Below are 111,911 nucleotides of genomic sequence, written 5' to 3' on the forward strand. Positions count from 1 at the left end.
GCTCATGGGCAAGGCCCCGCATCGCGGCGAGACCGGGCCCGAGACCGGCCCCGACCACCCCATCCGCACGGCCGGCATCACCCCGGCTCCCTCGGTCAGCCCGGCCCGTACCCTTGGCGCGGAGGTGTAACCCATGGCCACCCTTCTCGATCTTCCCTCACTTTGGGCCTTCGTCATCGCGTTCGCGGTCTTCGCCTACGTGGTGATGGACGGCTTCGATCTCGGCATCGGCATCCTGTTCCCGGTCTTCGCACCCGGACCGGAGCGCGACAGCGCCATGAACTCGGTCGCGCCGGTCTGGGACGGCAACGAGACCTGGCTGGTGCTGGGCGGCGGCGGCCTGATGGCAGCCTTCCCGCTGGCCTACGCGATCATCCTGCCGGCCCTCTACACGCCGATCATCGCCATGGTGCTGGCGCTGATCTTCCGTGGCGTCGCCTTCGAGTTCCGCTGGCGCGATCCCGGCCATCGCCGCTACTGGGACTTCGCTTTCACGACAGGCTCCGTTGTCGCGACGCTGGCGCAGGGCATCACCCTCGGCGCCCTGCTCCAGGGCATCGTGGTCGACGGGCGTTCCTACGCAGGCGGCTGGTGGGACTGGCTCACGCCGTTCAGCCTGCTGGTCGGGGTCAGCCTTGTTGTCGGCTATGCCCTGCTCGGCGCGACCTGGCTCGTGATGAAGACCGAAGGCATGGTCCAGAACCACAGCTACCGCCTCGCCGGCAAGCTCGCCATCGGGCTGATCGTCTGCATCGGCCTCATGAGCGCGGCGACGCCGTTCCTGAGCGGGGCCTACTACGAGCGCTGGTTCGCCTGGCCGCAGGTCCTGTTCACCGCCCAGGTGCCTCTGCTCGTGGGTCTCTGCTCCGGGATGCTGCTGGTGAGCCTGGTGCGCCGGTGGGAGTACTGGCCGTTCCTGCTGACGCTGGGCCTGTTCGCCCTCTGCCTCCTTGGGCTTGGCGTCAGCATGTTCCCGCACGTGGTGCCGAACGCGGTCACCATCCACGAGGCCGCGGCGCCCGAGTCGAGCCTGATGTTCATGCTGGTCGGCGCCAGCGTGCTGATCCCGATCATCCTTGCCTATACGGCGTACTCGTACTGGGTGTTCCGCGGCAAGACCGGACACGAGGGGTATCACTGATGGACACCATGACCGAACCGAAGTCCGCCGTATGTCGATGGCTGTGGTTTGTCGGCCTCTGGGCTGCGGGCGTCGGCACCACCGGAGCGGTCGGCTTGGTCATCAAGTTCTGGCTCAACTGAGCCTCGACCCGACAGGAAGGAAGCATCCGTGAGCATCCCGGCACCCACGCGCCGCCCGCGCAATCCGAACTTCTCCTCCGGCCCCTGTGCCAAGCGCCCGGGCTGGACCCCTGCTGCCTTGGATGATGCGGTGGTCGGGCGCTCCCACCGCTCGAAGCCCGGCAAGGCGAAGCTGAAGGAGGCGATCGACCTCACCCGCGCCGTGCTCGGCATCCCGGAGGACTACCGCATTGCCATCGTACCCGGCTCCGACACCGGGGCGGTCGAGATGGCGCTGTGGTCGCTGCTCGGCCCGCGCGGCGTGGACGTGCTCGCCTGGGAGAGCTTCGGCAAGGAGTGGGTCACCGACATCACGAAGCAGCTCAGGCTTGACGACGTGCGCGTGCTCGAGGCCCCTTACGGCGAGTTGCCCGATCTCTCGCAGGTCGACACTCAGAACCGCGACGTGGTCTTCACCTGGAACGGCACCACCTCCGGCGTGCGGGTTCCGAACGCCGATTGGATCGCGACCGACCGCGAGGGCCTGGTCATCTGCGACGCCACCTCGGCTGCCTTCGCCATGGACCTGCCCTGGGACAGGCTCGACGTCGTCACCTGGTCCTGGCAGAAGGTGCTCGGCGGCGAGGGAGCGCACGGGGTGCTGGTCCTCGGCCCCCGGGCCGTGGCCCGCCTGGAGAGCTACACGCCGCCGTGGCCCCTGCCCAAGCTGTTCCGCATGACCAAGGGCGGCAGGCTCAACGAGGGACTGTTCCAGGGCGATACCATCAACACGCCCTCGATGCTTGCTGTCGAGGATGCCATCGACGGGCTGCACTGGGCGCAATCAGTCGGCGGGCTGCCCGAGCTCATCCGGCGCTCGCAGGCGAACCTCGCGATTGCCACCGCTTGGCAGAGGACTTGCGGCTGGGCCGACTTCCTCGCCGAAGACCCCGCCATCCGCTCCTGCACGTCGATCTGCCTGCGCGTCGTCCACCTGGGGGTCACGGCCCGAAGCCCCGAGGATCAGGCACGGTTCGTCCGGGGGATCGTGGATCTGTTGGAGAAGGAAGGTGTCGCCTACGACATCGCCTCATACCGCGACGCGCCGCCCGGTCTGCGCCTGTGGGGCGGGGCGACCGTCGAGGATGAGGACATGGCGGCGGTCCTGTCCTGGCTCGACTGGGCCTTCGGTCAGGTGGTAACCCGGGCGGCAGCCTGACGGATCCTCCGGCAGTGGGGATGGACATGCAGAAGACGAAGGTGCCCGCGGGGACGCGATCGGCATACCGCCTCGCCTCTCCCGTTGTCCCGGCGACCTTCTTCGGGATGGTCCTCGGACTGGGCGGGCTCGGCAACGGGTGGCGCGCCGCCGCCAGGGTGTGGGGTGCCCCCGTGTTCATCGGCGAGGCCCTCTCCCTTGCCGCGGCGCTCGTCTGGCTCGTTTGGATGGCCCTGTACGTCCTGAAATGGGCCATCTCCCGCGAGGAGGCGCTCGCCGAGTTCCGGCATCCGGTCCAGGCCTTCTTCACCGCCCTGGTTCCCGTGGCGACCATGATCACCTCGATCGCGGTCGCCCCATACCTGCCCGCCGTGGCGTGGACGATGTTCGTGCTGGGCGTCGCGAGCCAGGTCGTGTTCAGCGCCTGGGTGGTGGGCGAGCTGTGGCAGGGCGGGCGCCACACGGACGCGACCACCCCGACCCTCTACATGCCCACGGTCGGCGGCTGCTTCGTCAGCGCCATTGCCTGCGGCTCCTTCGGCTACCCGGAAGCGGGGCTGCTCTTCTTCGGGGCGGGGTTCCTGTCGATGGTCGTGCTGGAGTCGATCGTGCTGCACCGCCTGATGATCCATGCGCTGCCCGTGGCCCTAAGGGCCACGATGGGCCTGCACCTCGCCACCCCTGCGGTCGGCTCCGTCGCGTACCTCGCGGTCACGGCGGGTCCGCCGGACCGCTTCGTCCAGATGCTGTTCGGGTACGCGCTGCTCCAGACACTCGTCATGCTGCGCCTCGTGCCCTGGCTCCGGCAGCAACCGTTCTCGCCCGCGGCCTGGGCCTACACCTTCGGCGTCTCCGCCTTGCCGCTCGCGGCCCTGCGCTTCGTCGAGCGGGGACAGACGGGGCCAATTTCCTTCCTGGCTATTCCGCTCTTCATCGGTGCCAACCTGGTCATCGGCTGGATTGCCATTCGGACCGTGCAACTTGCTTCCACGGGGAAGCTGCTGCCCCAGCGGTGATCTCGTATTATCCGAGGACATTGAGGCCTGATGAGGAAAGTCCGGTGTGGGTCAGGAGCTGAGATTCCCTACGCTTTCGGAACGTCCGCTTCGATGAGGATTGCGGCCTTCGAGCTTAGGTCTCAGGCGTGCCAATATAATTGATTTAGTCGGACAGTTGATCGGACTGCGCTGGCGTGAGTCCGTTCTCCTGTCGCTTTGCGGAGGCGGGACGATGATGGGCTTCTAGACGGCTCCAGCGCAGCTCTTCTACGACTTCTGCCTCGACGACTGTGTGCCTTCCGATCGTCTGCTGCGCCGCTCCGCCCGCATAGCTACTATGGCCGGTCGCATGTGGCCGGCCGCCGATTTCGTATCAACAAAGACCGGCTTTGATCGATACTTCAAAAATGATGGCCAGATAGATGGCTTCGGCTGATTAAAGCTTGCCATTATGACACTCTCAGCGCTCTTCTGCTCCTCAGCAACGGTTCCGCGCCTGTAAGCCTCGCCTTTCCGTGCCTTGTCCCGGATCAATGTTGTAAATTCACCGCCGACTGGCACCCGGGCTCCACGTATCCTTCGAGATTGCTCGGCAATGGAGTCGGCTTCGCGGTCTGTCGCATAATAGATGTTACGGTCAGCATGCAGGTGCTGAAGCTCGTTGAGCGCGCGGACGTCATTCGGGTCAGTGACTTTGACATACCTGGTTCCTGCCGGGATGCTCACGGTGTAAACGCCAATATCGAACAGAAGCGCGCAAAACCTTGGGCTGATCGGCAGCGCAATAATGGTGCCGGCGCTTCCAATTCCGAAGGTGCTTTCCCTCAGCTTTTCGAAGCTAAATGCGTTCGTCATAACCGCCGGGTTATCCGAGATAATGAAGTTACTTGTAGTCTGGTTTTTTAATATTATAAACTTCAGATCCCTAGTATGGGACTGCATATCGATCCCGAGCATGATGGATGCTGCCAGCGCCTCTTGATGCGAAGGGTCCGGCGGCCGCTGCTCTTGATGATGTTTGAAGGTTTCCTCGGCCATTCCGTTAAAGAAAGTTGTCGTTTCATGTACAGCGCGAGCAGTGCGCCGAGCTTGGATATTGATGAAAAACAGCAGAGTATTTACATCATCAGCATTTAGTTCGGCACCATCCTCGATGCTGCGCACTATCCTCGCGTATTGCCCCTCCAGTTCTTTCAAGATATTCTCGATTGCGAGATCCTTGCCGTAAAAGTAGTCCCGAGAGCACTGACTCTTTACTGGAGCATCCTCAATCGTCTTCTGTCCGCTGATATTGAATACATGGATTGCTTTGCCTTCCTGATCGCGAGTGAAAGGCTTCAACGCGCATCGTGGCACATAGTGCTGATTTTTTTGGCTGGGCATTGGGATGCTGGCTTGGAGTTTGGCGCCGCGAACCGGCAAAGGCGAGGGTTCTAAAGTTTACAAATAACGGGTTACAGACTCAAACTGATGGCGCAGAAGGTCCGTCAAAGCGCTCTTTGAGAAATTCTCGGGTAGCGATGAGCGGTGGGTCGGTGTCGCTATACCCGTACTCGTCGATTAGACAATTCCTTGATCACGGATGATCTCCTTCGGGTCCGCTCAGTAGCGCGCCAACTCACGTTGGCACTTGTCGTCGCAATCGTCACCCGCAGCCTTGCCTTTCACGCGCATCCTCTCGAAATGCTCGGCACGTTGCCGAGCGACTTCAGGCTACTCTTCGGGCATCGGCATGTAGGAGATGTTTGGCTCGCCCGTCTACTCGGAACATTCCGACCCGTCGTGCGCGTTCTAACAATGGAAAACGCTCGTGGCCTTGTAGTGGCTATGCAAGCAGTCCTGGCGCCACTCAGGAACAAGCGTGGTCACCGCGTCGAGCGAGGCGGCATTACCGAACGGGGAGCGGACCCTCCTTTGCCGGGGTGCACCAGCGACCGGATGCACTCCAGTCGTTTGCTCGGCGCCTCTGCCTTCTCACAGCGGCTCGGCGACGCAAATTTCTCCTGTCCAACATATTGATAATTGCCTCTAAATTTGCCTTGAGTGTATTAATTTAAGCTATAACTTCATCTATAAAACGGGCTCTTACCGATGCGCCCTCACTCCTGATAATCCCCAATTATCGGGAGTGTTGCGCCTACCTCTGGAAACAAGCCATAAAAGGCTCCCGTTCCCTCTCGTTTAAGCCGCCATGCAGCCCGTTCCTTCTCCGGCGTCCGATCTCGCTCCGCTTGTGAGCCAATGTGTTCTGCCGGCCCTGCAGCGCCTTCCGGGGGAGCCTCGACGTGAGCACGCCGGATTCCAATCGCACGAGTAACGCCAGCCTTCACCGCGAGAACGAACTCGATGCCCTCTCTGGCATCCTTCCGGCCGATCGTCGCGAGGCGCTGGCGGCCCTGCTCACGGATGAGGATGTCGCCACCCTCAAGCACCTGGTTGAGGAGGGTATGGGGGCCAACACCTTGCGCGCCCTCGCCTCGGACTTGGGCTACCTGGAAGCCTGGGCGCTCGCCGCGACTGGGCTTCCCCTCCCCTGGCCAGCACCTGAAGGCTTAGCCCTGAAATTCCTGGCTCATCATCTCTGGGACCCGGTTAAGCGGGAGACAGATCCTGGTCATGGCATGCCTGACGTTGTCGCGGATCACCTCAAGGTCGAAGGCTTCCTGCGAACCAATGGACCACACGCGCCGGCGACTGTTCGCCGCCGCCTCTCGAGCTGGGCGACACTACATCGCTGGCGCGATCTTGAGCCGGCCTTTGCCACGCCGGCCTTTAAGACCGCGCTGCGGCTCGCCGTGCGGGCATGTGCACGGCCGGTTCAACGCAAGAGCCAGCGGGCAGTCACCCGAGCGGTGCTCGACCGGCTGCTTGCCACTTGCGTGCTGAACCGGCTCGTTGATCTCCGTGATCGCGCCCTCCTCCTGACGGCGTTCGCCTCCGGCGGCAGACGGCGATCGGAAGTAGCCTCATTGAGGGTTGACCAGATTGAGACTCTCCCCCTCGTTCCCGCGGATCCGCAGGATCCAGAATCCCTCAAGATCTCCTGCCTCGCAGTCCACCTCGGACGCACGAAGCGCGGCAATGCCGATGAAGGTTCACGTGTCCTCCTAATCGGGCGCCCTGCCGATGCGCTCACAACCTGGCTGGATCGTGCTGGGATCACATCAGGAGCCGTGTTTCGAGCCATTGACCGATGGGGTCGGATTGGCACCAGTGCGATCAGCGGCGATGGCGTCAATGATGTTATCAAGCGGCGCTGCCGCCTTGCAGGTCTCGACCCTAACCTATTCAGTGCACACGGACTTCGCTCTGGATACCTAACACAGGCTGCTCACGACGGTGTGCCCTTGCCGGAGGCTATGCAGCAATCACAACACCGCTCAGTTCAACAGGCTGCTGCCTACTACAATGATGCTGAGAGCCTGATGGGGAAAGCTGCCCGGTTATATTGAGGGACTACGCCTCACAAAGGAAGCTTTCTTTGGAATTCTCGCCTTCCTTAAAACGCTAACCCAGCGGGTGCCATCTGGCTTGGAGGTGTTTTCTGAATCCGCCGCATGACGTGCGTGCAACCCTAACCAGCTCGCACGTCATGCGGCTCCTCACCTGAGCCACCATTGCAGCCCTCTTAAGAGTAGGTCTGGGCACATACGTCAAAAGCAGCCATTACGATCTTCCCATTGCACTTGGTGTCATGGCCGCCATCGGGGCCATTCCGGCGGATGCCCTCAACGGCTTTACCGTGCTTGGGGAACTGGCGCTCGACGGCTCCATCACGTCGGTCGCCGGCGCCTTGCCCGCCGCCATGGCGGCCTATCAGCGCGAGCATGGGCTGATCTGCCCCGAGGCCTGCGGCTCGGAAGCCGCCTGGGCCAGCAGCGACATCGAGATCCTGGCGCCGCGCTCGCTGATCCAGCTCGCCAACCACTTCAAGGGCACTCAGGTGATGGCGCGGCCGGAACCCGCCATCATGCCGGCCTCCGGCTCGCTGCCCGACCTGCGCGACATCAAGGGCCAGGAAAGCGCGAAACGCACTCTCGAGATCGCGGCAGCCGGATCGCATAATCTCCTGATGAACGGTCCTCCCGGGGCTGGCAAATCCATGCTCGCCCAGCGCCTCCCGTCCATCCTGCCACCGCTTTCGCCACGGGAATTGCTGGAAGTCTCGATGATCCAGTCGGTGGCCGGTCTTCTGGCGGACGGCGCTCTTTCCAATCGCCGTCCGTTCCGGGCTCCGCACCACTCGGCCTCCATGGCGGCGCTTGTCGGCGGCGGTCTCAATGCACGTCCGGGCGAGGCCTCTTTGGCGCATCACGGCGTGCTCTTCCTCGACGAATTGCCGGAGTTCCAGCCCCAGGTGCTCGATTCGCTGCGCCAGCCGCTGGAGGCCGGAGAGATCCTGATCGCCCGGGCCAACCACCGCGTCACCTATCCGGCCCGGTTCCAGCTCGTCGCCGCCATGAACCCCTGCCGCTGCGGCCAGGCCACCGAGCCCGGCTATGTCTGCCGCCGCCAGCCGAACGAGCGCTGCATCGCGCAATATCAGGCGCGGCTCTCGGGCCCGCTCCTCGACCGCATCGATCTCGCCATCGACGTTCCGGCGGTCACGGCGGCCGACCTGATCCTGCCGCCGCCCGCGGAGGGCTCGGCCGACGTGGCGGCGCGTGTCGCCCGAGCCCGTGAGCGGCAAGCGAAGCGCTATGCCGACCTGAATCTGGAGAGCATCCTGACCAATGCGGCCTGCCCGCCGGCGCTTCTGGAGGAGGTAGCCCAGCCCGACCCGGAGGGCCTGACCCTCATTCGCGACGCCGCCAACGCCATGCGCCTGTCGGCCCGCGGCTTTCATCGCGTGCTGAAGGTTGGACGCACGCTCGCCGATCTCGATGGGGAGGATCGCGTGCGGCGCATTCACCTGGCCGAGGCCCTGTCCTACCGCGCTCATGCCGATCGGCGGCCGGCGGCTGCGTGAGCGCCAGCAATGGTGCTCTACTGCCTCCTTGTGGAAGCTCACGCCACTCTCGAAATTTTCCGCCGGGACAATTATGTTTTCTGTCACAAAACAGTTTGAAATGGGTTTTATGTCATGGTGGAAGCGGGGCAGCACGGAGGCCGCACCGCGCTCCTGGACACGAGCCTGTGAGGCAGCGATGAATTATTCTCCGTTGAATGAGACGGCCACTCGGCCCGCTTCGCTGAATTCGCGCCCGCTTGGCTTCAGCAAGCTCATTCCGGGGGCCGACAAAACCGTCCGCGATTACGGCAGCCTCGATCCCGTGCTCGGCCGGATCGGTTCGCTCGAGGTGCGTCTCGCGACGACGACCCGGGAGATCCGAAGAGCCCAGCGCCTGCGCTTCAAGGTTTTCTACAAGGAGATGTCGGCGTCTCCCAATGGCGCTTCTCTGATTTCGCGCCGCGACGTAGATGCCTATGACGTCATCTGCGACCATCTCCTCGTGCTCGACCATGACGTGAAGCCCAAAGCCTTCCGCCCTGCCAAGCCGAAGGTGGTGGGCACCTATCGCCTGCTGCGCCAGGATGTGGCCAACCGCCACGGCGGCTTCTACACCCGGGGCGAATACGACATCGCTCCCCTCCTCAACGCACACTCCAATTTGCGTTTCCTCGAGCTCGGACGTTCCTGCGTCCTCGAAGCCTATCGCAACAAGCGCACGGTTGAACTGCTCTGGCACGGTATCTGGGCTTACGTCCTGCATCACCGCATCGACGTGATGATGGGCTGCGCGAGCCTCGAGGGCACGGAACCGCAGGACCTGGCGCTCCCTTTAAGCTTCCTGCACCACTACGCCGCCGCTCCCGCCGAGTGGCAGGCCTGCGCCCTGCCGCAGCGTTTCACGGCGATGGACATCCTGCCCAAGGAGGCCATCGATCCCAAGGCCGCGCTTCATGCCCTGCCGCCCCTGATCAAGGGCTATCTCCGCCTGGGGGCGACCTTTGGCACGGGAGCGGTGATCGACCGGCAGTTCGGCACCACGGACGTACTCGTCCTGCTACCCGTCTCGGCGATCAACCCGCGCTATATCGACCATTTCGGATCGGCGGCGAACCGCCACGCGGCCTGAAGACTTAAGTCACAGCCTCAATGGGTGCAGCCACGGCGCGGCGCCATTCCTCGCGCACGTCCGGATCGTCCTCGTGTTCCAGCCGCTCGGCAGCGTGACGGGCAACAGCCTCCGAGGGTAGCAGGCGACCGATGGCCCAGACCGCCATGGCCCGCGCGAGCGGCGAGGCATCGTCGAGAAGGCGTAATGCTTCGTCAGCCAAGGCGGCATCGCCCGAATTGCCGATGGCGATGAGCACGTTGCGGATGAACCGGTCGCGCCCGGTGCGCTTGACCGGCGTGCCGGCGAAACGGACGCGGAAGGCGGGATCGTCGAGTTGCGCCAGTTCCTTGAGCGGCAGCGCTGCCAGATCCTCCCGCTGCACGAGCCGCGCCTCGCGTCCCGCTTGGGCGAACTTGTTCCAGGGACAGACGGCGAGGCAATCGTCGCAACCGAAGATCCGGTTGCCGATTCCTGGGCGCAGCTCTTCCGGGATATGGCCCTTGTGCTCGATGGTGAGATACGAGATGCAGCGCCTCGCATCGAGCTGATAGGGCGCGGGGAAGGCGTTCGTCGGGCAGATGTCCAGGCAGCGGCGGCACGAGCCGCAACGATCGCGCTCCGGCTCGTCGGCGGGCAGCTCCGCCGTGGTGAAGATGGCGCCCAGGAACAGCCAGTCGCCGAACTCGCGCGAGACGACGACCGTATGCTTGCCCTGCCATCCGAGCCCTGCGGCCTCCGCGAGCGGCTTTTCCATGACCGGCGCCGTGTCGACGAAGACCTTCACGTCGGACGACGCCTTCGACGCGAGGAAGCCCGCCGCCTCCTTGAGCTTGCCCTTGATCACGTCGTGGTAATCGCGGTTGCGGGCATAGACCGAGATGTAGCCGCGATCCTTCAGGGCCAACTCGGCCAGCGGATCCCCCGTGGGACCGTAATTCAGCCCGAGCAGGATGACGCTGCGCACCTCCGGCCAGAGCATGCGCGGATCGGCACGCCGCTCGGCCGTCTCGGCCATCCACTCCATCGAGCCGTGATGGCCGGCCTTGAGCCAGGCCTTGAGCCGCTCAGGTGCGAGCGGGATCGCATCAGGCTTGGCGATGCGGACCGTATCGAAGCCGAGCGTCTTGGCGCGTTCGACGAAGGCCTGCTTCAGCGTCTCGCCGTCTAGAAGTCGAGGTCGTCGTAATGCTCCGCCGGTGCCATCCCCGGCACTCGGTCCGCGAGGAGCGCGCGAAATGACGGCCGGGACTTGATCCTGGCATACCAATGCTTCGCTGTTTCGTCCTCGTCCCATGGCACGTCGCCGAGATAATCCACTACCGACAGATGGGCCGCCGCCGCCAGATCCGCATAGGTCATCTGGTCGCCGGCGAGCCAATTCCGCTTGGAAATCAGAAAACCGATATATTTGAGATGATATCGCACATTGGTCTGGGCTGCGCGAATCGTGCCCATGTCCGGCGGACCGCCTCCCAGTTCGATAGGCATGAACCGCTTGTAGATCTTTTCTGTGGCGAGGTAATCCGAGACCTCGCCGTGAAACTTGACCAGAAACCAATCGAGCAGGCGGCGGACCTCGACCCTCGGCGCGAGATCCCGCGGCAGGAAGCGCCGATCCCTCAGATCCTCGCCGCGCGTCTCGTCGAGATACTCCGCAAGGCTCATGGGCCCCGCCACGGCGAGCCCGTTATCGTCGATGAAAAGCGGCAGGTTTCCGGCCGGGTTGATCTCGAGATAGGGAATGCGCCGATCCCACGGCTTCTCCTCGACCATTTCCGGCTCGAGGCCGAGCTCCGCGAAGATAAGACGCGCGAACCGCGACTGCGGGCAAAACGGATAAGAATGCAGGATGGCCATGAATCTATGAGTGACGCGAAACAGGGGGCGAGAATAAGGCCGTGCTTCGTTAAGGGTTGGTAAGGAATATTGGTGAATCTCATGTCCGTGATGCAGAAGGGTTACGCCGGCAACGCAAACCTTGCTTGACAGATTTGAGATAGCTCCCGCATCTGGCGCCGTTTTCAGGATTTTCAACGATGTCGCAAATCATCGAGGCGCTCTTTCTTGGCCTCATCGAAGGTCTGACGGAATTTCTTCCGGTCTCCTCCACGGGCCATCTGCTCCTCGTCGGCCACTTCCTCGGCTTCGAGTCGACAGGCAAGACCTTCGAGGTTCTGATCCAGCTCGGCGCGATCCTGGCGATCCTGTCGGTCTACTTCAACAAGCTCTGGTCCATCGCCAAGGCTCTGCCGCACGATCCGATGGCGCGCCATTTCGTCACCGGCGTTCTCATCGCTTTCCTGCCTGCAGCCGTGATCGGCGCCGTGCTGCACGGCTTCATCAAGGAGGTGCTGTTCGATCCCTGGATCGTGTGCACAACCCTGATCGTCGGCGGCTTCGTGCTTCTCGCCATCGACCGCATGCCGCTGGAGGCGACCAAGACCGACGCGACCCGGTTTCCCCTGTCGATGTATTTCAAGATCGGCCTCATCCAATGCGCCGCCATGGTCCCCGGCGTCTCCCGCTCCGGCGCCACCATCGTCGGTGCCATGCTGATGGGAGCATCGAAGCGCGCGGCGGCGGAATTCTCGTTCTTCCTCGCCATGCCGACCATGGCCGGCGCCTTCACCTACGATCTGTTGAAGAACTACAAATTCCTCTCCGCCAACGACGCGGCGATCATCGGGGCCGGCTTCATCTCCGCCTTCATCGCGGCGCTGCTCGTGGTGAGACTGCTCCTGGATTACGTCTCCCGCCACGGCTTCACGCCCTTCGCCTATTGGCGCATCCTCGTCGGTGCCGCGGGCCTCGCCGGCCTGATTGTCTACGGCTGATCGATGCCACCGCGCGACGAGGCCCTCGCGGTTACTCTCTCCATCGCGGTCGCGCTGCTGATGGTGATCCTCGCGGTGATTGCGGGGGCGAATGCCGGACCGCCTCCTGCCACGCAGGACGGGCCACCGGATCCCGCCTGCCTCGAATGGACCGACAGCTGCGTGGTCTGCTCTCGGACGCCGGGAGGTCTCGCCTGCTCGACGCCTGGGATCGCCTGCAGCCGAGGCGCTCCGCGCTGTTTGAGGCGGTAGAGGATCGCGACACATCCACCGACTTTCAGCCTCTCCGTCATGGCCGGCCTTGTGCCGGCCACCCCGCTTCCGTGAAGCGCCGCGCTTTCCTGATCGGGATCACCGGCACGAGTCCGGTGCTGACGTGGAAGGGACCGAAACGACGTATCGACCTAAGGAATCGTCTTGTCCGGGTAGCGGCACAGATCGTTCACCGGGCAGCGCCAGCATTCGGGCCGACGCGCCTTGCAAATGTAGCGGCCGTGCAGGATCAGCCAGTGATGGGCATGGAGCCGGAACTCGTCCGGGATCAGGCCCTCGAGCGCCACCTGGGTTTCGAGCGGCGTCTTCGTGATCGCCAGCGGCAGCCGGTTGGTGACGCGGAAGATATGCGTGTCGACGGCAACGCGCGGATCGCCGAAGGCGATGTTGACCACGACGCTCGCGGTCTTGCGCCCGACGCCCGGCAGGGTCTCCAGGATCTCGACGGAATTGGGCACCGCGCCGCCGAACTCCTCCACGAGGCGCCTGGCCGTCGCCATGACGTTCTTCGCCTTGGTGTTGAAGAAGTTGAGCGTTCTGATGTGCTGGCGCAGGCTTTCCTCGCCGAGATCGAGCATCTTCTGCGGTGTATCGGCGATGGGAAAGAGAGCGCGTGTGGCCTTGTTGACACCGACATCGGTCGATTGCGCCGAGAGCGCCACGGCCACGAGCAGGGTGTAGGGATTGGTGTAGTCGAGCTCGCCCTTCGGCTCGGGATTGGCCGCGTGCAGGCGACGGAAGATCTCGATCATCGTCGCCCGATCGACGGGCTTCGGGGTACGGGCCCGCAGGGCCTTCCCGACTTTCTTCGCCGGAACGGCGGGCTTTGCTTTCGGCTTGGCGGTGCGGCGGGAGGACGGCTTCAGATCGGACATTTCTGCGTTATACTTAAGGCATGGCAAGCGGCAAAGCGACATGTGGCGAGATCGACCGGTTCGAGCAGCCGGTGTTCTCGGCCGTGATCCGCCCGCACCGGTCGTTGAGCCCGCAGGGCTTCAAGATCGTCATGGGGCTCGTCTGCCTCGTATCCGTGGTGGCGAGCCTGCCCTTCATGCTCATGGGCTTCTGGCCGGTGGTGGGCTTCTTCGGCCTCGATTTCCTCGGTCTCTACATCGCCTTCCGCATCAGCTACCGCCAGGCCGAGGCCTTCGAGCTTCTGGAACTGACGCCGATCCGCCTTCTCTTCCGCAAGGTGGGTCCGCGGGGCGAGGTGCAGGACTGGCAGTTCAACCCGCTCTGGACCCGCCTCGACCGCGAGGTCGACGACGAATACGGCATGCAGAGACTCTCGCTCACCTCCCGCAGCGAGCACGTGGTCATCGCCCGCGACCTGTCCCCGCCGGAGCGGGAGACCCTGGCGGAGGCTCTCAGCCGGGCCCTGGCGGATGTGAAGCGGGGTCATTGAGAATGTTCCAGCACCCGTAGGCCCAGGGCTTGGGAGCCCTGAGCCGTGGGGATGATCGAGGGTGGTGCGACGGGCAGCCCGGCTCGACGGGTATGGTGGAATGGGAAGAGCCGGACGGCGCCTCGCACGCGGGACTTTTAGGCGTTTAGACTTGGACCAGCCCAGGGCTGCCAAGGGCCTCCCGCCAACCGGCGTGCGAGGCCTGCTGCAGGACCGCTCCCCGCCCCACTCTTGCGACGCCTCGCGAGCGCGCCCCCGTCGGGCCGGATGAGCACGGGCCGAGTCCAGATGGTACACAGTGTTAAGAACAAAGTGAGAACATACCATCTCACCCTCTCCGTCATCACCGGGCTCGTCCCGGTGATCCCGATCCGTAAAGCGAAGCACCTCACCGGATCGGGATGGCCGGCACAAGCCCGGCCATGACGGCAGAGAGTGTCCAGGGCCGTGATCCCGATCGTCTCGCTCACCCTCATCCTGAGGAGCAGCCGTGAGGCTGCGTCTCGAAGGAGGGTCCGGAAGAGCACTGAACTCCTCCTTCGAGACGCCGCTTGCAGCGGCTCCTCAGGATGAGGGTGATGAGTCTGAAAGCGGGATGGCCGGGACTGATCCCCGGATCACGTCCGGGGACGGCCATGACGGGGAAGGTGTCATTCCCGGCCGAAGCGCAGCGGAGGGGAAGGGAATCCATCAGCTCGGCGCAGGACTGTGAATCCCCTTCCCTCGCTGACGCTCGCCGGGGATGACACGCGACTGCGTTTCCCTGTTCGCAAAAGGGAGAGGCGGCATACGCGCTCACCGATCGCGCCTCTTCTCCACGGTCCCGAAAGGACGGTTGGGCACGTGGCGAGCGCCACAGAAATCGGGTGTCGCCTCCCTCCCCGGCTCGCTAGGATGATCGCCAATAAGGATTCAGAGTCATGCTCAATATCTTGCGCGACATCACCATCGAACCGGGCGCGATCACCGTGCCGGACGAGCCTCATTCGGATTACGAGCGGGTGCGCCGGATCATCGCGTTCATCTCGGAGCGCTGGCGCGATCAGCCCTCGCTGGAGGCGATCGCCGATCATGTCGGCCTGTCCACCACCCATGTGCACCATCTCTTCCGGCGCTGGGCGGGCCTGAGCCCGAAGGCGTTCCTGCAGGCGCTGACCCTCGACAACGCCAAGGCGCTGCTCTCGGATTCCGCCAGCGTGCTCGATGCCACCTACGAGGTCGGCCTCTCGGGACCGGCCCGGCTGCACGACCTGTTCGTGACCCACGAGGCCATGACGCCGGGGGATTACAAGGCGGGCGGCTCAGGCCTCACCATGCGCTTCGGCTTTCACCCCTCGCCCTTCGGCGAGGCGGTCCTGATCGCAACCGACCGGGGGCTTGCCGGCCTCGGCTTCGTGGATGACGGCGACCGGCAGGCAGCCCTCTCGGACCTGACCCGCCGCTGGCCGAAAGCTGAGTATGTGGAGGACGAGGCCGCCACCGCCCCGCTGGCGCGGCGCATCTTCAATCCGTCGCAATGGCAGGCGGAGCAGCCCCTGCGGGTGGTCCTCATCGGGACGGATTTCGAGGTCCGGGTCTGGCAGACCCTGCTGCGCATCCCTCGCGACAAGGCCACCACCTATTCCGACATCGCCCGCCATATCGGCAAGCCCGCCGCCTGCCGGGCGGTCGGCGCGGCGGTCGGCAAGAACCCGGTCTCCTTCGTGGTCCCATGCCACCGGGTGCTCGGCCGCTCCGGAGCGCTCACCGGCTACCATTGGGGTCTCACCCGCAAACAGGCGATCCTGGGCTGGGAGGCAGGGAAGGCCTTGGGTGGGGCAGCGGCTTAGGATTCGCGCCAGACACTTGGGGAAGGGTGGGAAGGGTCGCGTTTCGACCACCTGTTGCCCCTATGGGCTGCCCGGCTCAGGGGGCAACAGCGCCGCGGTGCTCGGCGGCAGCACCGCGCATTGCGTGACATGGAACACGCTGTTGTCCACCTTCTGGTAGACGCGACCGCACCAATGCCCTCCGCCCGTTTCACCGGAATCCCCGCCCAGCGCACGGTACTGGATCGTGTAGCCCGGCACCTCGACCCATTCCCCGTCGACGAGCATCTGCACGCCTGCCGGGGTCACCCGGTAGGGCGCCGGCCGGCAATCCTTGTCGTTGCAACAGCTGTTTCCCCATGAATCCAACAGGTGCGAGTAGATGTCATGGGCTTCGGCCGGGGAGTTGAACCCTATCGAGAGAAGGATCGCAGAGAGGAAAAGCCTGATCGACATGGGCCGCTTCCACGGGGACAGGTGAATGGCGCTCGTCGGAGCGTCGGGAGAACGCGACAAAATCCTATCCTACCCCAGGAAACGACCGTGGACACGCAGAAACGCGGCGAAGCCGGCAGCAGGCGGTTTAGGTTCAGGCGGCAGGGCAAAGTGGTGCGACGATGGGCCAGATCGCAGATCTGACCGCCTGCAGGCTCCACGAGGTTGCTTGCATTAAGCAAGCTTAGCCTTATCGGGCTCTCCCGGATATTGCCGGCTGCCCTCGGGGATGATCACACCCCTCAGCTTGCGGGAGGTCCAGATGTGGATCGCATCGGTCAGATCGACCGGCTCGTCGAGGGAGCCTCCCTTGAGGCTGACCTCATCCTCCCGCTCCTTGTCCCCATGCCACACGCGTGAGCCGCAATCCGGGCAGAAGAAGCAGGTCAGGGATCGCCCGGAATCGGTCGGACGGGTCCAGCGGTCGAGCCTGCCGGTCAGGAGCCGGACATCGGCGCTGCGGGCGACGACCGAAATCCCGAAGGCCGAGGCCGATTGCTTCTGGCACTCCCGGCAGTGGCAGACATAGATCTCGTGCGGCACATTCGTGAGTTCGTACCGCACCTGGCCGCATTGGCAGCCGCCCTTGAGGGAATATGTTTCCTTCGACGTTCCCATGACCGCTCCCGTCTTGCGAAGATTCCTGGCCTAGAGAAGAATCCTGGCCTAGATAGGTCTGAAAATCTCGCCGTCGCGAAACCGTGCCGCCGCAACGACGTATCATGTCTCCGTACAGGGATTTCGCCCGGACCGAGCCAGGAGTTCCCCCCATTGCAGCCATGCAACAGGCCCCGACTCCGACAAAATGAGGCAATCTAGCCTTCAGGATTGTCTTGCAGCCTAGAAAACCCCTTCTTATATCAGCGCCAGCACAGGGTACGGCTCGGGTTGAGACGGCTCTGGCATTTAGTCATCAACATGTAAGCCATGGGCCGGGCTGCTTTTAGGGCTCGGCGGTCTGCTTGAAAGTGAGGGATCCCGCCATGGGTAAGGTCATCGGTATCGACCTCGGCACTACCAATTCCTGCGTCGCTGTCATGGAAGGCACGACGCCCAAGGTCATCGAAAACGCGGAAGGCGCCCGGACGACCCCGTCCATCGTGGCCTTCACGGACGAAGGCGAGCGCCTCGTCGGCCAGCCGGCCAAGCGCCAGGCGGTCACGAACCCGTCGCGCACCTTCTTCGCCATCAAGCGCCTGATCGGGCGCACCTTCGACGACCCCATGACCAAGAAGGACATGGGCCTCGTTCCCTATCACATCATCAAGGGTCCGAACGGCGACGCCTGGGTCGAGGCCGACGGCAAGCAATACTCGCCCTCGCAGATCTCCGCCTTCACCCTTCAGAAGATGAAGGAGACCGCCGAGTCGTATCTCGGGCAGCCGGTCACGCAGGCCGTCATCACGGTTCCGGCCTACTTCAACGACGCCCAGCGTCAGGCGACCAAGGACGCCGGCAGGATCGCCGGCCTCGAGGTCCTGCGCATCATCAACGAGCCGACTGCGGCCGCCCTGGCCTATGGCCTGGACAAGAAGCAGACCGGCATGATCGCGGTCTACGACCTCGGCGGCGGCACCTTCGACGTGTCGGTCCTCGAGATCGGCGACGGCGTGTTCGAGGTGAAGTCCACCAACGGCGACACCTTCCTCGGCGGCGAGGACTTCGACATGCGCCTCGTCGAGTACCTGGCGGCCGAGTTCAAGAAGGAGCAGGGCATCGACCTGACCAAGGACAAGCTCGCCCTGCAGCGTCTGAAGGAAGCCGCCGAGAAGGCCAAGATCGAGCTTTCCTCCGCGTCTCAGACCGAGATCAACCTGCCCTACATCACGGCCGATGCCTCCGGTCCGAAGCACCTCGCCCTCAAGCTCTCGCGCGCCAAGTTCGAGCAGCTCGTCGACGATCTCGTGCAGAAGACCATCGAGCCCTGCCGCAAGGCGCTCAAGGATGCCGGCATCTCGGCCGGTGACATCGACGAGGTGGTTCTGGTCGGCGGCATGACCCGCATGCCGAAGATCCAGGAAGTGGTGAAGACCTTCTTCGGCAAGGAGCCCCACAAGGGCGTCAACCCGGATGAGGTCGTGGCCATCGGCGCGGCAATCCAGGCCGGCGTGCTCCAGGGCGACGTGAAGGACGTGCTGCTCCTCGACGTGACTCCGCTGTCGCTCGGCATCGAGACGCTCGGCGGCGTGTTCACCCGTCTGATCGACCGCAACACGACGATCCCGACGAAGAAGAGCCAGGTGTTCTCGACCGCGGAAGACAACCAGAACGCGGTGACGATCCGCGTCTTCCAGGGCGAGCGCGAAATGGCGGCGGACAACAAGCTGCTCGGCCAGTTCGACCTCGTGGGCATTCCGCCCGCACCCCGCGGCGTGCCGCAGATCGAGGTGACCTTCGACATCGACGCGAACGGCATCGTGAACGTCACGGCGAAGGACAAGGCTACGGCCAAGGAGCACCAGATCCGCATCCAGGCTTCCGGCGGTCTGTCCGACACCGACATTGAGAAGATGGTGAAGGACGCCGAGGCTCACGCCGAGGAAGACAAGAAGCGCCGCGAGCTCGTCGAGGCCAAGAACCAGGGCGAAAGCCTGATCCATGCCACCGAGAAGTCGCTGACCGAATACGGCGACAAGGTCTCGGAGGGCGACAAGCAGGGCATCACGACTGCCATCGACGCGCTCCGCCAGGCGCTCGCCGGCGAGGATGCCGAGGTCATCAAGGCCCGCACCACGGACCTGATGCAGGCGTCCATGAAGCTCGGCGAGGCCATGTATGCGGCTCAAGCCGCGGCCGGCGAAGGCGGCGAGCCGCAGCCCGAGGGCGAGGCCGCCCCGAAGGACGACGTCATCGACGCCGACTTCCAGGAAGTCGACGAGGGCGACAAGAAAAAGCGCGCTTAAAACATGAGCGCTCTTTGAGGAATTCGGCACCCGGTTTCATGACCGGGTGCCGTTTTCATGAATGGGCTCGACACAATAATGACCGATCAACCAACCGATTTTCGCAATCCTTCGGCAGAGAACGCCGGAGCATTTCCCTTTTGGACGCGTGCGAAACGGTCCGGCAGCATAATGGAGCGGCCAACCGCTCCCAGGGGCGCCTGATATGTCCAAGCGCGATTATTACGAGGTTCTCGGCGTCTCGCGGACCGCGACCGAAGCGGAGATGAAATCCGCCTTCCGCAAGCTCGCGATGCAGTACCACCCGGACCGCAACCCGGGCGACCACGAAGCCGAGGTCAAGTTCAAGGAACTCAACGAGGCCTACCAGACCCTCTCCGACGGTCAGAAGCGCGCGGCCTACGACCGCTTCGGCCATGCCGCCTTCGCCAATGGCGGACCGGGCGGCGGCGGACCGGGCTTCGGCGGCGACTTCTCCGACTTCATGTCGGACATCTTCGAGAATTTCTTCGGCGATGCCGGGCGCGGCAGCGGGCGCGGGCGTGGAGCCGGCGGCGGACGCGAGCGCGGCGCCGACATGCGCTACAACCTCGAGATCTCTCTCGACGAGGCCTATAACGGCAAGACCGCCGAGCTGAAGATCCCGACCTCCATCACCTGCGAGGCCTGCTCCGGATCCGGCGCGAAGCCGGGCTCCAAGCCCAAGGCCTGCCCCACCTGCGGCGGCGCGGGCCGGGTGCGGGCGACGCAGGGCTTCTTCTCCATCGAGCGCACCTGCCCCAACTGCCACGGGCGCGGCGAGGTCATCGACGATCCTTGCGGCCAATGCGGCGGCGCGGGTCGTGTCACCCGGGAGCGCACCCTCTCGGTCAACATTCCGGCGGGCGTCGAGGACGGCACACGCATTCGCCTCGCGGGTGAAGGCGAGGCTGGCCTGCGCGGCGGACCTCCGGGCGATCTCTACATCTTCCTGTCCCTGAAACCCCATCCGTTCTACCAGCGCGACGGGGCGGACCTGTTCTGCCGGGTTCCGATCTCCATGGTGACGGCGGCGCTCGGCGGCGAGTTCAGCGTTCCGACGCTCAGCGGCACCGACGCGCTCGTGAAGGTTCCCGAGGGCACCCAGACCGGCAAGCAGTTCCGCCTCAAGGGAAAAGGCATGCCGGTGCTGCGCTCGCGGGACGTGGGCGACCTCTACATCCAGGTTGTTGTGGAAACTCCGCAGAAGCTCACCAAGCGCCAGCGCGAGCTCCTGACGGAGTTCGATCAGGAATGCTCCAAGGAAAACCACCCGGAAAGCTCCGGCTTTTTCTCGCGCTTCCGGGAGTTTATCGACGGACTGGGTGGATCAACTTAACTTGACGGTCGTTTTCCTCAGCGCATCGTGCGGAAAAAGTGGATCTGGTTTTTCCGCTCTAGACGATGCGCCCGTTAAATGAGAAGCATCGGATTAATCCCAAAAGTGGCCTCCACTTTTGGGTCCGAGGCTTCGGGGTTCTAAACAGCCAACGTGATCCGTCGCACAAGGGGTCCTGATCAGTGCTTCAGTCGTTCCAACGGCCAACGGCCCGGAAAATCCCCCTCAAGAAGGATCGTTTCCAGGACGAGGCCCGGTTCCTGCGCTCCTGGCTCGAACGGCCACTCGTCGTCGGCGCTGTCACCCCTTCCGGCAAGATCCTGGCCAGGACCATGGCCTCCTATGTGGATCCGCGCATTCCCGGTCCCGTCATCGAGCTCGGCCCCGGCACGGGACCGGTGACCGACGCCTTGATCCGGCGCGGCGTGGCACAGGAGCGGTTGGTCCTCATCGAATACAGCCCTGAATTCTGTCAGCTCCTGAAGCGGCGCTTTCCCAAGGCGACGATCATCCAGGGCGATGCCTACGATCTGAAGGAAACGCTCTCCGGTATCCTGAAGGAGCCGGCGGCCGCCACCGTGTCCAGCCTGCCGCTCTTCACCAAGCCCATGGACCAGCGCCTGGAGCTCCTGGAAGCCGCTCAGGGGATGATGCACCCCAACGCGCCCTTCATCCAGTTCACCTATGCGGTGGTGCCGCCGATCCCGGCGCGCTCGCAGGCCTACAAAGCCAAAGCCTCCAACCGGATCTGGCGCAACCTGCCCCCGGCCCGCGTCTGGATCTACAACAAGGTCACCCATCCATGAGCGCTGCGATGTCTCTTTCGACGAATCCCGTTCCCGCAGGAGACATTCGCGACAAGCTCATCATCGGTCTCGACGTCCCCTCCGTCGAGGAGGCCCGCTCCGTCGTCGACCGTATCGGGGACGCCGGCACCTTCTACAAGATCGGCTATCAGCTCGCCTATGCGGGCGGCTTCGAGTTCGCCCGGGATCTGATCGGACAGGGCAAGAAGGTCTTTCTCGACCTCAAGCTCCACGACATCGGCAACACGGTGGAGGAAGGCGTGCGCTCTGTGACCCGCCTCGGCGCCACGTTCCTGACGGTCCACGCCTATCCGCAGACCATGCGCGCGGCCGTCGCTGGAAAAGCCGGAACGGATCTGAAAATCCTCGCCGTGACCGTGCTCACTTCTTACGACGACAACGATCTCGTCGAGGCGGGGTACGCCCCCGTCACGGCTGCGGAACTCGTCGCCCGCCGCGCGGCACAGGCGCGTGACCTCAATGTCGACGGCATCGTCTGCGCCGCGACGGAAGCGGAGCGCGTGCGCTCCATCGTCGGCCCCGGCCGCCTCATCGTCACGCCCGGCATCCGGCCTGCGGGTGCGGATGCGGGCGACCAGAAGCGCATCGTGACGCCTGCCGAGGGCATTCGCCTTGGCGCCAACCACCTCGTGGTCGGCCGCCCCATCGTGAAGGCCGCGGATCCGCGTGCGGCCGCGGAAGCGATTATGCGGGAAATCGTCGACGTGAAGGCTTGACGATAACGGCCCTCTGGCGTTCGCTGCCTCCCCCGAAACCAAGAGGAGCGCCTCATGCCCAAAGGCTATGTCATTGCCCGCGTGACAGTCACGAACCCCGATGCCTACGCGGAATACGCCAAGGGCGCGACGGAGGCGATCCGCCAATATGGCGGGCGCCCGCTGGTGCGCGGCGGCGCGTACGAGGCGCTGGAGGGTGAGGCACGGCCCCGCAACGTGGTGATCGAGTTCGACTCCGTCGAGCAGGCCCGGACCTATTATCACTCGCCGGAATATCAGGCGGCCAAGGCCAAGCGCGAAGGCGCCTGCGTGGCCGAGTTCGTTCTCGTCGAAGGAGCCTGAAGCGATGAAGGGCTATTGGATCGGTCGCGTCGACGTCTCGAACCCCGACGCCTATCAGAACTACGTGAAGGCCAACGCCGTGCCTTTCGCCAAATACGGCGCCCGTTTCCTGGTGCGCGGCGGCCAGTACCGTGTCGCCGAGGGCGATGCCCGCGCCCGCAACGTGGTGATCGAGTTCCCGACCTACGAAGCGGCATTGGAATGCTGGGACTCGCCCGAATACCAGGCGGCAAAAGCCGAGCGTGACGGTCATGCCGTTGCCGACATCATCATCATCGAGGGCTACGAAGGGCCTCAGCCGGGGTGAGCTCTCTCGACCGCCATGGCCGGCCTTGTGCCGGTGATCCCGATGATGAGAGACGCAGTGCTTTTCTGATCGAGATGGCCGGGACAGGCCCGGCCATGACGCGGCGGATGTCATTCCCGGTCGGAGCGAAGCGGAGGGAAAGGGAATCCATAGCGCCAAGCGTGTCATTGGATCCCGCTTCCCGGTCCTGCGGACCGCCGGGGATGACAAGAGGAGCTCTATCCTCCGCGCTTCTCAGCGGCACTCCAAGCGGCTATACCCTGAGCCCGTAACAACAGGAGAGCGGCATGAGCGAGATGCGACTCGTCGTGGTAGGTGCGGCCGGACGCATGGGGCGCATGCTCATCAAAACCGTCGCCGAGACCGAGGGCTGCACCCTCGTCGGCGCCATCGAGCGGGAAGGCTCTCCGGCGCTCGGGCACGATGCCGGTCTGCTCGCCGGGGTCGGCCTGCTCGACGTGGACGTGACCGACGATCCGCTGACCGTGTTCGCCCAGGCCGACGGCGTCCTCGATTTCACGGCGCCTGCCGCCACCACCGCCTTCGCGGCGCTTGCCGCCCAGGCGCGCATCGTGCATGTGATCGGGACCACCGGCCTGCAGGAGCCCGATTTCACCAAGCTGGAAGCGGCCGCGCGCCATGCGCGCATCATCCAGTCCGGCAACATGTCGCTTGGCGTGAACCTGCTCGCGGGACTCGTGCGCAAGGTGGCGGCGACGCTGGGCGAAGACTTCGACATCGAGATTCTCGAAATGCACCACCGCATGAAGGTGGACGCGCCCTCGGGCACCGCCCTCCTCCTCGGCGAAGCGGCCGCGGAGGGACGCCAAATCTCGCTGAAGGAGCGCTCCGTGCGCAGCCGCGACGGCCATACCGGCGCGCGCAATCCGGGCGACATCGGCTTTGCCACCTTGCGTGGAGGCTCCGTGGTCGGTGAGCATTCGGTGATCTTTGCAGGCGCCGGCGAGCGCCTGGAACTGTCGCACCGCGCCGAGGACCGGAGCATCTTCGCCCGCGGCGCCGTGAGGGCCGCTCTCTGGGGTCTCGACAAGAAGCCTGGGTTTTACACCATGGCCGATGTTCTTGGCCTCGATCGGCTCTAAAACACGCCATTCACGAGTATCAATCGGAGACGCCAAGACATGAACCGCCTTCTCGTCCTTGCACGCCACGGCCAGAGCGAATGGAACCTCAAGAACCTGTTCACCGGCTGGAAGGATCCGGGACTCACCGATCTCGGCATCGAGGAGGCGCGCAATGCCGGCCGTCGCCTGAAGGAAATGGGCGTCCAGTTCGACGTCGCCTTCACGTCGGATCTGTCGCGCGCTCAAGCCACCTGCAAGCTGATCCTGGAAGAGATCGGCCAGCCCGATCTCAAGACCATCGCGAACCAGGCCCTGAACGAGCGCGATTACGGTGATCTCTCCGGTCTCAACAAGGACGACGCCCGCGCCCGCTGGGGTGAGGAGCAGGTCCATGTCTGGCGCCGCTCCTACGACGTGCCCCCTCCCGGCGGCGAGAGCCTGAAGGACACCGTGGCTCGCGTGCTGCCGTACTACATCCGCGAGATCCTGCCCCGCGTGATGCGCGGCGAGCGCGTGCTCGTGGCAGCCCACGGCAATTCCCTGCGCGCCCTGGTGATGGTGCTCGACGGTCTGACCTCGGAGACGATCCCGAGCCTCGAACTCGCGACGGGCATTCCGCTGGTCTACACCCTCAACGACGACACCACCGTCGCCGACAAGAAAGTGCTGGAGGGGTAAGACGGCCTTAACGTCTCTTCCATGTCACGGCCGTCCCCGGACTTGATCCGGAGATCAGTCCCGGCCGTCTCGCTTCTGTGATGCACGGTGCTTTTCAGATCGGGATCACCGGCACAAGGCCGGTGATGACGTGCAAGGATCGCACGTGCCAAGATCATCCCATGTCCCCCATCACTCTTAGCCCCGGCCTCGCCTACTACCCCGACTACCTCGACCGTCCGGCGCAGGAGCGGCTGCTGCAATCCCTACGCGAGATCACGCGCCAGGCGCCGCTCTACACCCCGCGCATGCCGCGCACGGGAAAGCCGTTCTCCGTGCGCATGACCAATTGCGGGCCGCTCGGCTGGGTGTCGGACGTGGAGGGCTATCGCTACCAGCCGACGCATCCTGAAACGGGCCAGCCCTGGCCCGCCATGCCGGACCAGGTGCTGCGCGCCTGGGAGGAATTGAGCGACTACCCGCATCCGCCCGATGCCTGCCTGGTCAATTTCTACGAGCCCACGGCCCGTATGGGGATGCACCAGGACAAGGACGAGGAAGAGTTCGCGGCGCCCGTCGTGTCGCTGTCCCTCGGCGATACGGCGCTCTTTCGCTATGGCGGACTGGAGCGGAAGGATCCCACCCGCTCGATCAAGCTCCGCTCCGGTGACGCGATCGTGTTCGGCGGGCCCGCGCGGCTGATCTATCATGGCATCGACCGGCTGAAAGCGGGAAGCTCGGACCTGCTGCCGCAGGGTGGGCGGCTCAATCTTACCTTGCGCAAGGTAGAGAAGGCGATTTAGCCTCAAGATCATGATTACCTGCAGGTTTCCTTCGAAGAGGCGTCCATGAAAGCTTTTGCAGCCGCTGCCTTGGGTCTCGTCCTGTCGGCTCAGGCCGCCCTCGCAGCCGAGCCCGTCTATCCGCCGGCCTCGCGGATCGGCATCGTCCCGCCTGCGAACATGATGGTCTCGAAGCGCTTCAGCGGCTTCGAGAGCGAGGAGAAGGCCGCGGCCATCAACTTCGTGGAAATGCCTGCCGCGGCTTATGCACAGCTCGTCAACGGGCTCACCAAGGATGCTCTGAAACGCCAAGGCCTGAGTGAAACCTCGCGCGAAGCCCTGAAGCTCGGCGCCAAGACGGGCGTTCTGATCGGCGGCACCATGGCGGGCCCCGTTCAGGGCCGAAAATGGGTGATGGCGGTCAAGGACGAGGACCTCACCGCCCTCGTGATCGCGCAGGTGCGCGGCGGCCAGGACGGCTACAGCGAGGCGCAGATGCGCGAGGCCTTGAAGAGCATCGCCCTGCGCGGTCCGGTCTCGATCGAAGAGCAACTTTCCGCCCTGCCCTTCCGGCTCGGCGACAAGGCCGGTTTCCGCCCGGTGCGGGTGATGGCGGGCAACTCGGTCCTGTTCACCGACGGGCCGCAGGACACGATCAAGGCGGTCGAGCAGCCGATGGTCATCATGGCGGCCACCGTCAACGTTCCGGTTCCGCCGGCGGAGCGGCGTAGCCAGTTCGCCCATGCGGCCCTGAACTCCAACCAGATCCTCAAGGACGTCAAGATCGAGCGTTCCGAGTCCTTCCGCTTCAAGGGCCAGGACTGGCACGAGATCGTCGCCAAGGCCGTGGAGGCGGAATCGGGCCAGCCGATCGTGGTGATGCAGACGATCCGCTTCGAGCCCGACCGTTACGTGCGTATGGTCGGCCTGACTCGGGTCGAGCAGCGCGACCAGAACCTGCCCCGCTTCCGGACGATGATCGACGGCGTCGACCTGAATCCTTAATCGCGGCGGGGAAAGGCCGGCAGCGACCAGCCGCGCAGGAGGGCGAGCGCCCGTAAGGAGAAGGCTGCCGTGAAGCCAGCGGCGGCGCTTAGGAATGGATCGAGGCCTATTGCCTGCAGGGCGACCATGACCGAAGCGCCAAGGGCTGCGGCCGTGACATAGATCTCCTGACGCAGCACCAGGGGCGTCGTTCCGGCAAAGATATCGCGGATGATGCCGCCGAAGGTGGCGGTGGTGGTCCCGAGCGCGACGGCGGAAAGCGCCGGAACGCCGGCCGCCAGCGCCTTGCCGGTGCCCGAGACGGCGAAAAGGGCAAGACCCAGGGCATCTGCCCAGAGGAGGACGCGGCCCTGTCGGCCGCCCTCCAACATCGCCACCCGCTTGGGGCCCAGGGCGAAGACGAGTTCCGCCACGATCAGGCAGACGAGCACGTCGGTCGGATCGCCGACCCAGAACACGGGCCGCGTGCCGATGAGCAAATCCCGGATCGTACCGCCACCGACGCCCGTGAGCGTGGCCAGCAGCGCAAACCCGAACGGGTCCATGCCCTTGCGGGCCGCCATCAAAGCGCCGGACAGCGCGAAGACGGCGACGCCGATGCTTTCAAAAGGGATGCTTCGAAGGAAGTCCACCGGGAACACCTGCCATAATCCCAGATCTCATCCTGAGTGTCTGGCTCATAAAGGGAATGCCACGTGTTTCCCCGCTCATCCTACCGCGTCATCACCGGCCTTGTGCCGGTGATCTCGGTTGGAAAAGCACGGCGCTTCACAGCATCGGGATGGCCGGCACAAGGCCGGCCATGACGGGGGCCTCACTGACAAGCCAGACCTTCAGGATGAGGGCTGCTGGGGTGTTCGCTTACAGCATTTTCAGGTGAAGCGGATGCGGTTCACAAGAAAAGCCGTTGACCGATCCTTTACGAAGCCGCCGACGAATTATCCGCAGCCTCGGCGCCGTTGCCGTTGGTCGCGGCCTTCGGGCCGCCCCTGGAGACGCCGACCAGGGCCGGGCGCAGGACGCGCTCGCCGATGACGTAGCCGGACTGGACCACCTGCAGGACCGTGCCGTTCGGGACTTCCGCGTTGGGGATCTCGAACATGGCCTGATGCACGTTCGGGTCGAACTTCTGGCCCTGCGGGTCGAGCTTCTTCACGCCATGGCGCTCGAGGTTCTTCAGCAGGTCGCGCTCGGTGAGGTCGATGCCCTCGATGAGGGCCTTGAAGGCACCCTCGGCGGTGCTGCGAGCCTCTTCCGGCACGCTCTCGATGGCGCGGCGGACATTGTCCGCCACGTTGAGCATGTCGCGGGCGAAGTTCGCCACGGCATAGGTACGGGCATCGGCGATCTCGCGCTCGGTGCGGCGGCGCAGGTTCTCCATATCGGCCATCAGGCGCAGCATCTTGTCCTTCAGGTCCGCCTTCTCGGCCTCGAGAACGGCAATCGGATCGGCCTCAGGCGCGGAGGCCGCCTCGGGAGCGACATCATTGGCGGGCTCGGCCTGCGGGGCCGCGTTCTGGTTTTCCGTGTCGTTCGGATTCATGGTCGATCAACTAAAATGGGAAAAGAAAGGTTCGGGCCACATATCAGGTCCCTTGCTCCACAAATCAAGCGCTGCGCCGGTGGAGAGGCTCGGTTTCCTCAGACTTGAACACGTCGAGAAGGGTGCGGCTGATGGTGGCCTGTCGTCCCGCATGGGTGATCTTGGTGCCCGTCAGGTCCGTCACGTAGAACACGTCCACGGCCTTTTCGCCGAAAGTGACGATATGGGCCGACGCGATGTTGAGGTTGAGCTTCCCCAGGGCCGTGGTGAGATCGTAGAGCAAGCCCGGCCGGTCGAGGCCCGAGATCTCGATCACCGTCTGACGGTTCGACAGGGAATTGTCGATGCTCACCTCCGGCGGCACGTGGAAGGCCTTGGAGCGCTCCTTGGCCGGGCGCTTGCCGTCCACGAGATCGGCGATCTTCACCTCCCCCTTCAAGGCCCGCTCGATGGCCTTGGCGACCCGCTCGGCCCGGCGCAGCTCGTCCTCGTCCCGGTCGAAGGCGCGGGAGAGCACGATGGTGTCGAGCGCGATTCCGTCCGTGGTGGTGAAGATCTGCGCATCGACGATGTTGCCGCCGGACGCCGCGCAGGCGCCGGTGACGATGGCGAGGAGGCGCGGATGGTCGGGCGAGAGGATGGTGAGCTCGGTCACGCCGCGAAACTGATCCGTCTCGTAGGCCGTGGTGACCGTGCGCCCAGCCTTGTCGGATTCCCGCAGGAGCCTTGCCTGCTTGGCGCGCCGGGTTTCGTCGGTCTTCAGCCAGTAGCCCGGTGTGTGGCGCGAAGCGTATGTCTCGAATTCGGCGTCCGACCAGTCGGGCAGCTCGACGCGCAGCTGCTCCTGCACCAGGCGCACCCGCTCGGAGCGGGCCAGATCCACCGCGCCGCCGCCGAGGATCACTTCCGTTTCCTGGTAGAGATTGCGCAGGAGCTGGCCCTTCCAGCCGGTCCAGGTGCCAGGGCCGACGGCCTTGATATCGGCGATGGTGAGCACGAGCAGGAGCTTCAAGCGCTCCATGGTCTGCACGACCTCGGCGAAGCTCTTGATGGTGGCGGGATCCGAGAGATCGCGGCTCTGGGCCGTGTTCGACATCAGAAGATGATGCTCGACCAGCCACGCCACCGTGTCGGTCTCAGCCTCGGTGAGTCCGAAGCGCGGTCCGAGCTTGCGGGCGATCACGGCACCCGCTTCCGAATGATCCTCCGGCCGGCCCTTGGCGATGTCGTGCAGGAACATCGCCACGTAGAGCGCACGGCGGTTGCGGATGGTGGGAAAGATCTGGTTCGCCAGCGGATGCTCGCTGCCGAGCTGGCCCGCCTCGATCTCGGTGAGCACGCCGACCGAGCGGATCAGGTGCTCGTCCACCGTATAATGGTGATACATGTTGAACTGCATCATCGCGACAATGCGGCCGAAATCCGGAATGAAACGCCCGAGCACACCGGTCTCGTTCATGCGCCGCAGCACCACCTCCGGCGCGTTCTTGGATGAAAGAATCTCCAGAAAGAGCTTGTTGGCCTCCGGATCGTTGCGCACGTTGTGTCCCAAGAGCTTGAGCGAGCGGGCGGCCCGTCGCGTCGCATCGGGATGAATGGCGAGGTTGCGCCGGTCGGCGAGCCAGAACAGGCGGATCAGGTTGACCGGATCGCGTTCGAAAGCCTCCTCGTTTTCGACGTTGAGGCGGTTGTTGTCGATGATGAAGCCCTCGCTCACGAGCGCGCCGCCGCTGCGGCGGCGGAAGCGGCCGAACATCCGGTCGAGCATGGGGCGGCGCTTCGTCTGGCGCGCCTCGAGTTCGGCACAGACGATCGCGGTGAGATCGCCCACATCCTTGGCGATGAGAAAATAGGCTTTCATGAAGCGCTCGACGGCCGACAATCCGCCTCTCGGAGCAAAGCCGAGGCGCTCGGCAATGGTGCGCTGCAGGTCGAAGGTCAGGCGCTCTTCCGCGCGGCCGGTGACGAAATGCAGGTGGCAGCGCACGCGCCACAGGAACTCCTCGCAGCGCGAGAAGAGATTGAACTCCGCCTGCGTGAAGAGCCCGGCCTTGACCAGTTCCCTGGGCTCCTTCACCCGGTAGACGTATTTCGCGATCCAGAAGAGCGTATTGAGATCGCGCAAGCCCCCTTGCCGTCCTTCACGTTCGGCTCGACGAGGTAGCGGGATGCGCCGGCCTTGGCGACGCGGCCATCGCGTTCCTTGAGCTTGGCGTCCACGAACTCCGCCGCCGTGGTCGCGACGATCTCCTGGTCGAAGCGCTTCTCCAGATTATCGAAGAGCTCCCGGTCGCCGAAGAGGAAGCGGGCCTCGAGCAGGGAGGTCCGGATGGTCATGTCCGCATGTGCCTCGCGCAGGCATTCCTCGACCGAGCGGGTCGCGTGCCCGACCTTCAGCTTCAGGTCCCAGAGGACGTAGAGTATCGCTTCGACGACGCTCTCGCCCCAGGCCGTCTGCTTGTAGGGCAGCAGGAACAGGAGATCGACATCGGAGCCTGGCGCCAGAGTTCCGCGCCCATAGCCTCCAGTCGCCACGACGGCCAAGCGCTCGCCGGCCGAAGGATTGGCCGCCGGATAGAGATGCTGAACCACGGCGTCGTGGACGATATGGACCAGTTCGTCCATCCGCTCGCAAAGATAGCGGGCGCAGACGAGCCCGTTTTGGCTGTCCTGGAGCTTCTCCTGGGCCTCCTGATGGCCCCGGTCGAGCAGCTTCTTCAACTCGGGGACTAGCTTGGCGCGCAGATCCGCCGCATCGCGGATCGGCTGACTGCCGAGGCTTTCGAGGACGCTCTTGGGGCTATGGATGGTCATGGAACAACCGCGCACGAGGAACCGTTTGACTTATCACTTGATCGGGCCTCCGCCCAAGGGTGGACTGGCATTATCCGTCGAAACCGATAGTGTGTTCTTTATAAGAGATACTGTTTGACATAAAAAACGTAGAGTTCTATAAACCGGACACGCGCCGATTTGAGCATGCAGCTTGCGGGCGCGAAACAAGTGCAGCTAAAGCGCCGGGCGCGCGAAGACCTGACGGTCCAGCTCCCATGCGCACAACATGGGACTGAACGCAATGAGCCTGACCCGCCGTCTCCTGATCGCCGCCTCCCTCGCCACAGGCCTTGCCTCCTTTGCGACTGTCGCGTCCGCGCAGGTGAAGGAAATCCGTATCGATTACGCCACCTACAACCCGGTCAGCCTGGTCCTGAAGGACAAAGGCTTCCTCGAGAAGGAACTGGAGAAGGACGGCATCAGCGTGCGCTGGGTGCAGTCGCTCGGCTCCAACAAGGCGCTCGAATTCCTCAATGCCGGCTCGATCGATTTCGGCTCCACCGCCGGCGCCGCCGCCCTGATCGGCAAGATCAACGGCAACCCGATCAAGTCGATCTATGTCTATTCCCGCCCCGAATGGACGGCGCTCGTCACCCGCAAGGATACGGGCATCACGAAGGTCGAGGACCTGAAGGGCAAGCGCGTCGCCGTGACCCGCGGCACCGATCCGCACATCTTCCTGGTTCGCGCCCTGCAGGAAGCCAAGCTCACCGAGAAGGACGTGAAGCTCGTTCTCCTGCAGCATCCGGACGGCCGCACCGCTCTCGAGCGCGGCGACGTGGATGCCTGGGCCGGCCTCGATCCGCTGATGGCAGCGGCCGAAGTTGAAAGCGGCGCACAGCTCTTCTACCGCAATGCGGGCGCCAACACCTGGGGCGTGCTGAACGTCTCCGAGTCGTTTGCCAAGGACAACCCGGCTCTCGTGCAGCGCGTGCTCAAGGCCTATGAGGAAGCCCGCAAGTACTCGCTCGCCAACCCGGCCGAGCTGAAGAAGACGCTCGTCACCTACACGAAGCTCGCCGAGCCGGTGATCGAGCGCCAGCTCGAGCGCACGGAGCTGAGCCATTCCAACATCGGCCAGCCGCAGGTCGACACGATCCTCGCCGCGGGCCTCGCCCTGCAGCAGGCCGGCGTCATCACCCCTGAAACCAATGTGCGCGCCGCCGTCGATTCCCTCATCGACCGCCGTTTCGCCACCGCATCGCGCTGATGTCTTCATCACGGGAGAGCGCCGTGACAGGCCAAGCCACAAGCAACGCCTGGTCCTCCCATGAGGGTGCCGCCGCTCTCGCGGCCCCTGCCTTGACCGAGAAGCGACGCGCCTTCGACTGGCGCATCCTTCTCGGCTTTTTTTTACCCATCGCCATCGCTCTTCTCTGGGAATCCGTCGTCGCGCTCGGCCTCGCGCAGGGACGCCTCGTTCCGCCGCCGAGCCGCATCATCGCGACGCTCTGGGGCCTGGCTCAGACCGGCGAATTGTGGACACACACCTGGATGACGCTCTGGCGCGTCCTCGTGGGCTTCGTAATCGGCGCGGTTGCCGGCATCGTGCTGGGTGCGCTCTCCGGCTCCAGCAAGACCATCCGCCAATTGCTCGATCCGACCCTGCAGGCTCTTCGTGCGATTCCCTCCATCGCCTGGGTGCCACTGTTCATTCTGTGGCTCGGCATCTTCGAAGCATCCAAGGTGGCACTGATCGCCGTCGGCGTGTTCTTTCCGGTCTATCTCGGCATCGCGGGCGCGATCCTCTCCGTCGACCGCAAGCTCGTGGAGGTCGGCCACGTGTTCCGTCTCTCGCGGGTTCAACTGGCCCGCCGCATCCTGCTGCCCGCCGTTCTGCCGGAGGCCGTGATCGCGCTGCGTTCGGGCCTCGGCCTCGGCTTCATGTTCGTTGTCGCTGCGGAATTCATGGGTGCATCCGAGGGCCTCGGTTATCTGCTCGTCGATGGGCAGCAGATGGGCAAGCCCGACCAGATCCTCGCCGCGATCATCGCCTTCGCGCTGCTCGGCAAGATCGCCGACAGCCTGCTCGTTGCAGGCACCAAGCCGCTCGTGCGCTGGCAGGACACCGTGCGGGAGAGGTTGTAATGCTGAATCTCGAACACCTCTCCAAGACCTACGCCGATGGCACACGCGCGCTGTCCGACATCAATCTCACCGTTCATGAAGGCGAGATCGTCTCATTGATCGGCGGCTCGGGCTGCGGCAAGACCACGTTGCTGCGCCTCATCGCCGGTCTCGACCAGGCAAGCGCAGGCCGGATCCGCCTCGACGACGAGGTGCTCTCAGGGCCCCATCCAGACGTCGGCATCGTGTTCCAGGAGCCGCGCCTTCTGCCCTGGCTGTCGGTTTCGGACAACATCGCTTTCGGATTGGACGGCGTAAGTGCAGCGGAGCGCAAGGCCCGCGTCGCACATGCGCTCGACAAGATCGGCCTGATCGAACATGCCGACCGCTGGCCGCGCGACCTGTCGGGCGGCCAGCAGCAGCGCGTCTCCATCGCGCGCGCCTTCGTGACGAATCCGAAGGTTCTGCTCCTCGACGAGCCCTTCTCGGCGCTTGATGCCTTCACCCGCGCGAGCCTGCACGAGCATCTGCTCGGGCTGTGGGAGGAGACGCGCCCGACGGTCGTGCTCGTCACGCACGACGTGCAGGAGGCCGTGACGCTCGCCGACCGGTCCATCGTCATGCAACCGAAGCCGGGCCGGATCTTCGACGAACTGCCGCTGACCCTCTCGCGGCCGCGCGACAAGACGGGCCTTCCCTTCGAGACCTCCGTGCGCCGCGTCTTGACGGCCCTGGACCATTCGCTCAAAGCTCCGCAATTGCAGCCTCAGCGTGAGCGCGACCGCCAGGCCGCCGCGCTGTGGTGGTAGGAACCAAAAGGACTTCATCATGGATGCGACAGCCCTTCGCGCCCTCCAGGCGCCGTTGAAGGATCAATACCGCAACGATCCCGACAAGGCCGTGATCACCCTGAAGGCGCAAGGCACGCTCGATGACCAGCACATTGCGTGCAAGGTCGAGACCGGCCGGGCACTCGCCGTCGCAGGCCTTCACCCGGCCACCGGTGGCTCCGGTGCGGAACTCTGCTCGGGCGACATGCTGCTCGAAGCGCTCGTCGCCTGCGCCGGCGTGACGCTCAAGGCCGTTGCGACCGCGCTCGAAATCGACCTGCGCCACGGTGCGGTGAAGGCGGAAGGCGACCTCGATTTCCGCGGCACGCTCGGCGTCGACAAGACGGCACCCGTGGGCTTCAGGAATATCCGCCTGTCCTTCGAGATCGACACCGATGCGCCGCAAGAGAAGGTCGACCAGCTGCTCAAGCTCACCGAGCGCTACTGCGTGGTGTTCCAGACCCTCAACAACAAGCCCGAGCTGAGCGCCACGCTGACGCGCAAATAGGCCTGTTTGTTTGCTCGATCAGTATGAAATCTACCCGTCATGGCCGGGCTTGTCCCGGCCATCCCGATTGGAAGGGCGCGGCGTTTCAATCCATCGGGATCACCGACACATGGCCGGTGATGACGTGGTGGAATACTGTGGATGAGGGCGAGGATACTGAAATGCCGTCAGTTTCCAGCCACCAGGGTTCGCGGCGCGCCGCTGATCGCGACAGCAGCGCCGCCGCGGATTTCCTGCACGGTCAACGCACGGTCGTTGGTGCCGTCGGGATTGAAGCGGAACACGCCGTCGGCCCCGGCGAAGCCTGCGGGGTTCGTGAGCATGGCGTCGGTAAAGGCCTGTGCGCCCTGCATCCGCGCCAGCGCGGCGGCGAGCGTCACCGCGTCATAGGACAGAGTCGCCAACCTTATCGGATCGACATTGAAGCGTGCGCGATAGCGTTCGGCGAAGGCCGTGAAACCACGCTTGTCGGGTGCCGCGAACCAGCCCCCTTGCAGGATCGGAAGAGCGACGACGCGAGGTTCGTCCCACAGCCCGGTGCCGAGCGGCTTGACCCGCAGCGGATCGAAGCCGGCCATCTGCAGCGCCTGGGCCATGGCCGGCAGGCCGTCGCCATTGTCGGGAAGGAACAGCGCATCGGCCTGCGGCGCGGAACCGCCGATGACGGATGCGATGCGCTGCACGGCTTCTCGAGGCTGTCCCGGCGGATAGTACTCGAGCGCCGCGATGCGGATGCCCTGCTGCGCCGCCGCCTGCTGCAGCCGCGCCCCGGCCACGCGGCCGTACTGGGTCTCCGGGATCAACGCGGCGACGGAGCGGCGTCCTTGGGTGGCGGCGAACGAGACGATGCGGTCCACCTCCTCCTGCACGAGGAAGCTCAGGAGGTAAACGCCCTGACTGGCGACGCTCGCATCCGTCGAGAAGCCGATGACCGGCTTGCCCCTCTGGCGCGCCACCTGTCCGGCCGCCTGAACGGAGCCCGCGAAGAGCGGGCCGATGATGAGTTCGGCTCCTTCCGCCAGCGCCTGCTGGGCCGCAGCCTGCGCGCCCTCCGGGGTGCCGTTATCGTCCTTCACGAGAAGGGTGAGATCCGAGTTCTGGAATTCGCCGAGGGCCAGTTCCGCCGCGTTGCGCATGCCCTGCGCCACCACGGCCCCCTGCCCCGCTCCGGTCATGGGCAGGATCAGGGCGACCCTGACGGGACCGTTGCCGATGGTGGTTCCGGCCATGGCCGGCCCGAGCGGAGCATCCTGCATCGGAGCGCCGGGTGGCGTCACGCCGGCCGCATACGCAGGCTCGACGGGAGCGGGTTGAGGCCGGCTCGCCTTTCGCGGCGGCGCCAGGCTGCCGGAGCCGACGCAGCCGGACAAAACCAGCGCCCCGGCAGTGACAAAAACCCACGCGGCCCGGCCTGCAAGGCCTCCGGCTGTACCATGCGACGCCTGCGCCATCTCCACCCCCTTTTGGAAACAGCTATCCGTTCATGGACAGAAGCGTGACAGCAAAAGGTAAACATTGTTTCCAATGCAGGATGATGGTCTCAACAACCCCGCTTCCGCGGCGCCGCCCCTCATGCGACAGTGACGAACGATGAGTCAGAGAATCGATAACCGGACCAAACGGCGCGAGCCGAACGAGCGGATCGCCACCTTCACCGCCTTCGGCCTCGCCGCCGAGGCGAAGCCCCTGTCACCCGGCCTCTATGTGGTCGCGACCCCCATCGGCAATTTGCAGGACGTGTCCTTCCGTGCGCTGAACGTGCTTGCCGCCGCGGACGCGATCCTCGCCGAGGACACGCGGGTGACGAAGACCCTGCTCGCCCATTACGGCATCACGACGCCGCTCGTGGCCTATCACGAGCATTCCAACGATGCCGTACGCGAGCGCATGGTCCACCGGATCCGCGAAGGCCAGGCGCTTGCCCTCGTGTCGGATGCCGGCACGCCGCTGGTGTCGGATCCGGGCTACAAGCTCGTGCAGGCGGCGATCGAGGAAGGATTGCCGGTCACCCCCATTCCCGGCCCCTCGGCCGTGCTCACCGCGCTCGTCGCATCGGGCCTGCCCACCGACCGATTCTTCTTCGAGGGCTTCCTGCCGTCGAAGAGCGCTGCGCGCCGCACGAGGCTCGCCGAAATCGGCACGATTCCCGGCACGCTCATGCTCTTCGAGGGGCCGCATCGCCTGCCCGAGATGCTCGCCGATGCCGCCGCGGTGCTGGGCGAGCGGCAGGCCGTGGTGGCGCGCGAACTCACGAAGATGTTCGAGACGATCCGGCGCGGCACCCTGCCGGAGCTGGCGCAGCAATTCGCCGAGGAAGGGCCGCCCAAGGGCGAGATCGTGGTGCTGATCGGCGAGGCGACGAAAGCCATGCACGCGGCGGAAGCCGATGCGGCGCTCGACGGCAAGCTCGAAGCGGCGCTCAAGAACCACTCGATCAAGGACGCCGCGGCGCTTGTCGCGGCGGAGCTCGACGTGCCCAAGCGCGAAGTCTATGCCCGCGCGCTGACGCTCGCGAAGAAGGGCGAATGACGAGCGCGCTCGAACGCCGCCGCGCGACTTTTCTGCGCGGCCATCGTGCCGAATGGATCGCGCTGCTGTTCCTCGTGATGAAAGGCTACCGCCCGCTCGCGCGCCGCTATGCGGCATCGGGCGGCGAGATCGACCTGATCGTTGTCCGCGGCGACACTATCGCGTTCGTCGAGGTCAAGGCGCGCGGCCTGATGGACGATGCGTTGTCCGCCATCACCGCCCGCAAGCGCCAGCGCTTCTCGCGCGCGGTTCGCACGTGGCTCACGCGCAATGCGTGGGCTCAAGGAAAGACATGGCGCGCGGATGCGGTGTTCATCGCGCCCAAGCGATGGCCACGTCACATCGTGTCCGCGTTCGAGCTGGAGATATCCTAAGCCGCCATCCGGTGCCGGTCCGCAACCGCCTCGCGGATATGTCGCGCCAATTCCTGCACCACGTGATTGCCGCCGTCGCGCGGCAGGTAGAGATTGACCATGAAGGGCGGGAGCGCGGGCAATCCGGACTCGGGCCCCAGCACGTCAAAACCGCTCGGCACGGTCGAGGCCATCCAGGCCATGACGGCGATGTCGGCGGCTACGGTCGCCACCTGCGCCGACGTGTTCGTCACCTCCGAGACCGAACGCCATTCGATGCCGGCCTTCTGCAGCACCTCGCGGATCGGCGCCCGGAAGGCGCAGTCGGAGCAGCCGATGGAGACAGGCAAAGGGCGCTGGCGCACCGCATCGCCGCCGCGCGCGCCCACCCATACCAGACGATCCATGACGAGGTTCTCGCCGTCGGGATCGCAGCTCATCTCGGTGGCGAGCACCACATCGACCTTGCCGCCATAGAGCTTCGAGCGAAGGGACACGCTGGAGCCGCTGTTGAGCGAGATCCGCACACGGGGATAGCGGCGCGCGAAATCCTTCAGGAAGGTCGGCAGATAGGTGGTGACGATGTCGCTTGGAATGCCGAGCCTTACCTCGCCTTCGAATTCCGGCGTCGTCATCTCGGTCCAGATTTCGTCATTGAGGGCCAGCATGCGCTTCGCCCGCCCGAACAGGCGCTCGCCGGCCGTCGTGAGCTTCATGGCGCGCCGATCGCGGGTGATGAGCTCCTCGCCGAGCGTCTCTTCCAGGCGCTTGATCTGCTGGCTCACCGCGGCCTGAGTCAAGTTGAGGACTCCAGTGGCGGCAGTCATGCCGCCGGCATCCACCACCGCCACAAAAGCTCTGAGCAGGCTCACATCGAGATTCCGGGCCATTGCCGACCTCAATAACAGTTCCTTATCTTCAATATAATGAACATTCGTTTTCTTTATGCAAGGGGCGAGTGCATCATCTCTTCATCGAACTTGAGGAGACGGTCATGTCAGCACTTTCCACCACCTGCGATTGGACCTCGGAACAGCAGGCCTCCAAGTCCTCGCGCATCAAGAGCCTCTTCGCATCCCTCCTGCACGAAATCGAGATCCGCCGCGCCCTGCGCGAGGTCAGCACGCTCGACGAGGCGATGCTGCACGATATCGGCCTCACCCCTGGAAATGCCGAGGACACCATCCGGTGCGGCCGGCATTAAGCCCCTTCTTTCGGCGCAAACACCGTCACGGCCGCGGGCCGGATCGAGAAATGGGCGGGCGTCTGGGTTACGATTTCGCCATCCGCATTGACGGGCTTCGGCTTGCGGGTGCGGATGTCGAATTCCTTGGCCTGGACCGCCCGCACCTCTTCCCAGGCCCCATGCTGCCCGTAGCGGAATGACCGCGCCATGAGGGCGAGTTTCCAAGCCCGGTCCAGTTCCAGGCTGTAGAGATCGAGATGCTGGTCGTCGATGGTCGCATCCTTTTCCACCGCATTCCCGCCGCCATAGAAGCGTCCATTGCCGACCGCGATCTGCAGCGTCTTCACACGCGCGGATTCCTTCTCGCTGTAGATGGTGGCCCGAAAAGGCTTGGCCTGCGCCAGAACCTTCAGGGCCACCAGCGCATAACCCAGGCGTCCCCACCGGCGCTTGATGTCCCGCGTCAGCTTCTGCGCCAGCTCCGCCGACAGTCCAATGCTTGCCACGTTGAAGAACGGCTCGTTGTTGACGATCCCGAGATCGATCCTGCGAGTGAGGCCATCGGCAATGACCTGAGCAGCACCATCGAGATCGAAGGGAATGCCGAGGGTCCGCGCCAGATCGTTGGCCGTGCCCATCGGTAGAATGCCCAAGGGCAGCCCGGCCTCGATGACTCCGAATGCCGCCGCGTTCAGGGTGCCGTCGCCCCCGCCGACGATGGCGCAATCCACGTCCTTGGCATGCTTGACGATGAGCGGGGACAGGTCCTCCCGGCGGCCGCATTCCAGATGAATGGGCTCGATGCCATGATCCTTCAGGCGCTCCATGGCGATGTCACACTGGGCGGCACCGCTGCGGCTCTTGGCATTGACAATCAGAAGGGCGCGGCGGGGCATGGACTATCACATGGATAAGCTTGACGGGATCTGCAAGGGGCCCGGCTTAAGCGGGGCCGTTGGATAACCCCCTCCCCTGATTTCGTTCACGACACCGACGATGAAGAGTTGCCATCCTTCATTTTAAGGCCAATAACCCTGCTTCCCAAGGAGGCTTGACGCATGACCCTCACCGTTGCGTTCCAGATGGATCACATCCGCAGCATCAAGATCGCAGGCGATACGGGTTTTGCGTTGCTGCTCGAAGCCCAACGGCGCGGGCATCGGGTCCTGCACTACACCCCCGACCGCCTTTCCCTGCGCGACGGCGCGGTGGTCGCAATGGCGGAAACCATCGAAGCGCGCGACGTGGAAGGCGACCATTTCACGCTGGGTGAGCCCGAGCGGGTCGATCTGTCGACCGTCGATGCGGTGCTCATGCGCCAGGATCCGCCCTTCGACTTGGCCTACATCACCGCCACTCATTTCCTCGAGCGCATCCATCCGAAGACGCTCGTGGTCAACGATCCGACCCATGTGCGCAATGCGCCGGAAAAGATCTTCGTCACGCATTTTCCGCACCTGATGCCGCCGACACTCATCTCCCGCGACAAGCAGGAGATCGAGGAGTTCCGTCGCGAGCATGGCGACGTGGTGATGAAGCCGCTCTATGGCCATGGCGGCGCGAGCGTGTTCAAGGTCGGCCGTGAGGATCCGAATTTCGGCTCGCTATACGACCTGTTCTCCAACCTGTTCCGCGAGCCATGGGTGATCCAGCGCTTCCTGCCGAAGATCACGGAAGGCGACAAGCGCATCATCCTCATCGACGGCGAGGCGGCGGGCGCGATCAACCGTGTCCCGGCGGCGAACGACATCCGCTCCAACATGGTGCGCGGCGGCGCGGCGAAGCCCACGGATCTGACGCCGCGCGAGCGCGAGATCTGTGAAACCATCGGTCCTGATCTCAAGCGCATGGGCCTCATCCTCGTCGGCATCGACGTGATCGACGGCAACCTCACTGAGATCAACGTGACCGCCCCCACGGGCATCCGCGCCATCAAGCGCCTCGGCGGGCCGGATCTCGCCGTGACGGTGTGGGATGTGATCGAGTCGAAGGTGAAGCGCTAGGGCATCGGACCCAAACATGGATTTGCACCTTTGGGATCCATCCGATGTTTCATCTTTGATGAGCGCATCGTTGAAAACGGATAACCGAATCCATTTTATCCGCGCGATGCGCTGAGTCAGACCGGCCTGCGCGCCAAGGCGAGAAGCGCTCCAAGACCACACATGACCACTCCGGATGCCTCGCGAACCCGCCGGATGACAAGGGGTCTTTGTGCCAGGCTGTCCCGGGCTCGAGAGGCCATAACAGCCGTGAGGCCAGCGGCAAGCGTGTTCAAGGCGATTGAGACAAGCCCCAGTGCAACGAATTGAACAGCGACGCCGCCCTGATCCGGGCTGACGAATTGCGGGATGAAGGCCAGGAAGAAGGCGGCTGTCTTGGGATTCAGGGCCTCGACCAGAACACCGTCGCGGAAGGCTCGCCACGGTCCCGATGCTGAGACACCTGCCAGCGTCTCAACCTTCGCTTCTCGGATCGTCTTGAAGCCAAGCCAGACCAGATAAGCGGCGCCGACCAGCTTCAGCAACGTGAACGCCTCGGCGCTTGCCATCATCAGAGCCGAAACCCCGAAGGCCCCGGCAAGCACATGAACGCAGCCCCCCAGTCCGGTGCCGCAGCAGGAGGCGATCCCTTCAGCACGCCCGCCCGCAAGTGTCCGAGCGGTCACATAGAAAAGTCCCGGGCCCGGCGTGACTGCGATGAGCAAAGCCGCGGCAAAGAAGAAGACGAAGCTCCCGGATGACAACATAGTCGGCTCCCGACCGGCCGCGTCGACGAGCCGTCCAGGGCATGACGCTCAGCCTAAGCCGCCAGTTCCGCGATCACCGCGTTCAGCACCGGAAAGCCCTTCGGCGTCACCGCGAGACGTGTTCCATCCACCTGGATCAGGCCTTCCCCCTCCAGGTTGCGCAAGCGCCTCGGGTTCAGCGTCCGACCGGTAAACGCCTCGAACCGGCGCGGATCGACGCCTTCCTTCAGGCGCAGACCCATGAGCAGGAATTCGTCGCCCTCGGCCTCGGAGGTCAGCACCTCCTCGTCGACGACGCCATGGCCTTCACGCTCCACGAGCCCCAGCCAGGTTTCCGGGTGCTTCTCCGTCGCGGTGGCGAGCCGCGCATTGCCGGTCACGAGCCGTCCATGGGCGCCGGGGCCGATGCCGGCATATTCGCCGTAGCGCCAATAGAGCAGGTTATGGCGGGATTCAGCGCCGGGCTTGGCGTGGTTCGAGATCTCGTAGGCCGGAAGGCCGTGCTTCTCGCACACCTCCTGTGTGATGTCGTAAAGCGCGCGGCCGGTCTCCTCGTCCGGCACGGTGATCTTGCCGGCATCGTAGAGACGCTGGAACCAGGTGCCGGGCTCGATGGTGAGCTGGTAGAGCGAGAGGTGCTCGACCGCATGGGAGATCGCCTGCTCCAGCTCCGCGCCCCAGGCCTGCGGCGTCTGGCCCGAGCGGGCATAGATCAGGTCGAAGGAATAGCGCTCGAAGATGGAGGCCGCGATCCTCACCGCCCCCAGGGCTTCGTCGACCGAATGCATGCGCCCCAGGCGCTTGAGATCGGGATCGTTGAGCGCCTGGACGCCGAGCGAGACCCGGTTGATGCCAGCCCCGCGGTAACCGCGGAAGCGCTCGGCCTCGACGCTGGTGGGGTTGGCCTCCAGCGTCACCTCCGCCTTGGGATCGATGGCCCAGGCGCCGCCGATGGCGTCGAGGATCGCGCCCACGGTTTCCGGCTTCATGAGCGAGGGCGTGCCGCCGCCGAAGAAGATGCTCGTGACCGTCCGTCCCGGGATGCGCGAAGTCGTATGGGCGATCTCACGCCGGAAGGCCGCGAGAAACCGCTCCTGATCCACCGGCTGGTGGCGGACATGGCTGTTGAAGTCGCAATAGGGGCATTTGGAAGCGCAGAAGGGCCAATGGACATAGACGCCAAAGCCCACATCGCGCGTCGGATGATCGATCATGGGGCGTATATGGCAGTTCACGGGCTCCGCGTCACGGGTACTGGTGTCGCGATCTGAACACGCTGTCATCCCGGGGCTGGGCGGCATCATCCGGAATCGTGGCACGACAGCCCTCATCATGGCCGGGCCTGTCCCGGCCATCGCGATGCGAAAAGGCTCGGCGCTTCAAATAATCGAGATCACGGGCACAAGGCCGGTGATGACGAGTCTTGGACAACATTAACGAAGGACTTCTCTGAACCTCATCGCTCACAAGGTTGTTCACTCTTATAGAGCCTTCGGTCCTGGCTTCCGCCGCGGCGGGGTCTTAAGATCGGCAGGCAGACAACAGGAACCCATCATGCGGCATTGGCGCGGCCCATTCGACCGGCAGGGCTACCACCACGGCAATCTGAAGGAGGCACTGATCGAGGCGGCGCAACGCTTCATTGCCGAGCGGGGAATCGGCGGGTTCACGCTGGCCGACGCGGCCAAGCTCGTGGGCGTGACGCCCGCGGCGCTCTATCGCCATTTCCGGGGCCGGGACGCGCTCGTGGCCGAGGTCGCCTTCCGCGGCTACGATGAGTTGGCGAAACGGCTCGGACGGGCGCTGCAGAGCGAGGGCACGGCGCTGGAGCGCTTCACTCGCATGGGCGAGGCCTATCTGGCCTTCGCCGAGCAGGAACCGGGCTTCTACACGGCCATGTTCTCGGCTAGGCCCAGCGAGGGCAAGACTTGCGGCCCATTCTGGACCAAGGAGATCAAGAACGGCGGCAAGCCCGTGGGCAACGCCTTCGACTTCCTGGTCCAGGCGCTGTCAGAGACGTTTCCCGACGGCTTCGAGAGCGTCGATGTGCGCTTCATCGCCATCGAGGTCTGGGCCCTGTCCCACGGCATCGCGACTCTGGACGCCGCAGGTCAGCTGCCGAAGGGCCCGGGCCTGCCGGATAAGTACGAGTTGCTGCGCGCCGGCGTGCTCGCCCTTGTCCATGGCGCCTTGAAAGGCCGCGCCGGCAATTCTGGAAAATAACGACGAAACCTCTCTTGAAAGCGCCAAAATCGATCCGCATGTTAATGTTGTTAGCATTAACATAGGGACCTCCAATGTCTGACTCTGCCTCTGCCGCCTGGAACGCGGGCCCGCATGCGGGCCCCTGGAACAACGGCGCTCATCGCCGCTGCGGGCGTAAGCCCGGACGCGGTTTGGAGATCATCGGCATCATTCTGGGCTTTATCTTCGTCTGGCCGCTCGCGCTGGCCTATCTGGTGTGGAAAATGTGTGGATATCCGAAATACGACGAGGCCAAGGCCTTCTTCCGCGACACCTTCGGTCGGGCCAAGGATGACTTCTTCGCCTCGCGTGGCCCTGCCGGGTTCGGCTTCGCCAGCACAGGCAACGCGGCGTTCGACGACTACCGCCGTAGCGAGCTCGAGCGCCTCGAGGAAGAGCGCCGCAAGCTCGACGAGGAAGCGCGCGACTTCCGGAACTTCGTCGAGGAGCTGAAGCGGGCCAAGGACCGCGAGGAGTTCGACGCCTACATGGCCAAGCGCCGCGGCAACGGCACGACGAACGTCTGAACCGAATTATCCAAGTCAGTGGAGCGCCCTTCGGGGCGCTCTTTCTTTTGAACAGCTTTTTTCGTCAAGGCCGGGCTCGTCCCGGTCATCTCGGCCGGAGGAGCGCGGCGCTTCAGGCATTCGGGATCACTGGCACAAGGCCGGTGATGACGTCGAAGGCGTCAGGCCCGGTGCAGGCACCCGGCGGCCAGCTTCACGAAGGCGCGGGCCCGGTGGGACAGGCCGGAAGGTTCCGGCTTCGACCAGTCGATGCCGTGCTTCTCCTGCGAGGAGATCTCCCCGAACGTCTCGGTGAAGCCGTCCGGCTGGAACATGGGGTCGTAGCCGAAACCCTTGTCGCCGCGCGGTGGCCACACGACCTCGCCGAAGACGCGTCCCTCGAACAGCTCCTCATGCCCGTCGGGCCAGGCGATGACGAGGGCGGAGACGAAATGGGCCCTGCGGTCCGTCGCCTCGCGCTTCAGCAATTCGCGCTCCACCCGCTCCATGGCGGCCTGAAAATCCTTCTTCGGGCCGGCCCAGTCGGCCGTGAACAGGCCCGGCGCGCCATCGAGCGCATGCACGCACAATCCGGAATCGTCGGAGAGCGCCGGCAGGCCGGTGGCCATGGCCGCCGCGTGGGCCTTGATGGCGGCGTTCTCGGCGAACATGTGCCCCGTCTCGTCGGGAACCGGCAGGCCGAGTTCGCCCGCCGACACGGCCTCCACGCCGAAGGGAGCGAGCAGCTCCTGCATCTCGCGCAGCTTGCCTGCGTTGTGGGTCGCGATGACGACCTTGCCGGTCAGGGAACGATGAATGCTCATGCCACGGCCTTCTTCTGCAGGTCCACCAGCTGTGTCACGCCGGCCTTGGCGAGGCGAAGCAGACTCAGGAACTCCTCTTCCGAGAAGGGCTTGCCCTCGGCCGTGCCCTGCACCTCGACGATGCCGCCGGAGCCCGTCATCACGAAATTGGCGTCGGTCTCGGCGGCGGAATCCTCCGCATAATCGAGATCGAGCACCGGCTGGCCCTTGTAGATGCCGCAGGAGATGGCGGCGACGGGCTCGCGCAGCGGATTGATCGAGATGATCGAGCGGTTCTGCATCCAGGTGAAGCATTCGTGCAGCGCCACCCAGGCGCCGGTGATGGAGGCCGTGCGGGTGCCGCCGTCGGCCTGGATCACGTCGCAATCGACGACGATCTGCTTTTCGCCGATGGCCGGCAGGTTGACGACGGCGCGGAGCGAACGGCCGATGAGGCGCTGGATCTCCTGGGTGCGGCCCGAAGGCTTGCCGGAATTGACCTCGCGGCGGGTGCGCTCATGGGTGGCGCGGGGCAGCATGGAATATTCCGCCGTCACCCAGCCCCGGCCGGTGCCGCGCAGCCACGGCGGGCCCTTTTCCTCGAGCGAAGCGGTGCAGATCACCTTCGTGTTGCCGAAGGAGACGAGGCAGGAGCCTTCCGCATACCGCGCGACGCCGCGCTCCAGGGTGACGGGACGCAGTTCGTCGGGGGCGCGGTTGGAAGGACGCATGGCGGGATTCTCCTGAAAGATCTTGCGATTCTCCGCCTGTTTGGAGCGGCGGGGCGGTTTAGGCAAGCGCAAGGCTTGCCGAAGAGGCTTCCGATCCGCACATAATACTGACTTGCAGGGTGGAATTGTGAGAGCGTAGAACCCTTCGGATGCATCCAACCGGTCCCTTCTCCCATCTGTCGGAAACCCGCGCCATCGCGGAGTTGAACGACCGTTCCCGCGAAATCTTCCGCCAGATCGTCGAGAGCTATCTCATGACCGGCGAGCCCGTGGGCTCGCGCCATCTCTCGCGCATCCTGCCGATGACGCTCTCTCCCGCGTCGATCCGCAACGTGATGGCGGATCTGGAGACGGCGGGCCTGATCTTCGCGCCCCATACCAGCGCCGGCCGCCTGCCGACGGAGACGGGCCTGCGCTTCTTCGTCGATGCCATGATGGAGATCGGCGACGTCACCTCCGAGGAGCGCTCGCGCATCGAGGCGCAGATGCGGGCCGCCGCCTCGGGCCATACCCTGGAAACGGCGCTGGCCGAGGCCTCCGCGCTGTTGTCGGGCGTCTCGCGAGGCGCCGGCGTGGTCGTGACGTCCAAGTCCAATGCGCGCCTCAAGCACATCGAATTCGTGCGCCTCGACCCGGCCCGCGCCCTGGTGGTGCTCGTCTCCGCGGACGGCTCCGTGGAAAACCGCCTTCTCGACCTGCCCGCAGGCCTGCCCGCAGGCGCCTTGGTCGAGGCCGGCAATTTCCTCAATGCCCGCATCCAGGGCAAGACTCTCGGCGACATCAAGCGGGAGATCCAGACCCGCCGCGAGGACATGGAGCGGGAGCTCGACGCGCTCACCGCAAGGCTCGTGGAGGCGGGGCTCGCCACCACGGTGGGACCGGCGGATTCCCGTCAGCTCATCGTGCGCGGGCAGGCCAACCTCCTCGACGATCTGAAGGCGGCCGAGGATCTGGAGCGCATCCGCCTGCTCTTCTCGGACCTGGAGACCCAGACCGACGTGATCGACCTCCTGAGTCGGGCCGAGGGCGGCGAAGGGGTGCGCATCTTCATCGGCTCGGAGAACAAGCTCTTTTCGCTCTCCGGCTCCTCGATGATCGCCGCCCCCTTCCGGGACGGCAGCCAGAAGATCGTCGGAGTTCTGGGCGTCATCGGTCCGACCCGACTGAATTACGCCCGTATCGTCCCCATGGTCGACTATACCGCCAAGGTGATCTCGCGCATCCTGGAACAGGGGCGGTAGGGGCACCGATCGACGCCTGTGTGCGGCGGCGCGCTTTGCATCACGTTGCCCCGATACAAGGGAACCATCTTCGTCTGAAGCGTTAAACCTCCTGTCCGCGCAAGCGGCCAATGTTCCTATCGATGCAGGAGGTTCCCTTGAAGACAGCGACGATCATCGCCAGCGCCAGCCTCATGATGCTCGGCACCCTCGGCTTGGCCCAGGCCCAGACCAGCGGCACGCCCGGCTCCCCCTTCCCGAATGCCGCTCCGCACGAAGTCCAGATGATCAACGGCGTTCCCTGCCGCACCATTCTCGACCGCGAGAGCAATCAGCGCGTCCCGGTCCAGTGCGCCAGCTCGGCCGGCATGATCGGCATGGATCCGACGACGACCGGCAGCGTCCTCATGGTTCCGGCGGCCCGAGCCCCCGTGTCCGGAACGCCGGCCTCCGCCTTCCCCACGGCTGCGCCCCATGAGATCCGGGTCATCAACGGGGTTCCTTGCCGTACCGTCCTGGTCCAGGGCACTGACCAGCGCGTTCCGGTCGAGTGCGCTCGTTAATCGTCCCCTTCCTTCGGCACGCGCGGGCTCCCGGTTCCGCGCTTGCCTTCACGTCCCGCGCTCGAATGCGAGGCCCGCTCAGGCAAGAGCACGACGTCTCTAAGGGCCCTCGACCGACAGGTCAGGCGCAAAGAATTTGTACTGGGCATTGATCATGGCCTGAAGCCCGCCCTTGGATCCGTCCGTGTAATACCACTGCCGCAGAGCCGCCGATTGCGAGTAGCGGGACAGATCGACTTCCGCGATGCGGCACAGCATGTCGCTGAGACTGCCGAAGCCGCCCTCCAACGCGATGTCCCCGGCGCTTCGCGGCTGGCCCGTCCTCGGCCCGAATAACGGCAGTGGCGGCGATGGCGGATGCGAGGCAAAATCCCGCCCGACGGCGTCCAGGACGCGAAAGTTCGGGTTCTGTGTCAGCGGGTAGAGCACGGCATCAACTTTTGCAGACGTCTGTGACGGTCACCTTAGACAATGACGCTGCGGAATGAATCGGGAGCGTGCCCGAAATTAAGGAATTGTTAACAGTAAAAGTGGGGGCTGCGGGGCTCGAGCATCGGACCCAGAAGTGGATTTGCACTTTTGGGATCGATGCGTCCTCTTGGATGAGCGCATCGTTGAAAGCAGACAACCGAGGCCACTTTTCGCCGATGCGAACCGCTGGTTCCGCACAATGCTCTATGCCACGCTCCGATCAGTTTTCGGCCGATACAGCGCATAGAGCACGAAAATCCCGGCAAGCAGCGCCCCTGCGAGGGCTGGTGCACGCCAATCGCCGGTTATCACCCGGACAATCACGAGACCCGCGCAGACGAGGCTGCCGAGAAGTGGCAGGATCAGCGGGATCTCGAAACGCCCGCGCGGCTCCCTCCCTGTTCTTCAGCAGCACCGGCGCGCCGTTCAGAAACGCGAAGACGAGGAGCAGCGGGAGCACGGTCGCCTGTCCGATCAGGCCGTAGACACCGGAACCCAGCATGCTGCCGAGCCCCTAGAGGGCCATCTGGAACGGGCCGATGCCCCTGTGAAGCTCGGGACGGCTGCCGTCTCCGAGATCGTGCGGAGCATCTGAGAGTGCCGGGGTTCCTGCCATCGCCGCCTCTAAAGCCTGAATGGATCACGGAACGATAGAGCGCGGAGACAAGACTACCAATCCACCCCATTCACAACATGCGTCTGTCACATGCCCCGATCCCAGCCCGGCACGTTGCAATGCGAAATCATACTGGTATGGAGGGGCGTGGATCACGGCGATACCCTTGCGAAATTCCCGCGGATGACCCTGCCGTAATGTGCTTCGAGCGCATTCTTGGGTGTTGAGCCCATTCCCATTCCTTTCGCCTAATGGCCGCTCCTGTCGTACAGCGATGCCTGTTCTTGCGGCACCACTAGCCCCGTTGGGGCTCACGAGAATTTCCAACATGACTCATCTCTCCCGCCTCAAGGCCGAGTGGTTTCCCAACGTTCGTGCCGATCTCCTCGCCGGCACCGTCGTCGCCCTGGCTCTGATCCCCGAGGCCATCGCCTTCTCGATCATCGCTGGCGTCGACCCGCAGGTCGGCCTCTATGCCTCCTTCTGCATCGCGGTCATCACGGCGATCGCAGGCGGGCGGCCGGGCATGATCTCGGCCGCGACAGGTGCCATGGCGCTGGTCATGGGGACGCTCGTGAAGGACCACGGGCTGCAATATCTGCTTGCGGCCACGCTTCTGACCGGCGTGTTCCAGATCCTTGCCGGCGCCCTGCGCCTCGGCGATCTGATGCGCTTCGTCTCGCGTTCCGTGGTGACTGGCTTCGTGAATGCCCTCGCGATTCTGATCTTCATGGCGCAGCTGCCGGAATTCACCGGCCAGGGCCCGCTCATGTACGGCATGGTCGCCGTGGGCCTGGCCATCATCTACCTGCTGCCCCTGGTCACGAAGGCGGTGCCCTCCGCCCTCGTCACCATCGTCCTGCTCACGGCGGTTTCGATCTACTTCGGCTTCGACCTACGGACCGTCGGCGACATGGGCCGGCTGCCGAGCGACCTGCCGGCCTTGGCCCTGCCCGACGTCCCGCTGAACCTTGAAACGCTCAAGATCATCCTGCCTTACTCGCTCACGCTCGCCATGGTGGGCCTGCTCGAATCCCTCATGACGGCCGCCATCGTGGACGAGATGACGGATACGGACAGCTCCAAGAACCGGGAATGCACGGGCCAGGGCCTCGCGAACATCGTGGCGGGCCTGTTCGGCGGGATGGCCGGCTGCGCCATGATCGGCCAGTCGGTGATCAACGTCTCTTCCGGCGGCCGCGGACGGCTCTCGACGCTCTGGGCCGGGGCCTTCCTGCTCTTCCTCATCCTCGTGCTCGACGAATGGGTGCGCCAGATCCCCATGGCGGCGCTCGTCGCCGTCATGATCATGGTCTCGATCAACACCTTCCAGTGGGGCTCGATCCTGGCCATGCGCCTGCACCCGAAGAGTTCCAGCATCGTCATGCTGGCCACCGTGGCAGTCGTCGTCCTCACCCACGATCTCGCCAAGGGCGTGCTGGTGGGCGTGATCCTGAGCGGCATCTTCTTCGCCCGCAAGGTCGCCAAGTTCTTCCGCGTTACGTCCACCCGCGAGGGCGACGTGCGGACATACCGGGTCGACGGGGAAATCTTCTTCGCGACGGCGGAGGCCTTCCACAGCGCCTTCGACTTCCGTGAGGAGGATTTGAAGCGGGTCGTCATCGATGTCGGCAGCTCCCATTTCTGGGACATCACCGGCATCAACGCCCTCGACCGGGTTGTGCTGAAGTTGCGCCACCACGATATCCCCGTGGAGATCGTGGGCCTCAACGAGGCCAGCGCAAGCCTGGTCGAGAAGCTGGGCACCCACAACAAGGAGGGGGTCGGGCTGGCCTCGGGCCATTAAAGGCCACGCGACACCGCCTTCCCTTGGCATAAGGGGGCCGGGCTGCTATTGCCCGGCCAACAGGGTTTCACACCCGCCAGAGTTTACTGATGACCGCTCGCACCTTCGACAACATCCGCAACTTCTCCATCGTGGCCCATATCGACCACGGTAAGTCGACGCTCGCCGACCGCCTGATCCAGACCACGGGGGCGCTCTCGGCCCGCGAGATGACGGAGCAGGTGCTCGACAACATGGATATCGAGCGCGAGCGCGGCATCACCATCAAGGCGCAGACCGTACGCCTGGAATACAAGGCGCAGGACGGCAAGACCTACATCCTGAACCTCATGGACACTCCCGGCCACGTGGACTTCGCCTACGAGGTCTCGCGCTCGCTCGCCGCCTGCGAGGGCTCGCTGCTGGTGGTCGACGCCTCCCAGGGCGTGGAGGCGCAGACGCTGGCCAATGTCTACCAGGCCATCGATGCCAACCACGAGATCGTCCCGGTCCTCAACAAGATCGACCTGCCTGCCGCAGATCCGGATCGGATCAAGGAGCAGATCGAGGAGGTGATCGGCATCGACGCCTCGGATGCGGTGCCGATCTCGGCCAAGACAGGCCTGAACATCGAGGGCGTGCTGGAAGCCATCGTCAAGAAGCTGCCGCCGCCGAAGGGCGATCCGGATGCACCGCTCAAAGCGCTGCTGGTCGATTCCTGGTACGACGCCTATCTCGGCGTGGTCGTGCTCGTGCGCATCATCGACGGGTCGATGAAGAAGGGCTCCACCATCAAGATGATGGGGACAAACGCCTCCTACAGTCTCGACCGGGTCGGCGTGTTCTCGCCGAAGATGCAAGAAATGGCCCAACTCGGCCCCGGCGAGGTCGGCTTCTTCACCGCCTCGATCAAGGAAGTGGCCGATACCCGTGTCGGCGATACCATCACCGACGAGCGCAAGCCCACGACGGACGCGCTTCCAGGCTTCAAGCCCGTGCAGCCGGTGGTGTTCTGCGGCCTCTTTCCCGTCGACGCCGCCGAGTTCGAGAACCTGCGTGCCGCCATGGGCAAGCTGCGCCTGAACGACGCCAGCTTCTCCTACGAGATGGAGACCTCCGCGGCGCTCGGCTTCGGCTTCCGCTGCGGCTTCCTCGGCCTGCTGCATCTCGAGATCATCCAGGAGCGACTGGAGCGCGAGTTCAATCTCGACCTCATCTCCACCGCGCCGAGCGTGGTCTATCATCTGAAGCTGCGCGACGGATCGACCATCGAGCTGCACAACCCGGCCGACATGCCGGATGTGATGAAGATCGAGACCATCGAGGAGCCGTGGATCCGCGCCACCATCCTCACGCCCGACGATTATCTCGGCTCGGTGCTGAAGCTCTGCCAGGAGCGGCGCGGCGTCCAGATCGACCTGAACTATGTCGGCAAGCGCGCCATGGTGGTCTACGACCTGCCCCTCAACGAGGTGGTGTTCGATTTCTACGATCGTCTGAAGTCGATCTCGAAGGGCTATGCTTCCTTCGACTACCACATTTCCGACTACCGCGAGGGCGACCTCGTGAAGATGTCGGTGCTGGTCAACGGCGAGCCGGTGGATGCGCTCTCCATGCTGGTGCACCGCGACCGCGCCGAAGGCCGCGGCCGCGCCATGTGCGAGAAGCTCAAGGAGCTGATCCCGCCTCACATGTTCCAGATTCCGGTTCAGGCGGCCATCGGCGGCAAGATCATCGCCCGTGAGACCATCCGGGCGCTGCGCAAGGACGTGACCGCCAAGTGCTACGGCGGCGATGCCTCGCGCAAGCGCAAGCTGCTCGACAAGCAGAAGGAAGGCAAGAAGCGGATGCGCCAGTTCGGCAAGGTCGACATCCCGCAGGAGGCCTTCATCGCCGCGCTGAAGATGGATTCTTAAAAGGAAAAGCCATCGAAGCTTTCGCTGCCATGCGTGACAGGCCCGGCTCGGTCATGAGCCGAGCCATTCTTTTTGTCGGTTGCGCTGCAGCAAAAAGCGCTGGAACCTGCCCTCCCTCCCAGAGTTCAATCCAGGCACGGGGCTTGGTCTCGCACATGTCATAAGCTGAAGGAACGGGGTCTTCGGACGCCGGGCTTCGGCACGTCCATGCCGGGAAGGCCGAGCCTCTCACAAACCGCACATTCGAGCCACAGGATCTCGCTTCACAGGAGAGCCCATGTCTTCGCCCCTGCGGGCTACGCTGCCGACCCTCTTTGCGCTTCTTCTCGGCTACGCCCTCATGCAGGTCGGCAATACCTTGCAAGGAACGCTGCTCAGCGTGCGCGGCAGCATCGAGCAGTTCACGCCGACGGAGATCGGAGCCGTGGGCTCCGCCTTCTGGGGCGGCATCGTGATCGGCTCCCTTTATGCCGGGCGGGTGATCCAGCAGGTGGGCCACACCCGCGCTTTCGCGGCGCTGGCAGCCGTCGCGGCATCGACAGCGCTGTTTCATCTTCTCGTGATCAGTCCGACCGTGTGGATCGCCGCGCGGGCCCTGACCGGCTTCTGCTTTGCCGGCCTCTTCATCGTGGTCGAAAGCTGGCTCAACGCATCGGTCACCGCGCAGACGCGCGGGCAGGTTCTCAGCGTCTATGGGATGACCGGCCTGATCGCAGGGATCGGCGGGCAGATGCTTCTGCCGGCAGGCGATCCCTACGGCTATCGGCTGTTCTGCTTCGTCGCCATCCTCATTTCGCTCGCTCTCGTTCCGACGGCCCTGTCGCGGGCCACGGCACCGGCTCATGCGGTCAGCGACACCAAGATCAACCTGATGAAGCTCTATCGCCAATCACCCTTCGGGGTCGTGGCAGCCGTTCTCTGCGGCGTCACCACCAGCTCGTTCTTCGCGCTCGGACCCATCTGGGCGCAGGAGCGCGGTTTGAACACGGCGGAGATCGCGATCTTCATGGCCTGCGGCACGCTCGGCGGCTTTGCCACCACCTATCCTCTCGGCTGGCTCTCGGACCGCATGGACCGGCGCCATGTGATCATCGGCGCCTCGGGAATGGCGGCTGCGATCCTGCTCGCACTCATCCATTTCGTGTCGCCTTCGGTACCGGTCTGGCTGATCTTCCTCTATGTCGCCATCTTCGGTGGCAGCGTGATCCCCACCTACAGCATCGTCACCGCGCATGTGAACGACATGGTGAAACCGGGCGAGTTCGTGGCAGCAGCGGGCGGCCTCCTGATCCTGCAGGGCGTCGGCGCCTCCATCGGACCCATCATTGCCGGCATGGCCATGACGGAGTTTGGACGATTGGGCCTTCTCTATGTCGTCATCATCGCCCAGGCTCTCATGGCGATCTGGGGCGCTTATCGCAGCCTGCAGCGCGCTGCGCCTCCGACGGAAGAAAAGGAGAGTTTCAGCATCGAACCTGCCGTTCCCGTCGGAACGCAGCTGGAGGCGTCATAGCGCCTCCAGCTGAAGCCGGAAGCCTACACCAGCAGCGACTGCCCGCCATCGATCCAGACGGGCGTGCCGGTGATGTGACGTGCGCGGTCGGAGGCGAGGAAGAGTACGAGTTCGGCGACCTCCTCACTTGTGCCGGGCTCCTGGCCGGTGAGCGGGATCGAACCGGCCGGATATTCGGCCGGAACCTCCGCCTCCTGCGTATCGCGCTTCTCGGTGTTGTCGGAAATCTCGGTGTCGATCTTGCCGGGGCAGACCACGTTCACGCGGATCTTGTGCTTGGCGAGTTCGACTGCCAGCATCTGCGCCATCGCCACCTGGGCCGCCTTGGTGGCGGAATAGGCCGTCGCGCCGGCGCTCGTGAAGGTGCGCGATCCATTGATCGATGCCGTGATGACGATGGAGCCCCCGGCCTTCTTCAGATGCGGCACGGCATGATGGAGCGTGAGATAGGTGCCGCGCAGATTGGTGTTGATCGTGCGATCCCATTCCTGCGGCTGCAGCTCGTCGATGGGCGCCCAGACACCGTTGATGCCTGCATTGGCGAAGACGATGTCGAGCCGGCCATGGGCCTGCACCAGATCGGCCACCGCCTTGCGCATCTGGCCTTCATCCGCCACATCGGCCACGAGCGCGATGGCCGTGCCGCCTGCCCGCTCGATCTCCTCGGCGACCTTTCGGATCTCGTCCGCCGTGTGGCTGAGCACACCGACCGCGGCGCCCTCACGCGCGAAGCGCAGGGCCGTCGCCTTGCCGATGCCCGATCCTGCGCCTGTCACGAGCGCGACCTTGCCTTGAAGCTCCATGATGCTGCCTTTCCTCCAACCAGGATTGTCCAGTCCCTGAACCGGAGGACGGGCAGCTTGTTCCCTTGAGCCCTATGCCAGACCGACGCGGCGCCCGGAGGCATCGACGACCGGCTCGCCATCTTCCTTTACGAATTCGCCCTGCTGCGGCGGCAGGATGTCGAGCACGGTCTCTGACGGGCGGCAGAGCCTGACACCCAGAGGCGTGACCACGATAGGCCGATTGATCAGGATCGGATGCACGATCATCGCATCAAGGAGTTGGTCGTCGCTCAAGGAACGGTCGCCGAGCCCGAGTTCCGCATAGGGCGTTCCCTTTTCGCGGATCGCATCGCGGACGCTCACGCCCATGCGTTCGATCAGCTGGCGCAGGAGCAGGCGCGTCGGCGGGGTCTTCACATACTCGATGATGTGCGGCTCGATCCCGGCATTGCGGATCAGCCCCAGGGTATTGCGGGAGGTCCCGCATTGCGGGTTGTGGTAGATGATCACGTCCATGGCTTATCCTGACAATCGCATGAAGTGGCAGCGATGGATGCCATCGCATGTCGGGAATGACTAGGGGCTAATGCCTGTTGCAGGAGTTCAGCTCCGGCAGGCCGGCCGGCCCTGAACCTTCAGTCGCGCCAGCAGGTGCTGTGCAAAACCATTGTAGGCTTCCTGCGTATCGACGCCGGAGAGGGATAGTTCGAGCACCCATTCGCTCGAGAGCGGCACGATCAGAGTCTCGACCGTCATGGCATGCGAGGCTGATGGCAGACTGGCATCGATCCAGGTCGCGGACCAGCGGGTCGCTCCGGCGTCGGAAGACAGGGACACCGATTGCGCGGGTCGTCCGAGAAGCTGCTCGTAGTCCTGTTGCAGAACTGCAGCGTCCCGGGTCGCGAGATCGGACTGCGGCATGTCGCGCAGTTCCTGGGCCGAGCGAAGACCGACCGTGAGATCCGCGTTCGTGACAATCGCTTTCAGACCCGCTTCCGTGAGGCGCCACTCGTCCGGCAGTGTGAAGGAGAAGCAGAGATCCGGCGCGACCTTGCCGGAGACCCGGGTCTGGTGAGTGAGAGAATCGAAATGCGCCTTGATCGGCTCGTTCCCACCGGTGCTGTCGAGCGGATCGTTCGCGGCCTGCGCCACGGAAGCAATGGCAAGCCCTGCCAGAAGGGCAAGCCTGCCAGACCATGCTTCCCACCGTCCTACGCTGCGCACCGGACCCTCCAGGGAGAACGAACCTTCCCATTGATAGCAACGCGCGCGAACCGCACCGGTTGCCTCGAAACTGCAACACTCTTGAGTTGCACGAGCCCGGCCCTACGTCGCACAGGAACGAAACGACCCTGGAGAGACTTCATGCAGGCTTTCATACGCGCCTCCTTTCTGGCGGCGATCCTGCTCGCAGCAGGCCAGGCAGCGGCTGCAACCTGCCGCGATCCGGCAGGTTTCGAGAAATGGCTCGATGACATCGGGCAGGAAGCGGTGGCGCAGGGCATTTCGCCCGAAGCCGTAAAGCAGGGTTTGTCCGGCGTCACCTTCGACCAAGGCATCATCCGCAAAGATCGTGGCCAGGGCGTGTTCAAGCAGAGCTTCGAGCAATTCGCGGGACGCATGGTCTCTCCCGCGCGCCTGAGAGGCGGCGCCACGATGCTGAAGCGGCATGCGGCCACTCTCTCGCGGATCGAGCAGCGCTTCGGCGTGCCCGCCCCGGTCCTCGTCGCCATTTGGGGACTCGAGACGGATTTCGGCGCGGTGAAAGGCAATCATCCGGTGATCCGCTCGGTCGCAACGCTAGCCTATGACTGCCGCCGCTCGGACTTCTTCAAGGCCCATTTCTTCGATGCGCTGCGCATCGTCGACAGTGGCGACCTGACCCCCGCCGAGATGCGCGGAGCCTGGGCGGGCGAGATGGGACAGACCCAGTTCATGCCATCGAACTATGTCAGATACGCCATCGATTTCGATGGTGACGGCCGCGCCGATCTTCTGCACAGTCCGGCCGACGTGTTGGCCTCGACGGCCAATTATCTTCAGGGTCATGGCTGGGTCAGAGGTGGCGACTGGGAGCCCGGCTCGCCTAATTTCGAGGCCATCCGGGCCTGGAACAAGTCGCAGGTCTATTCGCGCACGATCGCCTACTACGCCTCGAAGCTCGCCGGCGACGAGACATCGGCATCGATGAGCCAGTAGCCGTTCAGGAAAAAGGCGGGCCGAAACCCGCCTTTCCATTGCTCATCCGCGAGCGCGAGCGCGTATCATGAAGGTATCGTAGGCGTATTCGGCCACCTGGAACCAGAGATATTCCTCGCCGCGGAACGCCCTGTAGCTGTCGTAGATCTTCTTGAAATCCGCGTTCTTGGCCGAGGTCTCGTCATAGACCTCGTTGGCGGCCTTGTAGGCCGCTTCCATGATCTCTTGCGAGAAGGGGCGTAGCTGCGCGCCGTTGCCGATCAGACTGCGCAGGGCGGCCGGATTCTTGGCATCGTACTTGGCCTGCGTGTCCACGTTCACATAACCCGCGGCAGCCTGGACGGCAGCCTGGTAGTTCTTGGGCAGCTCGTTCCATTTCTGCAGGTTGATGTAGAAGTGGATCGCAGGACCGCCCTCCCAGAAGCCAGGATAATAGTAGTAAGGCGCGACCTTGTTGAGACCGAGCTTCTCGTCGTCGTAAGGCGCCACCCACTCGGCGGCGTCGATGGTGCCGCGCTCCAGCGACGGGTAGAGATCGCCGCCGGCGATCTGCTGCGGCACGACGCCGAGCTTGCCCATGATCTGCCCGGCGAGGCCCGCGATGCGCATCTTCAGGCCCTGCAGGTCCTGAACGGTCTTGATCTCCTTGCGGAACCAGCCGCCCATCTGCACGCCGGTATTGCCCGCGGGCAGAGCGTACACGTTGTGCTTGGCATAGAACTCGTTCAGCAGGGCATTGCCGTTGCCCTGATAAAGCCAGGCGTTCATCTGACGGGAATTGAGGCCGAAAGGCAGCGTTGTGCCGATGGCGAATGTCGGGTCCTTGCCCACGTAATAATAGGAGCAGGTATGACCCATCTCGACCGTTCCGCCGCCGATGGCATCGAGCGCCTGAGGCGCACCGACGATCTCGCCGGGCGCGAAGGTCTGGATGATGAACTTGCCGTCGGTGGCTTCCGCGACGAGCTTGGCGAAGGTCTCGCCGCCGCCGAACAGGGTGTCGAGGGATTTCGGGAAGGCCGAGGTCAGGCGCCAGCGGATCTCAGGGTTCGACTGGGCGATGGCCGGCTTGGCAACGGCTCCGGCGGCTGCGCCGATTGTAGCGGCCTGGAGGAATGCACGACGTTTCATGGGCGTCCCTTTCGTTCGTTTACGTTTCAAGGCGCACATGAGACAGAAAGTTTCAACGCGACGCACTCAAACGAATAGTTGAGACGCCCCTATAGCGGGCTGGACGGAAGAAGGGAGGTCTTCCGAAGCAGGGACTTCATGCATTCAATGCATGCGTGGGCCGGCCCCTAGACAAAGCTCGGAGCCGGTTTCCCGATTGGCGCAAAATGAACGGAGCAGATCCGTCAGAAGATCAGCTCGCCCGCTCCCCAGGCGAGGAGGATCAGGAGAATGAAGGCGAGGAGGAACAGGCCGAACAGGACCTTGGCGATGGTCTTGGCGCCGGAGGCGACGCCTGTGAAGCCCAGCGCTCCCGCCACCAGGGAAACCACCAGGAAGATCAGAGCCCATTTGAGCATGTCTGTACCCTTGTCGCTTACTGTCTAGCTACAGACATAAGCCCTCACGCTTGATCCGGTTCCGGGCCACCTGCGCTCAGATCACGACGGTGACCGTTTCGGCGGCCCGCGTCAGGGCGGTATAGAGCCAGCGGCTGCGATGCTCGCGGAAGGCATAGGACTCGTCGAAGAGCACGAGATCGTCCCATTGCGAGCCCTGAGCCTTGTGCACGGTGAGCGCATAGCCATAGGTGAACTCGTCCGACTCCTTACGCAGGACGAACGGCACCTCCTCCTCCGTCCCCTCGAAGAAGGCCTTGTGCACGGCGACCTCCACCGACCGGCGGCGGCCATCGTCGTCGGGCAGCACATCCATGCGGATGAAGTCGTTGCGGATGCCGCGCAGGGCCTGGATGCTCCAGGTGCCGCCGTTGAGCAGGCCCTTGGTCTTGTCGTTGCGCAGGCAGACGAGCTTCTCGCCGGCCGCCGGCATGGGGTCGCGGTAGCCGTTCAATTCGCGCAGGCGCGTGTTGTAGAGACGCCTGGTCTTGTTGAGGCCGACCAGCACCTGATCGGCCGCCATGACGGCGTTCGCGTCGATCTCACGGCGGCGGATGATGCGGCTCTCGCCATAGGTGCCCGGCTCCAGCCGCCCGCCTTCGCGAACCTGCATCGAGAGATGAATGATGGGATTGTCCTTGGCCTGCCGATGCACTTCCGTGAGCATCACGTCGGGCTCGCCTTCCGTGAAGAAGCCGCCGCCCTTCACCGGCGGCAATTGCGCCGGATCGCCGAGCACGAGAACGGGCTGCCCAAAGGACAGGAGATCGCGCCCGAGTTCCTCGTCCACCATGGAGCATTCGTCGATGATGATGAGGTCGGCCTTGGAGGCCGGGCTCTGGCGGTTGAGCACGAATTGTGGACCGTTCTCATCCGACTCCCGCGAGCGGTAGATCATCGAGTGAATCGTCGAGGCCTCGGTGCAGCCCTTGGTGCGCAGCACGAGCGCGGCCTTGCCGGTATAGGCGCCGAAGGCCACCTCGCCATCCACGTTCTCGGCGATGTGCTTGGCGAGCGTCGTCTTGCCCGTGCCGGCATAGCCGAAGAGACGGAACACCGGACGGTCGCCGCGGCGGAGCCAATCGGCGACGGCTCTGAGGGCAGCATCCTGTTGCGGCGACCAGGTCATGCGGATTTCGCCTCGCGATGCAGGGAATAGAGAAGACCCATGATGATGATGCCGCTGCCGAGGAAGACATATGGATCGAGCGGCTCACCATAGAACTGCCAGCCCACGAAGGCGATCAGCGGGATGCGCATGAAGTCCAACGGCACGACCATGGTGGCGTCGCCCCGGCGGTAGGCGTTGGTCAGGCAGTAATGCGAGAGCAGACCTCCGACGCTGATGCCGACGAGGGCCAGGACATGGGACGGCTGGACGTCGAGCCAGAAGGCGCGGCTCACGCCCGCGAGGTTCATGGGAAGCTGCAGCAGGTTCATGAAGAACAGGATCGAGAAGGTGCTCTCCGTCATCGTCAATCGCTTGGTCATGATGGCCACGAGAGCAAAGCTGAATGCAACGCCAAGCATGAGGAAACTGGCCGGCTGCAAGGTTTCCAACCCCGGACGCAGGATCACGAGAATGCCGATGAAACCGAGCACGATGGCGACGAGACGTCCTCTCGTCATCCGCTCCTTGAGCAACGGGATTGCCAGCAAGGCGACCCAGGCTGGCGTGGTGAACTCGATCGCGAAGACGGTTGCGAGCGGCAGGAGCGTGAGTCCGAAAGCCCATCCATCCGTGCCGAGAAAATGAAGGACATTGCGCGCGAGGTGCAGCGGGAAGCGGCGCGGCTTCAATCCGGACCGAAGCTCCGGCTTGAGGAGCGCGAGCACGAGCAGGATCAGGACGCCGGCCGCGTTGCGAACGGCCAGCATCTCGAAGATCGAGAAGGTGGACGCAAGCGCGCGCACCGCAATGGCCGTTGCGGAGAAGGAGAAGAGCGCGCCGCTCATCCAGAGGACGACGGCAAGGATGCTGCGATGGGGCACGGTGGTTCAACCGATATGAGGGTCTTCTCGCTTAACCTGCCTCCGCCACCGCGTGAAGCCTCCATCGTCATGCCACCTGCAGCGACGAAGACGCACACGGCGAATGAGCCCGAGATCGAGTCTCGGACAAGGCTCCGATCATCCCCTCACGCACGGGGCGTGAATCGTGATTCTCGACTCGTCTTCGACTCGCAGGCCGATTTTCGCCTCCGATCGACAAATTTTTTTAGTCTCACGCACGAGGACTCCGAGACGCGTAGAACCCGTCTTCGACCCTCTCCAAGTGAAGAGGATTTCGGTTGCGATGTTGAACGTTCCTGAACACATCCGAATACTCTGCGGACGTTTAACATCTTCTTTACTCATGCGCTAAGCCATTGTTACGAAATGCGATTTAGACGTCATCACAACAGCGCGGCGTCGCGAATATCGACATCGAAGCACCTAAGGAAGAGACTCTAACTGTCTCATCTTGAACCCGATATTGAGTCTTAGATCTGCAAGTGCAGAGAGACATACCCGGCAACATATCCACAGAAAAAGTGAGCGTTCTACTGTCAACACTTTCCGATAATCGGAACCCCGTTGGTATAACGACGTTGCCTTGCAAGCGTGACGGTTGCACGCGAAGGCCCTTGAAGGAGGCGGCAATGCCGACAGACACCAAGTCAAACCCGCTGACGATGCTGTTCACGGGAGACACCGGTGCGACCAGCACCAAGAAGACCGCTAAGAAGAGCAGCGCACGCCGCGGCTCGACGAGCACCGCCAAGAAGGCGGGAACGAAGAAGACCGCTGCCAAGAAGACGGCAGCAAAGTCGGCCTCCCGGTCGGCAACGAAATCTTCGGCCAAGTCAGGCGCGAAGAAGGCCACTGCCAAGAAGGCAGTCGCCAAGAAGACCACTGCAAAGAAGACGGCTGCCAAGAAGACCGCGACCCGTTCGTCGGCCAAGTCGGCAGCTAAGAAGACCACTGCCAAGAAGACGACCGCCAAGACCGCGGCCAAGAAGACGACCGCTAAGAAGACTTCGGCCAAATCGGCCGCCAAGAAGTCCTCTGCTCGTTCGACTTCGGCTCGTTCGACGGCCCGGAAGTCTGCCTCTCGCAGCTCCAGCCGCGGTGCGGTGAAATCGGCTTCGAAGGCGCGTGGCGCATCGAAGTCGACCACGAAGCGCGCAGCTGCCGCTTCGAGCCGGACCTCTGCCACGAAGAAGTCGGGCAAGGTCGCCAAGCGGTCTTCCAGCTCCCGTTCCTCGAGCGCTCGCAAGAGCCCCTCGAAGTCCCGGAAGCGCTAAGACGAGCATGCCGCAAGCGCCGGGCTAGGACCTTTCCTAACGGCCGGCGCCTGCGCATAAAAAATCGCCCGGCGAAAGCCGGGCGATTTTGTTTTCATAGGATAGCGCCGGGTTATCGGCCCGTGCTCATCGGGTCGCTTGCGCCCCAATAGGGCGTGGCGTTGTAGTAGCGATGAACGTGCTCTTCCCATTCGCGGTCGTAGGAAGCGTCATGCCCTTCCGCGCTGCGGCGGGGCGCTCCACGCAGCTGATCCTCCGAGAGGTTCAGCTCATAGGCGTCGAGCTCGGTATTGTATTTCAGGACGCTCCAGGGAAGCGTGTAGTATTCCTCACCGAGCCCCATGAAGCCGCCGAAGCTCATGACCGCATAGGCGACCTTGCCGGATCGCTTCTCGATCATCACGCGCTCAATCGTTCCGATCTTCTCGCCGTCCGTGCGGCGCACCGGCGTTCCTTCGACCTTGTCGCTGGCGATCAGACTGTGGGTTTCGCGAACGTCGCTGCTTTGTGCCGTCGTCTGCATCATTTCGCTCCCTTCATGTGTGAGATCCTAAGGCAACGCTCGGGTTGAAAGGCCGGTTCCGGTTTCGGGCCGGAGGCCCAAGGTTTCCAACGCTCTTAATCGGGTTCCTCCCACCAAGCGCTGCCGTAGGAACCCCCTTCCCGACCTCACGTTGACCCACGTTTATGAAACTTGAGGATATGAAGGAGAGTGCCATGGCGGTTCGCCAGAAGTCGGCTGAGGACCAGGTCGTCGTCATCACCGGCGCATCCAGCGGCATAGGACTTGCGACGGCCCATCTGTTTGCCGAGCGCGGCGCCAAGGGTCTCATCCTGGTCGCCCGCAACGAGGACGCCCTGCGCAAGATCGCCGACGAGCTCAGCCATGGGTCGACGCGTGCCATTGCCGTTGCGGCAGACGTCAGCAAGCGCGAAGATCTGGAGCGGGTGGCGCGCACCGCCATCGAGACCTTCGGCGGCTTCGATACATGGGTGAACGATGCCGCAGTGGCCCTGTACGGGAACCTCAACGACATCCCACTGGAGGACCAGCGTCAGCTCTTCGACGTGAACTATTGGGGTGTCGTCAACGGCTCGATGATCGCGGCGGACCATCTGCGCCATCGCGGCGGCACCATCGTCAATGTGGGCAGCGTCCTGTCAGAGCGGACCATGATCCTCCAGACCCAATATTCCGCCTCCAAGCACGCGGTAAAGGCCTTCACGGATGGCCTGCGCATGGAACTGGCAAATCAGGGCACGCCAGTCTCGGTCACGCTCATCAAGCCATCGTCCATAGACACGCCCTACGTCGAACATGCCCGCAACTATCTCGATCGGGAAAACGCCGTGCCGCCTCCCGCCTACGATCCCCATCTCGTCGCCAAGGCGATCGTGTTCGCGGCCGAACATCATCGTCGCGAGATCACGATCGGCTTCGGCGGTTGGGTCATCGGCGCGATGGGCAAGGTCGCGCCTCACCTCGTCGACAAGGCGATGGAATGGACGGGCTATGCTTCGCAGACGACGGATCATCCCGAGCGACCAGGCATGCGCGACAACCTTTATGGAGCCCGCGAGGACGGCGACATGTATTCGTCTCTTCCTGGCGAACCACGCAAGACGAGCCTTCTCCTCGAAGCACAGCTTCACCCCTTCGTGACCGCCGCCTTGCTGGCCGGCGTTGCTGCCGGCATCGCGACCCTGTTCCTGCCGTCTATGGCGGGGAGCCGGCGTCCGAAGCAGTTCAAGCGTCCAACACCGCGCTACCAACCCCAGCCCGCCATGCGCCGCAGCGGCAACGGTCACGACAAGCGCACCTTCGGTCCAGGTCACATGAGCCAGCGCGGTCCGTACGAGGGCCGCCCACAGCCCAGACATTGAAGGCACGGAAGGGCCGGATCGGAAGGTCCGGCTTTTCCGAGACTCCGGCTCGTCATTCGGCCCTTGCTCGGTTTCTCGTCCTGAGAGGCTGGCCCATAAATCCATGCGTTACTCAGGAGCGGGCTTGGGAAGCTGCAGGTTTTAGAAGCAGGCTCTGAGGCAGTCTGATCTTGACCGCCGTCATCACCGGCCTTGTGCCGGTGATCTCGATTGTTTTGAGCGCAGCGCCGTTCAGTATCGGGATGGCCGGCACAAGGCCGGCCATGACGGGGGAGGAGGATGACACCCAAAGTTTACTTACGAAAGGCTTGTGAGCCTTGGTTTCGCGGTTCCGGCCGTTCTTCTGGAGAGCGACAAGATGGCCGCATCCGGCACGTTCCGAAGTGGAAGATTGCAGGCTAGCCTCTCTCCATGATCCCGATTCGCTCTCTCGCCATCCCCCTGGTTCTTCTCATCGGCGGCTCCGCCGGCGCTCAGGACAAGGGTACTCTCGACCCGAAGCCGCTGCCGCCGCTCGCCAATCCGGGCGACCCCAAGCTTGCCGCGAAGGAACTGTTCGGGCGTCGCACCGCGCCAGCCGATCTTCGCTCGCGCTCCATCGGCAGCTATGCCCGCGGCTGCGTTGCGGGCGCGGCGGCCATCCCGATCGACGGCGACAACTGGCAGGTCATGCGCCTGTCCCGCAACCGCAACTGGGGCCACCCGCAGCTGATCGGTTTCCTGCAGCGGTTCGCCACCCGGCTTCCGGGCATCAACGGATGGCCCGGCCTTCTCGTCGGCGACATCTCCCAGCCGCGCGGCGGGCCGATGATCACGGGCCATGCCTCGCACCAGATTGGCCTCGATGCGGATATCTGGCTCACGCCCATGCCCAATCGCCGCCTCTCGCGAGCGGAGCGAGAGGAGATGTCGGCCACCAACATGGTGCGCGATGATGGGCTCGACATCGATCCCGCCAGATGGACGCCGCAGCATACCGCCCTCATACGCGCCGCCTCATCGGAAAGAGGCGTTGCCCGGGTCTTTGTGAACCCGGCGATCAAGAAGGCGCTCTGCCGGGAAGCGGGAGCAGACCGGTCCTGGCTGACGAAGGTACGGCCGATATGGGGCCACAACTACCATTTCCATATCCGCCTCGCCTGTCCGGCCGGCGAAGCGGGCTGTTCCGATCAGGATCCGCCGCCGAGCGGCGACGGCTGCGGCGCAGAGCTCGATGCCTGGTTCACGCCGCAGATGCTGCATCCGAAGCCGGGCAAGCCCCGTCCCCCGCTCACCCTGGCGCAACTGCCCAATGAGTGCCGCAGCGTTCTCGAGGCTCCTTGAGACAGGCTTCAAGGCGAAACGGCTCGCATCCCAGAAGATGCGAGCCGTTCCCTGAGGATTTCGGACAGAGTGGTGTTTTATTCGGCAGCCACGCCGACTCCGATCTGGCAGGAAACGCCCGTGCCGCCGAGGCCGCAATAGCCGTTCGGATTCTTGGCCAGATACTGCTGATGGTAATCCTCGGCGAAGTAGAAGGGTCCCGCATCGAGGATCTCGGTCGTGACCGGCCCATAGCCCTTGGCGGCCAGCGCCTGGCCGTAAGCCGCCTTGGAAGCCTCTGCGGCCTTCTTCTGGTCCTCGTTGAGCACGTAGATCCCGGAGCGGTACTGGGTGCCCGCGTCGTTGCCCTGGCGCATGCCCTGGGTCGGATCGTGGTTCTCCCAGAAGGTCTTCAAAAGGGTCTCGTAGGAGATCGCTTTCGGGTCATAGACCACCAGCACGACCTCGTTGTGCCCCGTCAGGCCGGAGCACACTTCCTCGTAGGTCGGGTTCGGCGTGGTGCCGGCGGCATAACCTGCAGCGGTGATCCAGATGCCGTCACCCAGCTGCCAGAACTTGCGCTCGGCGCCCCAGAAGCAGCCGAGGCCGAACACGGCCATTTCCATGCCCTCGGGATAAGGCGGCTGAAGGGGACGGTCGTTGATGAAATGCCGCTCAGCCGTCGGAATCGGGCTGGTCCGGCCGGGCAGAGCCTCGGCGGCAGTCGGCAGGTCGAGTCGTTTGCGGAAGCTGAACATGGAGATCCCTCGCGTGACCTCGCTGATGTAAGCACTGCCCCGCGCTTGCGGGAGAGCCCCTTCCGTCACCTTCCCGTGAAAGCTCAGCGGCCCGCGAGATATCCGATCGGCTCCAGCGGCTTCTGGCCGAGCCACATCAGCAGCGCGCCCACCAGAAAGCCCGTGACCGAAGCAGGCATCTGCAGGACGTAAGTCGCGATCGGATCCCACAGCCAGGGATAGCCACGCTGCGCGATGCTTCCCTCAAGCCCCGCCATTCCACTCGGGAAAAGGGTTCCGGCCACCTTACCGATAGATGCGAACGATACAGCATTATTGACGATGGATCGCGTTCCGTCGATCACCAACCCGATAAATCCCGCCGCGATCAGCAGGAGGCCAAGGCTACGCGCTAGAAACTTCAAGGGAAGACACCTCTATGAATAGAGGGGGATTATCTAGAGCGTTTTGTCGCAATGGCAAAGGCGATTCAGGCTAAATTGACTCAAGTTCGGTCTTGCCTTTTGCCCCGATTTAGCGATACACGGGCGCTCCGCAGACGCAAGCGGAGGACCTGAGCGACCCGTGTCGAGCGACGGGTTTGAAGGTTCCAAGAGCCCGAGAGGCTCATGCTGGAGGGGTGGCCGAGTGGTTGAAGGCGCACGCCTGGAAAGTGTGTATACGGGAAACCGTATCGCGGGTTCGAATCCCGCTCCCTCCGCCATCCACTGAGCCAAGTCTCTGAAGAGAAAAGCGAAATTTCGGTCAGGGTCGTCGCGCCCCATATTTCCCCCACATTCTGGGCTCGTGTGATACCCTTTGTTGAGATGAAATATTTTTCTATGCCGCGGACACTGTCTATAACCACGGGACAGTACCGCGCTTTGACTACTGGTTGGATAGGATCCAGTCGACCCTGCTGAGACTTCGCTTAGGATGCAGAGCTCGAGCCACTGACACATTGCTCCGTCGGGGATGAACCACCTTCGCCGAGGACGCACCGTAAATGGAAATTCCAGAGTTTTGACGACGGGGCAACTGCCGCTCTCTGGCTGAGCTAGGGCTGACATCGGGAGGTTGGGCGCGGAAGAAAGTTGTGATAACTGGCTGACCTCCATTGTAGGCTGACCGCTGCCGTCATTCACTGGACTTTATCTGCTGCCTCAAGGATCTGACCCTTCCCTATGGCCTCTTGGATGATCCCTCACCAGCGCTGGCAGTGGCAGGCCCTGCTGGAACTGACTCTGCGTCGGCTGCACGGCGACTAGTTCCAGAGCTTCTTCTCCAAGGTCATGTCCAAGCTGCACGGCGACGATTTCATCCCCGTGCGAGCATTCGGACGCAGGGGCGACAAGGGATGCGACGGGTATCTCCTCCAGTCGGGACAGCTCTTCCAGTGCTACGGCAAGCTCCATGATGCGGCGCTGAGCGTGGATACCGTCGTCAAGAAAATTGGGGACGACTATGCCAAGGCTGCGACCGAACTCGCCTCGATCATGAAGGAATGGCACTTCGTCCATAATCTGTTCGACGGTCTTCCGATCGAGGCCGTCTCCAAGATCCAGGCGCTTCAGACCGCAAACGGACACCACCGCTTCGGCGCCATCGGCCCGCAAGGCTTCGAGGACCGGGTCTTCCAGCTTGCTGAGGAGCACATCACCGTCCTGCTCGGGCCTGCTGCAACTGCCGAGGACACGCAGAACATGCGTCTTGAAGAGGTCAGTGATCTCATCAAGGCGGTCATGCGGAGCGTCGATGAGGACCAGCTGGACACGGGACCCATCACGGTCGTGCCGTACGACAAGCTCGAATTCAACAGGATCACGGGATGCTGGCGTCATCTGCTGGAATCCGGGTTCCGCAACGCCCCGCATGTCCGCGACTACATCGACCAGCACCCCGACCCTGAGATCGGAACGCGGTTGGCCAAGGTGTTCAAGGGCCGCTACGAGGACCTGAAGCTGCAGAGGCTGAAGCCGAACGCCATCATGCGCTCGCTCTATGAAGACATCACCGGCGTCGGAAGCGTGACGCCGGAGCGCCAAGTGGCCGCTCAGGCCCTGCTCGCCTACCTGTTTGAGGCTTGCGACATCTTCGAGGATCATCCCTCCAAGGTGAACGCATGATTCTTCCCGGCAAACATCTCTCCCCACACCGAGCCCTGATCGGCGTGGGCGCGGAGATCCTTGTCCAGTTGGACCGCCCCCGCGAGGTGTCCGACCTGTGGGATCGCGTGCGCGCGGCACGTGGCAGCCGTCAGGCCGCAACGCCTCTGTCATTCGACTGGTTCGTGCTCGCCCTGACCTTCCTGTACACGATCTATGCGGTGGAAGACGCGGACGGTCTGGTGCGGCCTGGGCAGGGTGCGCCATGATCATCTCCATCAGCAGCAGCCTGCCGACCTTCAAGACCGTGACATTCCACCAGGGCCTCAACGTCGTCCTCTCGACGAAGGCCCCAGGCTCGAACGAGAAGCAGACCCGCAACAGCGCGGGCAAGACCAGCCTGATCGAGATCATCCACTTCCTGCTGGGCGGGAAGGCGGATCCCGACAGCCTCCCCCGCCACAAGGCGCTGGCCGCCCATACCTTCAAGGGCCGGTTCCTCATCGGCGGCTGGGAGGTGGACGTTGCGCGCAGCGGCTCCAAGGTGTCGCGGGTGTTCATCGACGAGGGCAGCGCGAAGCATTTCGGGCTGGCCACGAAGAAGGACAAGGAGTCGGGCGCCGAGTTCGTGTCAAACGAGGAGTGGAAGGACTTCCTGGCTCACCGGTTCTTCGACTTTCCCGCCGTGGTGAAAGGCTCACCGTTCGAGGAGAGCTACACTCCCTCGTTCCGCGCTCTGTTCGCATACTTCGCGGCGCTACGGATCGGGCGCGTTCCTGCATCCGGAGAAACAGGCCAAGGCCCAGCAGCGCTGGGACTGGCAGGTAAACCTGTCATACCGGCTGGGGCTCGACTGGCGAATCCCTCGCGACCAGCACATGGTGCGGCAGCGGGAGAGCCAACTGGACGAGCTCAAGAAGGCAGCCAAGGGCGGAGCGCTCGGCCACCTGATCGGAACGGTGGCGGAGCTTTGGCCAGCCGTGGTCCTCGCCGAGGCCAGGGCAACCAAGCTGCGCGAGCAGCTCGCCCGGTTCCAGGTTCATGATGCCTACCGGGAGATGATGGACCGAGCGGCCAACGCCAAGACGGAGATGCAGGCTCTCGCCCGGCGAGCCGTCTCGCTGAGGGAGACTCTTGCTCACCTCCAGGACGCCCTGAAGCGTGAACGCCTTCCCGAGCGGGATGACGTCACCCGTCTCTATCAAGCGGTCGGAATCGAACTGCCGGAAAGTGCGAAGCGCCGGTTCGAGGATGTCGAGCGTTTCCATCAATCCGTGGTCGAGAACCGCAGGCTGCGCCTTCAGGAGGAGATCGACGCGATCGGGCGCGAGCTTGCTGTCGGCGAGCTCAGGGCAGCAGAGCTGGATGCTGGACGGAGCGAGACCCTACGGACGCTTGAGGGGCGCGGCGCCCTGGAGGATTTTACGGCGCTGCAGAAGCGGCTGGCCGACGCCGACGCGGAGGCGGCCTCGCTGCGCGAGCGGTTCAAGGCTGCCGAGGCGCTTGAGAGCGAGACCACCCAGCTCGGCATCGACCGGAAGAGCATCAAGCGGCGCCTCCAGGAAGACCATCACCTGCGGCGCGGCCGGCTGGACGAGGCAATCCTCCTGATCGGCGAAGCCATCGGTTACCTCTACGAGGAACGGCAAGGCAAGTTCGAGGTGGAGGCCACCGAGAACGGGCCGGAATTCCGCATCTCGATCCAGGGCGACCGGGGCGGCGGGATCTCCAACATGGAGATCTTCTGCCTCGACCATGCTCCGTTCGCGATGTGGGCAGGCCGCGAGAAGGGTCCGGGGTTCCTCATCCACGACAGCCATCTCTTCGACGGGGTAGATGAGCGTCAGGTCGCGAACGCGCTCGACCTCGAAGCCGCCACCGCCACGCGGCTCGGGGGCCAGTACATCGTGACCCTCAACTCGGACATCTTCGATAGCCTGCCCCTGCCGAACACACTCGACCGCGACGCCATTGTGGTGCCGACGCGCCTGTCAGACGAGAGCGAGACGGGTGGACTTTTCGGATTCCAGTTCGACTGATGGCTGGGAGATTCAACACCTTACGAAGGCCAATAAGCAGTTAGCCGGCTTTGATTGAGCCGGCGTAACGACCGGTGTTCTTTTCGTGGATTGAGAGTGGTATCGAGACGGTCATGATGACACGTTCGAAGGATTTTGCTACGGACGCAACTACGAGGTCTCCCCTCGCATACGCGCTGTGCAACTGCGGCGTAAGAGCTCATGCCTCGAGAAGACGTACGCGTCATCAACTATGCGTGACCTTGACGTGACTGGAGGGGAGATCTCGTGCCACCGAATCCTTTTGGAACACCGATCCGCGCTAAAATCCCTGCTGAACTAACCAGCGAAGCCGCACTTCTCTCCTACCTTGGTTTGTCGACCAAGGAACTCAAGAAGATCCGGTGGTACCGTGGGCGGATGTATCACTCGTTCGATATAGCTAAAGGCAAGAACAAGACTAGGAAGATTCGTGCGCCCGACGAACGGCTGAAGTACCTACAGCGGCGACTCTTACCATTGCTCAACCAGCTCTACGAGGTCCGCAACCCGGCCCATGGGTTCGTCGCCGATCGGTCGGTCAAGACCAACGCACTCGCGCACCTGCGAAATCGCTTCGTGCTCAACCTCGACCTAAAAGACTTCTTTCCGCCAATCACAGAAAAGCGAATTGTCGGAGTTTTGGGATCTTTCGGAATTGACAGCGGCGTCGCGGCTGTGATCGGCCACCTTTGCTGCGTCAGCGGCCAACTGCCCCAAGGCGCGCCGACTAGCCCCGTGCTCTCAAATATGATCTGCTTTCGTCTCGACAGGCAACTACTCGCTTTCGCCAAAGGTGCCCGCTGCATTTACACGCGATACGCGGACGATATTACTTTTTCGAGTCATCAGCCGATGACGACTCTGTTCGAGGGGCCTCTCCCACCGGCAGGACATTTTGCACCTGATCTCCTCATCCCGGCCTTCGTGAACATCTTCGCCGCTAACGGCTTTGCCATAAATCCTGCCAAGGCCCACTATGCTGACCGACATTCGCGCAGGATGGTGACCGGTCTCAAAGTCAATGAATTGCTCAATGTCGACCGTCTCTACGTACGGAACGTCCGCGCCGCCCTTCACTCCATTGAGACAATCGGCGAGGCTGCGGCGCAGCAGAAGTTCGCATTGCTTGGGGGCACCGGTAGCCTGCCTGCGCATCTTCTTGGAAAGATAAGCTGGCTGCGGCACATCCGCGGGCAGACAGACCCGGTATTTCGGAGTATCGCGGTCCGTTTCAACAAGGCTTTTCCCAGCCTCAGGATCGAAGTCACCCCCACACGGGCCGAGGTCAGAGACCGCGCGGTCTGGGTAGTCGAACACTTCGAGGGTGAGATGGCGCAAGGCAGCGCCTTCTTTCTCCGAGGTGTTGGCTTAGTCACGGCCGCGCACTGCGTCACGGGTGCAAGCGACATTGATGTCTACCATCCCAGCAAGCCGGCCAATAAGTTTAAGGTGAACGTGCACAAAATTGACGAGGACCGCGATTTGGCAGTCCTCGCGCACACGATTCCCGAAACGGAATATCTCGAGCTTGAGCGATCAACGCGGGCCGTCACAGTCGGTGTTGAGCTGAACGCCGTCGGCTATCCGAGCTTTGGCCCGGGCGATCGGATCAACGTCCGCAGTGGTAACGTCAGCTCACTTCCAGCCAAGCACGGTGTGCAACTTATCGAGGTCCAGCAAAAGCCCTCTCAAGGCATGTCGGGAGGTCCGCTTCTCGACGCCTACGACACCGTCGCCGGTGTCGTGCACAAGGGTGGCCCGAGTGAACCGCGAGACTTCGCGATTCACATCGATGTCCTTAACGCGTGGCTGGCAAGCGCATCTGCATCGTTGGTACCCTAAGCGTCGAAGCCTCACTGCCGTGGCCGACAAAAAGGGACGCCCCGTTTACACCAAGACGCCTGTCCTAGTAGCTAGCCCGCGGGCCTGAGTTGATCGACGAGATCGTACTCCCAAGCCGGGATTGTTGCGTGAAAGAAGATTATCCAGGAATTCGCGAAACAGGTTCTGCAGCGCCGCGGGCTTTCCGCGTCGTCCCAGCGTAGGCCTATTCACCATTGACAGCAATGGGTCGATGCCGTTGAAAAACTTTCGAGAGCTGCTTCGTCTGTCGATTTCTAGCGTCAGCGTGCCAGATCAGGCCCAGCATCCTGTATGCTGACCACGCGAAAAACAGCAGTTGCGGACTTTTTCAACAGCATCGGTCGACCAGCGATGTCAAGCGCACGAAATGAAGGTCCGCCTACTTCGCGAATGCGGAAATCCGGATAAGGTCAGCTCCGTGCCAAATCCGGACCTTCCCTGACCTCTCTGAAGGCGGAATGAAACACTTCTATTTAGGCCTTGCGCGAGACGTTTTAGATCGCCTTCTTATTTTCTCGTCGTTTCAACCCCACCCATGATCGTCATTTAGCTCCGCTACCATTGCGCCTGATTGAACGGGCAGGTAGGGCCGTCCGATCGCTGCAATGAACGCTCTCTTCGGTGTCACGATCGTCTCTTGGGTTCGCCCATAGACATCGACGACACGACCGACTCCCGCCCCTTCTTCCAGTGTGTCGCCTGCTTCGCACATCGGGATGAAGAAGCCTCCATGGCGAGTATATGCGAGGTCGCAGGAGCCGATGGTCCGGTAGCGCTCCCGGTGGATCGGGCCGCCGGGAAGAATTTCGGCTACGCGCGCGACTCCTTCGATGGCCTGCGCGAAGGACTCGATATGAGCCTCGGGCATCCCTGCCCCGCCGCCGCATTCGATGATGAGGGCGGGCACCCCTCGCCGGGTCAGTTGTGTGAACATGGCGCCGGAAAGCCACTCGTCCCGTGCCGCCCACACCACATCGGTCGCGGCGCTGTGGGCGTAGACCTTGGCCTTTTGCGAGGCGTCCGATCCATCCTCCCAATACAGGCTGTAGAATGGCACGACCGCTTCATGGCCGCCGGAATGAAGGTCCATGACTATATCGGCGCTCGCCATGGCCGTTTCCATGAGCGTCAGCGCCATCTGCCGCGTGATCGTTCCATTGGCCGCGCCGGGAAAGAGGCGGTTCATGTTCTCGCCGTCGATCGGAGTGTTGCGGGTCTGCGTACGGAACGCCAGTGGATTCGCCGCCAGCACGCCGACGATGGCGCCCGCCATGGTCTGGAGATCGAGACGCTCGAGGCAGCGCACGATCCCCAGCGCTCCTCCGATCTCGCCGCCATGGATTGCTGCCTGGACCCAAAGGGTCGGTCCGGGCTTCGCGCCGGTTGCGATCATGATCGGCGCGGTGACCGGCCCATCAATCTGATGGGCCAGGGTCAATTCTCCTGTCGAGACGCGCCCAGGCTCGAAGCGGGCCGTACCAACTGCTTGGGCTTTCGAGCCGGGATGTGTCATCATCAGGCCGCCTTCGGTTCGAGGCCGATATGGATCAGGGTCTCGCCGGTCGCCATGACCGGACCTGGATGGATCGCCAGAACGATGCCTGCCTTCGGGCTGCGCGCCTGAGCGCGAGGATTGCCGAAGACATCGTAATACTGGCCGATGACGCTGCCTTCCTCCACCGTATCGCCGCATCCGACGCTGCGCTGGAAGAGGCCGCCCTCGGTGGCCGTGACCCACTCGAAATTCGAGAAGTAGTTCATCGGCTCCTGGGGGCTGACTTCGCCCTCCTCCATGCCGAGCGCACGCAGGACGTTGTGCAGGCGGCCGACGGCGTCGGCAACGGACTCGTCTGTGAAGGAACGGTTCTTGCCGCCGCATTCCACGATGAAGCTCGCGATGCCCGCCTTGGCAGCCGTCATCATGGCCGAGCCCGCGAGAATGTTGTCCGGGGCCGGCAAGGTATCGCGGTAGCCGAAGGCCCGCGCCACCTTTTCGGACAGGGCGCCCGCCTCTCCGTCGACACGGGGGAACAGGGCCCAGCGCACGTCGGGCGTGAGCGCCGTGTGGAAGTCGATTAAGACATCGGCGTAGCGCTTGAGCGGCTCGAACAGTTCATAGGCCATCTGCTGCGTCAGGGTCCCGCCGGCGTCGCCTGGAAACTGGCGGTTCAGGTCGCCGCCGTTGTAGCCCTCGTAAGGGCTCATGCGCTGCTTGGATCGGAAAGCGGATACGTTGAGAACCGGCAATGCGACGACCGTCCCGCTGAGCCTTGTGGTATCGAGTTCTCTCACAAGCCCGTGGATGATGTAGGTGCCGGAATATTCGTTGCCGTGCACGCAACCGTGCAGCCAGACCACCGGACCATCCTTCTCCCCCTGAACGATGATGACAGGAGCATTGAGAGGCGATCCGTCCGGAGCGTCGCCGACGCGCAAGACGCCCTTCGTGACACCAGGGCCTTTGGAATGGGCGGTACCGACAATGATTTCTTTTGACATGATAATGGCTCACGCGCGCTTGGGATTGAGGCCGATGTGGATGAGAACGTCACCCTGTGGAATAATAGGCCCCGGATGGTGAGCGAGGACGACGCCGGATGCCGGGGAATATACGTCTCCGGCATTGTCGCCGAACAGATCGTAGTAGGTTCCCACCACGTCTCCCTCGTTGATCGTCTCGCCGCAGGACACCGCAGGCGTGAACAGGCCGCCGCGCGGAGCATTCGCCCAATGGAAGTTCGAGAACAAGGTCAGCCGGCCGTAATCGGTCACTTCGCCCTTGAGCAGGCCGATGGCGCGCGCCACGTTGCGCAGACGCTCCGCAACATCGGCTACGGTCTCGGGAGTGAACGCCGTTCCGACACCGCCCGCCTCGGCGATGTAGGCCGGGATGCCATCCGCGGCAACGGTCATCATGGCCGATCCTACCAACGTGCCCTTGGGTGTCGGAAGCGTGTTCTCGTACCCGAAGGCGTCTGCCATGCGACGGCCCACCTCGCTCACCTCGCCACCCGTATCCGCGTAGAGCGCCCATCGGGTGTTGGAGGTGAAGGCGGTATGGAAGTCGATCAGATGCGTCGCGTAGCGCTTCAACTCGTTGTAGACGACATAAGCCATCTGCTCCGTGAAGCCGCCCTTGGGATTGCCCGGGAAACAACGGTTCATGTCGCCGTTGTTGAAGCCTTCGAACGGGCTCATGCGGCGGTAGGCGCGGAAGGCCGTAATGTTGAGGATCGGCAGGGCGATGACAGCCCCATGCACCTCACTCGGATCGAGTGAGCGAAGGAACGCGTGAATGTTGTAGGTTCCGCAATATTCGTCGCCGTGGACGCAGGCGTGCATCCAAAGCACCGGCCCCGGCTCCTTCCCGCGGATTATGATGACAGGGATCTCGATAGGCGCACCGTCCGGATACGCGCCGACCTTAAGCATGCCTTCGAACCGACCGGGCCCGTCCGCTTTCGCGGAGCCCACTTCAATAATATCCATAGTCACTCCCTTTCATGGATTTCGTGTTTCGGAAGATCAGAGGCGCATGGTCTTGCGCAGTCCGGCCAGCCGCTCGATCAGAAGGCCGAACAGCACGATCATGACGATCTGCAGCGTCGTGATGGCGGCGATAACCGGAGAGCTCTCCCACTGGATGTAGGAGAAGATCTCGATGGGAAGGGTCGTCATGCCCGGACCCGACAGGAACAGGGCGATGTAGACGTCGCCGAAGGAAATGATGAAGGCGAAGATCAGCGCCGAGATCACGCCTGGCGCAACGAGTGGCAGCGTCACCTCCGTCAGCACGCGCCAGCGCGGGGCGCCGAGGGTATAAGCCGCGGCCTCCACATCGCTGTCGACGCCTTCGAGGCTGGCGATGATCCCGGCGATGGTGAAGGGCAGACAGATCAGCACGTGCCCGATCACGAGGGCCGCCAGCTCGGGAACCGGAAGCTGGGTCAGGAGCAGAAGGAGGGACAAGCTGATCAGGATGTGAGGCACCATCATGGGCAGCATGGCCATGGACTGCCCGATTTCCCGCCGTCCGCCCAGGTAGCGGACGATGCCGTAGGCGGTGATGAAGCCGATGGTCGTCGCAATGCAGGAGGAGATGAGCGCCAGAACGATGCTGAACTTGAACGCGTCCACGAAGCTGTCGCTGGAGAAGAATTCCCGGTACCAGCGCAGCGAGGCTTGAGACAATGCGTAGGTATTGCTCTGGTCGGGGCTGAACGACGCGACGATCACGATCAGCAGCGGCGCAAGCAGGAAGAAATAGAGTGCCGTGACGAGGAGGCCGAAGCCGAACCTTCCGACGGGAGCCAGATCAACGGCCGGCTCCGTGATCGCCAGGCGTTGGGATGGTTGAGAGGCTGTCAAAGCGGGCGAGGAATAATTAGTAGCCACGGCGCGTCTTCCGGAAATAGAGCGAGATGACGGTGAACTGGCAGAGAACCAGCACGGCGGCGACAGCAGCCCCAAGCGGCCAATTGAAGGTCGAGAGAATGAGCTGGTAGATCGTCTGGCCCATCATCGTGACATTGCGTCCGCCGAGGAGTTCCGGCGTCACGATGGAGCCCGCCGTCAGGGTGAAGACGAGGGCCGCCCCCATGACGATGCCGGACCGGCTCAACGGCAGCGTGATCTCGAAGAAGGCGCGCGCCGAGCGCGCTCCCAAGGTGCTGGCCGCGGGCACGAGGTGGGGATCCTGGCTCGCGAGCGAGGAGAAGATCGGAAACACCATGTATGGCAGCATGATGTGGATGAGCGCCATGATCACGGTAGGTTCCGTGTTCAGGAAGCCGACCGGCTGATCGATCAGTCCGAGCCAGATGAGGATCTGGTTGACGAGACCGTCGCGGCCGAGAAGCACGATCCAGCCATAGGTTCGCACGATCACGCCGGTCATCAGCGGCGCGATGATGAGGAACATCAGCAATCCGCGCCATGCGGATCTCATCCGCGACAGGAAATAGGCGAGCGCGTAGCCGAGCACCGCCGTGATCACGGTCACGATCGCCGAAATGCGGAAGGTGTCGTAGATGATCTGCCGGTAGTAGCCGTCGAGCAGCAGACGCTCGTAGTTCTCCGTGGTCACTTGCGGCAGATAAAGCTGCTCGGGTGAGTATTTTAGCAGACTGACGGACAGGAAAAAGCCGATGGGCGCTATCAGAAATGCCAGGTAAAGCAGACTGATAGGGGCAAGGAGCGTTGCTGCGAAGGCCTTCGCTTGCGATTCGGGGTCTCTGGTCATGGCTGACCCACGGGGATTGCGCGGCATTCCTGAAGCCGGACGCCGACACGTTCGCCGGTCTGCATGCGCCTGAACTTCTCGACGCTTGGAACCGAGGACTGGAAGAGCTGGCCTCCGGGAGCCGCCAACTCGAAAAGAATACGCTCGCCTTGAAAGACGCGTTTCACGATCGACATGGGAAGGCTGTCGCCATCACCCGCCTCTACCACTTCGACCCGTTCCGGCCGAGTCATCAGAATGGCTCCGGAACCGGCCGCCATGTCGGGACGCACCGCTCGGGCGGGAACCTGCAGCCCCTGCCCGACATCCACCAGCACCTCATCGCCGGATTTCAGGGCGATCCGGCCTTCAATCAGGCTCGCCTCTCCGATGAACTCGGCGGCGAAGCGTGTCTGTGGTCGATCATAGAGATCCTCGGGGGTTCCGATCTGTTCGACATGGCCTGCATGCATCAGCACGACCCGGTCGGACATTTCGAAAGCCTCGTCCTGATCGTGCGTGACGAAGACCGTCGTGATGCCGAGGCGCCGCTGGATCTCGCGCAGTTCGTATCTCATTCTCTTGCGCAAGAGCGCATCGAGGTTCGAGAGCGGCTCGTCGAGCAGCAGGATCGACGGCTCGATGACCAGCGCCCGGGCCAGGGCGACGCGCTGACGCTGGCCGCCGGAGAGCTGATGAGGATAGCGCTCCTCGACCCCGGGCAGTCCGACGACGTCGAGCATATGCCGGACACGCCGGGCAATCTCATCCTTCGGCACCTTCCTCATGCGCAGTCCGAAGGCCACGTTCTGCTCGATGGTCCGGTGCGGAAAGAGCGCATAGTTCTGGAAGACGAGACCGATATCGCGGTAAGGCGGGGCGAGCTTCGTGATGTCCCGCCCCGCCAGGAGCAGCTTTCCATCCGTTGGAGTGGTCAGGCCGGCAATGATGTGCAGCGTCGTCGTCTTGCCGCACCCCGACGGGCCCAGCAATGTCAACAGCTCACCCTTGTTGACATGGATGTCGACGGGTCCGAGAGCGGTCGTCGCCCCATAACGTTTCACAAGTTGTTCGAGTTTCAGAACGGGCTGCACGTGGCCTCACCTTCCAGCTGAATGGAGAATTACTTCGCTGCGATGATTTCTTTGTTCCACCGCTCGGCATACTGATCGCGGTAGGCAAACATGGTCATGTAGTCCGCCTGGCGCTGCAGCTTTCCGAGAAGCTCGACCTGCTCGTCGCTCAGCTCGAGCTTCTTAAGGTCGGCTGGCAAATTCTTCATCGCCTCCATATTCGTCGGCGGATAGCCTGTCAGGCGCGCGAACTCGATCTGCTTCTCCGCATCGAGCGTCGACCCGACGAATTTCCGTGAAAGCTCAATGCTGTCCTGTGGCCGGTTCGCAATGATGGCGGTGTTCCAAATCCAGGACAGGCCGCCTTCCTTCGGGATCACGAACTCGACGGGAGCGCCGGCTGCAGCTGCCTGCTCCGTGCGGGCGCCGAAATACGGGCACAGCCAGATTTCCTGGGCTTCGAGGAGCTGCCGCGTATGCTCCACATTGTTGATGATGCGGCAATTGTTCTTGGCGAAAAGCTCTTTGAACTTCTCGACTCCGGGTTCGATATTATCGGATGTCCCGCCGAACGCGACATTGATCGCGTGGAAGACTTCGTCCCCGATCCAGCCCCAAGCCGGGAAGGCTACACGGCCTTTGAACTCCGGATCCCACATGTCGGTCCACGATGTAATGGGACGCTTGATCTGCTTGGTGTTCACGCACAGGCCGTAGGGAGTGTGACACTTGCCCGCGAGAAATTCGTAGCGGAAGGAGGGATGAATCTTGTTGAGGTTCGGGACCGTGTCCTCCGTCCAGGGAAGATAGAGACCCATGGCGCCGAGCTGCCCGGCTCTCGTTTGGCCCGTATGGATGACATCCCATTGCGGCCTGCGCTGCTGCGCCATGACGATCGGCTCTTGCGACAGGCCTAGCTTCCACACGAGCTCGACATTGTTTTCCTTGGCGAAAGGCTCCGCGAAGACCTTGCTGACCCAGTCCTTCCAGGACCCTCCGGCCATCATGATCCGGATGTCCTTGGCAGCCTTCGCCTCGATGCCGCTAAGGCCTGCCAATGCCGTACCGCCTGCAAGTGCGAGACCTGCCTTGATCAGGTCGCGGCGCGATACTCCATTCCTCACCGTCTCGTCCATGAGATGTTCCCTTCTGCTTTTAAGTTTAGATCTCAGCGAATTTCTTCGGTCCTGAAGCGGGCTCTTCTTTTTTTCGTGTGGAGGTCGGCGCCGAGCTTTTCTCGAGCGAGTGTGTCGACCAGTATGGATCGCCAAGACGGACGCCGATGGAATGCGCTTCCTCGCGGATGCACTGCATCATCCTGGCCTGTAGGGAGCGGTCGGCCGCCGAGGTCGGGAAGGAGACCGAGAAGCCCAGCATTTCGTCCTTTCCGGGATGAGCGACGGCGACGCCGAAAGCGGCAATGCCCGGAATCAGGGCGCTGCTGGTCATTGCGACCCCTGTCCTGCGGATGTCGGCCAGTTCCTTGCGGATAATGCCCTGGTCGACTGTCCCTTCGGCATGTTCCTCGATCAGATCGATCGCCTCGTCGTCGGATTTGCGCGCCAGAAGCGCGCGGCCGATGGCGGTCGGATAGGCGGACATCCGCTTGCCGATGTCGTGCACGAGGCGAAGCGGATAGGTACCGTGCTTGAGCTTCAGAATGATCAGATCGGGACCGGACAGGATGCCTGCATAGGCGGCAAACTGGAATTCATGGATCAGGGCATCCATGGCGGAGTCGACGAAGTCGAGGAGGCTGTGGTCGGCAAGATAGAGCTCTGCCAGCGCAAGAGCCCGGCGTCCGGCGCAATATCCCAGTTCGCGATTCCCTCTCTCGAGGAAACCGTACTCGCTCAGCGTCTTCAGGAGTCGGGACACCGAGCTCTTCGGCATGCCCAGTTCGCGGCAAACCTCGCCGACCCGAAGGATCGGGCGCTCCTTGCTGAGAAGAGACAAGATTTCGAGGCCGTTCTCTAAAGAACTCACAGCGATGTTCCATATACAGCAACGGGGTTGACAATAATGGTACGCATGGACTTGACTTAGCGTCAACCTCCTTTTCGCGGAGAACATGGTGTTCAGGATTGGGATCGATATTGGCGGGACGTTCACCGACTTCGCCATTTGGAAAGATGAGAGCGACGGCTATGTCGAGATCGGCAGTCACAAACTGCCGACGACCTATCCGAACTTTGCGGAAGCCGTGATCCGGGGAGTGATCGAGATCACGGAGCGTTACGCGATTTCCCCGGACGCCTCGGTCCTCGTGGTGCATGGAACGACGATTAGCACGAATGCGGTGATCGAGCGTTCGCAGCCGCCCGTCGCCCTCCTGACCACCCAAGGATATCGCGACCTGCTCGGCATCGCGCGGTTGCGCCTCGACAAGCCCATCGATCTCTTCAACCGGCGGCCGACGCCCATCGCGCCGCGCGAGCGCGTGTTCGAGGTTCGCGAGCGCCTGCTGTCCGACGGCTCGGTGGACACGCCGCTCGACGACGAGTCCGTTCTCGCGGCCTTGCGGGCCGCACGGGAGAAGGGGGCGCAGGCCGTGGGCATCTGCTTCCTCCACGGCTATCGCAATCCGGTCCATGAGCTCCGGGCGCTTGAACTCGCCAAAGCTCACTTTCCCGATCTCGAAGTCATGGCCTCGCACGAGGTCTGGCCGCAGCAATCGGAATATGAGCGCGCCGTTCTCACGCTGCTGAACGTCTACGTGAAGCGCCTCATGGACAGCTACCTCAAGGAAGTGGACGACTTTCTCCACTCCAGATTCCCACGGTCCCGTCTCACCGTTACGAAATCCAACGGCGGAGTCATGTCATCCGCCGAAGCGCGTGAGGTTCCGATCCACACCTTGCTGTCCGGCCCTGCCGCGGGCGTGACGGCCGCGCAGGTGGTTGGCAATCTCCTCGGCCTTGAACAGGTGCTCACCTTCGACATGGGCGGCACCTCGACCGATGTCTCGCTCGTCGAGCGAGGACGCCCGGTCACGACGGGACAGGCGGAGGTCGGCGACTTTCCCTTGCTCATGCCCGTCACGGCCATCGAGGCGATGGGAGCCGGCGGCGGCTCCGTCATCTGGCTCGATGCGGGCGTGCTGAAGGTCGGCCCGCGCAGCGCCCGGTCGCAGCCGGGCCCTGCCTGTTACGGACAAGGCGGGTGCGAGCCGACTCTGACGGATGCCTACCTGCTCATGAATTATCTGTCGCCAGAGGGACTCCTCGGCGGGAAGCTCTCCCTCGATAGGTCACGTGCCGAGGAGGCGTTTCAACCCATCGCGGATGTTCTGGGCACAGACGTGATCGGCGCGGCTCAGAGCGCCATCGCGGTCGCAACGTCAACTATGATGACCCGCGTTCTACCCTTCCTCGCCCGTTGCGGCGTGGGCCCATCCGATCTGGCTCTGATGATCTATGGCGGCGCGGGCGGCATTCATGGTCCCCTTCTCGCGGATGAATGCGGCATCAAGCACATCGTCGTGCCGCGCCTTCCTTCCGTGTTCTGCGCCTTCGGAGGGATTGTTTCGGATCTCGTGCACGATGGCGTTCACAGCCTGCAAGGATTGAGCCTCTCCCGAGACGAGATCGTGCGCCATTTCGGACATCTGCGCACCGAAGGCGATGTTTGGCTCAAACGTCAGAGCAACGATGAGCAGATTCTCACCGTCGATCGAGTCCATCTCGCGGACATGCGCTACGGCGCTCAGTCCTTCACCATTCCGGTCGACCTCTCCGACGGGCTGGCGGCCGGTCTGGAACTCGACGCCCTCTTTGCGCTGTTTCACCGGGAACATCACCGCCTCTTCGGCCACTGCGATGAAAAATCGCCCGTCGTCATCGACAATCTTCGCCTGCGGACGATCGGCCGCCAGGCGAAACCGGCAGCGATGACGCTGAATCACGCCAGGCAGACTGAGCTTCAGCCGATGGAAACGCGGCCTATCCTGGCCGACGGCCGGTGGATCGAGCACGCGCCGGTCTATTCCTGGCCCGAGATTCGGATCGGCCACCGGATCGAAGGGCCGGCAATCGTCCACCAGGAACTGGCCACGATCCTGGTGCCGCAGGGCTACCGCGCACAGCTCAGCGCCTTCGGCGACCTCGAAATGACGAAAGAGTAGATCATGGATCCCGTTCTGACTGAGATCATGAAGAACCGCTTCACCGCAATGGCCGAGGAAGCCGCGACGGTCGCCTATCGGACAGCCCATACGACCTTTGTGAAGCAGACGCAGGACTTTCAGGTCGCTCTGGCGGCCCTGTCCGGTGAATTCTTCGCCTATCCCACCATGACAGGAGTCACTTCGGGGAGCGGACAATCAATTCAGGGCTTTCTCGATGCCTTCGACCTCGCCGATCTAAAACCGGGAGACGTCCTGATCTCGAATGACCCATTCCGTACGGGCGGGCTTGTGACTCACATGATGGACATCCATCTCGTGCGCCCGGTCTTCCTCGACGGCGATCTTCTCTGTTTCGCGTGGTCGTTCGTTCACGCCTCGGATATCGGCGGCGCGGTGCCGGGCAGCATCTCGCCGGACCTCACGGAAGCGTTTCAGGAGGGCATCAGGCTTCGCCCGATGAAGCTTGTCACAGCTGGTGAGCTCAACAGGGATGTGGTCAACATTCTCAAAGACAATTCCCGCATCGGCGATGCTGTCTGGGGCGATCTCGAAGCTCTGATGTCCGCGATGCGCCTGCTGAATGAACGCGCTACTGCTCTCGGCCGGCGCGTCGGCAGGGAAACGTTCCAGCAGGGCGTAGAGAATGTGATCGCTTACGCCGAGCAGAAGGCCCGCGGAGCCATTCGCCATCTGCGCGATGGCACTTACACCTTTATCGATTATCTCGAAAGCGACGATCCCGACGTGGCCATCCATATCCATTGCCGGATGTCGATCGTCGGAGACGAGGTGGAAATCGACTACAGCGGAAGCTCGCCCCAAGTTCACGCCGCGCTCAACTTCGGCACCGGCAGCAGGACTCACCCCTTTCTATGCCTTGCGCTCACAAATTACATACAGACCGTGGAGCCCTCCATCCCCATCAACGGCGGGATCCTTCGCCCAATCAAGGCCCACGCCCCGCTCGGCACGCTCATGAACGCGGACTTTCCGGCTGCCATGGGCAACCGCTGGGTTGCGGTGATGCGCACCTACGATGCGCTCATGGGATGCCTTAACCAGGCCGTTCCGGGCGGCATTACCGCCTGCGGCGCAGGCCAGGCCGGCATCATCAGCGCTTCATGGGTCGATCCCCAGACGGGCCGCAATCGCGTCGCTGTGGTCGAACCGTTCTCGGGCGGATCGGGCGGTCGCGTCCGGGCTGACGGCGTCGATGCGACCGACACCATGATCGGCTATCTCAAGAGCACGCCCATCGAGCATGTTGAGATCGAAACGCCACTCATCGTCCGACGGCACGAGTTGGTTCCATCGACCATCGGTCATGGCTGCTATCGTGGCGGAGCCTCAGTCGCTATCCAACTCGAATGCCGTGCGCCGGAAGCCATCGTCACGGTTCGCGGCTTGGACCGCTTCCGCCTTCAGCCCTGGGGAGCTTATGGCGGCAAGCCCGGCTGCAATGGCCAGGCAGTCCTGCGTCAGGGAATCATCACGCGTGAGATCGGCAAGATCAAGGTTTTGACAATGCGTAAGGGAGACGTGCTCCTGATGACATCGCCATCGGGAGGGGGCTTCGGCGACCCGAGGGCGCGCGATCCCGATCTCGTTCTCCGCGACGTCCGAGACGAGTTGATCTCTGCCGAAGAGGCTGCAACAGTTTACGGGGTCGTTATAGCCAATGACGAAGTAGATCGGGAGCGCACGACCATCTTGCGCGAGAATGTGCCTGAAACGACAAACTGGGAAATCGCATCAGGGCCTGAGCGAGAGCGCTACGAGAGAATCTGGCCCATCGACGCGAGCATTGCCCTTGCAGAAGCAGCCATGCGGATCCCACAAGGCATTCGTAGAAATGTTCTTGCGACTGCTCGTCGCGAGCTCATGAGTTTGGAGAAACCGATCACAGCTGAACAGGCAGTTCAAGCTGTCGAGCGTAACACGCAGAGGATCGCACCGAGCAGTCTATGAATAGACGAGAACGTTCAAGCTATCTCTGCGGAGTGCCATTTCCTGAAATTCACGGTTTCCCGATCCTGAAGTCACTTTGCAGCGGTACTCGAGCTTGAGGATATCTGGTCATCTGTCCAACTGCTTTTGGATCCAAGGCACGAGATTACCCGGCATTTAACTCAGGTGCCGGCGGCCAATGCGATCGAGTCCGCTACACTTTCATAGCGATCGGAAAGAGTAGCCGTTGCAACCCGCAGATAGTACGTCGGCAGGATTGAGAACTTGGCACCTGGATGGACGGCAATACCGTGGGCCGCGAGCGTCACCATGGCGAATGGCTCCGAGGACACCGGAACCCAGGCGCACAGGCCTTCGCCGTGCATCGCCCCGACACCTCTCTGCTGCAGAGCATTGACCAGATTAGCGCGCCGCTCTTGATAGAGCATCCGGGCCCGATCAACCAATTCCTGCGTCGTCGCATCGCGCAGCAACCAAGCTGTGGCAGCCTGAAGGATACGGCTCGTCCATCCAGCACTGAAGCTTCGATAGGATTGTATCTGATCGATGATGGTTCGGGAGCTGGAGAGGACGGCAAGACGCAAATCGGGTCCATGCGTCTTCGAGAACGACAGGATATGTATAAGCCGGTTCGGAAAGTAGCCGCCCAGAGATTGACGTGGGGCCGCCGAAATATCGCCGACGCCGTCGTCTTCGACGATGAGCGTGTCAGTATCTCGTAGAACCGACGCGAGAGCCTCCAGGCGCGTTTGACTGACACTCTGGCCGGTGACTGAATGCAGCCGCGGCTGGAAGATGAAAGCGACAGGCTTGGTTCTCATTGCAGTTTCAAGAGCCGACGGCAATGGCCCTTCGCCATCACATTGAACAGGCACGATGCGAACTCCTCTGTCTTCCAGAATGTCGAGGAGGCGCATGCCGGTCGGATCTTCGATCGCGACGGAGGCTCCCGGCGGAAGCAAAGCATGAACCAGTGTATAGACAGCGTTATATCCGCCATTCGTCGCCAGGAACGCCTCCGGCTCGTAGGGCCACTTTTTCCTGACCTCCTGCTCGAGTTCCGGCAGGATTCGGTTGCGCTCGTAACTGTTAAGATTCTCCGCCGAAGCGCCATAAGCCATAGCCTCGGCAAGCGGCGGCAACAGGGAAATGTCAGGAACGGCTGCGGTCAAGTTCAGGATACCATCGCCGTAATTGCCGGAACTTCCGAGGCGATGCGGCTTCGCGACGAAACGATCGCCGCTGACCCAAGTGCCATTCCGCCCTCGACCACTGATGATTTTATGACGGCGCAGTTCGCTCCAGGCTTCCGAAATGGTCGCAGGACTGACGCCGAGCGCGAAGGCGAGATCCCGGATCGGAGGCAACTTTGTACCAACCGGCAGCGCGCCGGCACGGATCAGGGCTCTGGTTTCAAGAGCGATCCCGCGAATGGTCCTGTCCGTCAATCTCTCGGCAAACCAATGGGCGTTTCGATTTTCGGTCATGCGACACCAATTTTAATGTTCAATAACATAATAGTATTTGATCAATTCAATATGAACATTTTAACTGAAAGAATAATAGGTTCTCTGCGAGTTAAATGCTGATGCCTCTGACCCTCAGACTTGCTCTCCGTGACTGGGACTACATGACACCTCTGGTGCTTGGCGACGTTCGGTCTCCTCGCCTCGACATCAAGGTCGATCGCGTCGGCACTCTCATCTCAAACGTCGCCGTCGATCCATCCTACGACGCTGCGGAGATGTCCTTCAGCCGTTATGCGCAGCTGCGGCACGATGGCAAAGACACTGTCGTTGGGATGCCGAACTTCATCATGCGCGGCTTCCGCCACCGGTGCATCATCACCACCGAGAAAAGCTCGATCCGCAAGCTCTCTGATCTCCGCGGGAAGAAGATCGGCGTGACAGGCTGGCGGGACTCCGGTAACACCTGGACCCGCGCCGCCATCCGCCGCGAAGGCGTCGGGATCGAAGACGCCATGTGGTATGCTGGCCGCCTGACTGAGGCTCATCCCATCATGGACCGGCTTGACGGTTTCGGTCGCCCGGGCCGCATCGAAGCCGCTCCCGGCGAACGCCCCATGGTGGAGCTTCTGGAGAACGGCGGCCTTGATGCCGTCCTCACTCCCTTCATGCCGCCAGGGTTCTTCGACCAAGGCTCACCCTTCCGACAGGTGCTCGACGACTTCAGAGCGTCTGAAGTCGCCTACTTCCATGACGTCGGTTATGTGCCGGGCATGCATCTGATCGGTTTCAAGGCCGAGATTGTACAGGAGCATCCATGGGTTATGGACGAACTCAGCGATCTGATCGACGCATCTCAACGCATGTGGCTGCAGAAGCGTGAAAAATACGCCGATACGACGCCCTGGATGATCGACGAGCTACGTCGCTGCGCCACCGATTTGCCGCCCTCCTGGAATAACAGCGGACTTGAGGCGAACGGGAAAATGATCGGCGACTTCGCCACCGAGCTTTACGAGCAGAAGATTCTGCCGCGGTTGCTGACGCCCGCCGAACTCTTTCCCTGGCACGCAAATCCGAAGTGAGAATTTTGACAGCGTTACCCATGAACTGAACGTTTTTCAAACCGAAAGGGCCCGTCGCATGCACTCGAAAATGATCGCTTCCATCACCATAGCTGCCTTGATGCTTGCAAGCCCTGTTCTTGCCCAGGACGCTGCTGTCCCGAAGCAGAGTGTGAACGAGCAATTGCGGGCACGTCTGCCCGAGGCCATCCGGACCGAAGGCAAGATGATCTCGGTCAACAATGGTTCCTTCCCTCCCTATGAGATCGTCACTGGCACCGAGATGACCGGCGCCAGCAATGATCTGACAGACGCAATCGGCCAAGTTCTGGGGGTCAAGATCGAGCACGCCACGGTCGGCGGCCTGCCCGCGCTGCTCGCTGGCATCAATTCAGGGCGCTACCAGTTCGCGTTCGGCCCTATCGGCGACTTCAAGAGCCGCGAAGAAGCCAATGACTTCGTCGACTGGGTCCAGGAATTCGTCGTCTTCGCCGTCCAGAAGAGCAACCCCAAGAGCATCACCTCGTTGGACAGCGCCTGCGGCAATCGCATCGCTGTCATGGCGGGCGGCTCCGCCGAACGTGTGATCCAAGTTCAGGCCGAGAAGTGCAAGGCCGACGGCAAGGAAGCCCTCACGGTTCAGTCCTACACCGACCAGCCGAGCTCGATCCTCGCCGTTCGGTCGAAGCGAGCCGATGCTTTCTTCTCCTCCCAGGCCCCTCTCACCTACTTCGTGTCCCAAGCCAACGGACAGCTTGAACTGACGGGCGTCGGTCAGAAGAACGGCTTCGAGGATCTCTATCAGGGTGCCGTTGTGCCAAAGGGCTCGCCGCTCGGGCCGCTGCTGCTCGATACCATCAAGGTCCTGATGAGCAACGGAACCTATGCCGCGATCATGAAGAAATGGGGCCTCGAGAACAACATGATCAAAGAGCCCGGCATCAATCTCGGTGGGATCCTTCCGAAATGACGCAGCTTCATCTGACGAGCGCATCGCCCTCCGGCGATGCGCCCTTCCGGGACGTAGTAACGGCGCACGCCCCCTTCCGTACAGGGCGTTTGATCCTCTGGGCCCTGATCGTCCTCATCGCCGTGGATTTCGCTTGGATCGTCGCGAACAATGAAAATTTCGGCTGGCCTGTCGTCGCTGCCTATTTCTTCAATCCGACGGTTATCAGCGGCCTCTATGTGAGCCTTGGACTGACTGTCGTTGCCATGGCGCTCGGCACGATCCTCGGTCTGGGGCTCGCCATCGCGCGCATGTCGAAGGATCGCCTGGCGAACTCGTTCGCATCACTGTTCATCTGGTTCTTCCGGGGCACGCCGCTGCTCGTGCAGCTGATCTTCTGGTACAATCTCTCGACCTTGTTTCCTCAACTCTCGATTGCGATTCCCTTCGGTCCGACACTTGCAAGCTGGGACACGAATTCGGTGATCACGCCGATGACGGCGGCAATCGTCGGATTGGCGCTCAACGAGGCTGCCTACATGGCGGAAATCATCCGCGGCGGTCTTCTTTCCGTGGATCGCGGGCAGACCGAAACAGCCGAGGCTTTCGGCATGACGAGGGCGCGTGCTCTGTGGCGCATCATTATTCCGCAGGCCATGCGTTCGATCGTGCCGCCGACCGGCAACCAGCTCATCAGCATGATCAAGGCTACCTCCCTCGTTAGCGTGATCGCGATGGCCGATCTGCTCTACTCCGTGCAGTCAATCTATAACCGCACCTTCGAAATCGTCCCGATGCTGCTTGTGGCGGTCATCTGGTACCTCCTCATCACGTCTGTCCTCAACATTGGGCAGAGCTATATCGAGGCCTATTACGGCCGGAGCGACCGCCGAAACGGAGCCGCCGAGAAGCCGGCTCCCACCGGCACTACTGTTCAGGAGGCAACCCATTGAATGCCGTCCAGACCGTGAACCCTCTCGTTCAGGTACGAGATGTTCACAAGTCCTTCGATCAGCTGGAAGTGCTGAAAGGCATCGACCTCGACATCATGCCGGGTGAGGTCGTTGTGATCCTCGGCCCTTCCGGCTCAGGAAAATCGACGCTCCTGCGCTGCATCAACCACCTGGAAGCCATCAACAAGGGCTATATCGCGGTGGACGGCGAGCAGATCGGCTACCGGCTCCGCAAGGATCGCTTGGAAAAGCTCTCGGCGAATAGCATCGCGCGCCAGCGCCGGCAGATCGGCATGGTGTTCCAGCAGTTCAACCTCTACCCGCATATGACGGTGCTGCAGAACATCATCGAGGCACCTGTGGGCATCCACGGTGAAAGTCGTCCGGAAGCCACCCGAAACGCCTTGAAGCTGCTGGAGCGGGTCGGCCTGTCGGAGAAGGCCGACAATTATCCACGCCAGCTATCCGGCGGGCAGCAGCAGCGCGTCGCGATCGCGCGCGCGTTGGCGATCAAGCCAAAACTGATGCTGTTCGATGAACCTACATCGGCGCTGGATCCCGAATTGGTTGGCGAAGTGCTGGCGGCCATGCGCGATCTTGCCAAACAGGGGCTTACGATGATCGTTGTCACTCACGAGATCGGCTTCGCCCGTGAGGCGGCCGACCGGGTGGTCTTCATGGATGGTGGCAAGGTCGTCGAAATGGGCAGCCCAGAGGATGTGATCGGCAACCCGCAACATCCTCGCACGAAGGCATTTCTGTCGCGCTTTCTATAGTCATCGACCGACAACCTTTCCTCGAAGCCATTCAACCACAGACACCGCGGTAAAATCATGCTCAACGACAACGTTTTCGCCAAGGTCTCGGACTTCCAAGCCATGGAAGCGGAGCTCACCGGCATCCGCCACTATCTCCACTCCAACCCGGAACTCTCCTGCGAGGAGGCAGAAACGGCACGTTTCGTTGCCGAGAAACTCGAGAGCTGGGGCTACGAGGTCACCCGCAACGTTGGCGGCCACGGCGTTGTCGCCCGTCTCACCGCAGGCACCGGCAAGAAGGGTATCGCCATCCGTGCCGACATGGATGCTCTTCCCATCACGGAAGAAACCGGCCTGACCTATGCAAGTCAAAATCTCGGCAAGATGCATGCCTGCGGCCATGACGGACATACGACAGTGCTGCTGGGTGCAGCCGAGTACCTTTCCCGCACCCGTCGCTTCGATGGTACCGTAACGCTGATCTTCCAACCTGCCGAGGAGGCTGGAAAATTCAGCGGTGCCCGGGCTATGATCGCCGACGGTCTGTTCGAGCGCTTTCCCTTCGACGCGATCTTCGGCCTGCACAACCATCCCGGCGCACCGGAAGGCAACATCCTTCTGCGCCCTGGGCCGATGATGGCCTCGGCCGATACCGTCAATATCATCATCAGGGGAATTGGCGGTCACGCCTCGCGCCCCCACCTTACCATCGACCCCGTGGTGATCGCCTGCAACCTCGTCGTCTCGCTTCAGACCATCGTGTCGCGGAATGTCGATCCAACCCAGACTGCGGTCGTTACCGTCGGGACGATCCATGCGGGCAACGCTGTCAACGTGATCCCGGAATATGCGAAACTCGCGCTCAGTGTCCGATCCTTCGATCCAAAGATTCGCGATCTCCTCCGGGCGCGCATCGTCAAGCTTACGCAGTCCGTCGTCGAAGGGCACGGCGCTACCGCCGAGATCGATTACGAGAGTGGGTATCCGGTGGTCGTCAACTCCGAGGCGGAGACGAACTTCGCCCGTGGAGTCGCAGAGGAACTGATCGGACCGGAACGAGTTTCAACCTGCCACCTCATTCCGGGAAGTGAAGATTTCGCCTATTTTCTCGAACACAAGCCAGGAAGCTTCCTGCGCCTTGGCAATGGCCTGAATTCCGCAATTCTGCATAGCTCTAAATACGACTTCGCCGACGGCAGCTTGACCACCGGAGCCGCGCTTTGGGCTCGGTTGGTGGAGCGCTATCTCGCCTCATAGCGTTTCTACAAGAAACCTTACTTCTGCTGCCAAACTCTGACCAGCGTTGGCTTAACCGACTCTGTGTGGGTCGCCGGTGAGAGCGCGTGTTCGGCAACGAGCGATCTTTCCCGTCCTAGCTTCATGATCGGATGCCGCGAGGTCGCTGTGGACCAGCTAGTCATGTTGGTCCGGGGATGTATTGAACTATGCGGGAAGCACCATAAGAATCTCGATATTGCTAAAGAAGTTGGCATTGGATCAGGAGCCGAGATTGACTGTCCTTTAGGAACGTCCGGTTCCATGAGGATTGCTGCCTTCAAGCTTTGGACTCAGGTGTGCCAGAAGCCGCCCTTCGCTGGAGAGGCCGACTGGAAGGGTCGAGCTGCCTTTGGCACCCTGCTCCGGGCAGGCTGGGGGGAGGTCCGTGGGAGCGCCAAGGCGCAAGGTCGCTCAATTGCCTCTTGAGTTGACGTCTTCCCGCCCTTACAGGTTGAGGACCAGGCCGGGCCCCTCTGGCAGTTCCGAAGAACTGCGATGTCGGACTGGATGTCCAATCGGGTGCCCGGCTCATGGCGTTCTGCCGACCATAACTTGCCTCTCAACGTCGTCCGTCTCCAGCGAGGCTGATGCGGCGTGGATCTTTGTGCGGTCCCCCCAGACGGCATGGCGGCTGCCCCTGTTCATGCAAACGGGAGCCACATGAGCGAATTTTTCACCACAGAAGCCCTCTCCGCCCTCCTCCAGGTCATCATGATTGACCTGGTGCTTGCGGGAGACAACGCCATCGTCATCGGTCTGGTCGCCGCCGGCCTGCCCAAGGAGCAGCGCGCCAGAGCGATCCTGATCGGCATTATCGCCGCTACGGTTCTGCGCATCGGATTTGCCGCCGCAACGACCCAACTCCTGCAGATTGTCGGCCTTCTGCTGGCCGGCGGCATCCTGCTGCTCTGGGTGTGCTGGAAGATGTGGCGCGAGCTGCGCACCAGCCACGCGGAAGAGATCCAGGGTGAGGAAGCTCTGGAGGGACGAGACCTCGACCAGGACGGCATGATCGCCGGCGCAGCCCCGCGCAAAACCTTCGCCCAGGCCGCCTGGCAGATTGTCATTGCCGACGTGTCCATGTCCCTCGACAACGTGCTGGCGGTGGCAGGCGCCGCCCGCGAGCACCCCAACGTGCTGATCTTCGGGCTTATTCTGTCGATTGCCCTCATGGGCGTGGCCGCGAGCTTCATCGCCCGCCTGCTCCAGAAGCATCGCTGGATTGCCTATGTGGGCCTCGCCATCATCCTCTATGTGTCCGTCGAGATGATCTACCGCGGCGCTCTTGAGATCTGGCCGCTTATCAATGGTGCATAGCCCAGTGGCGTAACGAGGTGGCTCGCCTCACTCCAGAAGCGAGCCATCACATCAACCTGTTGCTCACCTGATCTTTAGGATCCATGAGATGTCCGCTGCAAGCCATCCATGGCGTTAGCTGCCGTGAGGGACGCGGCCAGACACCTCAAATTCTGCAGCGATTTCTGAACAGATATTGGCCACCATCAGCGATGTTGCGCCCAGTCCTTAAATTGGCGGACGGGCTCCCCAGCGGCCGCATTGTCCAGGCGCGGGATATACCGGCTAGCGATGAGTTCCGCCTCCTGCAGCCGCGCCGCAATCAAGGTTGTCCAAAAGCCATAGCTTCTCTCACTGGAGCGAAGAGCCTTCTGCTGTTGGAGTTGAACTGACTTACGATGAAGATTAGCCAACGAATGGCGAAGTAGAGCGATGATCGTCAAGGAACAGACTCCTTACTGGAATTCTAAAGGTCCTTGAGCGTTTCCTCCGGTTTATATGGCTGTTCACCTAATCGTTCAAAACAGGCAAAGCTGCATGTTCGTCATGCAGCCTGTACATAGGAGCAGAGGCCTTTGGCAGTTCTTCTCGTTCCAGCACTGTCCGCCGGGTCTTACAGTCGAATCCACCCGCCATGCGCCAGAACAAGTTGAGGACCGTAGCCCGTCGGCTACGATCCCCGTGCGTATCAGGAATGGTTCTCGAATAGCGGCTTATGAAGCCTTGGCCGTGTAGAGATCGGCGAACTGCTGCCGCAGGACGTTCTTTTGGACCTTACCCATGGTATTGCGGGGCAGATCCTCGACGAAGACGACGCGCTTGGGCAGCTTGAACTTCGCCAGACGGCCTTCAAGCGTCGCCAGGATGGTCTTCTCGTCAACCTCTGCCTCCTTGGAGCGGACAACCACCGCGGTTACCCCCTCGCCGAAGTCCTTGTGCGGGACGCCAATAACCGCGCTCTCGAACACCCCGGGAACGGCATCGATCTCATCCTCGATCTCCTTCGGGTAGACGTTAAAGCCGCCGGTAATCACCAGATCCTTGCCTCGCCCGAGGATGTGCACGTAGCCACGCTCGTCGATCTTGCCGAGGTCGCCTGTGATGAAGAAGCCGTCCGGGCGGAACTCGGACGCCGTCTTCTCCGGCATGCGCCAGTAGCCTTTGAACACGTTCGGGCCCTTCACTTCGATCATGCCGATCTCGTTCGTCGCCAGTTCTTCACCGGTGTCCGGGTTGGTGATGCGGGCCGACACGCCCGGCAACGGCAGGCCGACGGCGCCGGGCACCCGGTCGCCGTCATAGGGGTTGGAGGTGTTCATGTTCGTCTCGGTCATGCCATAGCGCTCAAGGATGGCATGGCCGGTGCGAGCGCTCCACTCGCGGTGCGTCTCGGCCAGCAGCGGCGCCGAGCCCGACACGAACAGGCGCATGCCGGAGGTCGCCTTCCTAGTGAGCCCTGGATGCTGCAGCAGGCGGACGTAGAAGGTGGGCACGCCCATCAGAGCCGTGGCGCGCGACATCAGCCCCAGGATCTCGTCGGCGTCGAACTTCGGCAGGAAGATCATCGACGCGCCGGAGAACAATGTCACGTTGCTGGCCACGAACAGCCCATGGGTGTGGTAGATCGGCAGGGCGTGGATCAGCACATCGTCCGCCGTGAAGCGCCAGACCTCCTTCAGCGTCAGGGCATTCGAGACGAGGTTGTCGTGGGTGAGCATGGCGCCCTTGGAGCGCCCGGTCGTACCCGAAGTATAAAGGATCGCAGCGAGGTCGTCGCCCGCTCTCTCCACCGTTTCAAACGCATCAGGGGCCTTGGCTGCGGCATCCATCAGCGAGCCCTGCCCTTTGGCGTCGAGCGCTTCGACGGCTGCTCCCACTCTCAAAGCCAGTTGCTCGATCCCTTCACGTTTGGAAGGATCGCAGACGACGAGCGACGGCTCGGCATCGCCGATGAAGTACTTGAGCTCCGCTAGCGTGTAGGCGGTATTGAGGGGAAGGTAGACAGCACCAGCCCGGACGGTGGCCAGATACAGGACGAGAGCCGGTACCGACTTCTCGACTTGGACCGCAACCCGGTCACCAGGCTTGACGCCGCGTGCGACCAGCACGTTGGCCAGCCGCCCGGACAGCGCGATCAGGTCGGCATAGCTAACTGTTTCACCGACGGGTGCCGTAATGGCGGTCTTCGAGGAATCAGTGATCGAGCGTTCGAGCCGATCGAACAGGTTCGCGTTCATGGCGTGGGCTCCGAAGCGAGGGTCGATGATCGACCTGGTTAAGATATTGTGGGCGATAGCGGTCATGGCGTAGGCACCAGATCGCGGGAGGGCAGATCAGTTCGCAAGGCTTTGCGGACCCCAGGCGAGGCAGCGACCACACCCTTCTCAGCAAAGGCCTCGTGGTTCTTCTCGATCTCGTCGAGGGCGTAGAGGTAGTTGACCATCAGGCCGTGCGACTGCTTCAGGCCCTTGGCGGACACGTCGCCGAGGAAGTTCAAGCGCTCGAGCCGTGCGCCGTTGCCGAGATGGAAGCGGGCCACAGGATCGACAGGACGACCTTTAGGATCCTTGGCCTTCAGGAAGTAGTAGGCTGCTGCTGGGAGAAGGGCATCGCGAACCTCCTCCACCTTGCCTGGGTCACTGCTCCAGCCTGGCTCATCAAGGACTGTCAACGCTTCCTTGGCCTTGCCATCCAGGCAGGATGACTCCTCCGTCTTGCGCTCGCGTTCGAGCCAGCGGGCAAAGCCCGGGACCGGCGAGAGGGTCACGAAGGTCTTGAGGTTCGGCAACTCGCGCTTGAGGTTCTCCACCACCTGCTTGATCAGGAAGTTGCCGAATGACACTCCGCCTAAGCCCTTCTGAGTGTTTGAGATCGAGTAGAACACGGCGGTCGTCGCCTCAGTTGCGGCAATCGGGCTGCGCCCTAAGTCGAGCAGCGGACCGATGGCGCCGGGGATCTCCTTGGTCAGCGCGACCTCGACGAAGATCAGCGGCTCGTCGACGAGTTGTGGGTGGAAGAAGCCGTAGCACCGACGGTCGTCCGGCTGGAGGCGGTTGCGCAGGTCATCCCAGTTCTGGATCGCATGCACCGCTTCATAGCGGATGATCTTCTCCAGGATATTGGCAGGCGTGGTCCAGTCGATCGGCCGCAGCACCAGAAACCCCCGATTGAACCAGGATGAGAACAGATGGGTGAAGTCCGCGTCGACGCACTTCAGCTCCGGGTGCTTAGGCAGGTACTCGAGCAGTTCCTCTCGCATCTGCACCAAGGCGGAGGTTCCTCCAGGAGCCAGGTTGAGGCGCCGGATCAGCTCCTGCCTTCTTGGTTCCGCCGCAGCGTGCAGGCTCTCGAGTGCATCCGTACCCTGATCCTGACGCACGGCCTCGATGGCAACCTCGATCCGACGGCGATCGGGACCAAAGCGATCCGCCAGCGCCTGAAGAAACGCGAGACGATCCTCGCCCGGCGCAGCGTTGTAACTCGCCAACAGAGTTTGCGCGAGCGCCACCCCTGAGGCCTCGCCGCGGCGTGAGAGCAGCAACTCGCCGATCGTCGGAAGAGCGTCCTTTGCAACAATCTCCCGCCCCGCCTTCTGACCGAGCAGGGAACGTCCCCGCTCGGTCAGCGTATCTATCAGATCGCTCAGGAAGGCCGGCGCCGCCTCCAACCCTGCCATTGATCGAGAGAGCTTCACATTCATCTCCTTCATCCACACCAGATGACTAGCGTCACAGCACGACAAACAGGGCCCAGACGACAATCGGCGCAACCACGGTCACAATGGCGCCATAAGCCATGAGTTTGCGGAAGAACGCCTCCCGGTCGACGCCCTGGGCATTGGCCAGGACGAGAGCGCCATTGGTCGAGAAGGGGCTCACATCGACGATGGTCGATGCGACAGCCATGGCGGCAATGAAGCCGATCGGGCTTACGCCGGTTCCCGATTGCAGGAATGGGACGGCGAGCGGGATAAGAGATCCAAGGACCGCTGTCGAGGAGGCAAAAGCGGAGACGACCGCGCCGATGAAGCACAGCAGGAGTGCAGCCAGCATTGGGGACGCCAGTCCGGCCACGCTGTCGCCGACGAAGGAGATGGTGCCCATCTTCTCGAGCACGACCACGTAGGTGCTCACGCCGGTGATCAGCATGATCTCCGGCCACGAGACCTGACCCATGGCACGCTTCTGCAGGTTCGGTGCGATGAGGGAAAGTCCCAGGCCAATCGTGATCGCCACGAAGCCGATGTCGAGATTGAAGGCCAGGGTGAGCACCGCCAGCAAAAGGATACCCGCAAGTGTCAGCACCCGATACCAGTGCGGCCCCTCAGCCGGCTTGTCGGTGACACCACCGGTTGCGAGTGGATCGTCGCGATGACCGCTCAACATCCTTTCTTCAGTCAGTGCCTCCGACTCGGCATCGCCATAGACTTGGGGGCCAGCCTGCGGGACAGTCACAGCAACGGGAGGAATGGCGAGTGCCAGATTGCCAACTGTACCCGCAACTGCGGCAGGGGCTCTTGATGCCGGAGGCTGTGCAGCAGTCGCAGCATTAGCTGTCGCTTGACCTGCCGACACATCCGCCCGGGCCTGGAGCAACCTGCGACCGCCGAGTGCGAAGAAGAGTAGAACAGCAACGGCCAGGTTGACGCCAAAGCTCGCCAGAAACGTCACAATCTCGTTGAGCGGCAGGCCGGCCTTGGCCACGACCCGGTTGGTGATGCCGCCATAGATGCTGATCGGCGAGAACCCGCCGGCCTGAGCCCCATGGACGACCATCAGGCCCATGAGCAGCGGATTGATACTGTATTTGAGAGCAAAGCCGAGCGCGATCGGCGCGATGATCGCAACCGCGCCCGGGCTGACAGCGCCAACCGATGTCAGAACCGCAGAGATCCCGAACATGATCCAGGGGATCGCCACAATCCGGCCCCGCACGCCCCGGACCGCCAAGCGGACAAGCCAGTCGATGGTGCCATTGTTCTGAGCAATGGCGAAGAGAAAGGTGATCCCGACGAGGGTCAGGAACAGACCGCCGGGAAAGCCCGCGATGATGGCGCTGGTGGTCTGGCCGGCCACCAGGGTTCCAACCAGGAAGGCCCCGACGAAGGCCAGCACCCCCATGTTGATCGGCAGGATGGTGGCGACAACGAACATCGCCACGAGAGCGTAGATTGAGATCAGCTGTGGTGACATGGCACCCGCTCCTCTGTTTCCTCCTCTGCGTCGGGTGGACGAGTGGTTTAGACCGACTCGCGGGGATTGCGCAGGTGGACCCCTCCTTGCCCTTGCCTGAGAGACTGCGCGCGTTTGCATTAGGCGTCAACTGTCTTGTATACAATAGATACCTTGTAAGATTATATGTATCTAGTTTAGGATGCTCGTGAGTGGGACATGTGAGATGAGACGCGCTCAAGCCTTAAGGGACGCCCTCGAACAGGACATTGTAACGGGCAAGTTTCGCCCTGGTGATCGGCTTGACGAGCAGAGCCTCGCAGCTCGTTTCGAGGTATCCCGGACCCCGATCAGGGAAGCCCTGATGCAGCTTGCCTCGACCGGACTGGTTGAATTGCAGGCAAGACGAGGCGCCTTCGTTGCCTCTCTCAGCTTCAAAGACGTCGTTGAACGGTTCGAGGTCATGGCCGCTCTCGAGGGCATGTGCGGGGCCCTGGCGGCCCGGCGGATCACCGAGCCCATGCAGAAGGAGCTCGAGAAAGCGCACGAAGACTGCGTTCGGGAGGCATCGCAAGAGAACGCTGATGCCTACTACTATGCGAACGAACGTTTCCACCACGTCATCTACGAAGCCTGCCAAAACGCGTTTCTGGCGGAGCAGGCGCAACACCTTCATGCCCGCCTCAAGCCCTATCGCCGGCTCCAGCTCCGGGCCCGCAGCCGGGTGGCGAATTCACTGGCGGAGCACCAAGGCATTGTGGAGGCCATCCGTGCTGGGGACAGCGAGCAAGCGGAGCGTCTCCTTCGGGAGCACATCCTGATCCAGGGCGAACGCCTTGCCGACTTTATCGCAAGTTTCGATCGAGCCGCCTAGCCGCCGATTAGCGTTGAAGAATTCTGACAGATTCAGATTGCTGCGGAGTGTCGCGCACGAGAACCGAGGAGAATACGAAGGATGTCTCCTGACCTGCTCTCTCGCCGCACGATTGCCTTCGTCAACATCGCACACGCGCTCGATCATTTCGTCATTCTGATCTACCCAACGGCTGTGATCGCCATCGCGGCCGAGCGGCAACTGTCTTATGCCAGCCTCATCGGCCTCTCGACCGGCGCCTTCGTGGCCTTTGGCCTGTTCTCACTCCCGATGGGCTGGATCGCAGATCGTTTAGGGCGCCGCAACCTGCTGGCGATCTTCTTTGGGGGATGCGGGATTGCGTGCCTGGGGCTTTCGACCGCGAACTCTCCGGTCATGTTCGGCATCTGGCTCTTCGTGCTCGGGGTGTTCTCCGCGATCTATCATCCGATCGGCTCGACGATGCTGGTCACCCATACATATCAGCTTGGACGGGATCTCGGCATCAATGGGGTATGGGGCAATCTCGGTGCGGCCTTCGCCTCGGGAATGACAGCCCTTCTGGCCACGACCCTCGGCTGGCGCGCGGCTTTCATTCTGCCCGGACTTGTTTGCCTAGGCGCCGGCATCGCGTTTGTCAGCCTGGTGCCCGGTGACGGAGATCCTCATGGCAAACCTGGCAGCGCTCATGCTGTCATCCCGGTGACACGCCCGATGACGCTCTTCCTGTTGTTCGCGACGGCGATCGTGGCCGGCGGCATGACCTTCAACATTACGACCATCGCGCTCCCCAAGATCATCGACGAGCGCATTGGTACCGCCTTGCCGCTGGTCCTGATCGGATCCCTGGCTACACTCGTGTTCGTCTTCGGGGCGTTGACGCAGCTCCTGATGGGGCGCCTCGTCGACAGGTTTACTTTGCCGCGGATCTTCGTTGGGCTGTCGATCCTTCAACCGCTTGGGCTTGGGCTCGCCGCTCTGATGGGTGGGATCCCCATGCTGGCCGGACTGGTCCTGGCGATGGCAGCGATCTATGGGCAGGTCGTCGTCAACGATGCGATGGTTGCCCGCTACGTCCCGACCCAGTACAGGGCCAGGGCATTCAGTGTCCGTTATTTCCTCGGCTTCACGACAAGCGGCTTGGCGGTCCCACTCATCGCGCTCTTCTACGGGATGAACGGCTTCACCCTTGTCCTGGGCGCAGCAGCCACTTTTGGAATGGTCATCTTTCTCTGCTCAATTTGCTTTCTGCTCGCTGCTCAGGCATCCCCACAATCATCGAGCCTTCCCGCGGCGTAATGCCTGAGGGCCATTCCCAGTGCCTTCGTTAATCCTTGTGCAATCCGCGATACAGCGCTGGTGCTGCTGCAACGAGGAAGATGGAGCGGAAGACATGGCAGCAGACGACGAAGGCGACCTCGATGCCCATGGCAAAGGCGACGATCGTCATTTCGGCGATTCCACCGGGCGCGAAGGCGAGAAGGAGGGCTGGCACGGACGCCTCGACGAATGTCGAGCACAGGCCCGCTGCAGCGAGAGCCGCCAGCAGCATGATTGACGTCCAGGCAAGTCCCTGCACGACCGAGGTGCGGACCTCGTGCCATTGGACACCGGCAAAGCGGGAACCCGCGACGCAGCCGATGACCACCTGCACGAGGGCGACAAGCCAGGACGGTGGCGGGAGATGCGTCAAGCCCGTGCCATGCACGAAAGCGCTCAGGATCAACGGCACAACCATGACACCACCGACCACCTTAAGCGGACGTCCGATGACGTAGCCAACGGCGGCGCATCCCAATAGGACCAGCCAATCCAGCGCGGAAAATACCTCTGGCGCGTGGGCAGTGCCGGACTTCCCGCCACCTTCCAGATCAAAGATGAGGCGGACGACGAACGGCACCAGGAAGACGACCGTGATGATCCTGGTGGAATGAATGAGCACGAGCTGACGGATGTTGCCCCCGTACTGTGCTCCGAGGAGCGTCAGCTCACTCAATCCCCCGGGTGTCGAGGCAAAGAAAGCTGTTGTCCTGTCGAAGCCGCAGAAGCGAGTAAAGAACACCCGACCCGCCAGCGTGATGAGCACGAGAAACGCGACCAGGGGGAGGATCGCCTGCCACCAATGCACCATGGAGCGTGCGACCTCCACGGTGAAGGCGCTTCCGGCCATGACTCCAATGATGGGACGGGCGGCATTGCGGGCGGCACTAGGCAGTTTCCAATCAAGTCCGACCATGGCGATGATGGCAGCGGCTGTCAGCGAACCGAGCGTCCACGGAAGCGGGAAGCCCAAGCCCTTAAAAATGGCTCCACCTATACAACCCGAGCCAAAGGCGAGCAGGGCTCGGATGGCAGGAGTGCCGCCAAGTTTACCCATCATCTTCGGACACCTGCTCCCCAAACCGAACCGCTTCAGGCAGTGGAGTGCCCGTCCGCCGTATTGCCCGCCTCGCCCTGCCCTTCCCTTCCCACCTCTACCGAGAGGCGGGATCGGAGCAGGCCGTTGATCAGATCGTTTGACCGGGCAAACCGGTTCAGGATCGCGCCGCTTCGACGGCTTGATCCTTCCGAGGATCGTAATCCGCGAGCGAAGTGTCGTACTTCGCCATCGCCTCGGCGGGCAGGAAGGCGCGCTCGATCTCCACGACGGCCGGGAACCCGGTCAGGCTCAAATAGCCTAGGGTCGAGCGGCCCGTTGCGGTTTCCGATGCCATGAAATCGTTGAACGCATCCGCGCCCCGCTGCCGGCAGTCGTCCAGGAACCGCTCCATCATGATCTGCGCGACCTTGGCAACCGAGATGTTGTAGGTCGCAACGCCCATCTCGGCATACTCGGCATGTGAGAGCAACGGTCGCACAGCGCCGGCATTGATATAGATGGGTGTGCCAGGAAATGCTTCCATGACCCTGCGCATCTCCTCACGGGTCTGAAGCGCCACGACCATCAGCATATCGACCCCAGCCGTCAGATAGGCCTCGCAGCGGCGAAGCACTTCGTCGACACTTCCGCCGACGGCAGCTCTAGAGTCGGTGCGAGCAATCACAACCACGTCGGGATCAAGTTTGTCGCGTTCAGCCACGGCTGCGCGGTACTTGCCGACGGCCTCAGGTATCGGGACCACCTCGACTCCCGCCGTGAAGCCGCAGCGCTTCGGGAAGACCTGATCCTCCAGGAAGAAGCCCGCAACACCAGCTGTGATGAACTCGTGCACGGCCCGCGTCGTATTGATGACGTTCCCAAACCCCGTCTCGCAATCCGCGACCACCGGGATCGAGACGGACTGGCAGATGCGCCGGAGATTGTCGACAGCCTCCGTCAGCGTCATCAGGCCCGCGTCCGGCAGGCCGACGATCGTCGCCGCGGCCTGCGATCCCGAATGGAAGAACAGGCGGAAACCTGCCGCCTCCGCCAACTGGGCATGGTGCGGCGTCGCGCCGGAAATCGCGCAGATCGGATGGGCCTCCTCTCGAAGCTGCCGCCGCAGTTCCGTGCTCATACGGCCTTCAATGACCCTTGGCCTGAGATGCATGGACGAACTCCCTCACGTTTAACAACCGATGTGGCTTCAGGACCAAGAAACCCAAGACCAAATCATATGTCAACACTTTATGGAAAATATGCCATTTTAGTCGCATTCTGGCCTGTTAAGTTTCAAATGTGTTGACAATCTTATTCGGCTCGATAGTTTTTGAGCAATCGCCGACACGATTTTCAACGATCGGCATCAATCGAAAATCGTGGGAGGAGAAAATGTCGGCACATCGATTACCAGGGACTCTCTTCGGATCCGCCGTCGTCGCGCTCGGCGTGGCGGTTGTCGTTGCTTCACAACAGATCAAGACCGGCTTTGCTTACGACATCGTCGGGCCGGCCATGTTCTCCAACCTGATTGGCATCGGCCTTACTCTGTCCGGCATCGTCAGCGTGATCAGCACGAGGCGTGCTTCCCTCGAGGACCTGCCCGATCAGCCGAGGCTCAACTTTTGGCCGGTGGGACTGATCTCGGCAGCACTCCTCCTGGAGGCTGCCCTGATCTCTCGCCTCGGCTGGATCCCGGTCGTTGCGACGGTATTCGTGGCCGGATCCTATGCGTTCGGCGATCGCCGCATCCTCTCGAACGCGGTCATCGGCCTCGTCCTCGCCACCGTAATCCTGCTGGTCTTCACCCTCGGGCTCGGGATCGATCTGCCGCTCGGGCCGCTGGAACCGCTCGTCCGGGGCGACCAATGATGGGAGTCAGGTGATGGAAACACTCGCGCTACTTGCCCAGGGCTTCGCTGTCGCCCTCACCCCGGACAACATCATCTGGTCCATCATCGGCGTGACTCTCGGAACTGCGATCGGCGTCCTGCCCGGGATCGGTCCCGCCACCACTGTTGCGATCCTGATGCCCCTGACGGTGGGCCTGCCCCCGGTCTCCGCCTTCATCATGTTCGCCGGCATCTACTACGGCGCACAATACGGCGGCTCGACAACATCGATCCTGCTGAACACGCCCGGCGAGGCTGGGTCGATGATGACGGCTGTAGACGGCAACGCCATGGCGCGTAGGGGACGCGGCGCCCAGGCGCTGGCAACCGCCGCCATCGGTTCCTTCGTCGCCGGCACGATCGGCACGATCGGACTGACCTTCGCCGCCCCGCTCCTGGTGGAGGTGGCGCTCAGGCTGACTGCGCCCGACTACTTCGCACTGATGGTTCTCTCGCTTGCCACCGTCACGACCATGCTGAGCAACCCAACCGGCGGTGGAACGATCGCGTTCGGGATTGCCTCGCTGTTCTTCGGGCTGCTCCTCGGCACGGTGGGCCTCGATCCCCAGACCGGGCAGGCCCGCTTCGCCTTCGGCGTTCCGGAGCTGCTCGATGGCATCGATACGGTCGTCGTAGCGGTCGGGCTGTTTGCCATCGGCGAGACCCTCTACATGGCGGCCACCGACGGCGGCAAGGCCGATAGTCTGCACAAGCTGCGGGGTTCGTTCTGGATGAGCCGCGAAGACTGGAGCCGGTCATGGAAGCCGTGGCTGCGTGGCACGTTCATTGGCTTCCCCATCGGGGCCATCCCGGCCGGAGGCAGCGAGATCCCGACCGTCCTGTCCTATACGCTCGAGAAGAAGCTCAGCAAGAAGCCGGAGGAATTCGGCCTCGGCGCGATCGAGGGCGTCGCCGGTCCCGAGGCCGCCAACAACGCATCGGCCGCGGGTGCCCTGTCGCCGCTGTTGGCGCTCGGCCTTCCCACGTCGAGCACCGCCGCGGTCATGCTTGCGGCCTTCCAGCAGTACGGCCTGCGCCCCGGTCCGCTGCTGTTCGAATCGAACTCGAGCCTGATCTGGGGACTGATCGCGAGCCTCTACATCGGCAACGTCTTCTTGCTCGTCCTCAACCTGCCCATGGCCGGCGTCTGGGTGCGGCTCCTGTCGCTTCCGAAGCCGTGGCTCTATGGCGGCATCCTCGTGTTGTCGTCGCTCGGCGTCTACAGCCTCAACGGCAACGCGGTCGATCTCGTGATCCTGTGGGTCATCGGCATGGTAGGCTTCGTCATGCGGGTCGTAGGCGTACCGATCGTCCCATGTGTGCTGGGGCTTATCCTCGGCCCCCTCATCGAGCAGCAGTTGCGCCGCTCGCTGGCGATCAGCCAGGGTGACTGGACCGTCTTCGTCACGCACCCGATCTCGGCAATCTTCCTGCTGGTGGCAGTTGCGTTCGTTGCAACCCCGATCATTTCCGGCCTGCGAAAGCGGAAGCACCCATCCGCGGTGGGACTTACCCAATGACCAGCCTGCCGCGCGACACTTCGACAATCACTTTCACTGGGAGGACAAGATGACGACGACTCGACGGACGGCCATTATATCGCTTGCGGCTGGCTTCCTTCTCGCAGCAGCGCCCAGCCAGGCGCAGACGATCCGATCCCTCGACATCACCGTGCCGGGCGGCCCCGGTAGCGGGCTCGACCAGGCGGCGCGCGGGATCGAGGAGGCGCTTCGGACCGAAGGAATCAACAACATCAAGGTCAACAACGTGCCGGGCGGTGGCGGCATGATCGCGATCTCCCAATTCGTAACCACCAAGGAAGGCAACAAGAACGCCGTCGTCGTGCAAGGCGCGGGCACGGTCTTCTTCCCGCTCACGAACAAGACGCCCGTCACCCTGGCTGATGTTCGTCCCCTGGCCCGGCTTGCCGGCGAGTACGAGGTGATTGCCGTCCGCCAAGACTCCGACGTCAAGGATTTCAAGGACCTGATGACCCGCTTCAAGGCGAACCCGGGCTCGATTGCCTGGGGCGGCGGTTCTCCGGGATCGACCGAGAACATCTTCTTTGCCCGGCTCGCCAAGATTGCCGGCATGACGCCGAAGCAGGTTAACTTCATCCCGCATCCGAACACGGGCGAAGTCGTCGTCTCGGCACTGAACGGCCAGGCGACTGTCGTCGGCGGTGGATTGCAGGACTTCAAGACCCAGATCGAAGCCAAGAAGCTGCGGCTGCTTGCGGTCGCCTCGCCCGAGCGGCTTCCTGGCGCTGAGGCTCCGACGCTGCGCGAACTCGGCTACGACGTGGTGTTCGCCAACTGGCGTGGGGTTTCCGTCCACAAGAGCCTCGATGACAAGTCGGCAAACGCCCTGGCCGACGTGTTCGCCAAGCTCGTCAAGTCAGCTCACTGGAAAAAAATCCTGAGTGATCGCGGCTGGCTTGACCTGTACCTGACCGAACAGCCCTACCAGGCTTTCATCGCAGACGAGACGCGGCAAGCGAAAGAAATCCTGACCGAACTCGGTCTCGCTACCCAGTGACGCTTTGCGGCGGGCGGTCTTGGACCGTCCGCCGTTATTGGTCTAGGTGTTGACCATTCAGGGCGGATGGTAGCCTTGCCTTTCGGCAGTGGGCTTCCGCCGCTCTGGACTTTCGGGTCAAAGTTGGAGAACGGGCTTGTTCGCCCCAGCCTTCGAGCCGAAGATGCCCAACGCGATGGAACGGCAAGGTTCGTAAGTTATGGATGCCTCTGAAACTCATCTGACCTCTATCAGTGATGCCGCTGAAGCGAGCCAGACGCTGGCCGAGCAACTCTTCCATCGCCTGACTGACGCCATCCTCCAGGGTGAGCTGCCGCTCGGGTCGAAAATCAGCGAGCCGGCACTGGCCCAGCGTTACGGTGTCAGCCGCGGCCCTCTGCGCGAGGCCTTGCACCGGCTGCAAGAGCGTCACCTGATCACCCGCGTTCCGAACCAAGGCCCCCGCGTTGTTGAAGCGACGCCTGAGATGCTGCAGTCGATCTATGGCGTACGCGAAGTCCTTGAGGGCCTTGCCGCTCGCGAGGCAGCGCGGAACATGAGCCCGGAGGACACCGAGGCCCTCGCTGAAGGTGTCAGCCGCCATGAGGCGGAGATCGCCGGTCTTCAGCCGGGCGTTCACAATGCGCTCGGTACCGCCGACCGGGATTTCCACTTCCGGATCGCGCGGGCGAGCAACAACCCCCTCCTGATTGAGTATCTCTGCAATCAGTTCTATCCGCTGCTGAGGCTCTATCGCAGCCGCAGCGACAGCATCGCTCTCAGGAGTCGCGCGCTCGTCGAGCACAAGCGCATCCTTGACGCGATCCAGGACCGAGATCCCGAACTGGCTGAGATCATGATGAGGCGGCACATCCGCAGCGCTGGGGAACGCAGGGCAGAGGCGATGGCCTTCGGTGCGTCCGCTGACCAGCAACCTCGTATCGGCACGCGGCGGCGATCACGGGCCTAAGTTAAAAGCACACAGGTCCCAGAGGATTGCGATGAAAGTGAACGGCACGAACAAAGAGCCTGTTATCCGGACCATCGCGATGCCCTCCGATACCAATCCGGCCGGCGACATTTTCGGTGGCTGGCTGATGTCGCAGATGGACTTGGCGGCCGGCAACGCGGCTGCGCGGCGGGCGCGAGGGCGTTGCGTTACTGTGGCGGTCGACGGCATGGTGTTCCATACCCCGGTTCATGTCGGTGACGAGGTCTCCGTCTTTGCCGATCTGATTTCCACGGGACGCACATCCATGAAGTTCCGTGTTGAGGCTTGGCGCCGTTCCCGCGATGGCGACGAGCAGATCAAAGTGACTGAGGCCGTCTTCACGTTCGTTGCCATCGATAGCGGCTCCCGCCCGCGCCCATTGCCCCCAGGTTGAACTTAATTGACCTAATAGTCGAAATCGCTCTCGCTGATTACCAAAATGAATGGATTACTCGTTCCGGCAGACATGCGCCCCTCTCAAGACATGTCCGGTTGATGTTTGGGCCAGCACAGGATGTGCTATGCAGTGGACCCAAACCGCCGCGATGGCACGCTAAAGGCAAGGGTGTAGGATCATGACGATTGACACGGGTTTGACCAAACTCACAGCCTGTGCGGTTGTCGACCTTCTGCAAAGGGGCGAGATCTCCCCGCTCGATTGCCTCGACGCTCTTGAGGCCCGCACAGCCGTCGTAGACGGTACGGTCAACGCGCTGCCCATCTTGTGCTTTGAGCGGGCCCGCGAGCAGGCTGGCCGGCTGATGCAACGCCCTCTCGGTGAACGGGGCCGTCTGGCGGGACTGCCTGTGCCAATCAAGGACTTGACCGACGTGGCCGGGGTGCGCACCACCCATGGCTCGCCCATCTTCGCGGACTTCGTGCCCGAGGCCTCGGATATCCTGGTCCAGACGCTCGAAGCTGAAGGTGGGGTGATCTATGCCAAGTCCAATACGCCGGAGTTCGGCGCCGGCGGCAACACCTTCAACGAGGTCTTCGGCACCACATTTAATCCATGGAACACAGCACTTTCCGCCGCGGGATCATCGGGTGGGGCCGCGGTCGCACTCGCCACGGGCACAGCGTGGGTAGCGCAGGGATCCGACTTGGGCGGCAGCCTGCGCAATCCGGCCAGCTTCTGCGGCGTGGTCGGCCTGCGGCCGAGCCCCGGCCGCGTTGCCAGCACGCCTAGCGCGAAGATTGACCGGCTCCTCAGCGTGAACGGCCCGATGGGCCGCACAGTGGAGGACACCGCTCTGCTTCTCGATGCCATGACAGGGGAGAGCCCTGGCGATCCCATCTCGTTGCCCAGGACAGAAAGCTTTCTGGCTGCGGCACGCTCGGGGTGGCGACCGGCGCGAGTGGCTTACTCTGCCGACCTGGGTATTACGCCCGTCGACCCGGAGGTCGCCGCCATTTGCCAGGCCGCGGCCCAACGGTTCACGGAGCTGGGTACCATGGTCGAAGAGGCGCATCCCGATCTGACTGAAGCCCATGATGCCTTCCAAGTCCTGCGCGGGATGACGTTTGCCGTCGGCCATGCCAGCCTCTTGCAGAACCATCGGGACAAGATGAAGCCGGAGGTGATCTGGAACATCGAGCAGGGCCTGAACTATTCGATGGCCGATGTTGTCCGGGCGGAGAACCAGCGTGCTACCCTGTTTCGGAGGATGAACGCCTTCTTTGACACTTATGATCTGCTTCTCTGCCCCGCCACGATTGTAGCCGCCTACCCAGCGGGCGAACGCTATGTCAGCGAATGCGCTGGCCACAGCTTCTCGAACTATGTCGAATGGCTGGCCATCGCTTACGCCATCACTCTGACGGCCTCACCGGCTCTCAGCCTTCCCTGTGGCTTTACCCGCGATGGACGCCCTGTTGGATTGCAGATCGTCGGCCGCGCCCGCGCAGAAGGCAGGGTCCTGGCCGGAGCGCGTGCCCTGGAGGATGTTCTCGGGCTGCGAGGCACCACGCCAATTGATCCGCGGCCACAGCGTGCAATGAACCTAACGAGTTAGTCTATCGGCCTCGAATTCCATCCAAGCTTGCTAGCGGCCCTACAGTGGCCGGGCAGGACGCGGCTGCCCCTCGATGCACGAGGATCTGCGAGCCTGCGCCTTGCCATAAACAGGCTGCTGTGCCGGTCCCTGTAAAGGTTATTTTGAGCACAGGAAGGTCCGCTCGGGGTCAGTTTAGGACCTTCGCATCGCGGGCAGACTGGAAGTTTGTACGGCGATTTTCAGGGGCACCCGAGAGATTATCGGGACAGGCTCAAATCTCCCAACTTACCCATCCGCGAGAGCCGAAGTGACCTTATGCAGAGCGGCAGTTGGCTCGCGTATATGCAACAGAAAGACCCACTCGACCGAAATTGCGGTAAGAGGGCTGAGGCCCCTGTCGTCCAGGAACCGGCTCGCTTGTCTCCCCTGCAAATCCGACAACACCGACCATAGGCGGGCCTACCGGCCCCTCTCTTCTTGCGCTGAAATCTGAACTCCATGAGGCGTGTTCTGCGAAGTTACTACCTCCTATCAACAGTTGTGGCAGGATCAATCAGGCATTGTGACAGGACCAGGGTTCGCGCCCGTGCTATCATAGGCTGATGAGGTGCCCCATGAGCGATGCAAGGATGACATCGACGGGCCATGCGGGAGGTGATGCACCCTGACTGGATCTCCACTTCCAAGTTGTCCGAGCTGAGTGCGAGGAGGCCCAGGTCTTCGTCATCACATAGGGGCGTGTTCTGGCCCAACGTAGGGCCTTTCAGGCCTTCAGAAAAGGACTCGGAAAACCGCTGAATGGCGTGAGAATGGATTACTGACCGGAAGGATACGATCTCCCTCGTCTCTTGGGTCGAGAGACGGCAAGCGAGGACGACATGAACGGTGCCGATCGCCTGTGTGACGTGCTGCTCGCGAACGACGTGGACGTCTGCTTCGCCAATCCCGGAACCTCCGAGATGCATTTCGTCGCGGCACTCGACCGCAAGCCGAAGATGCGCTGCGTGCTCGGCCTCTTCGAGGGCGTGGTCACTGGCGCCGCCGATGGCTACGCCCGAATGGCTGACAAGCCGGCCGCCACTCTCCTGCATCTGGGACCTGGTCTCGCCAACGGGCTCGCCAATCTCCATAATGCACGGCGCGCCCATACGCCGATGATCAACGTGGTCGGCGATCACGCCACCTATCATCTCCAACATGATGCACCGCTGACGAGCAATATCGAGAGCCTTGCCCGACCCATGTCGGACTGGATCCGGCGGATTGCCGATGCCGAGAGCGTCGGGCCGGATACGGCTGCAGCCTATCAGGCGGCCGTGTCCCTGCCGGGCATTACGACCCTGATCCTGCCTGCCGATGCCGCGTGGAGCGAGGTCTCGGAAACAGCGATTACGCGTACTGCACTCGCCGATCCGGAACCCGTGGCAGCAGAGGCGGTCATGGCGGCGGCGAACGCCATTCGCTCGAGCCGGCGCGCACTTCTCATGCTCACCGGCCAGGCCCTGCGGGCGGATGCGCTCGAAATTGCGGGCCGCATCGCCGAAGCCACAGGGCTGCGGCTGACGGCCCAGGCATTCAACGGACGCATCGAGCGTGGCGTCGGCCGCGTGTCGGTCGCGCGGGTACCGTATCCAATCGATCTGGCGCTGGAGATGCTGCGCGACGTTGACGTGCTGATCCTCGTCGGCGCGAGTGTACCAGTGACCTTCTTCGCATATCCGGGCAAGCCCGGGCGGCTCGTGCGTGACGATTGCGAGGTGATCGCGTTGGCGCAGATCGGGCAGGATCTCAAGGGCGCGCTCGCCTGGCTTGCTGACGAACTCGGGGTGCGGCCTGACAGGCCGGCGCCCATTGTCCGGTCCGTTGCGATCGCAGACGCGCTGCCGCAGGGGCGTTTGACGACGGATGCAATTACGCTCGCCGTGGCCCGGATGATGCCGGAGAACGCCATCATCTGCGACGAGTCCATCACATCGGGCCGTCAGTTCTTCGCCCTGTCGCAGAACAGCATGCCGCACGACTACCTGCACATCACCGGCGGTTCCATCGGGATTGGCATCCCGCTTGCGGCCGGCGCGGCGATCGCCTGCCCCGACCGCAGGGTCATCGACCTCCAGGCTGATGGCAGCGGCATGTACACGGTACAGGGGCTGTGGACGCAGGCGCGCGAGAACCTCGATGTCATCACCGTCGTGTTCGCGAACCGCGCCTATGCGGTCCTCCAGGGCGAGATGCGCAACGTGGGCGTGAACGAATTCGGCCCCAATGCGCAGCGCATGCTCACTCTCGACGAGCCGGCGCTCGATTGGATTGCAATGGCGAACGGCCTGGGCGTGGAGGCAGGACGCGTCACCACGGTTGAGGAGTTCGTGCGGTTCTTCGAGGGCGCCCTGTCGCGCCGCGGCCCCTTTCTCATCGAAGCCGTCCTCTGACCTCTCGCCGAGGCCGGGACCTCCCCGGACCAACCCGGCGGCTTGAACATTGAGAACACTGATCCACCAAGGCTGATAGCAGATCTCCACCCACGGTTTGCCTCCAACTCGCTGGGTATTGGAGGTCTGCAACGGGTCAAAGAGAAGCGAACAGCAAATGAAATGAAGGTCCGCTCACTGCCTCATGAGCAGACCAAAGCAATTCCTCCGAGAGGTGCTATTCTGAGACCGTCACGGATGCAGCCGTTTCCATGTGAATGGCACTGAATTCCGCAATCCTAGAGTGATCGCAGGATGCACAGGTGGGAGATTGAGATGGGTGATCGAGCCGTGCGGGCGGCGCTGGAGCGCCATTGGATTGCTTCGGACGCAAGCGATTTCAAGCTCGAACATGAAATCTACCGCGAAGATGCCGTACTCGATTATCCGCAATCGGGCGAGCGGATCCGCGGTCGGCAAAGTATTCAGGAGAGCCGATCCGTCCAGCCGAACAAGAAGCGCTTTACGGTCTGGCGAATGATCGGCAGCGGCGATCTGTGGGTCACTGAGTTCGTACTGACCTATGACGGGATACCATCCTACGTGGTGAGCATCATGGAATTCCGAGACGGACTGGTAGCCCACGAAACGCAATATTTCTCTGATCGGTTTGATCCTGCACCCTCGCGTGCGCATCTTGTTGAGCGAGTAGGCGAAAGCACGCCATGCTGAGCATATACCTTGCCTAGCGGCTCGAATGCGGGAGTAAGCTGCAAAAACGAAAATGTCCGCTAATGGGTCAGGGGCAGCTTTTGAACATGCCCGTGAGAGCGTCTGCGTACCCTCGTTATCTGGAAGTTCGGCTAAGGTCAGCCCCGTGCCAGGTGCTGACCTTTGCTCGTGTGAATTCGCGATCGATCTCGAGCTCGATCGTCGAGCAACTGCAATCTGCATCTCAAATCCAATTGGTTCAAACCCCACCTGGAGCAGGCGCAGCCGCGTGAGACCTCACGATTTCCCGGGTCATCCACATCGCAGTCCGGAACGTGAGAGCCATCTCACCTAACATTCCTGCACAGGAGCAGGCAGGACGGAGGATTCTTTCTTGACCGAAAGACCGTGGTATGTATTTTGGTATGACCAAGGTAAAACGAATGACCGCTGATCTGGAAATCACGCGGCTTAGGGAGAGTGGCGGCAAAGGGTTCGAGAAGGTTTTCGCCTTCTTGCGCGAGCGTTTGCTCGCGGGCTCATTGCGACCGGGTGACCGGCTTATCCCTGAACGCGATCTCGCTGCGCAGCTCGGTGTGAGCCGACCGATTCTTCGGGAGGCCCTGCGCGCCCTGACGGTTCTCGGCGTCGTGGAAATCCGCGATCGGGTCGGGACCATCGTTCGCCGCCCGGACCCGTCCGTCCTGAATGACTTTTTCACGTTCGCATTCGCGCAGCAGTCGGACGTCATCGACGACGTGATGCAGGCACGCATCGCAATCGAATGCCAGGCCGTGCGGCTTGCTGCCGAGCGGGCCACCGTGTCCGATTTCGAGAAATTGCAGCAGGCGCTCGCGCGCATCGTCGAGACGATAGACGATCCCGATGGCGGCAGCGCGGCCGATTTCGACTTTCACCGCGCCGTCGTGAACGCGGGCAAGTCCGAGACGCTGATCGTGCTGCACAACTCGCTGTCCGGCATGCTGATGCGCTCCCATCGCGGTCGCCGAGAGCTTCTTCAGGTCTTCGACTCCATGAAAACCTATCTGATCGAGGATCACCGCCGGATCTTTGACGCCATCGTCGGCCGAGACCCGGAGCATGCGGAAAGAATCCTGCGAGAGCATTTCGCGATCGGCGACGATTTCCGTCGCCGCGCCGCGATCGGCGAGTCCGATGCCCGGAGCGCCTCATGACCCATGTCCGTAAGCGAGAAGACACGATGGGACGAACCGATCACAGCGCAACGGTTGGCTTTGTCGGCCTCGGGACGATGGGGCGCGAGATGGCGCTCAACCTGCTCAAGGCCGGATTTGCAGTCTGCGCCTATGACGTGCGCAAGGAGGCCATCGACGACCTCGTTGCCCAGGCTGCCACCGGCGCCCAAAGTCCGGCCGACGCAGCGCGGGACGCGGACATCGTCATTTCCATGCTCCCCGACACGCCACAGGTCGAGGAGATCGTCTATGGCGAGGGCGGCCTGCTGAGCGCGCCGCCACGCGGCCGGCTTCTCGTCGACATGAGCACGATCTCCCCCGTCGCCGTGCGGCGCATGCATGCCGACCTCAAGGCTGCGGGCGTGGCCCTCCTCGATGCACCCGTGTCCGGCGGCCCGGTCGGCGCCAAGAATGCCTCGCTTTCGATCATGGTCGGAGGCGACAGGGACTCCTTCCTGCGTGCCGAGCCGTATTTCCGGGCCATGGGCACGACGATCACCCATGTTGGCGAGGCTGGAGCCGGACAGACGGTCAAACTCTGCAACCAGCTCGTCTGCGGCATCA

106 protein-coding genes, 1 tRNA gene and 2 pseudogenes (2 of these 109 only partly in view) are annotated in these 111,911 nt (G+C 62.9%); 65 read left to right on the plus strand and 44 right to left on the minus strand.

The genetic code is table 11. The annotated features are described in order from the left end of the window. From ACD578_RS17115 to tehA, 4 genes are all read left to right on the plus strand, one after another. Positions 1-130, plus strand: the 3' portion of a protein-coding gene (locus ACD578_RS17115) for a cytochrome ubiquinol oxidase subunit I (RefSeq protein ID WP_404286861.1). Its footprint begins 1,295 nt before the window's first position; 130 of the gene's 1,425 nt are visible here — the last part of the coding sequence; the start codon falls outside the window, past its left edge; its stop codon occupies positions 128-130. A gap of 3 nt (positions 131-133) precedes the next feature. Then, positions 134-1,141 carry a cytochrome d ubiquinol oxidase subunit II gene (gene cydB, locus ACD578_RS17120; RefSeq protein WP_404286863.1) on the plus strand — a complete coding sequence of 336 codons (1,008 nt, stop codon included), beginning with the start codon at positions 134-136 and terminating at the stop codon, positions 1,139-1,141. Between the two features lie 150 nt (positions 1,142-1,291). Then, on the plus strand, positions 1,292-2,461 hold the full coding sequence (locus ACD578_RS17125) for a phosphoserine transaminase (protein ID WP_404286865.1): 1,170 nt from the start codon (positions 1,292-1,294) through the stop codon (positions 2,459-2,461). A 26-nt stretch (positions 2,462-2,487) separates the two neighbouring features. After that, complete coding sequence (tehA, locus tag ACD578_RS17130) at positions 2,488-3,477, plus strand: dicarboxylate transporter/tellurite-resistance protein TehA (protein ID WP_404286867.1); 990 nt, start codon at positions 2,488-2,490, stop codon at positions 3,475-3,477. Positions 3,478-3,726: 249 nt separating this feature from the next. On the opposite strand, the gene ACD578_RS17135 is transcribed toward tehA, so the two are convergent. Beyond that, entirely contained in the window at positions 3,727-4,842 is a 1,116-nt protein-coding gene (locus tag ACD578_RS17135; RefSeq protein ID WP_404286869.1) for a DUF4238 domain-containing protein, read from the minus strand. A 902-nt stretch (positions 4,843-5,744) separates the two neighbouring features. Here ACD578_RS17135 and ACD578_RS17140 point away from each other — a divergent pair. The 3 genes and pseudogenes from ACD578_RS17140 to ACD578_RS17150 all read left to right on the plus strand — a co-directional run bounded on the left by ACD578_RS17140 (position 5,745) and on the right by ACD578_RS17150 (position 9,539). Then, positions 5,745-6,911: a site-specific integrase gene (locus ACD578_RS17140; RefSeq protein WP_404286871.1), complete on the plus strand. Its 1,167-nt coding sequence runs from the start codon at positions 5,745-5,747 to the stop codon at positions 6,909-6,911. Between the two features lie 203 nt (positions 6,912-7,114). Further along, positions 7,115-8,428 (plus strand): annotated as a pseudogene (locus ACD578_RS17145) (YifB family Mg chelatase-like AAA ATPase); the annotation flags it as partial. A gap of 178 nt (positions 8,429-8,606) precedes the next feature. Next, positions 8,607-9,539, plus strand: coding sequence for a GNAT family N-acetyltransferase (locus ACD578_RS17150; RefSeq protein ID WP_404286873.1), 933 nt, complete (start codon positions 8,607-8,609; stop codon positions 9,537-9,539). A 4-nt stretch (positions 9,540-9,543) separates the two neighbouring features. Here the strand turns inward: ACD578_RS17150 and queG are convergent, their stop codons facing one another. Further along, a complete protein-coding gene (gene queG, locus ACD578_RS17155; protein WP_404293912.1) occupies positions 9,544-10,602 on the minus strand; it encodes a tRNA epoxyqueuosine(34) reductase QueG in 1,059 nt (352 codons plus the stop codon). A gap of 83 nt (positions 10,603-10,685) precedes the next feature. Continuing rightward, positions 10,686-11,378 (minus strand): glutathione S-transferase family protein, encoded by a 693-nt coding sequence (locus ACD578_RS17160; RefSeq protein WP_404286875.1) that lies wholly within the window; start codon positions 11,376-11,378, stop codon positions 10,686-10,688. A gap of 179 nt (positions 11,379-11,557) precedes the next feature. On the opposite strand from ACD578_RS17160, the gene ACD578_RS17165 reads away from it, so the two are divergent. Next, positions 11,558-12,355: an undecaprenyl-diphosphate phosphatase gene (locus tag ACD578_RS17165; protein ID WP_404286877.1), complete on the plus strand. Its 798-nt coding sequence runs from the start codon at positions 11,558-11,560 to the stop codon at positions 12,353-12,355. Here the strand turns inward: ACD578_RS17165 and ACD578_RS17170 are convergent. Both ACD578_RS17170 and nth read right to left on the minus strand, forming a co-directional pair. Then, positions 12,346-12,648, minus strand: coding sequence for a hypothetical protein (locus ACD578_RS17170; RefSeq protein ID WP_404286879.1), 303 nt, complete (start codon positions 12,646-12,648; stop codon positions 12,346-12,348). The two genes, ACD578_RS17165 and ACD578_RS17170, sit on opposite strands and share 10 nt — an antisense overlap. Positions 12,649-12,759: 111 nt before the next feature. Beyond that, positions 12,760-13,503, minus strand: a complete 744-nt coding sequence (nth, locus tag ACD578_RS17175; RefSeq protein ID WP_404286881.1) for an endonuclease III — start codon at positions 13,501-13,503, stop codon at positions 12,760-12,762. A gap of 20 nt (positions 13,504-13,523) precedes the next feature. Here nth and ACD578_RS17180 point away from each other — a divergent pair, with 20 nt between their 5' ends. Continuing rightward, positions 13,524-14,033 carry a DUF2244 domain-containing protein gene (locus ACD578_RS17180; protein WP_404286883.1) on the plus strand — a complete coding sequence of 170 codons (510 nt, stop codon included), beginning with the start codon at positions 13,524-13,526 and terminating at the stop codon, positions 14,031-14,033. 920 nt (positions 14,034-14,953) lie between these two features. Continuing rightward, entirely contained in the window at positions 14,954-15,862 is a 909-nt protein-coding gene (locus ACD578_RS17185; RefSeq protein WP_404286885.1) for a methylated-DNA--[protein]-cysteine S-methyltransferase, read from the plus strand. Positions 15,863-15,922: 60 nt separating this feature from the next. Here the strand turns inward: ACD578_RS17185 and ACD578_RS17190 are convergent, their stop codons facing one another. Both ACD578_RS17190 and ACD578_RS17195 read right to left on the minus strand, forming a co-directional pair. Continuing rightward, positions 15,923-16,357 (minus strand): hypothetical protein, encoded by a 435-nt coding sequence (locus ACD578_RS17190; RefSeq protein ID WP_404286887.1) that lies wholly within the window; start codon positions 16,355-16,357, stop codon positions 15,923-15,925. 153 nt (positions 16,358-16,510) lie between these two features. After that, entirely contained in the window at positions 16,511-16,954 is a 444-nt protein-coding gene (locus ACD578_RS17195) for a GFA family protein (protein ID WP_404286889.1), read from the minus strand. 365 nt (positions 16,955-17,319) lie between these two features. On the opposite strand from ACD578_RS17195, the gene dnaK reads away from it, so the two are divergent. From dnaK to ACD578_RS17245, 10 genes are all read left to right on the plus strand, one after another. Continuing rightward, complete coding sequence (gene dnaK / locus ACD578_RS17200) at positions 17,320-19,239, plus strand: molecular chaperone DnaK (RefSeq protein WP_152710975.1); 1,920 nt, start codon at positions 17,320-17,322, stop codon at positions 19,237-19,239. A gap of 205 nt (positions 19,240-19,444) precedes the next feature. After that, positions 19,445-20,596, plus strand: a complete 1,152-nt coding sequence (gene dnaJ / locus ACD578_RS17205; protein WP_152710976.1) for a molecular chaperone DnaJ — start codon at positions 19,445-19,447, stop codon at positions 20,594-20,596. A 182-nt stretch (positions 20,597-20,778) separates the two neighbouring features. After that, positions 20,779-21,402, plus strand: a complete 624-nt coding sequence (locus tag ACD578_RS17210; RefSeq protein ID WP_404286892.1) for a class I SAM-dependent methyltransferase — start codon at positions 20,779-20,781, stop codon at positions 21,400-21,402. Positions 21,403-21,410: 8 nt separating this feature from the next. Further along, positions 21,411-22,139, plus strand: coding sequence for an orotidine-5'-phosphate decarboxylase (gene pyrF, locus ACD578_RS17215; protein ID WP_404286894.1), 729 nt, complete (start codon positions 21,411-21,413; stop codon positions 22,137-22,139). A 54-nt stretch (positions 22,140-22,193) separates the two neighbouring features. Then, a complete protein-coding gene (locus ACD578_RS17220; protein WP_404286896.1) occupies positions 22,194-22,481 on the plus strand; it encodes a DUF1330 domain-containing protein in 288 nt (95 codons plus the stop codon). Between the two features lie 4 nt (positions 22,482-22,485). Then, the gene (locus tag ACD578_RS17225) at positions 22,486-22,788 is read left to right on the plus strand and encodes a DUF1330 domain-containing protein (protein WP_404286898.1); all 303 of its coding nucleotides are present in this window, start codon (positions 22,486-22,488) and stop codon (positions 22,786-22,788) included. Between the two features lie 296 nt (positions 22,789-23,084). Then, positions 23,085-23,891: a 4-hydroxy-tetrahydrodipicolinate reductase gene (gene dapB, locus ACD578_RS17230; protein WP_404293913.1), complete on the plus strand. Its 807-nt coding sequence runs from the start codon at positions 23,085-23,087 to the stop codon at positions 23,889-23,891. Between the two features lie 39 nt (positions 23,892-23,930). Then, the gene (locus ACD578_RS17235) at positions 23,931-24,551 is read left to right on the plus strand and encodes a 2,3-bisphosphoglycerate-dependent phosphoglycerate mutase (RefSeq protein WP_262031884.1); all 621 of its coding nucleotides are present in this window, start codon (positions 23,931-23,933) and stop codon (positions 24,549-24,551) included. Positions 24,552-24,712: 161 nt separating this feature from the next. After that, on the plus strand, positions 24,713-25,333 hold the full coding sequence (locus ACD578_RS17240) for an alpha-ketoglutarate-dependent dioxygenase AlkB family protein (protein WP_404286900.1): 621 nt from the start codon (positions 24,713-24,715) through the stop codon (positions 25,331-25,333). Positions 25,334-25,378: 45 nt separating this feature from the next. Beyond that, positions 25,379-26,317 carry a hypothetical protein gene (locus ACD578_RS17245; RefSeq protein WP_404286902.1) on the plus strand — a complete coding sequence of 313 codons (939 nt, stop codon included), beginning with the start codon at positions 25,379-25,381 and terminating at the stop codon, positions 26,315-26,317. On the opposite strand, the gene ACD578_RS17250 is transcribed toward ACD578_RS17245, so the two are convergent. The 3 genes and pseudogenes from ACD578_RS17250 to ACD578_RS17260 all read right to left on the minus strand — a co-directional run bounded on the left by ACD578_RS17250 (position 26,314) and on the right by ACD578_RS17260 (position 30,674). Next, entirely contained in the window at positions 26,314-26,949 is a 636-nt protein-coding gene (locus ACD578_RS17250) for a trimeric intracellular cation channel family protein (RefSeq protein ID WP_404286904.1), read from the minus strand. The two genes, ACD578_RS17245 and ACD578_RS17250, sit on opposite strands and share 4 nt — an antisense overlap. 287 nt (positions 26,950-27,236) lie before the next feature. Further along, the gene (gene grpE, locus ACD578_RS17255; protein ID WP_404286906.1) at positions 27,237-27,860 is read right to left on the minus strand and encodes a nucleotide exchange factor GrpE; all 624 of its coding nucleotides are present in this window, start codon (positions 27,858-27,860) and stop codon (positions 27,237-27,239) included. Between the two features lie 64 nt (positions 27,861-27,924). Then, positions 27,925-30,674 (minus strand): annotated as a pseudogene (locus ACD578_RS17260) ([protein-PII] uridylyltransferase). A gap of 262 nt (positions 30,675-30,936) precedes the next feature. Here ACD578_RS17260 and ACD578_RS17265 point away from each other — a divergent pair. From ACD578_RS17265 to ACD578_RS17280, 4 genes are read left to right on the plus strand one after another with little or no spacing between them, the layout of a single operon-like run. Beyond that, on the plus strand, positions 30,937-31,905 hold the full coding sequence (locus ACD578_RS17265; RefSeq protein ID WP_152711042.1) for an aliphatic sulfonate ABC transporter substrate-binding protein: 969 nt from the start codon (positions 30,937-30,939) through the stop codon (positions 31,903-31,905). Between the two features lie 23 nt (positions 31,906-31,928). Continuing rightward, positions 31,929-32,783, plus strand: coding sequence for an ABC transporter permease (locus ACD578_RS17270; protein WP_404286908.1), 855 nt, complete (start codon positions 31,929-31,931; stop codon positions 32,781-32,783). Continuing rightward, complete coding sequence (locus ACD578_RS17275) at positions 32,783-33,571, plus strand: ABC transporter ATP-binding protein (RefSeq protein WP_404286910.1); 789 nt, start codon at positions 32,783-32,785, stop codon at positions 33,569-33,571. Before ACD578_RS17270 ends, ACD578_RS17275 begins: the two co-directional genes overlap by 1 nt. 19 nt (positions 33,572-33,590) lie before the next feature. Further along, complete coding sequence (locus ACD578_RS17280; RefSeq protein WP_404286912.1) at positions 33,591-34,100, plus strand: OsmC family protein; 510 nt, start codon at positions 33,591-33,593, stop codon at positions 34,098-34,100. Positions 34,101-34,267: 167 nt separating this feature from the next. Here the strand turns inward: ACD578_RS17280 and ACD578_RS17285 are convergent, their stop codons facing one another. Beyond that, positions 34,268-35,551: a penicillin-binding protein activator gene (locus ACD578_RS17285; RefSeq protein WP_404286914.1), complete on the minus strand. Its 1,284-nt coding sequence runs from the start codon at positions 35,549-35,551 to the stop codon at positions 34,268-34,270. Positions 35,552-35,690: 139 nt separating this feature from the next. Between ACD578_RS17285 and rsmI the strand changes: the two genes are divergently transcribed. Beyond that, a complete protein-coding gene (gene rsmI, locus ACD578_RS17290; RefSeq protein WP_404286916.1) occupies positions 35,691-36,629 on the plus strand; it encodes a 16S rRNA (cytidine(1402)-2'-O)-methyltransferase in 939 nt (312 codons plus the stop codon). Beyond that, positions 36,626-37,003: a YraN family protein gene (locus tag ACD578_RS17295; protein ID WP_404286918.1), complete on the plus strand. Its 378-nt coding sequence runs from the start codon at positions 36,626-36,628 to the stop codon at positions 37,001-37,003. The genes rsmI and ACD578_RS17295 overlap by 4 nt, the downstream gene beginning before the upstream one ends. On the opposite strand, the gene ACD578_RS17300 is transcribed toward ACD578_RS17295, so the two are convergent. Next, complete coding sequence (locus ACD578_RS17300) at positions 37,000-37,872, minus strand: LysR family transcriptional regulator (RefSeq protein ID WP_404286920.1); 873 nt, start codon at positions 37,870-37,872, stop codon at positions 37,000-37,002. The genes ACD578_RS17295 and ACD578_RS17300 overlap by 4 nt on opposite strands. Before the next feature lie 104 nt (positions 37,873-37,976). On the opposite strand from ACD578_RS17300, the gene ACD578_RS17305 reads away from it, so the two are divergent. Next, on the plus strand, positions 37,977-38,186 hold the full coding sequence (locus tag ACD578_RS17305; RefSeq protein WP_404286922.1) for a DUF1127 domain-containing protein: 210 nt from the start codon (positions 37,977-37,979) through the stop codon (positions 38,184-38,186). Here ACD578_RS17305 and ACD578_RS17310 read toward each other — a convergent pair. Next, entirely contained in the window at positions 38,183-39,064 is an 882-nt protein-coding gene (locus tag ACD578_RS17310; RefSeq protein WP_404286924.1) for a lipid kinase, read from the minus strand. The two genes, ACD578_RS17305 and ACD578_RS17310, sit on opposite strands and share 4 nt — an antisense overlap. Positions 39,065-39,226: 162 nt before the next feature. On the opposite strand from ACD578_RS17310, the gene gshB reads away from it, so the two are divergent. Next, positions 39,227-40,171: a glutathione synthase gene (gene gshB, locus ACD578_RS17315; RefSeq protein ID WP_404286926.1), complete on the plus strand. Its 945-nt coding sequence runs from the start codon at positions 39,227-39,229 to the stop codon at positions 40,169-40,171. A gap of 116 nt (positions 40,172-40,287) precedes the next feature. On the opposite strand, the gene ACD578_RS17320 is transcribed toward gshB, so the two are convergent. Continuing rightward, entirely contained in the window at positions 40,288-40,917 is a 630-nt protein-coding gene (locus ACD578_RS17320) for a LysE family translocator (RefSeq protein ID WP_404286928.1), read from the minus strand. A 53-nt stretch (positions 40,918-40,970) separates the two neighbouring features. Then, entirely contained in the window at positions 40,971-42,131 is a 1,161-nt protein-coding gene (gene hemW / locus ACD578_RS17325) for a radical SAM family heme chaperone HemW (protein ID WP_404293915.1), read from the minus strand. Positions 42,132-42,471: 340 nt separating this feature from the next. Between hemW and ACD578_RS17330 the strand changes: the two genes are divergently transcribed. Together ACD578_RS17330 and ACD578_RS17335 are read left to right on the plus strand one after the other, a co-directional pair. After that, entirely contained in the window at positions 42,472-43,140 is a 669-nt protein-coding gene (locus ACD578_RS17330; protein WP_404286930.1) for a TetR/AcrR family transcriptional regulator, read from the plus strand. Between the two features lie 74 nt (positions 43,141-43,214). After that, the gene (locus tag ACD578_RS17335) at positions 43,215-43,688 is read left to right on the plus strand and encodes a DUF2852 domain-containing protein (protein WP_404286932.1); all 474 of its coding nucleotides are present in this window, start codon (positions 43,215-43,217) and stop codon (positions 43,686-43,688) included. Positions 43,689-43,849: 161 nt separating this feature from the next. On the opposite strand, the gene ACD578_RS17340 is transcribed toward ACD578_RS17335, so the two are convergent. Continuing rightward, the gene (locus ACD578_RS17340; RefSeq protein WP_404286934.1) at positions 43,850-44,491 is read right to left on the minus strand and encodes a non-canonical purine NTP pyrophosphatase; all 642 of its coding nucleotides are present in this window, start codon (positions 44,489-44,491) and stop codon (positions 43,850-43,852) included. Then, complete coding sequence (gene rph / locus ACD578_RS17345; RefSeq protein ID WP_152711017.1) at positions 44,488-45,201, minus strand: ribonuclease PH; 714 nt, start codon at positions 45,199-45,201, stop codon at positions 44,488-44,490. The genes ACD578_RS17340 and rph overlap by 4 nt, the downstream gene beginning before the upstream one ends. A 149-nt stretch (positions 45,202-45,350) precedes the next feature. Here rph and hrcA point away from each other — a divergent pair, with 149 nt between their 5' ends. Both hrcA and ACD578_RS17355 read left to right on the plus strand, forming a co-directional pair. Further along, positions 45,351-46,442 carry a heat-inducible transcriptional repressor HrcA gene (gene hrcA / locus ACD578_RS17350; RefSeq protein ID WP_404286937.1) on the plus strand — a complete coding sequence of 364 codons (1,092 nt, stop codon included), beginning with the start codon at positions 45,351-45,353 and terminating at the stop codon, positions 46,440-46,442. A 137-nt stretch (positions 46,443-46,579) separates the two neighbouring features. After that, on the plus strand, positions 46,580-46,984 hold the full coding sequence (locus ACD578_RS17355; protein ID WP_404286939.1) for a hypothetical protein: 405 nt from the start codon (positions 46,580-46,582) through the stop codon (positions 46,982-46,984). A 99-nt stretch (positions 46,985-47,083) separates the two neighbouring features. On the opposite strand, the gene ACD578_RS17360 is transcribed toward ACD578_RS17355, so the two are convergent. Further along, positions 47,084-47,413 (minus strand): hypothetical protein, encoded by a 330-nt coding sequence (locus tag ACD578_RS17360; protein ID WP_404286941.1) that lies wholly within the window; start codon positions 47,411-47,413, stop codon positions 47,084-47,086. Positions 47,414-48,399: 986 nt separating this feature from the next. Between ACD578_RS17360 and ACD578_RS17365 the strand changes: the two genes are divergently transcribed. From ACD578_RS17365 to ACD578_RS17375, 3 genes are all read left to right on the plus strand, one after another. After that, positions 48,400-49,878, plus strand: a complete 1,479-nt coding sequence (locus ACD578_RS17365; protein WP_404286943.1) for a SulP family inorganic anion transporter — start codon at positions 48,400-48,402, stop codon at positions 49,876-49,878. An 89-nt stretch (positions 49,879-49,967) separates the two neighbouring features. After that, complete coding sequence (gene lepA / locus ACD578_RS17370; protein ID WP_152711025.1) at positions 49,968-51,773, plus strand: translation elongation factor 4; 1,806 nt, start codon at positions 49,968-49,970, stop codon at positions 51,771-51,773. Between the two features lie 277 nt (positions 51,774-52,050). Then, positions 52,051-53,286, plus strand: coding sequence for an MFS transporter (locus tag ACD578_RS17375; protein ID WP_404286946.1), 1,236 nt, complete (start codon positions 52,051-52,053; stop codon positions 53,284-53,286). Positions 53,287-53,309: 23 nt separating this feature from the next. On the opposite strand, the gene ACD578_RS17380 is transcribed toward ACD578_RS17375, so the two are convergent. From ACD578_RS17380 to ACD578_RS17390, 3 genes are all read right to left on the minus strand, one after another. Continuing rightward, positions 53,310-54,089: an SDR family oxidoreductase gene (locus ACD578_RS17380; protein ID WP_404286948.1), complete on the minus strand. Its 780-nt coding sequence runs from the start codon at positions 54,087-54,089 to the stop codon at positions 53,310-53,312. Positions 54,090-54,161: 72 nt separating this feature from the next. After that, on the minus strand, positions 54,162-54,587 hold the full coding sequence (gene arsC / locus ACD578_RS17385; protein ID WP_404286950.1) for an arsenate reductase (glutaredoxin): 426 nt from the start codon (positions 54,585-54,587) through the stop codon (positions 54,162-54,164). Between the two features lie 87 nt (positions 54,588-54,674). Further along, positions 54,675-55,295, minus strand: coding sequence for a hypothetical protein (locus tag ACD578_RS17390; RefSeq protein WP_404286952.1), 621 nt, complete (start codon positions 55,293-55,295; stop codon positions 54,675-54,677). 141 nt (positions 55,296-55,436) lie between these two features. Between ACD578_RS17390 and ACD578_RS17395 the strand changes: the two genes are divergently transcribed. Then, the gene (locus ACD578_RS17395; protein ID WP_404286954.1) at positions 55,437-56,270 is read left to right on the plus strand and encodes a lytic transglycosylase domain-containing protein; all 834 of its coding nucleotides are present in this window, start codon (positions 55,437-55,439) and stop codon (positions 56,268-56,270) included. Between the two features lie 42 nt (positions 56,271-56,312). On the opposite strand, the gene ACD578_RS17400 is transcribed toward ACD578_RS17395, so the two are convergent. From ACD578_RS17400 to ACD578_RS17425, 6 genes are all read right to left on the minus strand, one after another. Next, positions 56,313-57,401, minus strand: a complete 1,089-nt coding sequence (locus ACD578_RS17400) for a TRAP transporter substrate-binding protein (protein ID WP_404286956.1) — start codon at positions 57,399-57,401, stop codon at positions 56,313-56,315. 224 nt (positions 57,402-57,625) lie between these two features. After that, the gene (locus ACD578_RS17405) at positions 57,626-57,799 is read right to left on the minus strand and encodes a DUF1328 domain-containing protein (protein WP_152715814.1); all 174 of its coding nucleotides are present in this window, start codon (positions 57,797-57,799) and stop codon (positions 57,626-57,628) included. Positions 57,800-57,875: 76 nt separating this feature from the next. Further along, positions 57,876-58,967 carry an ATP-dependent RecD-like DNA helicase gene (locus ACD578_RS17410; protein ID WP_404286959.1) on the minus strand — a complete coding sequence of 364 codons (1,092 nt, stop codon included), beginning with the start codon at positions 58,965-58,967 and terminating at the stop codon, positions 57,876-57,878. Next, positions 58,964-59,830, minus strand: a complete 867-nt coding sequence (locus ACD578_RS17415; protein WP_404286961.1) for a DMT family transporter — start codon at positions 59,828-59,830, stop codon at positions 58,964-58,966. The genes ACD578_RS17410 and ACD578_RS17415 overlap by 4 nt, the downstream gene beginning before the upstream one ends. 394 nt (positions 59,831-60,224) lie before the next feature. Further along, positions 60,225-61,097 carry a hypothetical protein gene (locus ACD578_RS17420; protein ID WP_404286963.1) on the minus strand — a complete coding sequence of 291 codons (873 nt, stop codon included), beginning with the start codon at positions 61,095-61,097 and terminating at the stop codon, positions 60,225-60,227. A 140-nt stretch (positions 61,098-61,237) separates the two neighbouring features. Then, positions 61,238-61,648, minus strand: coding sequence for a PRC-barrel domain-containing protein (locus ACD578_RS17425; protein WP_036363378.1), 411 nt, complete (start codon positions 61,646-61,648; stop codon positions 61,238-61,240). A 194-nt stretch (positions 61,649-61,842) separates the two neighbouring features. Here ACD578_RS17425 and ACD578_RS17430 point away from each other — a divergent pair, with 194 nt between their 5' ends. The 3 genes from ACD578_RS17430 to mepA all read left to right on the plus strand — a co-directional run bounded on the left by ACD578_RS17430 (position 61,843) and on the right by mepA (position 64,332). After that, positions 61,843-63,009: an SDR family oxidoreductase gene (locus ACD578_RS17430; protein WP_404286965.1), complete on the plus strand. Its 1,167-nt coding sequence runs from the start codon at positions 61,843-61,845 to the stop codon at positions 63,007-63,009. A 170-nt stretch (positions 63,010-63,179) separates the two neighbouring features. Then, a complete protein-coding gene (locus tag ACD578_RS17435; RefSeq protein ID WP_404286967.1) occupies positions 63,180-63,323 on the plus strand; it encodes a hypothetical protein in 144 nt (47 codons plus the stop codon). A 97-nt stretch (positions 63,324-63,420) separates the two neighbouring features. After that, a complete protein-coding gene (mepA, locus tag ACD578_RS17440; RefSeq protein ID WP_404286969.1) occupies positions 63,421-64,332 on the plus strand; it encodes a penicillin-insensitive murein endopeptidase in 912 nt (303 codons plus the stop codon). A 77-nt stretch (positions 64,333-64,409) separates the two neighbouring features. Here mepA and msrA read toward each other — a convergent pair whose 3' ends face one another. Then, positions 64,410-65,069: a peptide-methionine (S)-S-oxide reductase MsrA gene (msrA, locus tag ACD578_RS17445; RefSeq protein ID WP_404286971.1), complete on the minus strand. Its 660-nt coding sequence runs from the start codon at positions 65,067-65,069 to the stop codon at positions 64,410-64,412. 83 nt (positions 65,070-65,152) lie between these two features. Beyond that, entirely contained in the window at positions 65,153-65,473 is a 321-nt protein-coding gene (locus ACD578_RS17450) for a PetM family of cytochrome b6f complex subunit 7 (RefSeq protein WP_404286973.1), read from the minus strand. 209 nt (positions 65,474-65,682) lie between these two features. Here ACD578_RS17450 and ACD578_RS17455 point away from each other — a divergent pair. From ACD578_RS17455 to ACD578_RS17480, 6 genes are all read left to right on the plus strand, one after another. Further along, positions 65,683-65,772 (plus strand) — tRNA-Ser (locus ACD578_RS17455). A 568-nt stretch (positions 65,773-66,340) separates the two neighbouring features. Further along, a complete protein-coding gene (locus ACD578_RS17460) occupies positions 66,341-67,174 on the plus strand; it encodes an ABC-three component system protein (protein ID WP_404286975.1) in 834 nt (277 codons plus the stop codon). Continuing rightward, a complete protein-coding gene (locus ACD578_RS17465) occupies positions 67,171-67,422 on the plus strand; it encodes an ABC-three component system middle component 6 (protein ID WP_404286977.1) in 252 nt (83 codons plus the stop codon). The genes ACD578_RS17460 and ACD578_RS17465 overlap by 4 nt, the downstream gene beginning before the upstream one ends. After that, entirely contained in the window at positions 67,419-68,198 is a 780-nt protein-coding gene (locus ACD578_RS17470; RefSeq protein WP_404286979.1) for a hypothetical protein, read from the plus strand. Before ACD578_RS17465 ends, ACD578_RS17470 begins: the two co-directional genes overlap by 4 nt. A 46-nt stretch (positions 68,199-68,244) precedes the next feature. Next, positions 68,245-69,192: an ABC-three component system protein gene (locus ACD578_RS17475; protein WP_404293916.1), complete on the plus strand. Its 948-nt coding sequence runs from the start codon at positions 68,245-68,247 to the stop codon at positions 69,190-69,192. Between the two features lie 267 nt (positions 69,193-69,459). After that, positions 69,460-71,055, plus strand: coding sequence for a reverse transcriptase domain-containing protein (locus ACD578_RS17480; RefSeq protein ID WP_404286981.1), 1,596 nt, complete (start codon positions 69,460-69,462; stop codon positions 71,053-71,055). Positions 71,056-71,599: 544 nt separating this feature from the next. Here the strand turns inward: ACD578_RS17480 and ACD578_RS17485 are convergent. Genes ACD578_RS17485 through ACD578_RS17520 form a run of 8 tightly spaced genes read right to left on the minus strand, consistent with a single transcriptional unit; the run spans position 71,600 to position 79,494 of the window. Further along, positions 71,600-72,592 (minus strand): succinylglutamate desuccinylase/aspartoacylase family protein, encoded by a 993-nt coding sequence (locus tag ACD578_RS17485; protein ID WP_404286983.1) that lies wholly within the window; start codon positions 72,590-72,592, stop codon positions 71,600-71,602. Then, positions 72,592-73,575: a succinylglutamate desuccinylase/aspartoacylase family protein gene (locus ACD578_RS17490; RefSeq protein WP_404286985.1), complete on the minus strand. Its 984-nt coding sequence runs from the start codon at positions 73,573-73,575 to the stop codon at positions 72,592-72,594. The genes ACD578_RS17485 and ACD578_RS17490 overlap by 1 nt, the downstream gene beginning before the upstream one ends. A gap of 9 nt (positions 73,576-73,584) precedes the next feature. Beyond that, positions 73,585-74,565: a succinylglutamate desuccinylase/aspartoacylase family protein gene (locus ACD578_RS17495; protein WP_404286987.1), complete on the minus strand. Its 981-nt coding sequence runs from the start codon at positions 74,563-74,565 to the stop codon at positions 73,585-73,587. Positions 74,566-74,601: 36 nt separating this feature from the next. After that, a complete protein-coding gene (locus ACD578_RS17500) occupies positions 74,602-75,471 on the minus strand; it encodes an ABC transporter permease (RefSeq protein WP_404286989.1) in 870 nt (289 codons plus the stop codon). After that, entirely contained in the window at positions 75,461-76,318 is an 858-nt protein-coding gene (locus ACD578_RS17505; protein WP_404286991.1) for an ABC transporter permease, read from the minus strand. The genes ACD578_RS17500 and ACD578_RS17505 overlap by 11 nt, the downstream gene beginning before the upstream one ends. Next, on the minus strand, positions 76,315-77,391 hold the full coding sequence (locus tag ACD578_RS17510) for an ABC transporter ATP-binding protein (protein ID WP_404286993.1): 1,077 nt from the start codon (positions 77,389-77,391) through the stop codon (positions 76,315-76,317). Before ACD578_RS17510 ends, ACD578_RS17505 begins: the two co-directional genes overlap by 4 nt. Positions 77,392-77,420: 29 nt before the next feature. Further along, a complete protein-coding gene (locus ACD578_RS17515) occupies positions 77,421-78,506 on the minus strand; it encodes a PotD/PotF family extracellular solute-binding protein (RefSeq protein WP_404286995.1) in 1,086 nt (361 codons plus the stop codon). Between the two features lie 25 nt (positions 78,507-78,531). After that, positions 78,532-79,494 carry an IclR family transcriptional regulator gene (locus ACD578_RS17520; protein ID WP_404286997.1) on the minus strand — a complete coding sequence of 321 codons (963 nt, stop codon included), beginning with the start codon at positions 79,492-79,494 and terminating at the stop codon, positions 78,532-78,534. Here ACD578_RS17520 and ACD578_RS17525 point away from each other — a divergent pair. Further along, positions 79,442-81,493 carry a hydantoinase/oxoprolinase family protein gene (locus ACD578_RS17525; protein ID WP_404286999.1) on the plus strand — a complete coding sequence of 684 codons (2,052 nt, stop codon included), beginning with the start codon at positions 79,442-79,444 and terminating at the stop codon, positions 81,491-81,493. The two genes, ACD578_RS17520 and ACD578_RS17525, sit on opposite strands and share 53 nt — an antisense overlap. A gap of 3 nt (positions 81,494-81,496) precedes the next feature. Beyond that, positions 81,497-83,464 carry a hydantoinase B/oxoprolinase family protein gene (locus tag ACD578_RS17530; RefSeq protein WP_404287001.1) on the plus strand — a complete coding sequence of 656 codons (1,968 nt, stop codon included), beginning with the start codon at positions 81,497-81,499 and terminating at the stop codon, positions 83,462-83,464. A 161-nt stretch (positions 83,465-83,625) separates the two neighbouring features. Here ACD578_RS17530 and ACD578_RS17535 read toward each other — a convergent pair whose 3' ends face one another. Beyond that, the gene (locus tag ACD578_RS17535; protein ID WP_404287003.1) at positions 83,626-84,951 is read right to left on the minus strand and encodes a PLP-dependent aminotransferase family protein; all 1,326 of its coding nucleotides are present in this window, start codon (positions 84,949-84,951) and stop codon (positions 83,626-83,628) included. Positions 84,952-85,052: 101 nt separating this feature from the next. Here ACD578_RS17535 and ACD578_RS17540 point away from each other — a divergent pair, with 101 nt between their 5' ends. The 6 genes from ACD578_RS17540 to ACD578_RS17565 all read left to right on the plus strand — a co-directional run bounded on the left by ACD578_RS17540 (position 85,053) and on the right by ACD578_RS17565 (position 91,249). Further along, positions 85,053-86,015: a nitrate ABC transporter substrate-binding protein gene (locus ACD578_RS17540; protein WP_404293918.1), complete on the plus strand. Its 963-nt coding sequence runs from the start codon at positions 85,053-85,055 to the stop codon at positions 86,013-86,015. 58 nt (positions 86,016-86,073) lie between these two features. Continuing rightward, a complete protein-coding gene (locus ACD578_RS17545) occupies positions 86,074-86,964 on the plus strand; it encodes an ABC transporter substrate-binding protein (protein ID WP_404287005.1) in 891 nt (296 codons plus the stop codon). Then, complete coding sequence (locus ACD578_RS17550) at positions 86,961-87,896, plus strand: amino acid ABC transporter permease (RefSeq protein ID WP_404287007.1); 936 nt, start codon at positions 86,961-86,963, stop codon at positions 87,894-87,896. The genes ACD578_RS17545 and ACD578_RS17550 overlap by 4 nt, the downstream gene beginning before the upstream one ends. After that, positions 87,893-88,672: an amino acid ABC transporter ATP-binding protein gene (locus tag ACD578_RS17555; protein ID WP_404287009.1), complete on the plus strand. Its 780-nt coding sequence runs from the start codon at positions 87,893-87,895 to the stop codon at positions 88,670-88,672. The genes ACD578_RS17550 and ACD578_RS17555 overlap by 4 nt, the downstream gene beginning before the upstream one ends. A 57-nt stretch (positions 88,673-88,729) precedes the next feature. Beyond that, positions 88,730-89,911, plus strand: a complete 1,182-nt coding sequence (locus ACD578_RS17560) for a M20 aminoacylase family protein (RefSeq protein ID WP_404287011.1) — start codon at positions 88,730-88,732, stop codon at positions 89,909-89,911. Between the two features lie 681 nt (positions 89,912-90,592). Continuing rightward, positions 90,593-91,249, plus strand: a complete 657-nt coding sequence (locus ACD578_RS17565; RefSeq protein ID WP_404287013.1) for a TerC family protein — start codon at positions 90,593-90,595, stop codon at positions 91,247-91,249. A 185-nt stretch (positions 91,250-91,434) separates the two neighbouring features. Here the strand turns inward: ACD578_RS17565 and ACD578_RS17570 are convergent, their stop codons facing one another. The 4 genes from ACD578_RS17570 to ACD578_RS17585 all read right to left on the minus strand — a co-directional run bounded on the left by ACD578_RS17570 (position 91,435) and on the right by ACD578_RS17585 (position 96,420). Then, a complete protein-coding gene (locus ACD578_RS17570) occupies positions 91,435-91,671 on the minus strand; it encodes a hypothetical protein (RefSeq protein ID WP_404287015.1) in 237 nt (78 codons plus the stop codon). 270 nt (positions 91,672-91,941) lie between these two features. Next, a complete protein-coding gene (locus ACD578_RS17575) occupies positions 91,942-93,465 on the minus strand; it encodes a malonyl-CoA synthase (RefSeq protein WP_404287017.1) in 1,524 nt (507 codons plus the stop codon). 62 nt (positions 93,466-93,527) lie between these two features. Further along, complete coding sequence (locus ACD578_RS17580) at positions 93,528-94,904, minus strand: malonyl-CoA decarboxylase (RefSeq protein ID WP_404293920.1); 1,377 nt, start codon at positions 94,902-94,904, stop codon at positions 93,528-93,530. Positions 94,905-94,956: 52 nt separating this feature from the next. Then, positions 94,957-96,420, minus strand: coding sequence for an SLC13 family permease (locus ACD578_RS17585; RefSeq protein WP_404287019.1), 1,464 nt, complete (start codon positions 96,418-96,420; stop codon positions 94,957-94,959). A gap of 205 nt (positions 96,421-96,625) precedes the next feature. Between ACD578_RS17585 and ACD578_RS17590 the strand changes: the two genes are divergently transcribed. Both ACD578_RS17590 and ACD578_RS17595 read left to right on the plus strand, forming a co-directional pair. Next, positions 96,626-97,273 (plus strand): GntR family transcriptional regulator, encoded by a 648-nt coding sequence (locus ACD578_RS17590; protein WP_404287021.1) that lies wholly within the window; start codon positions 96,626-96,628, stop codon positions 97,271-97,273. A gap of 81 nt (positions 97,274-97,354) precedes the next feature. After that, the gene (locus tag ACD578_RS17595) at positions 97,355-98,551 is read left to right on the plus strand and encodes an MFS transporter (protein WP_404287023.1); all 1,197 of its coding nucleotides are present in this window, start codon (positions 97,355-97,357) and stop codon (positions 98,549-98,551) included. A gap of 28 nt (positions 98,552-98,579) precedes the next feature. Here the strand turns inward: ACD578_RS17595 and ACD578_RS17600 are convergent, their stop codons facing one another. After that, complete coding sequence (locus ACD578_RS17600) at positions 98,580-99,632, minus strand: AbrB family transcriptional regulator (RefSeq protein WP_404287025.1); 1,053 nt, start codon at positions 99,630-99,632, stop codon at positions 98,580-98,582. Between the two features lie 154 nt (positions 99,633-99,786). After that, a complete protein-coding gene (locus ACD578_RS17605; protein WP_404287027.1) occupies positions 99,787-100,749 on the minus strand; it encodes an oxaloacetate decarboxylase in 963 nt (320 codons plus the stop codon). Between the two features lie 254 nt (positions 100,750-101,003). On the opposite strand from ACD578_RS17605, the gene ACD578_RS17610 reads away from it, so the two are divergent. From ACD578_RS17610 to ACD578_RS17655, 10 genes are all read left to right on the plus strand, one after another. Further along, entirely contained in the window at positions 101,004-101,483 is a 480-nt protein-coding gene (locus ACD578_RS17610) for a tripartite tricarboxylate transporter TctB family protein (protein WP_404287029.1), read from the plus strand. 13 nt (positions 101,484-101,496) lie between these two features. Then, positions 101,497-103,023 (plus strand): tripartite tricarboxylate transporter permease, encoded by a 1,527-nt coding sequence (locus ACD578_RS17615; RefSeq protein WP_404287031.1) that lies wholly within the window; start codon positions 101,497-101,499, stop codon positions 103,021-103,023. A gap of 49 nt (positions 103,024-103,072) precedes the next feature. Continuing rightward, the gene (locus ACD578_RS17620) at positions 103,073-104,041 is read left to right on the plus strand and encodes a tripartite tricarboxylate transporter substrate binding protein (RefSeq protein WP_404287033.1); all 969 of its coding nucleotides are present in this window, start codon (positions 103,073-103,075) and stop codon (positions 104,039-104,041) included. Positions 104,042-104,240: 199 nt separating this feature from the next. Beyond that, complete coding sequence (locus ACD578_RS17625; protein ID WP_404287035.1) at positions 104,241-104,990, plus strand: GntR family transcriptional regulator; 750 nt, start codon at positions 104,241-104,243, stop codon at positions 104,988-104,990. Between the two features lie 31 nt (positions 104,991-105,021). After that, positions 105,022-105,405: an acyl-CoA thioesterase gene (locus ACD578_RS17630; RefSeq protein WP_404287037.1), complete on the plus strand. Its 384-nt coding sequence runs from the start codon at positions 105,022-105,024 to the stop codon at positions 105,403-105,405. A gap of 181 nt (positions 105,406-105,586) precedes the next feature. Next, the gene (locus tag ACD578_RS17635) at positions 105,587-107,026 is read left to right on the plus strand and encodes an amidase (protein ID WP_404287039.1); all 1,440 of its coding nucleotides are present in this window, start codon (positions 105,587-105,589) and stop codon (positions 107,024-107,026) included. An 860-nt stretch (positions 107,027-107,886) separates the two neighbouring features. Continuing rightward, on the plus strand, positions 107,887-109,440 hold the full coding sequence (locus tag ACD578_RS17640; protein WP_404287041.1) for an acetolactate synthase large subunit: 1,554 nt from the start codon (positions 107,887-107,889) through the stop codon (positions 109,438-109,440). Between the two features lie 315 nt (positions 109,441-109,755). Further along, positions 109,756-110,151, plus strand: a complete 396-nt coding sequence (locus tag ACD578_RS17645; RefSeq protein ID WP_404287043.1) for a nuclear transport factor 2 family protein — start codon at positions 109,756-109,758, stop codon at positions 110,149-110,151. A gap of 422 nt (positions 110,152-110,573) precedes the next feature. Then, the gene (locus ACD578_RS17650) at positions 110,574-111,326 is read left to right on the plus strand and encodes a FadR/GntR family transcriptional regulator (protein WP_404287045.1); all 753 of its coding nucleotides are present in this window, start codon (positions 110,574-110,576) and stop codon (positions 111,324-111,326) included. Continuing rightward, positions 111,323-111,911, plus strand: partial view of an NAD(P)-dependent oxidoreductase gene (locus ACD578_RS17655; RefSeq protein ID WP_404287047.1) — the 5' portion only. Its footprint extends 344 nt past the window's final position; only the first 589 of its 933 coding nucleotides appear in the window; it begins with the start codon at positions 111,323-111,325; its stop codon lies off the right edge, out of view. The genes ACD578_RS17650 and ACD578_RS17655 overlap by 4 nt, the downstream gene beginning before the upstream one ends.

This window comes from Microvirga sp. RSM25 (assembly GCF_044784385.1).
Classification (GTDB): domain Bacteria; phylum Pseudomonadota; class Alphaproteobacteria; order Rhizobiales; family Beijerinckiaceae; genus Microvirga; species Microvirga tunisiensis.

What these genes read in the sequence shown, in the direction of transcription:
- cydB (WP_404286863.1), top strand. Translation starts at nt 134, where the DNA reads ATGGCCACCCTTCTCGATCTTCCCTCACTTTGGGCCTTCGTCATCGCG.
- tehA (WP_404286867.1), top strand. Translation starts at nt 2,488, where the DNA reads ATGCAGAAGACGAAGGTGCCCGCGGGGACGCGATCGGCATACCGCCTC.
- ACD578_RS17135 (WP_404286869.1), bottom strand. Translation starts at nt 4,842, where the DNA reads ATGCCCAGCCAAAAAAATCAGCACTATGTGCCACGATGCGCGTTGAAG.
- ACD578_RS17150 (WP_404286873.1), top strand. Translation starts at nt 8,607, where the DNA reads ATGAATTATTCTCCGTTGAATGAGACGGCCACTCGGCCCGCTTCGCTG.
- ACD578_RS17160 (WP_404286875.1), bottom strand. Translation starts at nt 11,378, where the DNA reads ATGGCCATCCTGCATTCTTATCCGTTTTGCCCGCAGTCGCGGTTCGCG.
- ACD578_RS17165 (WP_404286877.1), top strand. Translation starts at nt 11,558, where the DNA reads ATGTCGCAAATCATCGAGGCGCTCTTTCTTGGCCTCATCGAAGGTCTG.
- ACD578_RS17170 (WP_404286879.1), bottom strand. Translation starts at nt 12,648, where the DNA reads ATGACGGAGAGGCTGAAAGTCGGTGGATGTGTCGCGATCCTCTACCGC.
- nth (WP_404286881.1), bottom strand. Translation starts at nt 13,503, where the DNA reads ATGTCCGATCTGAAGCCGTCCTCCCGCCGCACCGCCAAGCCGAAAGCA.
- ACD578_RS17180 (WP_404286883.1), top strand. Translation starts at nt 13,524, where the DNA reads ATGGCAAGCGGCAAAGCGACATGTGGCGAGATCGACCGGTTCGAGCAG.
- ACD578_RS17185 (WP_404286885.1), top strand. Translation starts at nt 14,954, where the DNA reads ATGCTCAATATCTTGCGCGACATCACCATCGAACCGGGCGCGATCACC.
- ACD578_RS17195 (WP_404286889.1), bottom strand. Translation starts at nt 16,954, where the DNA reads ATGGGAACGTCGAAGGAAACATATTCCCTCAAGGGCGGCTGCCAATGC.
- dnaK (WP_152710975.1), top strand. Translation starts at nt 17,320, where the DNA reads ATGGGTAAGGTCATCGGTATCGACCTCGGCACTACCAATTCCTGCGTC.
- dnaJ (WP_152710976.1), top strand. Translation starts at nt 19,445, where the DNA reads ATGTCCAAGCGCGATTATTACGAGGTTCTCGGCGTCTCGCGGACCGCG.
- pyrF (WP_404286894.1), top strand. Translation starts at nt 21,411, where the DNA reads ATGTCTCTTTCGACGAATCCCGTTCCCGCAGGAGACATTCGCGACAAG.
- ACD578_RS17220 (WP_404286896.1), top strand. Translation starts at nt 22,194, where the DNA reads ATGCCCAAAGGCTATGTCATTGCCCGCGTGACAGTCACGAACCCCGAT.
- ACD578_RS17225 (WP_404286898.1), top strand. Translation starts at nt 22,486, where the DNA reads ATGAAGGGCTATTGGATCGGTCGCGTCGACGTCTCGAACCCCGACGCC.
- dapB (WP_404293913.1), top strand. Translation starts at nt 23,085, where the DNA reads ATGCGACTCGTCGTGGTAGGTGCGGCCGGACGCATGGGGCGCATGCTC.
- ACD578_RS17235 (WP_262031884.1), top strand. Translation starts at nt 23,931, where the DNA reads ATGAACCGCCTTCTCGTCCTTGCACGCCACGGCCAGAGCGAATGGAAC.
- ACD578_RS17240 (WP_404286900.1), top strand. Translation starts at nt 24,713, where the DNA reads ATGTCCCCCATCACTCTTAGCCCCGGCCTCGCCTACTACCCCGACTAC.
- ACD578_RS17245 (WP_404286902.1), top strand. Translation starts at nt 25,379, where the DNA reads ATGAAAGCTTTTGCAGCCGCTGCCTTGGGTCTCGTCCTGTCGGCTCAG.
- grpE (WP_404286906.1), bottom strand. Translation starts at nt 27,860, where the DNA reads ATGAATCCGAACGACACGGAAAACCAGAACGCGGCCCCGCAGGCCGAG.
- ACD578_RS17265 (WP_152711042.1), top strand. Translation starts at nt 30,937, where the DNA reads ATGAGCCTGACCCGCCGTCTCCTGATCGCCGCCTCCCTCGCCACAGGC.
- ACD578_RS17275 (WP_404286910.1), top strand. Translation starts at nt 32,783, where the DNA reads ATGCTGAATCTCGAACACCTCTCCAAGACCTACGCCGATGGCACACGC.
- ACD578_RS17280 (WP_404286912.1), top strand. Translation starts at nt 33,591, where the DNA reads ATGGATGCGACAGCCCTTCGCGCCCTCCAGGCGCCGTTGAAGGATCAA.
- ACD578_RS17285 (WP_404286914.1), bottom strand. Translation starts at nt 35,551, where the DNA reads ATGGCGCAGGCGTCGCATGGTACAGCCGGAGGCCTTGCAGGCCGGGCC.
- rsmI (WP_404286916.1), top strand. Translation starts at nt 35,691, where the DNA reads ATGAGTCAGAGAATCGATAACCGGACCAAACGGCGCGAGCCGAACGAG.
- ACD578_RS17295 (WP_404286918.1), top strand. Translation starts at nt 36,626, where the DNA reads ATGACGAGCGCGCTCGAACGCCGCCGCGCGACTTTTCTGCGCGGCCAT.
- ACD578_RS17300 (WP_404286920.1), bottom strand. Translation starts at nt 37,872, where the DNA reads ATGGCCCGGAATCTCGATGTGAGCCTGCTCAGAGCTTTTGTGGCGGTG.
- ACD578_RS17305 (WP_404286922.1), top strand. Translation starts at nt 37,977, where the DNA reads ATGTCAGCACTTTCCACCACCTGCGATTGGACCTCGGAACAGCAGGCC.
- ACD578_RS17310 (WP_404286924.1), bottom strand. Translation starts at nt 39,064, where the DNA reads ATGCCCCGCCGCGCCCTTCTGATTGTCAATGCCAAGAGCCGCAGCGGT.
- gshB (WP_404286926.1), top strand. Translation starts at nt 39,227, where the DNA reads ATGACCCTCACCGTTGCGTTCCAGATGGATCACATCCGCAGCATCAAG.
- ACD578_RS17320 (WP_404286928.1), bottom strand. Translation starts at nt 40,917, where the DNA reads ATGTTGTCATCCGGGAGCTTCGTCTTCTTCTTTGCCGCGGCTTTGCTC.
- hemW (WP_404293915.1), bottom strand. Translation starts at nt 42,131, where the DNA reads ATGATCGATCATCCGACGCGCGATGTGGGCTTTGGCGTCTATGTCCAT.
- ACD578_RS17330 (WP_404286930.1), top strand. Translation starts at nt 42,472, where the DNA reads ATGCGGCATTGGCGCGGCCCATTCGACCGGCAGGGCTACCACCACGGC.
- ACD578_RS17335 (WP_404286932.1), top strand. Translation starts at nt 43,215, where the DNA reads ATGTCTGACTCTGCCTCTGCCGCCTGGAACGCGGGCCCGCATGCGGGC.
- ACD578_RS17340 (WP_404286934.1), bottom strand. Translation starts at nt 44,491, where the DNA reads ATGAGCATTCATCGTTCCCTGACCGGCAAGGTCGTCATCGCGACCCAC.
- rph (WP_152711017.1), bottom strand. Translation starts at nt 45,201, where the DNA reads ATGCGTCCTTCCAACCGCGCCCCCGACGAACTGCGTCCCGTCACCCTG.
- hrcA (WP_404286937.1), top strand. Translation starts at nt 45,351, where the DNA reads ATGCATCCAACCGGTCCCTTCTCCCATCTGTCGGAAACCCGCGCCATC.
- ACD578_RS17365 (WP_404286943.1), top strand. Translation starts at nt 48,400, where the DNA reads ATGACTCATCTCTCCCGCCTCAAGGCCGAGTGGTTTCCCAACGTTCGT.
- lepA (WP_152711025.1), top strand. Translation starts at nt 49,968, where the DNA reads ATGACCGCTCGCACCTTCGACAACATCCGCAACTTCTCCATCGTGGCC.
- ACD578_RS17375 (WP_404286946.1), top strand. Translation starts at nt 52,051, where the DNA reads ATGTCTTCGCCCCTGCGGGCTACGCTGCCGACCCTCTTTGCGCTTCTT.
- ACD578_RS17380 (WP_404286948.1), bottom strand. Translation starts at nt 54,089, where the DNA reads ATGGAGCTTCAAGGCAAGGTCGCGCTCGTGACAGGCGCAGGATCGGGC.
- arsC (WP_404286950.1), bottom strand. Translation starts at nt 54,587, where the DNA reads ATGGACGTGATCATCTACCACAACCCGCAATGCGGGACCTCCCGCAAT.
- ACD578_RS17395 (WP_404286954.1), top strand. Translation starts at nt 55,437, where the DNA reads ATGCAGGCTTTCATACGCGCCTCCTTTCTGGCGGCGATCCTGCTCGCA.
- ACD578_RS17400 (WP_404286956.1), bottom strand. Translation starts at nt 57,401, where the DNA reads ATGAAACGTCGTGCATTCCTCCAGGCCGCTACAATCGGCGCAGCCGCC.
- ACD578_RS17405 (WP_152715814.1), bottom strand. Translation starts at nt 57,799, where the DNA reads ATGCTCAAATGGGCTCTGATCTTCCTGGTGGTTTCCCTGGTGGCGGGA.
- ACD578_RS17410 (WP_404286959.1), bottom strand. Translation starts at nt 58,967, where the DNA reads ATGACCTGGTCGCCGCAACAGGATGCTGCCCTCAGAGCCGTCGCCGAT.
- ACD578_RS17425 (WP_036363378.1), bottom strand. Translation starts at nt 61,648, where the DNA reads ATGCAGACGACGGCACAAAGCAGCGACGTTCGCGAAACCCACAGTCTG.
- ACD578_RS17430 (WP_404286965.1), top strand. Translation starts at nt 61,843, where the DNA reads ATGGCGGTTCGCCAGAAGTCGGCTGAGGACCAGGTCGTCGTCATCACC.
- mepA (WP_404286969.1), top strand. Translation starts at nt 63,421, where the DNA reads ATGATCCCGATTCGCTCTCTCGCCATCCCCCTGGTTCTTCTCATCGGC.
- msrA (WP_404286971.1), bottom strand. Translation starts at nt 65,069, where the DNA reads ATGTTCAGCTTCCGCAAACGACTCGACCTGCCGACTGCCGCCGAGGCT.
- ACD578_RS17460 (WP_404286975.1), top strand. Translation starts at nt 66,341, where the DNA reads ATGTCCAAGCTGCACGGCGACGATTTCATCCCCGTGCGAGCATTCGGA.
- ACD578_RS17465 (WP_404286977.1), top strand. Translation starts at nt 67,171, where the DNA reads ATGATTCTTCCCGGCAAACATCTCTCCCCACACCGAGCCCTGATCGGC.
- ACD578_RS17470 (WP_404286979.1), top strand. Translation starts at nt 67,419, where the DNA reads ATGATCATCTCCATCAGCAGCAGCCTGCCGACCTTCAAGACCGTGACA.
- ACD578_RS17475 (WP_404293916.1), top strand. Translation starts at nt 68,245, where the DNA reads ATGCAGGCTCTCGCCCGGCGAGCCGTCTCGCTGAGGGAGACTCTTGCT.
- ACD578_RS17485 (WP_404286983.1), bottom strand. Translation starts at nt 72,592, where the DNA reads ATGATGACACATCCCGGCTCGAAAGCCCAAGCAGTTGGTACGGCCCGC.
- ACD578_RS17490 (WP_404286985.1), bottom strand. Translation starts at nt 73,575, where the DNA reads ATGTCAAAAGAAATCATTGTCGGTACCGCCCATTCCAAAGGCCCTGGT.
- ACD578_RS17495 (WP_404286987.1), bottom strand. Translation starts at nt 74,565, where the DNA reads ATGGATATTATTGAAGTGGGCTCCGCGAAAGCGGACGGGCCCGGTCGG.
- ACD578_RS17505 (WP_404286991.1), bottom strand. Translation starts at nt 76,318, where the DNA reads ATGACCAGAGACCCCGAATCGCAAGCGAAGGCCTTCGCAGCAACGCTC.
- ACD578_RS17515 (WP_404286995.1), bottom strand. Translation starts at nt 78,506, where the DNA reads ATGGACGAGACGGTGAGGAATGGAGTATCGCGCCGCGACCTGATCAAG.
- ACD578_RS17525 (WP_404286999.1), top strand. Translation starts at nt 79,442, where the DNA reads ATGGTGTTCAGGATTGGGATCGATATTGGCGGGACGTTCACCGACTTC.
- ACD578_RS17520 (WP_404286997.1), bottom strand. Translation starts at nt 79,494, where the DNA reads ATGGCGAAGTCGGTGAACGTCCCGCCAATATCGATCCCAATCCTGAAC.
- ACD578_RS17530 (WP_404287001.1), top strand. Translation starts at nt 81,497, where the DNA reads ATGGATCCCGTTCTGACTGAGATCATGAAGAACCGCTTCACCGCAATG.
- ACD578_RS17535 (WP_404287003.1), bottom strand. Translation starts at nt 84,951, where the DNA reads ATGACCGAAAATCGAAACGCCCATTGGTTTGCCGAGAGATTGACGGAC.
- ACD578_RS17540 (WP_404293918.1), top strand. Translation starts at nt 85,053, where the DNA reads ATGCCTCTGACCCTCAGACTTGCTCTCCGTGACTGGGACTACATGACA.
- ACD578_RS17545 (WP_404287005.1), top strand. Translation starts at nt 86,074, where the DNA reads ATGCACTCGAAAATGATCGCTTCCATCACCATAGCTGCCTTGATGCTT.
- ACD578_RS17550 (WP_404287007.1), top strand. Translation starts at nt 86,961, where the DNA reads ATGACGCAGCTTCATCTGACGAGCGCATCGCCCTCCGGCGATGCGCCC.
- ACD578_RS17560 (WP_404287011.1), top strand. Translation starts at nt 88,730, where the DNA reads ATGCTCAACGACAACGTTTTCGCCAAGGTCTCGGACTTCCAAGCCATG.
- ACD578_RS17565 (WP_404287013.1), top strand. Translation starts at nt 90,593, where the DNA reads ATGAGCGAATTTTTCACCACAGAAGCCCTCTCCGCCCTCCTCCAGGTC.
- ACD578_RS17575 (WP_404287017.1), bottom strand. Translation starts at nt 93,465, where the DNA reads ATGAACGCGAACCTGTTCGATCGGCTCGAACGCTCGATCACTGATTCC.
- ACD578_RS17580 (WP_404293920.1), bottom strand. Translation starts at nt 94,904, where the DNA reads ATGGCAGGGTTGGAGGCGGCGCCGGCCTTCCTGAGCGATCTGATAGAT.
- ACD578_RS17585 (WP_404287019.1), bottom strand. Translation starts at nt 96,420, where the DNA reads ATGTCACCACAGCTGATCTCAATCTACGCTCTCGTGGCGATGTTCGTT.
- ACD578_RS17590 (WP_404287021.1), top strand. Translation starts at nt 96,626, where the DNA reads ATGAGACGCGCTCAAGCCTTAAGGGACGCCCTCGAACAGGACATTGTA.
- ACD578_RS17595 (WP_404287023.1), top strand. Translation starts at nt 97,355, where the DNA reads ATGTCTCCTGACCTGCTCTCTCGCCGCACGATTGCCTTCGTCAACATC.
- ACD578_RS17600 (WP_404287025.1), bottom strand. Translation starts at nt 99,632, where the DNA reads ATGATGGGTAAACTTGGCGGCACTCCTGCCATCCGAGCCCTGCTCGCC.
- ACD578_RS17605 (WP_404287027.1), bottom strand. Translation starts at nt 100,749, where the DNA reads ATGAGCACGGAACTGCGGCGGCAGCTTCGAGAGGAGGCCCATCCGATC.
- ACD578_RS17610 (WP_404287029.1), top strand. Translation starts at nt 101,004, where the DNA reads ATGTCGGCACATCGATTACCAGGGACTCTCTTCGGATCCGCCGTCGTC.
- ACD578_RS17615 (WP_404287031.1), top strand. Translation starts at nt 101,497, where the DNA reads ATGGAAACACTCGCGCTACTTGCCCAGGGCTTCGCTGTCGCCCTCACC.
- ACD578_RS17620 (WP_404287033.1), top strand. Translation starts at nt 103,073, where the DNA reads ATGACGACGACTCGACGGACGGCCATTATATCGCTTGCGGCTGGCTTC.
- ACD578_RS17625 (WP_404287035.1), top strand. Translation starts at nt 104,241, where the DNA reads ATGGATGCCTCTGAAACTCATCTGACCTCTATCAGTGATGCCGCTGAA.
- ACD578_RS17630 (WP_404287037.1), top strand. Translation starts at nt 105,022, where the DNA reads ATGAAAGTGAACGGCACGAACAAAGAGCCTGTTATCCGGACCATCGCG.
- ACD578_RS17635 (WP_404287039.1), top strand. Translation starts at nt 105,587, where the DNA reads ATGACGATTGACACGGGTTTGACCAAACTCACAGCCTGTGCGGTTGTC.
- ACD578_RS17640 (WP_404287041.1), top strand. Translation starts at nt 107,887, where the DNA reads ATGAACGGTGCCGATCGCCTGTGTGACGTGCTGCTCGCGAACGACGTG.
- ACD578_RS17645 (WP_404287043.1), top strand. Translation starts at nt 109,756, where the DNA reads ATGGGTGATCGAGCCGTGCGGGCGGCGCTGGAGCGCCATTGGATTGCT.
- ACD578_RS17650 (WP_404287045.1), top strand. Translation starts at nt 110,574, where the DNA reads ATGACCGCTGATCTGGAAATCACGCGGCTTAGGGAGAGTGGCGGCAAA.